Genomic DNA, 89,488 nt, shown 5'->3' with positions numbered 1-89,488 from the left:
ATCGAACCACGACCGCCATCGTAGAACGCACTGTCAAAGAATACATTTATTATTATAACAACATTCGTATTCAAACGAAACTAAACAGCCAATCACCGATAAGCTATCGGCAATTGGCTGTATAAAAAGGTGTTTTGATCCCTGTCTCAAAAACGGGGGTCAGTCCCATATCAGGTGCTTTTCGCTTTCAGCTTATTCAAATAATCAATCGCATCCTGCATCGTATCAACAGGCACGATCTTCATGTCCGAATCAATGTCTTTCGCTGTTTTTACTGCATTTTTGTAATCAGAATTGCTGGCGCCGTTTTGATTCGGAGCGAAGAAAATGTCTTTGCCGGCTTTGTCTGCGGCAACAACTTTTTGGTCAATGCCGCCGATCGGGCCGACTTTCCCGTCAACATCAATCGTTCCGGTGCCTGCAATGTCGTAGCCTTTTGTTTCATCTGTTTTTGTCAGCTGATTATAGATTTCAAGCGACATCATTAATCCCGCTGACGGGCCGCCGATATTTTCGATTTCGAAATCAATATCAGGCTTTACCTTGACGTTTCTGTCCGTATACAGCGAAACCCCGATTCCGGCACGGCCAGGCTCATCAGGAAATTGTTTTAACGCAAGGGTGACCGTCTTTTCTTTTTCTTCTCTTTCGATTTTTAACTTTACTTTATCCCCGGCTTTTTTGCTGCTGATATAATCGATCAGCTTTTCAGCAGACTGATAGTTTTTTCCGTCCGCACTGATGATTTTATCGCCGACTGCTATTTTCCCTTTCGCCGGCATGTTTTCGACAACTGAGCTTGCGTAGATGCCGTTAAAGGAATAGCTTACTTTTTTTCCTGCCTTTTGATATGCGGCGATGACGGCATTTTCCTGGGAGCTTTTCATCATTTGCAGCTGCCGTTTCATATATTCCTTATCTGATTCGCCTTCTTCCTTGATGCTTTCATCAGGAACAATTTCATAATAGGGGTGCATTTTAGCCCATGCGTATGTAAATGGATTAGCCGGTCCCACTTTGACAGTCATTAAGGACAGACTCCCTGTTTCCGAGTAGCCCCCCTCCACTTTTATCAGTGAGCCGAGCTCTGTCGCTTCTCCCGGTTTTGTAATATAGTATGGCAGTTTTATAAATGATACAACGGCAATCAGTATGAGGATGACAAGCATCCAGCTGAAATGTTTTTTACGTAGCAAGTTATTAGCCCTCCCAATTCTCTATTTCTTTTTTTATCTGGCTGATGGTTCGGTTTGTTGCCTGCTCGCCCGCTGTTATCATCTCTTCAATATTGGCAAACGAGCTGGAGCTGTATGTTTCAAGAGAAGGGCGAATCATGATATCAGCGGCGATCGTCTGATGTCGCACCAATTCATTTTGGAGTATATCCATACTTTGCATGATTACATCAAAAATATGCGCCGCCGTTTCGGTTTTCCGAACCCTGGAGACATCTGAAGCGATGATAATGTCAGCCCCCATATCTTTTACAACAGAAACCGGAATACGGTCGACCACCGCGCCGTCTACGAGAAGCCGCCCGTCCAGCTTCTGCGGAATAAAAATGCCTGGTATGCTGATGCTTGCCCGAACCGCATCTGACACTGATCCTTTGCGGAAAACAATCTTTTCTCCTGTCTGCAGATCACACGCGACAATTCCAAGAGGGATTTTGAGTTCCTCAATCGGTTTGCCGAATGTATAAGCATGCACGAGCTGCCTGACGCGGTCACCTCTCAAAAAACCGAGTTTCGGTACCGTATAATCAGCATAGAGCCGCCGTTTGAAAGCCTTGGCGACTTTTTTCATCGTTTCCACGTCATGCCCCGCGGCATAGAAGCTGCCGACCAAAGCGCCCATACTGCTCCCCGCAATCATATCCACATCAATTTGGTGCTTATGTAAACTGGAAAGCACGCCGAGATGAGCAAGTCCTCTGGCGCCTCCCGATCCTAACGCTAACCCGATTTTAGGTTTGGCCAACATGTTAACCTCCTGCCCGAATTCCCTGTATACGGAATTCTATGGTCTAAACTGAACCCCTATGCTCGTATATTAGTACAAAGGGTCAAGAGGACAGGTACTGCTTGGCCGTTTCGAGTCATACCATATTTTATCATGATATACATGTCATTGTGCATTTTTAGCGTCGGGGAGGTAAGAATGAACTTGTCGAAGATTCATACACTTTTGATTGCTGCGTTTTTTATTTTTTTAACAGCGACTGTCATCTCACATCCGCAGGCCTCATTCGAAGCCTCTAAAACCGGGCTGTCTATGTGGTGGGAGGTCGTATTTCCGTCTTTGCTGCCGTTTTTCATACTGTCTGAGCTATTAATTGGCTTTGGTATTGTAAGGTTTGTCGGTGTTCTCCTTGAGCCTTTTATGCGCCCTATTTTCCGCGTGCCGGGTGTCGGCGGCTTCGTTCTGGCCATGGGCATGGCATCAGGGAACCCCGCGGGCGCAAAACTGACGGCAAGGCTGCGGCAGGAAAAACAGATTTCAAGAGTAGAAGCAGAACGGCTTGCTTCCTTCACCAATTCATCCAACCCGCTCTTTATTTTTGGAGCTGTCGCCGTCGGCTTTTTTCAGAATGCGTCATTAGGTATTTTATTAGCATCTGCACACTATTTGGGCAATTTGGCTGTCGGTTTAACGATGCGCTCCTACGGGCGTAAAGAAGAGCGCCAGCTCATGAGAAACAAAACCATATCTTTGCCTTCTATCAAAGATGCTTTACATGCGCTTCACACCGCAAGGCTTGCGGAAAAACGGCCTTTAGGAAAAATTTTGGGCGACGCTGTAACCTCATCCGTTCAAACGCTTCTAATGGTAGGCGGCTTTATTATTTTGTTTTCTGTCTTTAATCGTTTGTTATCCGTCGTACAGCTGACCGATATTCTCTCTATTGTTACAAAAGGCGCACTGACCTTGTTTCAGCTTCCCGCTCAATTGGACATTCCTCTATTATCAGGAATGTTTGAAATCACATTAGGAAGCAAGCTTGTCAGCGAGACAGATGTCTCCCTTTTGCAAAAAGCTGTTGTTGTCAGCTTTATCCTCGGATTCAGCGGCTTTTCCGTTCAGGCTCAGGTGGCAGGCATTTTATCAGAGACGGACATCAGATTTAAACCATTCTTTATCGCGCGTGTGCTGCAAGGCATTTATGCCGCCGTTTTTGTCATTCTGTTATGGAAACCTCTTTACACCGCGTGGAATGACCATGATCAGTACGTTTTTAAATCTCTTGATACAGGTGAGCTGCCGACAGCTCTTATCAGCGGATGGAATCTGCTTGTGCAGATTGGCCCTGCTGTCACGTTATGTGCACTGTTTACGTACATTTTCATTTTTTCTTACAGACTGACAAACGGTACAAAAAAAGGATGAGCTTAAAAACACTCATCCTTGCCTGAATTTTTCCTGAAGCGCCTTCTCGACTTCCGGCGGTACAAATTCTGACACCGCACCTTTATACTTTGCCACTTCTTTTACTATGCTTGAGCTTAAGAAAGAATATTGGTTATTTGTCATCATAAAAAAGGTTTCAATTGATTCATCAAGCACACGGTTTACGGATGTTCCCTGCATCTCGTACTCAAAATCAGACACCGCTCTCAAGCCTCTTAAAATGGCTTTTGCATTTTTTCTTTTTGCATAATCAATTAACAGCCCTTGTGACGTTTCAACTGTTATGTTCGGAATGTCTTTTGTCACTTCTCTCAAAAGCTCACAGCGTTCTTCTACACTGAATAGCGGCTTTTTTGAAGAATTGTTCAGCACACACACATACACTTGATCAAATATATTGGCCCCGCGTTTAATGATATCCAGATGCCCGTAGGTCACCGGATCAAAACTGCCGGGACAGACAGCTATACTCGTCACATCACAACCCCCTCTTTTTATAGATCGCCACCCCTGTCAGGCCGTAGGTTTCTTTTCTTGTTATCACTAGATCACCTACTGCTTCGGGAAGCTCGACGTCTTTGTCATGCTCTGCGACGATAAAGCCGCCATCCTCCAGCATTTGTTGTTCGTCTATCACACTTAAGAGCACCTTCAGTTTTTGTTCCTTATACGGAGGATCAAGAAAAATCCCGTGAAAACCCGCTTCTCTTTTCGCAGCTGCGTGCAAAGCACGTTCCGCATCATTACGGTACACATCTGCATATGCTGTAAGCTCTAATGTTTTCAAGTTCGATTTCACCGTTTGAATCGCTTTAAAATCACGGTCAACAAATACACAATGGTCAAACCCTCGTGAAAGCGCTTCAATACCAAGACCTCCGCTTCCTGCGAATAAGTCAAGCCCCCTGCCCCCATCAAAATAAGGGCCAATCATATTGAAAATGGATTCCTTCACTTTATCGGTTGTCGGTCTCGTTGATGTTCCTGGCACTGCCTTTAGTGAACGGCCTTTTTTTGACCCAGAAATTACTCTCATGTTCCACACCACTTTTTCTAAAAGCTATTTTGTTTCCTTGTTCGGCCGGACGCCGTTATGTATAAGAAAAAAACCAATCCTATCTTATCATAAAGCATTCTTTCAAACAATGAGCGCTAATCTTCATATACAAGTGTATAAGCGGAATGATCATTGTCCATACTATAAGCAACAGCATCCAGAGGATGTTGTTGCCAACCGCGGAGAAGACTTACGTTTCCCCATAAGTTCTTCCTCCGGTTTCTCCTCTCCCTTTGCCTTCTCCTTAACTTGTTAAGGAATAGAAGGACCCCGCAGAAACCTGCGGGGATTTTTTTATACAGCTATATTCCGATTTTATAATCATATTCTTTTGCTTTATCAAGCTTTGACTCAAATTCCAATTTTAAAAACGGTTTATATGAAGGCTCAACTTTCTTAACAAAAGAATAAGATGAGATCTTGTCCATCGTTTTTTCAATTTGGCCCATATCACAATACAGCACGACATATTTTAAGCGTTTTGACACATAATGCACATTTCCGAACTTTCTCAGCATTTTGCTTTGCTTTAAAGAATGAAGATACACAATCATGCCCTGGCGTCTATTCTCCAATACATTCACCTGCCTGATTTCTCTTATATGTAAAAGACGAGACGGCCAGTCTCGTCATGACACTTTGCATCCGCAGCCGCCACCTGATCCGCAGCCGCCTCCGCATGAAGACAAACCGTCAAAATAAGGATTCCCAGTCGGAACTTTAATATGCTCTGATACAGCTGTCCCAATTTCAACGCTGATTTCATCAAGAATAGACTGCAGTTCCGTCTCTGCTTTTTTGAAGTCGGCCACCTTATCGTTCAGGTCGAGCTCCCGTTTGATCTCCCTCATTTTTCGGGATATTTCTCTATAGTCAGGATGATATTTGCCAAAACGCTGCACATCCTCATATTGCTCTTTTATTTTGATAAAAGAACGAATAATCCGCCCTGCCTCTTCATCTTCCTGGAGACGCTTGTAACAATTGCGGTAGTTCTCAGCCGTCTCCGACTGCAGAATCATCTCGGCAAGCTGCTGAGCTTCACTTTGAAGCCGCACGGATTCCATCGTCGCATACATAGCACGCACCTCCAGTTGTTAGTTTACCATGAAACCAGCCAATTGGAAAATGCTTAGCCGCCCTTAAAAATAGAGTTGTAAAAGCCTCCCCAGTTTACACAATGAAAAAGACCCATTTTCGGGTCTTTTAATCTTTTGTCCGCATCGCTTGGAACATTTGCATCATCATTTGCGCCATTTGAATCCCGTTCGTAAATTGATTCACCCGATGCGGAATGGTTTTTTCGTAAAAATTCATCATCTCAAGCTGAAATGAAGCCAGGTCATCCGGCTTTCTCGCAAGCTTCCGGTACCATATCGGCTGTTCTCTTAAGAATCGTTTTCGTTCTTTATCTGCTAAAATAAATTCCTGAACGTCTTTGCGCATATAAGCTCTCCTTTATTAATCCTTCCGAAAAGTAAAAGGATGCTGTCCGGGTCCTGGCTGAGATTGCTTCTGTCCGCTTCCGGAAAATGTGTTGAGAAGGCTTTGCAACGATGAGATCGACTGGCTCATTTTATTGATCTGTTCATTCATTTGATTGACATCCATCTTTTTCACAGCTGTAACCATTTTAGAAACAAAATCATTTTTTTCTGATGTTTCGGGTACCGCTTCTGCGGCTTCCTCCGGTTCTCTGTACGGGTCCCAAATTGGGTCTTTCTCTCCGAAAAGGACCCAATTTTCGTACACGTCCTGCCAGCTTCTTTGTTCTATGCGCACTTCTTTGATCAGCTTGGGATGTTTTTTAACGAATTGTTTAAAGTCATTAATTGAATGATTGGCATGTTGATTCGCCACAATCCTCACCCCCTCCGAAAAATATACCTACTACAATGTATCGGTTTGTGAGCCATTGTGTTCGCCTAATATTCACCGAAAGATCATTTTCTCGTAAAACAAGAAGCGCAGAACAACAGAAGCTTCCTCCCTCGATAAAGCCGGGGCCTTAATTGTTCCTGAAATCAAGATTCCTGCCTTTTGCAAATGTTTGGGATGCCGCATTCCAAAGCCCGTCAGAACAAGATCCCTAATCGGATCCGGCCGGTCTTAAAGTCTCCTCATCAAAAAAGAGCTGGACTGATCCAGCTTCAGCTCCTTAAAGTTCATTTTTTGGTAATGTTACTCACAGTATCCATTGAGAAAGCTTCGTCTGCTTCAATTGCCTTGTTCTAAAGCCTTTGCAGAAACAATAAAAAGCCGCAGAACCTGTTGTCCGCGGCTGATTTCAGCGTTTAATAAAGTTTTGAGTGTAATACTTCCGGTCTACACCGACGCCAAGGTGCGTGTAGTCTGAATGTAGAAGCGCTTTTCGATGGCCTTCACTATTCAGCCAGCCTTCTACAGCTGCCGGACCGTCCACATAATTGTACGCGATATTTTCTCCCGCTTGCTCAAAGTCGACATCCCCTTTTTCTAAGCGGTCCTTCAGCGTGCCGTATTTCTTCGATACATGGGAGAAATAGTTGTTTTCTTTCATATCCTCACTGTGGCCAAAAGCCACTTCGGCCGTCGGCTGATCCCACTCAAGTTTAGCTAACCCATGTTTGACACGAATAACATTGGTCAAATCGAGTATTTGCTTTTCACTCGTTGATTGGATCTCTTTCCACTTATCTTCCGTAACGGTTTGCGGTTCTACTAACTCACCGCGGTACACTACCTCATAAGGTCTTTGCTTGACAAAGGTTTGCGCATCAAACGCCCTGATGCTGGATAGCTTCCCTTCAAATTTGTCCATATACAGCTGGACGTACATCTTCCCTACTTTTACAGTCGGTCTGGTGTTGATATCCTCTTCAGAAAACTCAAATCGATAGGAATTCCCTTTATACTCTACATTTACAAACGGAGCCACCTGGGTTGTCTTAAATACTTCTCCCGTTGACTCACCGATTTTGAAGGGCTTTGCGTTAATATCATTTCCCGCCGCAAATAATGTGACCACTTTATTGTGCAGCATCCCGATTTGCACATACTGGTCTTTTCCCTGATTGTAAACCCACCATTCGTAATCATAAGCCGAAGGGTCAATACGTTCCGGTTCCCCAAGTTTTTTCTTTACATCGTCGGCGGATTTGCCCATAAAGGACAATAATCCTGAAGTCGGCATATGTATTCGTTTGCCGCTTGCCGCTTCCTCGTTAGAGACTTGAGGTTCGCTGTCATTTGATTTTTTTTCAGGAACAGCCCCATATTGAATAAACAGAACATAAGTTCCGCAAATAATCAAGAGGATAACCATGGCTCTTAATATATTTTTCAATCTATCACCCCCGTGATGTGAATTGCATGTCTTGCCTTATTTTTCATTACAATACAGCCTATTTAACATGTCAAAGATTTATGTGTTAATGCAAAAAGCCTTGCTCTCTGTTTTCGTCCTCTGAAATATCTGATAAAGCACTGCCGGCACGTTCATTTGTTTGTTCAGATAAGGAAAGATCGCCAAGCGTGACAATACCAGTCAGCTTGTTGTTTTTGGTTACAGGTATGCGCCTGAGCTGATGGGATGCCATTAAATGAAGAACCTCATCAACTGGCGCGTCCTCTTCCACACTGACAGGTTTTTCAGTCATAGCGTCAGTGATTTTTTGCGAGTTTGGCCTTTTTGAGGCGATGCCTCTTAACACCAGATCACGATCGGTTACGATGCCGACCAGTGTTTCTCCATCCTCATCAACTACCGGAATGGCTCCTACATCCGCGTCTTTCATCTTTACCGCAGCTTCATATACATTATCTAATACCGTGCAATATTGCAAGTCAGCTGTCATCAGATCTTTTATTTTTGTCATCCGTAAAACCTCCTTTTATCTAGTGATATTTTCGTCAAATTTTCATTTTTGCATACTTTCAAAAGAAGAAGATTCATTGAAAGTTTAACGCTTTCATACTATGATTGTCAGGAAAGGTAATTTTTATAAGGAGGGGTCAGTGTTGAAGTTTACTGATAGCGGACTTGAAGGGGTAAAGGCTGAGCTCAGCCTCTTGGACGATTTGATGGAAAGCAAGGGACTCATCAGAGCCGGTCAATGGGATTATGAAAGAGTGACCTATGACAGAAAGTTTTCGACGATTGAGGGAACGTTTTACCTGCGGGTTCAAGGCATTGCGACAGAGGGCGATGTCGGAAGCGGCCGCGCCGTTATTCAATTAATGCCCCCTCTATTAGGAAAACACTATTACCCGCACGGAGTGGAATACGGAGAAACAGAAGAATTCCCAGTGCAGGTTGTGACCAAAAGCAAGGCACTCATCCAGGACATCTCCGACATGCTGAAAACAGTTCAAATGTAATAAAAAAGGTACAGCCGATTGCCGCTGTACCTTTTATGATATCGTCTGCTGAATATAAGGCGGCTCCTCCTGTCCATCCTTTTCCCTTTCCTTCTTCACCCATTGGAAAAAGACAATAGCCAAAAAAGCGCCGTACACAATTTCCTGAATGATTTTCATCATAACTGCCCCAAGCTGCTGATCCTCTAACAAAGGAAGTGTGTTAAACATTTCCGGTCCTGTTAACGGAACCTGTCCCAGCATATCCGCAGGAACACAAAGCTTCATGGCTTCCGCCCAGGCAGACGGATCGGTATAAGTGGCATATAACGGCGTGCCGCTAAACATGATCAGTGCACAAGCAGGCGTGAGCAGCATACCGTCCGCCATAATATAGCCCAGCTTCATCAGGCCGCTGAGCTGCGGGAGCCGAGCCACCTTGTGTACGAGCGGCCACCACATAAAAAACGCTAACACGAAGATGAGCCAAGTCATTAACGCATGGTAAAGCGTATCCGTTTTGACAGTATCAAATATTAGCGGCACATGATATAGTGAAAAAATGCCGTTAAATAAAAGCAATGCAATTAAAGGTGTAGAGAAAAATGTAAAAAACGGTTTAATGGCAGGCCGAAAAATCATTTTTTCCCAGGCCCATGCGGGAATCCCTGCGATTAATAAAGGCGGAACCACTAAATACAAAACAGCCATCTGCACCATATGGGCGCTGAACATAATATGTCCGAGCAGATCAACCGGGCTTCCTTCGGCTGCATATAAAAACAGCATCGCCGACAGAAAACAGGCCATTTCTTTACCCGTGATACGGTTAGGCTTTGAAGTCAACCGTCTGTAAAAAAAGATGTAAAGCACCGTGATGCCTAAAAGGATACAAAAAAGATAAGGGCTCCACATGGCGCGAAACCCAAACACGTCTAACTGATTCATGTCTTCACCTCCGGCGGCTGCTCAAATTACCACCATATAATTGTAACAAACGCAAGCACCGTAATGAACGCGACAAACATGCCTGAATACAGAAACAATGCCGGCGCTTCATGCCCTTTCTGATTCATATGCATGAAGTAATACAGCTGAAATATCACTTGAACAGCCGCGAGCAGTATAATGAAAGGAATCGTAAACCAGCTGCCGATGCCGTCTGTTGCCACAGTCAGAAATGCAACGAGCGTAAGGCCGATCATCAGGCCAAAAGACATGACTTGATATTTCATCTCCTGAGCATGCTTCTTTTTCTTATATTCAAGGTCGCTGCTGATATGTCCTCTGCTTTTTTTATCGACCATGTTTATCCCACCATCCCCATTAAATATACAACGGTAAAGATAAAGACCCACACGACATCAATAAAATGCCAGTAAAGACTGGCCACGTAAAACTTAGGCGCTGTATATAAGCTTAAGCCCCTTTTTGCATTGCGGATCATCAGCGTACTGATCCACAAAAGGCCAAACGCCACGTGTGCACCATGTGTGCCGACAAGCGTATAAAACGATGAGCCAAGCGCCGAGCTTGTGATGGTAAAGCCAAACTCATGTGTGTAATGCTTAAATTCATAAATTTCCAAGCCTAAAAATCCCGCACCCAATAACAAGGTAATTCCCAGCCAGAGCTGCATTTTGCCAAATGAAAAGTTTTTCATATGGTACATCGCATACACACTCGTTAAACTGCTCGTTAATAAGAGCATTGTGGCGATAAAAACGAGTGTGACATCAAACATTTCTGTCGTAGGCGGGTCACCGGCGTTTGAATTCCGTAGTGCAAGAAAAGTGGCGAAGAGAGACGCGAACAGAACAGTCTCTCCCCCAATAAAAAGCCAAAATCCTAAAAATTTATTTTTCCCTTCCAGTGTTGCTTTTTCGGGAGAAGCTGGAAAGGTCTCTGCGGTGAATTTTTCTTCAATTTGCATTACGCCTTCACCCCTTTATCATCGTTCGGCAGTTCCTCTTTGTGAATATGATAACCGTGATCATCAATCAATGAACGGAGCAGCATTGTAAAAAATGTGATGCCAAGTCCGATAAAGATCACCGGCAGGCCCCAAGCGTGCTCGGTTCTATACAAGAGACCAAAGGCAGCGACAAAGAGACCGAAGGAAATGATCAGCGGCAGAATTGAACCGTTTGGCATATGGATATCATCAACCGGTTCAGCCGGCGTCATAGATTTGTGTCCCGCCTGCTTCTCGATCCACAGCGGGTCAAGCCCTCTGACAAATGGAAGCTGTTTAAAATTATATTCAGGCGGCGGTGACGAAACAGCCCATTCAAGCGTACGTCCGTCATGCCATGGATCATCTCCGACATATTCACCCTTCACCGAAGTCCATATGACATTGACAAGCAGGAGGATAACTGCTGCTGCCATAAAAAACGCCCCGATTGTACTGATCAAGTTGCCGGTTTCAAGGCCCTGGCCTGGCAAGAAGGTATACACACGGCGCGGCATTCCCATTAAACCGACAAAGTGCTGGATGAAAAAAGTAAGATGGAAACCGATAAAAAACAAAACAAATGAAATTTTCCCCATTTTTTCATGCAGAATTTTACCAAACATTTTCGGCCACCAGAAATGAACACCGGCTAATAGCCCGAATACGACTCCGCCTATAATGACATAGTGAAAGTGCGCCACAACAAAATACGTATCATGGAACTGGTAATCTGCAGCTGCCGCAGCCAGCATGACACCTGTCACACCGCCAAGCACAAAGGATGGGATAAATGAGACGGCATACAGCATGGCCGTCGTGTACTTCACATTTCCTCCCCAAATCGTCAGCAGCCAGTTAAATATCTTAATCCCGGTCGGAATCGCGATCGCCATTGTAGCAACTGCAAAGATTGCGTTCGCAATCGGTCCGAGACCTGTCGTAAACATGTGGTGCACCCAAACCATAAAGCCAAGAAAACCAATAAGCACGATCGCAAAAACCATTGAAGAATATCCAAACAATCGCTTTCTGGAAAACACAGGGATGACCTCTGAGAAAATACCGAAAGCAGGCAAAATTAGAATATAAACTTCCGGATGTCCGAATATCCAAAATAAATGTTCCCAAATAATCGTGTTACCGCCAAGCTCTGGATTAAAGAAATTTGTGCCGAACAGTCGATCCAGCATCATAAGAGCCAAGCCAACCGTTAGCGGCGGAAACGCAAACAAAATCAATGCCGACGCCACAAATGTCGTCCATGTAAACAAAGGCAGCCTCATGTACGTCATGCCGGGAGCCCTCATGTTAATAATCGTGGCCAAAAAGTTAATCCCGGCTATCAGCGTCCCCAGTCCGGATATTTGCAGTCCAAGGACGAAAAAGTCTATGCCGTGCCCTTTGGAATGAAGCGAAAGCGAGGCATATGACGTCCATCCCGCATCTGGCGCTCCTCCCAAAAACCAGCTTAAGTTTAAGAAAATGCCGCCGAAAAAGAAGAGCCAAAAACCAAGCGAGTTTAAAAATGGAAACGAAACATCCCGCGCCCCTATCTGCAATGGGACAACCGCATTCATCAAAGCAAATAAAAGCGGCATCGCAGCCAAAAAGATCATTGTCGTCCCGTGCATCGTCATCACTTCATTGTACGCTTGAGCACTGAGAAAAGCATTTTCCGGCTTTGCAAGCTGGATTCTGATAAACATCGCTTCAATTCCCCCGACAAGAAAGAAGAATCCCCCTGCGATTAAATAAAGTATCGCGATTTTTTTATGGTCCACCGTCGTCAAATAATCCCAAAGCATAGATCCGCGCGTCCGTTTTTCTGTAAGCGCATTCAACATATGTGACCTCCCCCAATATCTCCCTTTCTTCCCTACTTACTTTCTGCTTTCAAGCCTTTTAAGTATTCATAAAGCGCGTCCATTTCACTGTCTGAAAGCTTCGGATATGTTCCTGTCATTTTGTTCCCCGGCTTTATGCTCTCAGGGTCTTTCAGCCAGGCTTTCACATTTTCTTTATTCGCATCCTTCACCCCTGCCACTTTTGTCCTTTCACCGAAAGTAGCAAGGTTTGGCGCCGTTCTTGCTGCCTCTGCACGCTTATCATTTGGCTCCACCGCATGGCAGCTCAGGCAGTTCTTCTCTTTGAACAGCTCTTCCCCCTGCTTAGCCAAATCACTTTCTGCTGCCGTCTTATAGTTTTTCATATCTTTTGTCCATGACTGGAATTCTTTCGCAGAAAGCGCCTTTACTTTAAAATCCATGAGTGCGTGTGAAGGCCCGCAAAGCTCAGCGCACTTTCCAAAGAACGTATCTCCCGCCTCTTTGCTGCGTTTTGAATCGAAGGTTAAGAAGAACGTATTTTCGTTATCAGTATTGGTATCAATTTTTCCTCCTGCTGAAGGAATCCAGAAAGAATGTTTTACATCAGAGGCTTTTAAACTGAAATAAACCCGCTGGTCTGTCGGTACGATCAGCTCCTGGCTTGTGATAATGCCGTAATCAGGATACTCGAACTCCCACCAATACAAATTTGCTCTGACATTGACAACGAGAGCATCCTCGGCTTTGCGGTTTTTCTTATCCATAGGTGATGTATCTGCGAGTTCAAGCGTATATAATACGACAGGGATAACAAGAATGATGAGCAGCAAAATAGGGATCACTGTCCAGGTGATTTCTAAAAATTTATTCCCTTCCACCTGTTTTGGTATCGTGTTCTCCCCAACCCGCGACCTTCTGAATCTCACAATCACATAAAAGAAGATAACAGATACGACTGCTACGACAACAACCATAATCAATGTACTGAGCACTGTCAGGTCATACTGTTTATCAGCCACCTCGCCAGCAGGCTTGAGCGTGGATAAAAAAGGTTTTCCACATCCGCTTAACAGAAGCGGCACTAAGGCTAATAATGAGATAAGACGCCAATGCTTTACCATTTCACCCAACCCCTTTTCTGGTCAATACAACGGCGGAGAATAGATTGATTATTAACGCAATCCAGCCCGCCTCCCAATAAAGCACTTACATTTCCTCTTCTCTTAAATTATGAGTTTTTTTACTCAAAATGCCATCTATGTATAAAAGTAAAGCCGCCTGATTAAACAAAAGGTCAAGGCGGCATTTACTAGTTGTCATCGTTTATTTTGAAGCGATAAAACAAGCAATGTATCTATTTTTTAGAAAAGCGTAAAGACAACCATTGCAACGAAATAGATTGTCATGTAATTCAGTGAGTAAACGAACATCATCGTCGCCCACTTCATGATATTTTTTGAACGGAAGCCCATCAAGCCAAGAATCAGCCAGCCGATATTTAACAGCAAGCCGAGAATCACAATCGGAAGACCGAGGCTTCCTAAAAAGAATGGAAGCGGCATCAGGCACGCAACCCATACAATAATTTGTCTTTTCGTTACTTCAAATCCGTATACAACAGGAAGCATTGGGATATTCGCGGCTCTGTAGTCCTCAGTTTTCTTAATGGCAAGCGATAAGAAGTGAGGAATCTGCCAAATGAATAAAATCATAAATAATACCCATGCCACGACGCCGATATTTCCTTCTACTGCCGTCCATCCAATCAGAGGCGGCACCGCTCCGGAAACACTTCCTACTACTGTGTTAATCGTATAGCGGCGTTTCGTCCACATTGTGTACAGGACAACATAAGTAAATACTCCGATAAAACCAATAACAGCAGCCATCACAGTGGTCATCAGCAGCATGATCAATCCTAAAGCAACAAGCAAAATTCCAGACCATAATGCCTGATTCGGCTGAATTTTACCCGTAACCGTCGGTCTTACTTTTGTACGCTCCATGATATGGTCAATGTCCCGGTCATACCAGTTATTGATCGCACAGGACCCCGCAATAATCAAAGATGATCCAAATAAAGTAAGAAGAACGGTGTTTATATTGCCTAAAAAGCTTAAACCGGAAATATGAAAAGCAAGCCACATTCCAGTAAAAGTTGTGATGAGATTAGAATTTACGATCCCTATTTTAATGAGGGACAGAAAATCTTTCCATGCCGTTGTTTCTTCAATTTGTCCGTCTATAGCTGTATCATTTAAGATTCTGGAGTTAGCCATAACGTAAACCTCCCTTACAAACCTAACGCAGGTTTAAAATAACCTGCAACTCTATCATACAAGATAACAACTTGTAAAAAAACATCCTATTAAATATTAAACGAGAAACAGGAATTTATTTGTGAACTTTTTATGAATTTTACCAAAGATGAAGGCAAACGCCAATTCGATTATGCGTTTACCTTATTTCTATCAGACCCGGCATGAATAATCAAGTATACATTTCCAGAAGTCGTGATTCTATTATATTTTTGTGAACAAAGGGCTCTAAGAATTGCCACAAAACACATATTCGCTTACACTTGGTACGTATAAAAAATTGCAGCAGTTTGTTAAGAAGGTGGATATTGTATGAATAAAGCATTAAAAGCTCTCGGTGTTTTGACAACATTTGTGATGCTTATTGTTTTAATCGGGGGAGCCCTCGTTACAAAAACAGGTTCCGGCCAAGGATGCGGCAGACAGTGGCCGCTGTGCCACGGGCGTTTCTTCCCTGAACTGAATCCCGCTTCTATTATTGAATGGAGCCACAGATTCGCAAGCGGCATCTCAATTATTCTTGTATTAAGCCTTGCCTTTTGGTCATGGAGAAAAATCACACCTGTTTTCCGTGAAACAACGTTTCTCGCCATCATGTCCATTATCTTTTTGTTTCTTCAGGCACTGCTTGGCGCGTTGGCTGTCGTGTTCGGTTCAAACGCGCTTATTATGGCGCTTCATTTTGGGATTTCACTCATTTCTTTTGCGTCTGTTTTAATATTAACTTTGCTTATATTTGAAGCTGATAAATTAGCCAGAAAACTGGTCAAACCACTTCAAATCGGCAAGAAAATGCAATTTCACATGATAGGTATTTTGATATATTCCTATATCGTTGTGTATACTGGCGCATACGTAAGACATACAGAATCCAGTCTGGCGTGTCCTGATGTGCCGCTGTGCAGCCCGCTGAACAATGGACTTCCGACCCAATTCCACGAATGGGTGCAAATGGGGCACAGAACTGCAGCCTTGCTCCTGTTTGTATGGATTATCGTTGCCGCTGTTCATGCGATTACTTCCTATAAAGAACAAAAGCAAATCTTTTGGGGCTGGATTTCGTGTCTTATTTTTATCACGTTACAGGCACTATCCGGCATTATGATCGTGTATTCTGAACTGGCGCTGGGCTTTGCGCTTGCGCACTCATTTTTTATTGCCTGCCTGTTTGGGGTTTTATGCTACTTCTTATTATTGATTGCACGCTTTCGTTACGAATCAAGACGGGCATAAGGCATAAGACACAAGACCAAAGCTCTTATACGCTTTGGTCTTTTTTATCATTCCATTTCGGCAGCTTCATATATTTCAATTTTCGGTTTGCATACTGAACTTGATGATTTATATAAGGTTTGGATAATCTGGGGCGATGATGTATTCTAAACGCGCTGCTCAATCGATGTTTGGGACAGGGTTTTAATTAAAATAACTTTTCCTCAAGAAGTCAATTCATTCTCACCAGAAAAGAAGCCGTAATTATACGAAGCTTATTAAGCATCCCTCCCTGATCAGCTTTTCTCATTCCTGCCCCCCGCGAGCAGACAACCGATGCGTCCTTCACACACGTTTGAAACTGCCCCCGCTCGTTGCAGCAGCTGCACGTTCATATCTCGTTCCTCACTAAAAAAGAGTGTATATCAAATGATATACACTCTTTTTTGATTATGTTTTTTCAATTTCGAGAAGCAGATCTCCCGTTTGGATCGGCTCTCCATTTTTCACATGAATCTGTTTAATTGTTCCTGAGAATGGCGCCTGAACCGTTGTTTCCATTTTCATGGCTTCGTTGATCATCAAATGATCACCTTTATCAACTTTTGCACCCGCTTCTGTCAGTACCTTGATGACAGTTCCAGGCATAGAAGCCGCAATATGACTTGGATTTGTACGGTCTGCTTTTAATCTTTCCTGAACGGAAGACTTAATGCTTTCGTCCTTTATGACCACTTCACGCGGCTGGCCGTTCAGTTCGAAATAGATCACGCGAGTTGCATCCGGCTGAGGTTCACCGATTGAGATCAATTTGACGATCAGCGTTTTCCCGCGTTCAATTTCCACCTCTATTTCTTCGCCTAATGTCATGCCATAGAAGAAGGTCGGAGTATCTAATACCGAAATATTTCCATAGCTTTCAGCAGTTTTTACATAATCAGAGAAGACTTTAGGATAAAGTGCGTACGCCAAAGCATCCTGGTCTGAGATCTCCAAGTTATGCTGCTCTTTAAACTCCTGTTTGATCGCTTCAAAGGATACCGGCTCAAGCAGTTCTCCCGGTCTCACTGTGATCGGCTCCTGCCCTTTTAAAATGAGCTTTTGAAGTTTTTCCGGGAATCCGCCATGAGGCTGTCCAATATTTCCTTTGAAAAGCTCAATAACAGAATCAGGGAAATCTAATGATTCGCCTTTTTCGTAAATGTCCTTTTCAGTCAGGTTATTTTGCACCATGTACAGCGCCATATCCCCGACTACTTTAGAGGAAGGCGTAACCTTCACGATATCACCGAACATATCATTTACTCGTCTGTACATCTCTTTGACTTCGTTCCAGCGATCGCCCAGGCCTACTCCCTTCGCCTGCTGCTGCAGGTTACTGTATTGGCCTCCAGGCATTTCATGCTCATAAATTTCAGTATGCGGAGACTTCATCCCGCTTTCAAATTCACTATAATATTTACGAACTGATTCCCAATACTGGGATAGTAATTCCACGCCTTGCACGTTCATTTCCGGACGGCGGGAGTTGCCTTCCATCGCATGGTAAAATCCGCTCGCGCTAGGCTGCGATGTTAAGCCAGCCATTGAGCTGACCGCCACGTCCACGATATCAACGCCTGCTTCTACTGCTTTTGCATACATATAAATTCCGTTGCCGCTCGTATCATGCGTATGAAGATGAACCGGAATATTGATCGTTTCTTTCAGCGCAGACACCAGCTCATATGCGGCTTGCGGTTTTAACAGACCTGCCATATCTTTAATTCCGAGAATATGGGCCCCTGCAGCCTCAAGCTCCTTCGCCATAGATGTATAATAAGCGAGATCATATTTTGTACGGGTTTTATCAAGAATATCACCTGTATAACAAATTGCCGCTTCAGCCACTTTACCTGAATCCCGAACGGCATCGATGGCTAACGTCATCCCTTTTACCCAGTTTAAGCTGTCAAAAATACGGAAAACATCAATACCCGATTGAGCGGATTGTTTCACAAATTCCTTAATCACATTATCCGGATAATTCGTATAGCCGACAGCGTTTGAGGAGCGAAGCAGCATCTGGAACAGCGTATTCGGCACTTCCTTGCGGAGGTCCTCCAGACGCTTCCATGGATCTTCCTTCAGGAAGCGGTAGGCTACATCGAAGGTCGCGCCTCCCCACATTTCCATGCTGAACAGCTCCGGCCATAACGCAGCCGTCGGATTAGCGATTTTTTTCAAATCATGTGATCTGAATCTAGTCGCCAGTAAAGACTGATGGGCATCCCGGAATGTTGTATCAGTTAATAGAACAGATTTCTGTTCCTTAACCCAATTTGCAAGCCCTTCAGCGCCTTTTTCATCTAGAATCTGTTTTGTTCCTCTTGCAGGCTGCTGATCAACGTCGACTTTTACAGCTAACGGCTTGTCAAACGCCGGTTTTTCTTTTTTGCCGATTCCAGGGAAACCATTCACGGTCACATTCCCGATATAAGTAAGCATTTTTGTTCCGCGGTCTTTCTGTTTAGGGAAATTAAACAACTCAGGCGTTGTATCAATGAAAGACGTATCATATTGTCCTGTCAGAAACTTTTCATGCTTTGCGACATTTTCAAGGAACGGAATGTTTGTTTTAATTCCTCTGATCCTAAACTCCTGAAGGTTTCGAACCATTTTGGCCGCCGCCTGTTCAAACGTTAAAGCCCAAGTTGAAAGCTTAACGAGCAGTGAATCGTAATATGGCGTAATAACGGCGCCTTGGAAGCTGTTTCCTGTATCAAGACGAACACCAAAGCCTCCGCCTGAACGGTAAGCCATGATTTTCCCTGTGTCAGGCATAAAATCATTTTGCGGATCTTCAGTCGTTACCCGTGACTGAATCGCATAGCCGATTGTAAAAATGTCCTTCTGCTCCGGAATGTTGACTTTTTTGCTATGTAGGCTGTGGCCTTGGGCAACAAGTATCTGTGTCTGCACAATATCAACACCGGTAATCATTTCAGTAATTGTATGCTCAACTTGGACACGCGGATTTACTTCTATAAAATAAAACTCGTTGTTCGCGACAAGGAATTCAACCGTACCAGCATTTATATAGTTCACGTTTTTAGCAAGCGCAACCGCCGCTTCACAAATTTGATCTCTCAATTCAGTTGACAGCGAAACGCTCGGCGCTACTTCAATCACCTTTTGGTGGCGTCTTTGAACAGAACAATCCCGTTCAAAAAGATGAATCACGTTGCCCTGATTGTCTCCAATCACCTGAACCTCAATATGCTTAGGGTTTTCAATCAGTTTCTCTACATATACTTCATCATTGCCAAAGGCTGCTTTTGCCTCTGATTTCGCACGTTCATATGCTTCTTTGACTTCACTTTCACTTCTGACAATTCTCATGCCGCGTCCGCCGCCGCCAAGCGAAGCTTTAATAATAATCGGATAACCGTGAGTTTGTCCGAATTGTTCGACTGCTTCAAGCGTTTCTGCAGGGCCGTCGCTTCCTGGTATAACAGGAATTCCGGCTTTTTCCGCCTGCTCACGCGCTTTTACCTTATCACCAAACATATCTAAATGTTCAGAAGTCGGACCAATGAACACGATCCCTTCTTCTTCACAGCGCCTTGCGAAATGTATATTTTCAGATAAGAAACCATATCCCGGGTGGATCGCATCCACCTTGTTTCTTTTCGCAATATCAATAATACCTTCAATATCCAGGTAGGCATCAATTGGTTTTTTCCCTTCGCCAACCAGGTACGCTTCATCGGCTTTGTAACGATGATAGGAACCGGAATCTTCTTTTGAATAAACCGCAACTGTACGAACATTCAATTCTGTACAAGCGCGGAATATACGGATTGCAATTTCTCCCCTGTTTGCTACTAACACTTTTTGTATCGATTGCTGTGACAAACTTTTTTCCCCCTTACCCGAATGGAATATAATCTATCATATCGGAATATCCTTCACGTGTACACACTTGTTTTTTACAGATAAACAGTTTTTTCAAGCTGCTTCTTTTTCATTCCCTTTGGCGCCAAGGACTCTCTCTTTTTCTTATTCTCTGAATATTTCACAAACATGCTGATATTGATTAATATCCCCATGCTTCCCAATAACAGAAGTAAAGAAGAGCCTCCGTAGCTGATAAACGGCAGCGTAACACCCGTAATCGGGATTAGCCCACTGACACCGCCAAGGTTAATAAACGATTGTACGGCAATCATGCTTGAAATGCCGATTGCCAGAAGACTTCCAAACGGGTCCTCGCATTTTCTCGCAATATAGAAACCTTTTAATACGATAAAGCCCAGCAGGAAAACAACAAACAATACCCCAAAAATGCCAAGTTCTTCAGCAATCACGGCCATGATAAAGTCAGTATGGGATTCTGGAAGATACCCGTATTTTTGGATACTTTCACCGAGTCCGAGACCGAAAATACCGCCCGATCCAATCGCATAATAAGAATTGATCACTTGCAAACCAGATGAATCCGCATATTTAAACGGATCTTCCAGACTCTCAAAACGAGCTAAACGCCCTTTAGTTAAAATGTCATCCTTATTTAAATAAATAAGCGGGCTGACCAGGATTAAAACAATTCCGCCCAACAAAACTAGCCTTGCCAGCGTCTTTCCGCTGAAACCAGAGCACAAAATCATACACGTTGCGATTATGGCGATAATCATCGCTGTACCAAAATCAGGCTGCATGGCAATTAAACCGCAAATAATAACCGTCATCACCACAGGAGGCGCAACTCCCGTTAACAGGTGATCAATATAGCTTTGTTTTTTTGCATATACAGCTGCTAGATATAAAATGACCACCAGCTTGACAAATTCACCCGGCTGGATACTCATTCCGCCGATTTTAAACCAGCTTTGCGCATTTCCGGCAACATGCCCGAATACAAACAGTGAGATAAGCGCAAACACAGAAGCAAGCAGCATTACTTTTTGAAACTTTTGATGAGCCAGTGCTTTGTAAGGAAACACGGCCATAACAATAAAAAGGATTCCTCCTGCAATTAAAGCAAACAGCTGCCGCATGAAAAAATAATTACTGCTCACCCCATACCGAGAAACAGCCGTAATCATACTTGAGCTGTACACCATCACCAAACCGAATCCGCATAGTAAAACAATTGCGAATATCAGTGAGTAATCATAAGATTTTAGCATTTTTTTTAACATAACATCCTCTTCCCTGCTTCCAACTTCCATTACCTATGGTTTTTATGTATTTATATTTTTTATTTTACTACAATTTATCAAATGACACGAAGATTCTCTATACGATTCGGATGAAATGCACAAAAAGAGACCGTCATGATACGGTGAAAAAAGCAAGCGGTTATAAAAAAACCCAAACTGTTAATTAGTTTGAGTTTTATCATTTATTTACCTGTAAACGCGTCGTGCAAAGCAGACAATTCGCGTTCTAATGTGTATAAAAGGTCTTTTCCATCTTTTTCGTCAACCAATCCCAGGCGGACAGCAAAATCGATTTCCCTCGAAAGTCCGAACATTTGAGTATCTAATACCTCTTCATATAGAGGACATTGAGGCATCGTTAAGTTATCCATTTGTACTCGGATCAGCTTCAAAATCTTCTCAGCGTCAACTTTCAGTAGCTCAAAAGCTTTTTGCCGATGGTCAACTATCATCTCTGAAGCCAAAAGTATCCCTCCGTTCCCCAGGCGAGTACCTAATTCTTCTATTTATCATAAAGGGTATCAGCAGAAAATGCAAGAGGATTTAAACAGATGACATAAATTAAAAAATACTCAGCTTGTACGTTTCAGACATTATTTTCAAAAGCTTTACACCTGCAATGCTGTTCCCTTTTTCATCCAAAGCCGGGCCGAAAATGCCGATGCCAAAATCATAGGGTGAAATGCCCATAATCCCTCCTGACACTCCGCTTTTCGCAGGAATTCCGACCTTAATCGCAAATTCTCCGCTTGCATTATACATTCCGCAGGTGACCATAAACGTCTTGCAAATTCTCGCGACATCTTTCGAAATGACTTGTTCTCCTGTTTCTGGGTGCCTGCCGTTGAGCGCAAACACAGCCCCGATTTTTGCTAAATCAAGACTGTTCATCTCAATCGCACATTGCTTCGTATATAAATCCATTACTGCTTCAACATCATCCTCAAAAATCCCGTACTGCTTCATATAATAACACAGCGCCCGATTAATCATAGATGTGCTGTATTCAGACTCTGCTACGTCCCGGCAGTAGGTGATGCCTTGGTTGTTTGTCAGTTTTCTGATGAAAGAAAGGAGATAATCGAGTCTCTCTTTAGACGTTTGTCCTTTCAACAAGCTGGTTACAACCAATGCTCCGGCATTTATCATAGGATTTAGCGGTTTGCTCGGATTCACGGTTTCAAGCTTAATGATTGAATTAAACGGATCACCGGTCGGTTCCTGTCCGACATAACTGAAGACTCTGTCCTTGCCGTATTCCATTAACACAAGGGCAAGCGAGAGCACTTTCGATATACTTTGAAGAGTAAATGTTTTTTCTACGTCACCCGCTGACAGACAAGTATTATTGGAATAATAAATCGCTACCGAGAGATCGTGCTGATCAGCTTTTGCTAAAGCGGGAATGTAGCTGGCCACCTCTCCCTTGTCTGTCACCTTTTTCGCTTCTTTCACTAACGCTTCCAGCTCGTCATTATGCCGGCATACCATGCGACCACCCTCGCTCCCTGAGCATCTCAATACATATAATTTGTTACACAAAGTGACAATTCATGCGAAAACTTTTATAATTTTAAGAGAAGGGGGTTATACCATGAGCGTTATACAAGTAAAAGGCAATGTTACATATCCGATTACGATTGATCCGAGCGTATGGATTTTTGATGATCGCAAATTTTCATTTGACCGTAAAGGGGACGGCCAGGAAGTCAATTTTCATACGGCTGAGAATGAATCTGGCCTTGATACTGAACGTGTTATTAGAGAAGGACGGATTGCGCCGCCTACATTAAAGACGGAAAAACAATTTGAGAAACAAAAACTGATGAACGGCAGCTTCGCAATGAAATTGGGAAATGTGCTGAAAAATGCCGAGCCGCTCAGCTCTGCATCACAATGTGTATTTATTACAAGTTCCGGTAAAGCCGCCGTTCCTCTTGAAACCGCGCTGAACAGTATTGTCCATTTCAGCCAGGCAGGCAAGCCGATTCAGGAAGGCGGCCCGGTTCATATTTATTTTGAAGATCCAGTTGATCACAAACAGCCAATCACCAATATAAAAGAGATCGACATCATTTAAATCGTCACAGCAAGTCAGCGGCAAGCTGGGCAAGCCCGGATCTCTCACCTTTTAAAAGCTTCACACTGCCGGAGATGGGTTGTCCTTTAAACCGCTCAACGACATATGCCAGACCATTATTCAGACTGTCTAAATATGGGTGATCAATCTGTTCAGGATCGCCCATTAAGACAATTTTACTGCCTTCTCCCACTCTTGTAAGAAGTGTTTTCACTTCATGCCTGGTCAAATTTTGCGCTTCATCAATGATTATAAATTGATCAGGAATGCTTCTCCCTCTGATATACGTCAGCGCCTCTACCTGGATCGAACCGATCCCCGCCAAAATCGCCTCGAGCTCTCCCGGTTTCTTGGCATTAAACAGAAACTCTAAGTTATCAAAAATCGGCTGCATCCAAGGCTTTAGCTTCTCCTCTTTTTCACCCGGCAAGTATCCGATATCCTTTCCGACAGGAACAATCGGCCTTGCCACGACCAGCTTTTTATATATCCCTAAATCTTCTGTCTGTAAAAGCCCCGCTGCCAAAGCAAGCAACGTTTTCCCGGTTCCGGCTTTTCCGATCAGCGTCACCAGCGGAATATCTTCTCGCAGCAAAAGCTCTAACGCCATTGTCTGCTGAACATTTCTTGGCCTGATTCCCCATACGTGTTCATCATCAAACACAAGTCTTTTTAGGACCGTGCCCGTTTTATCCGCAATACCGACGGCAGAGGACGACCCTCCTAATTCATCCTTCATTAAGGCAAACTGGTTTGGGTAAAATGCATGCTGCTTCATATCCTGAACTGAAATTTGTTTTTTTCCGTAAAAAGAGCTAAATAGCTGCTGGTTTATATATAAATCCTTATATCCGCTGTACATTTCATCATTGTCCACAACCCTGTCATTTAAGAAATCTTCAGCAAGAAGGCCGATGGCATCCGCTTTGACTCTGACTAATACATCCTTGCTGACAAGGATCACAGACCTACCGTCTTCCTTCGTCTCTTCTTCAAGGCTTAAGTTTTTAGCAACGGCTAATATACGATTATCATTCGTTTTTTCGATAAAGATTTCTTGAAGCTGGTGAAAGGAGCGGTGGTTCAATTCAATTCGCAGCGTTCCCCCCGTATCAAGCGGAACCTTCTCATGCAGCCTCCCCTTCAGTCTTAGCGCGTCTATCAGCTTAGATACGTGCCTCGCATTCCTCCCAACTTCGTCCATATATCGTTTCTTGGAATCAACCTCTTCTAAAACGACAGCAGGGATGACAACTTCATTTTCTTCAAAAGAAAAAATAGCGTTAGGATCCTGTAATAACACATTCGTATCTAACACATAAATTTTACTCAAGTCTCAGCCTCCTGATATAAGGGTGGTCAAAGTTCTTCCTGCTTCTCTTACGATGAAAAAGGTGAATGCCTGCTAAAATATATGTTTTTGTGAATAAAGATAGAAGGTTAATTCAACAATAAAATTAATGAATGCATTTCAAGGAGGGAAACCGCAAGTGCGAATTCTTTTCATTATCATACAGCTCACACTCATTTTGTCCGCATGCGCTGTTCAACAAGGAAGACAGGAGCAAAATATTGAAAAAGAATCAACAAGACAGCAGGAAACAAAACCGATTCACGTAAAGGACACATCTCAGGAAACAAAAGACAATGGAACTAGAACTGATATTGCCAAGCATCTTGTCGGCGTTGCTGAAAAAGTGCCGGATGTTAAGGATGCGACAGCTGTTGTGCTTGGAGGATATGCTGTAGTAGGAATTGACGTCGACGATAACCTGGATAGAAGCAAAGCCGAAACCATCAAATACTCTGTGGCACAGGCTTTAAAAAATGATCGGCACGGCGCCAATGCAGTTGTGGTTGCTGATCCTGATACCGTCAGCCGTCTCAATGAAATGGGAAGAGAGATCAGTGAAGGCCGTCCTGTTACGGGGATTTTAGATGAACTGGCCGCGATTGTCGGCCGGGTGCTTCCGGAAGTGCCTAACGATGTGATTGACGATGAAGATGAACCGCAAACCAAGCAGCAAAACGATCAATTAAACAGAAAGCAAGAGAAGGAAATGGAAACGGAACAAAACGATCAATCTGATCATCATATGAAAAAGAACAATAATGATTAAGCTAAAGCCCTTAAGGCTTTAGCTTTTTCTTATTTTGGACAGCATCTGATCCATGATATAATGCATATTAGAGTGAAAGAGGTGATATGATGAGGGTCCAATGTTCCATTTGCGATAAAATTGAAACGATTGATGATGAAACCCTGATCGCGAAACGGCTGAGAAACCGTCCGATCCATACATATATGTGCCAGGAATGCCATGACCGAATTGCCAAAAAAACAGAAGAACGGCTGAAAACCGGAAAGTTCACATTTCACCCGGGACAGCAGAAGAAAGAAAAAGTTAAAAAATAAAGCGTCAGCTATTCATACAGAATACAAAAAAAGACTCAGCAAGATGCTGAGTCTTTTTTCATGATTTTGCGGACTGTTCCTTTTTCGACTGATACAGCCGAATTTTGTAAATGATTAAAATCAATGCAGCGACGACCAATCCCTCTGCCACAGGCAAAAATACACCGAGAAAAGTCAAAACAGTGCAGCCTAAAGCCAGAAATAAGTACACCACTGCTGATTTTAATACCGGAAGCCGTTTTGCAAATCCAAGCTTAAACACAATAACAGCTAAAACAAAAATGGTGCCATACAGCAGCCACATGCCTGCTGCTGGCTGCCGGTCCACTTGATATAGAGCGGCGAAGAACGACAGGCGTTCGCTTACGTCATTCAAAAAGATTCCCTCCCCTGCAGCGTACGGGTTCTATCTTTTCAAATTCTGCAAGGGATTAAGACAATCCTGCTGTTTTTTTCTTTTTAGCCGCTTTTTCACGTTCGTTTTTATTAAGGATTTTCTTTCTTAAACGGATGGATTCAGGCGTTACTTCGCAGTATTCATCTTCGTTTAAGTACTCTAAAGATTCTTCAAGAGACATGATGCGCGCTTTTTTAATTGTTGTTGTTTGATCTTTCGTTGCAGAGCGGACGTTTGTCTGCTGTTTCATTTTGCTGACATTGACAACAAGGTCGTTGTCACGGTTATGCTCTCCAACAATCATTCCTTCATAAACTTCAGTACCAGGTTCAACAAAGATCACACCGCGGTCTTCAATCCCTTGAATTCCGTAAGATGTCGCTTTTCCGTTTTCCATTGACACAAGCACACCTTGACGGCGTCCGCCGACTTGGCCCGCCTGCATCGGCTGGTAACTGTCAAACGTATGGTTCAGGATACCGAAGCCGCGTGTTAATGACAGGAACTCTGTTGAGTAACCGATCAATCCGCGGGAAGGCACTGTAAAGATTAAACGGACTTGACCGTTACCGTTGTTAATCATATCGATCATTTCACCTTTACGCGCTCCCATTGATTCCATTACAGAGCCTGTATGCTCTTCCGGAACATCAATTTGCACGCGCTCTACAGGCTCACAGCGTACACCGTCAATTTCTTTGATGATAACTTCAGGTTTTGACACTTGAAGCTCATAGCCTTCACGGCGCATGTTTTCAATTAAAATAGACAGGTGAAGCTCACCGCGGCCGGAAACCACCCAAGCATCTGGAGAAGCTGTAGGCTCGACACGCAAGCTGACATCAGTCTGCAGCTGTGACTGAAGGCGCTCTTCAATTTTACGGGCTGTCACATATTTCCCTTCACGGCCGGCAAACGGGCTGTTATTCACGACAAATGTCATTTGAAGTGTCGGTTCATCAATGCGAAGCACCGGAAGCGGTTCTTGGTGCTCTACAGGACAGACTGTTTCACCGACGTTGATATCTTCCATACCGGAAACCGCAACGAGGTCTCCCGCTTTTGCTTCTTCAATTTCCACCCGTTTTAAGCCTTGGAAACCAAAGATTTTTGTCACACGGAATGATTTAGCTGTACCGTCAAGCTTCATAAGAGAAACCTGCTGACCGACTTTCATCGTACCGCGGAAAACACGTCCGATTCCGATACGGCCTACATAGTCGTTATAATCAAGAAGTGCAACTTGGAATTGAAGCGGCTCATCTGCATTCTCAACAGGTGCCGGAACATGCTTAATAATCGTTTCATATAAAGCTTCCATGTTTTCATCTTGCTGCTTAGGGTCAAGGCTCGCTGTTCCATTAATCGCGGAAGCATATACCACCGGGAATTCGAGCTGTTCTTCATTTGCGTCAAGCTCGATGAACAGGTCAAGAACCTCATCGATAACTTCTTCAGGACGTGCGAAATCACGGTCGATTTTGTTCACAACAACAACCGGGTTCAAATTTTGCTCAAGAGCTTTCTTCAGAACGAAACGAGTTTGAGGCATGCAGCCTTCATATGCGTCAACGACAAGCAGTACGCCGTCAACCATTTTCATAATCCGTTCTACCTCTCCCCCAAAGTCTGCGTGTCCAGGGGTATCCAAAATATTAATGCGTGTATCTTTATAGTTAATCGCAGTATTTTTCGCCAAAATTGTAATGCCGCGTTCGCGTTCAAGATCGTTTGAGTCCATTGCGCGTTCAGCAACTTGTTCGTTGGCACGGAATGTACCAGCCTGGTGTAAAAGCTGATCGACTAGAGTCGTTTTCCCATGGTCAACGTGGGCAATAATCGCGATGTTGCGAAGATCATTTCGAAGTTTCACTTTTTCATCTCCTAAAAAAATTAGATAACTTTCATATTATACCACACATCCTCTTTAAAAGCGTCACGTTTTTCTGTAAACTTATTATAAGACGTAAAAGGGGATGGAAATATGAAAAAAATGAATTGGCTTTTATTATTATTTGCATTTGCAGCGGTTTTCAGCATAATGCTGATCGGCGTCTTTATCGCCGAAAAAAGCGCGTGGGGCATTATCGCCAGCATTGTGCTCGTTTGCGCCGTTATGGGAAGCGGATTTACGTTAAAAAAGAAAATGCGCGAGAAAGGATTACTCGATTAAAAGCTTATCCTTGCTAAAGACATTGTAATCAAAAACACCGCAAATGAATGCGGTGTTTTTTCGTTGCGTAAGGCTTATCTCCCCTGTTTCCTAGGCGGGAAGAAGCAAAACAACATCCATTCATGGACAATCGTTCTAAATATGACACTTTTAACCAAACGAAAGTGGTTCGACATTGATATACACAAACTACCATAAAGCCTATTTTCCTCACACCAGCCTCTCCCTATAATGGGATTTGTACCACAATTCACAAAAGGGAGAGACGAAACATGAAGAAACCATTTGTAAAAAAAGCCATACTTACAACTGCCGCACTGACCTCAGCCACCCTGCTTACTTTCGGTCCTGATGCCGCAAGCGCAAAAACAGTTAGTCACAGCACACCTGCTTTGCAGGAGACAATCACAAATGAAGACCTGAATACATTTTTCGATTTATTAAATCAATGTATATATGAAGAAGACGGAGTTTATTATTTCGACAGTGAAAAAGCTGTCGAGTTAGGAATGACACAAGAAGAGGCTCAAATCATTGCGAAATTGTGGGAATCGACATCTGAATTTTTCGATATTGTTTCACAATGTGTGTATGTTGAAGACGGCAGCTACAAATTTGATACAGAAAAAGCTGTTGAGCTCGGCTTCACAGAAAAAGAAGCACTCGCGCTTGACCAATTTTTCGCCGCTGTTTCCCTTAAAATTCATATTCTGCAGGCATCCATTGTTTCAGAAGATGGAGCGTACAGCTTTGATAAAGATGCAGCTTTAGAAGCTGGTGCGACACCGGAGCAGGCTGATTTTTATGAAAAGCTCTTCGGTGCACTGTCTCAAGAACAGCTTGCAGCCATCTACCAAATGCTTCATCCGCAAGCTTAATGTAATAAAAGCGCTTGTCCGTAAATCCGGCAAGCGCTTTTCCTTTATATCAGCAGTTTGATGATCAGCATCACAGCAAACACAGCGCCAAACCAGAAGGCTGCTTTAATAATCAGCAAACCATAGTATCTTTGTTTAAAACGGATTTCTTCTTCAGGCAGAACAGCATCTTGAGGGGGCTGTTCATCTTTAAACTCAAAAGGCTCAGACATCTGTTCAAACATTTCTCTGCAGCTGCGGCAGGTGTTCATATGCTTTTCAATGAAGTTTTCCGTTTCTTTTTCACCTTCAATATACAGAGGGAGAAGGTCTCTTACTAGAAAGCAGGTCATATCCGCTCCTCCTCTCTTCTTTTCGTCATGTTTTTCTTGAGCTCTAATCTAGCCCGGTGAAGAGTGGTTTTCACTTTCGAAAGGCTCCAGCCTAAGATTTCGCCGATTTCCTCATAAGAAAGCTCTTGAAATTCTCTTAAAATCAAAACGGATTGGTGCTGATCCTTTAGCTGCAGGAGCTCTTGCAGTATATCTGTTCAAAATGCAATACATAATGACTGAATAAATCAAACACGAACAACAATCCTTTACTTCTTATTGAGGCCTCATCCGGTTAGACAAGCCGCTTGTTAAAAAGTTTCAATAAAAACCAAAAATTTCTCATCTCCCCCTTCGATATAAAGACGACATAACTCTTGCAATTCATCCATCACATGACACTTGACTCATCTTGATATTATTCAACAAAAATAAACACAGGACAATTCTATCAATTTTGTCTAGTTATGTTAGTTTTTGTTGAGAATACCAGATTGCTCGTTTAATATAACGATATAAAGATTTTTCAGTATTTTCAAAAAGGGGGATTTATTGTGGGTTTAGGTAAGAAATTGTCCGTCGTTGTCGCTGCTTCGTTTATGAGTTTATCAATCGGCCTTCCGGGTGTTCAGGCTGCTGAGAATGACCAGCTTAAGGAGAATCAAACAAACTTTCTCCCTAAAAGCGCGATTGCACAAACAGAGCTCTCTGCTCCAAATGACAAAGCTGTCAAACAGTTTTTGAAAAAGAACAGCAAAGTGTTTAAAGGCGATCCCGCCAAAAGACTGAAACTTGTGGAAAGCACAACTGACGCTCTTGGGTACAAGCACTTTCGATATGTGCCTGTCATTAACGGAGTGCCTATTAAAGATTCGCAAGTGATCGTTCACGTCGATAAATCTGACAATGTCTATGCGATCAATGGAGAATTGCACAATCAGTCTGCTTCAAAAACAGAAAACAGCCAAAAGGTATCCTCTGACAAAGCACTGGCACTCGCTTTTAAAGCCATTGGCAAATCACCTGACGCCGTTTCTAACGGAAGCGCAAAAAACAGCGATAAAGCAGAGTTAAAAGCGGTAGAAACAGAGGACGGCGGCTATCGCCTGGCTTACGATGTCACGATTCGCTATGTCGAACCTGAACCTGCTAACTGGGAAGTCTTAGTGGATGCCGAATCAGGCACCATTTTAAAACAGCAAAATAAAGTTGAACATGCAGCCGCAACAGGATCAGGGACAACACTAAAAGGCGCAACAGTTCCTCTGAATATTTCTTATGAAAGCGGCAAATATGTTTTAAGAGATCTGTCAAAACCAACCGGCACTCAAATTATCACGTATGATTTACAAAACAGACAAAGCCGCCTTCCGGGAACACTTGTCTCAAGCACAACAAATAAATTCACAACTTCATCACAGCGCGCAGCTGTAGATGCCCACTATAACCTGGGTAAAGTGTACGATTATTTTTACTCGACATTTAAACGAAACAGCTATGACAACAAAGGCAGTAAAATCGTTTCTTCTGTTCACTACGGCAGCCGTTATAATAACGCCGCTTGGACAGGGGATCAAATGATTTACGGTGATGGAGACGGCTCCTTCTTCTCCCCGCTTTCCGGCTCATTGGATGTGACTGCGCATGAAATGACACACGGTGTCACTCAAGAAACAGCCAACCTTGTCTATGAAAATCAGCCTGGGGCATTAAACGAGTCGTTCTCTGATGTGTTCGGTTATTTCACTGATACAGAAGACTGGGATATCGGTGAAGACATTACGGTCAGCCAGCCGGCTCTCCGCAGCTTATCCAATCCGACAAAATATGACCAGCCTGACAATTACGCCAACTATCAAAACCTTCCGAATACAGATGAAGGCGATTACGGCGGTGTACACATAAACAGCGGAATTCCAAACAAAGCCGCTTACAATACTATTACAAGCCTAGGCATATCTAAATCACAGCAGATTTATTACCGTGCGTTAACAACGTACCTTACGCCTTATTCCACTTTCAAAGATGCGAAGGCCGCCCTCATTCAGTCTGCCCGTGACCTTTATGGCTCAACTGATGCCGCAAAAGTTGAAGCAGCCTGGAAAGCCGTCGGTTTGTAATGTCTAAATGAAAAGCCTGAGATATCTCAGGCTTTTTCTTGATTTTCAAGTTTGTTTAAAAATCAGCAGCTGTTTCATGATAGCCGTCATATGACCACCTTGCCTCTGAACAAATCGCAGACAGTGTAAATACAAACTCGGTCATTATCCGCCAAATCAGCCGATTGTTAAAAAAATCGGGCTTCATTGATGTCAAAAGAGATTGTTGAAGAAGGTGAGCTTTTCCACACTCATGAAAACTCTCATCCCGACTGCTGGACCGGAACAAATATACTTCAGGTTCTAGAGCTAGGCACAAGCCGCTTATGTTCATCGCGAGGCGACTCCGCTTCTCATAATGTACGGTGATCAGAATGACGTTGTTCTGTATAAGCAAAGCGCTGATTTATACAGAGCACTTACAAAAGCAGGTCATGGTGAATTATGTATAAAGTAAAAGGTGCCGGACATATCGGTTTACCCAAGACCAAACACTTCGTATTGTAAAAACATTCTTTCATTCTCATTTAAACAGCCAAAAATTGAATAGAAGAATCTTACTCTTCCAGCCTCAAATACATTGACAAAAATTTTTATTTATGCTATAATTTACTATTAATATTTTTGTGTGTATAATAAGGTTCTCCTGGCCAGGGGAATCTTATTTTTGTTTATCAGGAGGACATGATATGAGGGAAAATGAGTCCAGTTTAACAGCTTTGATATCAGCATTTAGCCGAGCCTATCACAGTCAATATGATACACCTGAAATTTTTGACGATTATCTCGCCAAAGACCTTATTTCTGAAAAAGAGTTTTCTGATATTAGTCAAAATATGATACAAGGCATACAGTTTTTCAATAAAGATATTGCCCAAAAGCTTCAAGATGACCCAGAGGAGATACTAAAGTGGATTACACAAGTCCAGCTTTCCCCTACGCCCTTAGCTCGAGCAGCATATTGTGAGAAAGTATTGCGCAACGAAGTGGTGCTGGGAGCAAAACAGTATGTCATTCTTGGCGCCGGATTAGATACATTCTGCTTCCGGCATCCAGAGCTGGAAGACAGCTTAGACATATTTGAAATTGATTACCCGGCTACACAGCAATTGAAAAAGAAAAGACTGGATGATGCAAGGCTTACTATTCCAGCGAATCTTCATTTGGTTCCTATGGACTTTACCAAAACGTTTTCATATCAGCCTCTCTTAGATGAAGGCTTTGATAACGAAAAAACGTTCTTCAGCCTTTTAGGAGTTTCTTATTATTTGACGAAAGAAGAGAATAAAAGCCTGCTTAACCAATTATTTGCCCATGTCCCCTCCGGAAGCTCTATCGTTTTTGATTACGCAGACGAAACGCTCTTTGAAACAAAAGGAAAGTCTAATAGAGTTGAACATATGGTGAAAATGGCTTCAGCAAGCGGTGAGCCGATGAAATCGTGTTTTACTTATCTTGAAATCGAAAAAGCATTAGATTCAGCTGGTTTACTCATCTATGAACATGTAACACCAGCCGAAATCAATGACCTTTTCTTCAAGAAACGAACGGATTATTTGTCAGCGTTTGAAACCATTCATTATATACATGCCGTAAAAAAATAACCCCCCTGGTTTTTCACCAGGCTCGCCTCTCAATCGATCGTTAAAGATTGGGAGGTTTTTTGCGCATGAAAATAAGCTGCCGTCATGTATACGGCAGCTTAAACTAAAGGCTTTACCATGATTATGTACAGCTTGTCAGCCTCATCTTTCTCCGTCTTGAGCTGTTCAAAGCCGCATTGGCTCAAAAACAGGATCCATTCATTCCGGTCAATCGGAACCGCTGTAAATAGTGCTCTATGTTTGTCTTGAAGCGATTGGCCGATCTGTTCAATGATCTTCCTGGCATGTCCCTTTCTTTCTTCAGCAGGATCAACCAGCACTGTTCCCAGCCATGGCTTTCCGTTGGAAGGAGCCCATTCAAGATGATAACTGACGGCAACAGGCAGACCGTTTTTTTCCCAAACAAGCCATGATCCGTTATACATCGAGTAGGAGATCATATAGCTTTCTGCATCTTTCTCCCCAAACTCCTCCTCTTTCCATACAGGATGAACCTCCGCGAGCATCTCCAACAAGCAGAGGTCGTCCTGCTCAAATGGCCTACTTTCCAGCATGAAGATACTCTTCAAATATTGTTTTATGTATAGATGGGTTTCCGGCCAGCACACAGTGATTTTCTAAAAAGGTGAACGGTTCTCCTTCAGTCGTTGTATAAATGCCCCCTACTTCGTTTAACAGCACACAGCCGGCTGCGTAATCCCAAGGAGCAAGCCGCATCGTAATGTAAGCGTCAATTCTTCCCGCAGCGACGTTTGCCAGTTCTAGAGCGGCAGATCCATAGGAACGTGTTCCTCTCACCCTTTTCACAAGCGGTGCCAGCACACCCGGATCAATTCTTCTGTTTTCCGTCACCCATGTCGCATTAATGGCTAGAATCGCTTCTTCAATAACGGTTTCCTTTAAAGGAGACAGCTTCGTATCATTCATATAAGCACCTTTACCGCTAAACGCGTGATACAGTTCATCATGCACCACATCGTAAATTAAACCGATTTTGCCAATTCCATTTTCAAAAATACCGATTGAGATTGCAAAATTTCTTTGCTGGTGCACAAAATTCATCGTGCCGTCAATCGGATCGATAATCCAGACGACACCTTCCAATGAGTGAAGTTTGTCTCCTTGTCCTTCTTCTCCGAGTATGCGATGCCCCGGAAAGGTTTCTTGGATGCGGTCAATAAAAAACTTTTCCGTTTCCTTGTCAATATTGGTGACTAAATCATTCGGATTTGATTTTGTTTCAATTGTCAGGCTTTCGTGCATCGACCGTTTAATTCTTGCGCCTGCTTCTTTTATCCATTTCTTTGCAGTCTCATCAATTTCCGTCCAATTTGTCATTCATGCGTACCTCTTTTCTATGTAGACCTTTATTTTATAGGATACTGATAACGGCGGTGAAAAAGCAAGGAAAATGAAAAATATGCCTTCTCACGTAAAAACGAACCATTCACGCGGTTCGTTTTCACTATAGCTTTTTACCCGTTGAGGCGAATCCATTCTTTTCTGAGACGTTCAAGTTTATTTTTGCTTAGCTCAATTTGTTCGTCATTTTCCTTTTGCATTGCCTCATAAAGGGTTGCCAATTCATAATCAACCTCTAGTCTCCAGACAGCTACACGGTTGTTTTTCTCTTCCCTAAATCCCTCTTTCACAACTTGCCTCATTGTCTTTCGCCCCTTCCAGAGATCATTTGTTTTAAAAAAGCATCCCATTTTGCCATTCAACAATGATACTTCTTATATCCTATGATTCTTCTATTTACCTGTAACATGATTCTGAAAATTGTGTGTTTACCTATTCGTTTATTACCACATTCCCCCTCTCTTCAAACGCGTGCTCATCTTTTTGCTGCGCGTTCTAACTGTGATAAAATATGTATACTTAGCATGAAGGAGGAAAATCATGACACAAATGCGTTTTACTGAAGAAGACTTTAACACATTTACAATAGACGGCTTAGACGCGCGCATGGAGGTGTTAAAAGAGCGGGTTCGTCCGAAGCTGACTGCTTTAGGCGAGCACTTTGCCCCGACATTATCCGCTTTAACCGGAGATGAAATGTTTCCCCATGTGGCCAAGCATGCAAGGAGATCAGTCAACCCTCCTGCAGACAGCTGGGTGGCATTCGCAAACAGCAAAAGAGGCTATAAAAAACTGCCGCATTTTCAAATCGGCTTGTGGGAGAGCCATGTTTTTGTTTGGTTCGCGATCATTTATGAGTCCCCTATAAAAGAAGAATACGGCAAATTGCTTGAAGCGAATCAAGACAGCGTTACAAATCACATTCCAGACAGCTTTGTTTGGTCTGCGGATCACACAAAACCAGGGGTCCATAAGCAGTCAGAAATGGGCAAGGAACAGCTCAAGACAATGTTCGAACGGTTGCAGACAATAAAGAAAGCCGAGCTGTTATGCGGCATTCAGCTTCAAAAAGAAGAGGTGCTGAATATGAATAACCAAGAATTCCTTCAGCGAATCGATGATGCCTTCCAGCACCTTGCATTTCTGTACCGCTTAACCCAAAAAGTATCACAAGCATAAAAAAAGAGCCGGGACCTCATCCGGCTCTTTTCCTTTTACATCTTAATCTTTGCCTGGTCAGATTCCTTCGCCTGCTTGACCGTACGATAAGGAGAGTATGTACTTTGTTCCTCAAACTCGCCGCACAGCTTTTTTTCTTCAGCTTTTCCCGGCACAATTTCTTTGAATCGCCGATACGTCTTTAGCAGCTCTTCACGGTCGGCTCCCTTTTCATAAGCCAGCTCAACCTGCTGGAAAAATGCAATCACATCCACTGCTTCTTCGGTTGTCCAATCTTCATTCATCGGATATTGGTATTCCATTTTCTTCACTCCTTATAGATTCGCTTTCCTTTTACAAAAAGCATCTTCATTTGATCATAAATTGTTCTTTACATTCTTTCAAGTTCATAATATAATTCATTTGTTTTACGTCTAAAAAACGGTTGAGAAACTGATTTTAATACACACTAATATGCATAGGTATTACTACAAAGGTGGGAAAACAATTGTCGCAACATGAAACACCCTTATACACAGGCCTGAAAAAGCACGCAAGCAGACAGCCTGTTCAATTCCACATTCCCGGCCATAAAAAAGGGGCAGGAATGGATCCAGAGTTCAGACAATTTATCGGTGAAAACGCGTTAAGTATAGATTTGATTAATATTGAACCATTAGATGACCTGCATGCGCCTAAAGGCATTATTAAAGAAGCGCAGGATTTGGCGGCCGAAGCTTTCGGCGCGGATCACACCTTTTTTTCTGTTCAGGGAACAAGCGGTGCAATCATGACAATGGTGATGGCTGTCTGCGGACCTGGAGATAAAATCATCATTCCAAGAAATGTGCACAAATCCATTATGTCAGCTATTGTATTTTCCGGAGCTGTCCCAATCTTTATTCATCCTGAAATTGACAATGAACTGGGCATCTCTCACGGCATTACACTTGAATCCGCTAAACGTGCGCTGAATGAACATCCTGATGCCAAAGGGCTTCTTGTGATCAACCCGACATATTTCGGAGTAGCTGCTGATTTAAAAAGCATCGTAGAACTAGCCCATTCCTTTGATGTGCCGGTTCTGGTCGATGAAGCACACGGCGTTCATATTCATTTTCACGACCAATTTCCGCTTTCAGCGATGCAGGCAGGTGCAGACATGGCTGCCACAAGTGTGCATAAGCTAGGCGGATCACTGACACAAAGCTCTATTCTAAACATGAAAGAAGGCCTTGTTTCTAAAGACAGAGTGCAATCGATACTCAGCATGCTGACAACCACGTCTACTTCTTATTTGCTTCTAGCCTCTTTGGACGTCGCCAGAAAACGGCTTGCGACAGAAGGCTATCAGCTTGCTGAAGAAACGTTGAAGCTTGCTAATCAGACGAGAGAACGTCTGAACCAAATTGACGGCATTTACTGTGTCGGTTCTGAAATTCTCGGTTCTAAAGCGGCTTACAATTATGATCCGACAAAATTAATTATTTCAGTTAAAAACCTCGGGCTCACAGGACATGATGTCGAGAAGTGGCTGCGGGAATCCTTTAATATCGAAGTAGAGCTTTCAGATCTGTACAACATTTTGTGTATCTTCACACCTGGTGACAGCCAGAACGATGCAGATCGCCTTGTGGAAGCTTTAAAAGAGATAGCGCGTCAAATGTCAGCAAATGATGTTACGCATAAACAGACAAAGGTACTGCTTCCAGAAATCCCATTACTGGCGATGACACCGCGTGACGCTTTCTATGCAAATACAGAAGTTGTTCCATTAAAAGAAGCAGCAGGACGGATTATCGCTGAATTTGTGATGGTGTATCCTCCTGGAATTCCTATCTTTATCCCCGGCGAGATTATTACAGAAGAAAATATCAGCTACATCTTCAAAAACATTGATGCCGGGCTTCCGGTTCAAGGACCGGAGGATTCTACTTTGAGCATGATTCGAGTCATAAAAGAGCAAAAAGCTATTCAATAAATACAAAAAGCATGCGGCTTAGCCGCATGCTTTTTCTTACTCTTCATCAAGAGGACACTGACATTGTCCGCAGCATGTTCCGTATAACGTTGTAACCTTCTCATCCTCGAAGTAATGAATGGCTTCGTTACAATCTTGGCAAACAATCGTACCCATCTCTCATTCCCCATTTCTTTTAATTTTGAAAACGCTTAATTTCTTTTGTTGGTATTATATTAATATGTCACATTTAAAATGTCAACAACAAACTGTATAACACATTTATTTCAAAAACTTTTAATGTTACATGTTTTTTATTTTCGGTTACCTGAATTATCATCTTCTTAACATACGCTTTCATTCGATACTTATGCTGAAAAGACATTGTGATTTCATGTTTTCGCGAACTTTTTTTGAATAGTGTAACGAAATTGCAAATGATTCGCGATGAATAATGTGTGGCGTTCAGAGTATTGGGTTTAAAGAGATGTTATCTCTCTTTAAAAACGTTTTCAATTATATAACAATTAGGTAACAAGAAGCAGATGACGCGGTTACTCGTGATAAACTAAAACTAGTTTACTATGGTTTATACAGAGGAGAAGATAGATGCGATATCGCGCGGTATTTCCCATACTGATGATAGTATTTGCTTTATCGGGCTGCACCCTTTCCACAATCAATCCAATAAAAAAAAGCCGAATTGACAGCATTCACCATACTCAAATCCTATTTTTTTCTGATGAAAATCAAATTGATCAAGAGGCGTCATATTATGATGCTCTGCTTGATTTAGAAAAGGATTATCCGGATCAAATAGATAAAATGAAGGTATACGATAACAGAAAAGGCTGGGAAGATGAAATCGAAACCGTCCCTACTCTCATGGTAGTTGATCAGCGGCATGTCGTTGTGAAAATAGAGGGATGTGTGAAAAAGAAAGAAGACATCATTAAACCATTACAGCATGTACTGTCTAAATAAATAAAACAGCCCTCGCTTACAGCGGGGCTGTTTTTTATGTCATCTGTATTATTTTACGATGTGAATCGGGCTTCCGATTGCCACTTCAGCAGCTTCCATTGTGATTTCACCCAATGTTGGATGCGCATGAATTGTCATAGCGATATCTTCAGCAGTCATGCCGCCTTCGATAGCTAAACTTAATTCAGAAATCATGTCAGAAGCGCTTGCGCCGGCGATTTGCGCACCGATTACAAGGCCATCCTCTTTACGAGTGATCAGCTTCATGAAGCCGTCAGTTTCGTTAAGAGAAAGCGCGCGGCCGTTTGCTGCAAATGGGAATTTAGCAGCAACAATGTCAAGGCCTTCTTCTTTCGCTTGTGCTTCAGTGTAACCGACTGATGCAAGCTCAGGCTCAGAGAAGACAACCGCAGGAATACCAAGGTAATCGATTTCTGCAGGCTCTCCAGCGATCGCTTCTGCAGCAATCTTACCTTCGTAAGATGCTTTGTGAGCAAGCGGCGGTCCTTCAATGATATCACCGATTGCATAGATGTTAGGTACGTTCGTGCGGCACTGTTTGTCAGTTTTGATAACACCGCGGTCAGTCATTTCAATACCGACTTGCTCAAGACCAAGTTCATCAGTATTTGGACGGCGTCCGACAGTAATCAGTACGTAATCAGCATCAACGGTTTTTTCTTCACCTTTTACTTCGAAAGTGACTGTTACGCCGTCAGCTTTTTCTTCAACGCCTTTAGCCATCGCGTTTGTATGGATTTCAACGTTGCCTTTTTTCTTCAGTCTGCGAGTTACAAGGGAACTCATTTGTTTTTCGAAGCCTGGAAGAATTTCATCTCCGCCTTCAAGAATAACAAGCTCAGTGCCGAAGTTTGCATACGCAGTTCCAAGCTCAGTTCCGATGTATCCGCCGCCGATAACAACAAGCTTTTTAGGAATTTCTTTAAGAGCCAAAGCGCCTGTTGAATTTAGGACACGCTCAGTATATTTGAAGTTTGGCAATTCGATAGGACGAGAACCAGTCGCAATGATTGCGTTTTTGAACGTGTATGTTTGAGCAGAATTCTCATCCATTACACGAACTGAATTGCTGTCTACAAAGTAAGCTTCGCCTTTTACTACATCTACTTTGTTGCCTTTAAGAAGACCTGCTACACCGCCAGTAAGCTTGTTAACAACAGAAGTTTTCCACTCTTGAACTTTTGTAAAATCAACTGTTACGTTCTCAGCAGTGATTCCCATGTCATCAGAATGCTTAGCATTCTCATAACGGTGGCCAGCATTGATCAGCGCTTTTGAAGGGATACATCCAACGTTCAGACAAACGCCTCCAAGAGTTGCTTTTTCAACGACTGTTACTTTTTGTCCAAGCTGTGCAGCGCGGATGGCAGCTACATAGCCGCCAGGTCCCGCACCAATTACAAGAGTATCTGTTTCAATAGGGAAATCTCCTACTACCATAACATTACGCCTCCATTAAAATTAATTGTGGATCGTTCAGTAAACGCTTGATGTGATTTAGTGCATTTTGCGCAGTCGCTCCGTCGATCATACGGTGGTCGAAGCTGAGAGAAAGAGCTAAGACTGGAGCTGCTACGATTTCGCCATCACGAACAATCGCTTTTTCTGCAATGCGTCCGATACCAAGAATCGCAACTTCTGGATGGTTGATAACCGGAGTGAACCATTGTCCGCCGGCTGAACCGATGTTTGTAATTGTGCAAGATGCGCCTTTCATTTCAGCCGGAGCAAGCTTGCCTTCACGAGCTTTTGTTGCAAGGCTGTTGATCTCATCAGAAATTTCAAAGATCGCTTTACGGTCTGCATTTTTTACAACTGGCACAAGCAAGCCTTTTTCAGTGTCAGCAGCAATACCGATGTTGAAGTAATGTTTTTGGATTACTTCATCTGTTTTATCGTCAATTGACGTGTTTAAAACAGGGAATTTTTTCAGTGCAGATGTAAGAGCTTTTACAACGTAAGGCAAGTATGTCAGCTTGATGCCTTGATCAGCAGCAACCTGTTTGAACTGTTTACGATGTGCAACAAGGTTTGTTACGTCCACTTCGTCCATTAGTGTTACGTGAGGAGCAGTATGTTTAGAGTTAACCATCGCTTTTGCAATTGCTTTACGGATACCGCTCATTTTTTCGCGAGTTTCTGGGAATTCACCCTCTGGAGCCGGTGCAGCAGCCGGTTTAGCAGCTGTTTCTTGAGGTGCAGCCGTTTCTTGCGGCGCAGCTTCTTGCGCTCCTCCGTTTACAAAGCTGTCGATATCTTCTTTCACAACACGTCCGTTGTTGCCTGAACCTGTTACTTTACGGATATCTACGCCTTTTTCACGAGCGTATTTACGTACAGAAGGCATAGCGATCACGCGTTTGTTCGGGTCAACTTCAGCTTGATCCTGCTGTCCTGCGCCAGTTTCTTTAGCAGGCTCTTCAGCACGCTCTTCTTTCGCAACATCTTGTCCAGCTTCACCAGTAGACTGAACTTGTGCTTCAGTTTTTGCGTCGCCAGACTCATCGCTGCCTTTAAATTGAAGGTCTTCGTAACCAGGTGCATCAAACGTAATGATCGTTTGTCCAACAGTTGCAACCGTTCCCTCTTCAACTTTTAATTCTAATACTTTTCCTTTAACAGGTGAAGGAATTTCTACTACTGCTTTATCATTTTGGACTTCCGCCAGTACATCATCTTCGTCAACCTCATCGTTAGGCTTGACAAACCATTTTACGATTTCGCCTTCGTGGATACCTTCCCCGATATCTGGAAGTTTAAATTCAAATGCCACAGTTCTCGACCTCCTAGTTTGATTAAGCAATTTTAAAGTTTACAACGTAAGCATTGAAAACAGATATATAATAGAGGGAAAACGTTCATCTTCCCTCTCGATTATGCAGTTTGATTAAAATTCAAGTACTTTTCTTGCTGTTTCAAGAACATCTTTATGGTTTGGAAGCCATACGCTCTCCGCTTGAGAGAAAGGAAATACTGTATCAGGCGCAGCCACGCGAAGTACAGGTGCTTCCAAGCTCAAGATCGCACGGTCATTAATTTCTGCTACTACGTTTGCAGCAATACCGGCTTGTTTTTGTGCCTCTTGAACAACAATCGCGCGTCCTGTTTTTTCTACAGATGCGATGATTGTATCAATGTCAAGCGGGCTTACAGTGCGAAGGTCGACAACTTCAGCAGAAATGCCGTCTTTTTCAAGCTCCTCGGCAGCTTTTAATGATTCATGAACCATTGCGCCGTAAGTGATGATTGAAAGGTCAGTACCTTCACGTTTTACGTCAGCTTTGCCAAGCTCAATTGTGTATTCTTCTTCAGGAACTTCCTGACGGAAAGAACGGTAAAGCTTCATGTGCTCTAAGAAAACAACAGGATCGTTGTCTCTGATCGCAGAAATCAAAAGTCCTTTGGCATCGTAAGGAGTTGATGGAATAACAACTTTGATACCAGGCTGTTGTGCAACAAGACCTTCTAAGCTGTCAGCGTGAAGCTCAGGAGTATGAACACCGCCGCCGAACGGAGAACGAATGGTTACAGGTGAAGTCCAGCGTCCGCCAGAACGGTAACGCATACGAGCCATTTGGCCAGAAACTGAATCCATTACTTCGTAAACAAATCCGAAGAATTGGATTTCCATTACCGGACGGAAGCCGTTTAAGCCTAAACCAAGGGCAAGACCGCCGATACCAGATTCAGCAAGTGGCGTGTCAAACACACGGTCTTCACCGAATTCTTTTTGCAATCCTTCTGTCGCACGGAATACGCCGCCGTTAACACCAACGTCTTCTCCGAAAACTAAGACATTTTCGTCATTTTTCAGTTCTGTGCGTAACGCATCCGTGATTGCTTGAATCATTGTCATTTGCGCCATGGCTTACTTCGACTCCTTCTGTGTATAAATTTCAAATTGCTCCTCAAGGTTATGAGGCATTTTTTCGAACATGATTTTCATTAAATCAGTTACTTTTTGCTTAGGCTCAGCATCCGCTTTTTTGATCGCCTGCTTAATTTCTTCTTTTGCATCCTCGATTACTTTTGTTTCTTCTTCTTCAGACCATAGGCCTTTGTTTTCAAGGAACGCACGGAAGCGTACAAGCGGATCTTTTTGCTCCCACTCGTTTTCGATTTCTTTTGTGCGATATTTAGTCGGATCGTCACCAGCCATCGTGTGCGGGCCATAACGGAAGGTCAGTGTTTCAATCAGTGTCGGGCCTTCACCGTTAATCGCCCGTTCGCGTGCTTCAGCAGTTGCAGCGTATACAGCAAGCGGATCCATTCCGTCTACTTGTACACCCACAATACCGGCAGCTACTGCTTTTTGTGCAATTGTGCCTGCTGCAGATTGTTTTTCAACTGGAGTTGAAATCGCGTAACGGTTGTTTTGTACAACGAAGATCGCAGGTGCTTTATAAGCGCCGGCAAAGTTAATTCCTTCGTAGAAGTCCCCTTGTGAAGCTCCGCCGTCACCAGTGTAAGTGATTGCGACAGCTTTCTTACCGCGTTTTTTAAGACCTAGCGCAACACCGGCCGTTTGAATGTATTGAGCACCGATAATGATTTGTGGAGAAAGGGCATTCACATCATCAGGCATTTGGTTTCCTCGGAAATGTCCGCGAGAGAACAGGAACGCTTGATATAATGGAAGGCCGTGCCAGATTAACTGAGGCACATCACGGTATCCCGGAAGAACGAAGTCTTCTTTTTCAAGCGCGAAATGTGTAGCAATCTGAGAAGCTTCTTGGCCCGCAGTAGGAGCGTAGAATCCGAGACGTCCTTGACGGTTTAATGAGATAGAGCGCTGATCAAGCACACGCGTAAATACCATGCGGCGCATAAGCTCTTTCAGTTGATCATCAGTTAAATCAGGCATCGCCGCTTCATTCACGACTTCTCCCTTTTCATTTAAAATTTGGAACGTTTCGAACTGCTTTTTAATGGCATCAAATTGCTTCTTACTATCAACGATTACTTTTTTCGTTTTTGCAGCCATACTAAAGTCACCTCTTCCTTTCTTTTAAACAGTCATTAGACGTGCATTCCTTTTATACATACAAACTTAGGGTACCCTAAAGTATCAGCAGTAAGTCGTATATATTTTAGCCGATCCCCAGTTTGCCGAAACCATTTATGTAGGATAGTTACACTCTGCTTTGAACTGTATTATTTCGAAGTTGTAAAAAACTAATACAACACCGCTTAACATGGATTAGTTTACACCATATAAAGAAGAACCGTCAATCGTTTTCATCGCTGATTTTCAATAAATGTATTCGCTTTACATTTTCTATAAAAAAACAGATGCAGCCTGTACCTCAAACTGTACTAGTATAACCTATCGCACTGTACTACAATAGAAATTTAAATTTTGAATAGAATTTAAAAAAAGAGCTGATCATAGTCAGCTCTTTTTTATATGATAGCCTGCGGCGTCATATAAATCTTCGCGGGCTTTATTATATTTCTCCGTTTGCACATCAAATTCTCCGCTTTGTTTAAGGACTTTTTTATAAGATGCATTCGCTTTTTCAATCTGCTGATCAAGCTTATCCAGCGTCAAGTCTTTGTCTTTCAGCAGCTTATACAGTTTTTTATCAAGTTTAATGGCTTTTTCATATTCTTCAAACATAGAGCTGTATGCAGCATATCTTTTTTTCATATGATCTGCCGCAGTCTCGGCTTTTGCCTTGATGTGTTTATCCTTAATATTTTCTGCGGATTTTTTGGCTTCCTCAAATTCTGATTCGGATTTTTCGATGCTCTCATTTTCAAGCTTTAGATGTTCTTCGCGTTTATTTACATTCTCTAGCGCTTCGTCTGATAATGAAACGATTTTTTTATAATCATCCATATTGAGCTTGATGACATCATTGTAGAGAGCATGTTCTTTCTTCTCTAATTCTTCGAGCGTTTTCTGTTCTTCTTGAAACGGTTTTTCTAGATCAGCGACTTTTTCTAATGAGTCATGAAGTGAATCCAGCGGGTCCTGTCCCACACATCCGGTTAATAGTAAAGCCACAGCGCAAAAGGCTCCGATTTTCACACCGTAGCGCCGTTTTATTCTGTCTTTCACGTTAAATCCCCCAATCTTGACAATTTCTACTATAGAATCCATAGAGATATTTGACAATAGCCAGGTGGTTATCGCATGGCTTTCTGAGTAAAAAATAAGATCTAATCGTGAAAAATCAGGACAGATGACCATACAACTTTTTTGTTTTTACATAGGTTATTGTAGACGCTATGCCTACTACAAGGCTCTGGCGTAATTAAAAGAGGAGGTTATGTTCATGTACGGTTATGGATATGGTTACGGCGGAGGCTGCTGCAGTTATGGTTACGGATATGGCGGAGCAGGATATGGCCGCACATTTGCGTTAATCGTTGTTTTATTCATTCTGTTAATCATTGTTGGAGCTGCTTATTTAGGCGGAGGCTGTTGCTAATTACACAGTAAAACACTGACCAGCCTTTACGGCTGGTCATTCGTTTCGTTGCACCTTTACGAAGAAATCCGATATAATTTACATATTAAGCTTTAGGAGTGAAGTTTCTTGATTACTATGGAAAACATCGTGCGCGACGGCCACCCTGCCTTAAGAGAGACAGCAGAGCCTGTCGGGCTGCCTGCCACAGAAGAAGAAAAACAGCAGCTGGCAGATATGATTGAATTCGTAAAAAACAGCCAAAATCCGGAATTAGCTGAAAAATACAATCTGCGCCCCGGCGTAGGACTTGCGGCACCTCAAATTAATATTAATAAACGGATGATCGCAGTCCATGCAGAAGATGCTTCCGGGAAGTTATACAGCTATGCATTGTTTAACCCGAAGATCGTCAGCCATTCCGTTGAAAGAAGCTATTTAACAAGCGGTGAAGGCTGCCTGTCAGTTGATGAGGCAATTCCCGGCTATGTTCCGCGCTACGCTCGTATCAGAGTGAAAGGAACAACACTGGAGGGAGAACAAATAGACATTCGTTTAAAAGGATTTCCGGCGATTGTATTTCAGCATGAAATCGACCATTTAAATGGCGTTATGTTTTATGATCATATCGATAAAGAAAATCCATTTAAAGAACCTGAAAACGCGATGGCGATTGACCGCTAAAAGAAAATATGCGGCTGACACTATAAGTGCCAGCCGCCTTTTTATTTTAGCAGGCCTAATTCTTTGACAGCATAAGCAATTCCATCCTCATCTACAGGCTTTGTTACAAAATCCGCAACTTCTTTTAATTCAGGAACGGCATTTCCCATGGCAACGCCTGTTCCGACAAACTGAATCATTTGCAGATCATTTAATCCGTCACCGAAGGCATATGTATCGCTGATATCAAACGGAAGGCGCTCGATTACTTTTTTAATCCCCTCTGCCTTTGATCCGCCGCGCGGCAGCACATCAGTCGAAAGCTCATGCCAGCGCACAAGATCGAATTCTGGAAAAGCCCCATAAACTTTTTCTTCTTCATCCTGGCAAAACAACAGAAGCTGAAAAATTTCTTTTCCTTCATAGAAAAGGTCATCGGTTTCAGGATAGTCGGTTTTCAGGCTGCCGATTCCCTCCAAGACATGAGGATGGTCAGCAACAGTCGCTTTCATTGTATCTTCAGCCATAAATACAACCGGGTGGCTCCCTTCTCCCGCCTGCTTTAACAATCTTCTGATTGCCTCTTCAGGCAGCGGATTCTTATAAATCACTTCATTTTCAAAGACGACATACTGACCGTTATAGGAAATAAATGAGTGAATGCCTAACTCCTCTAAAATCGGCTTCACCAGAAACGGGGACCGCCCGCTGGCGATAAACACATGGTGCCCCTGCCTCTGAAGCTCCGCTACCGTTTTTCTTGTGCTTTCCGGTATCTTTTTGTCGTGATCATATATCGTGCCGTCAATATCGAAAAAAATTAATTTTGAGTCCATCGTTATTCCCCTTTATCGTCTAAATCTGCAATTCCCACACTCATCATACAAAAAGATTTCAGTTCAGCAAACCATTTCCCTCAAAAACAAAATAAAATTCCATTAATATCCACGAAAAGTCCGTGCTAAACTCCGCATACTATTTGTATAAAACAGCCTTGGACAAGTATCAATCGAAGGAGGGACCGCGTTATGCTTCGGAAATTAAAAAAGAAACTCAGAAGACAATGGAACGGAATGCTCCGAAGGAAAGCCATTGCCTGATAAGGGATCTGTCCCTTTTTGAAAGGTCCTTATTTTGCTCAAGACTTTCCTTATATTCCGTTTTCGAATATAATAGAATAAGCGAGTCTAACATACGGCATTTAAGGAGAGATTTGGATGATTTATAAGGTATTTTATCAAAAAAAAGCTGAGGAAGTACCTGTTCGGGAAAAAACAGATTCACTTTATATTGAAGGCGTATCAGAGCGTGACGTCAGAACGAAACTGAAAGACAAGAAATTTAATATTGAATTTATCACACCTGTTGACGGTGCTTTTTTAGAATATGAGCAACAGAGTGAAAATTTTAAAGTATTGGAGTTATGAGCGGTATGAAATTTGTAAAAAACGATCAGACTGCTGTTTTCGCCCTCGGAGGACTGGGTGAAATCGGTAAAAATACGTATGCGGTGCAGTTTCAGGATGAAATTGTGCTGATTGACGCGGGGATCAAGTTTCCCGAGGACGAACTGCTCGGTATTGATTACGTCATTCCCGATTACACGTATTTAGTCAAAAACGAAGATAAAATTAAAGGGCTTTTTATCACTCACGGGCACGAAGACCATATCGGCGGCATCCCGTACCTGCTTAGACAAGTCAATATTCCCGTTTACGGCGGTAAACTCGCGATCGGCTTACTTCGGAATAAACTTGAAGAGCACGGATTATTAAGACAGACTAAGCTTAACATCATCGGTGAGGATGATATCGTAAAATTTCGCAAAACGGCTGTGTCATTCTTTAGAACAACACACAGTATTCCGGATTCCTACGGTATTGTTGTAAAAACGCCGCCCGGAAACATCGTACATACTGGAGATTTCAAATTCGACTTTACTCCAGTCGGCGAGCCGGCAAACTTAACGAAAATGGCAGAAATCGGCAAAGAAGGCGTTCTGTGCCTCCTTTCAGACAGCACAAACAGTGAAAACCCGGAGTTCACTATGTCTGAACGCCGTGTCGGAGAAAGCATTCATGACATTTTCCGCAAGGTGGACGGCCGAGTTATCTTCGCTACATTTGCGTCGAATATTCACCGCTTGCAGCAGGTAATTGAGGCTGCTGTATTAAATGGAAGAAAAGTTGCCGTATTTGGACGCAGTATGGAATCGGCTATCGAAATCGGACAAACTCTCGGCTATATTAACTGTCCTAAAAATACGTTTATTGAACATAACGAAATCAATCGCATTCCTGCCAATAAAGTAACGATCCTATGTACAGGAAGCCAAGGGGAACCGATGGCGGCTTTATCCAGAATTGCAAACGGCACACACCGGCAGATTTCAATCAATCCTGGAGATACAGTCGTATTTTCTTCATCCCCTATCCCGGGCAACACAATCAGCGTGAGCCGCACAATTAACCAGCTGTATCGCGCGGGGGCCGAGGTTATTCACGGACCTCTTAATGATATCCATACATCCGGTCACGGCGGACAGGAAGAACAAAAGCTGATGCTTCGTTTAATCAAGCCTAAATTCTTCATGCCGATTCACGGTGAGTACAGAATGCAAAAGATGCATGTCAAGCTTGCGACAGATTGCGGCATCCCTGAAGAAAACTGCTTTATCATGGATAACGGTGAAGTATTGGCGCTTAAAGGCGATGAAGCTTCAGTTGCCGGTAAAATCCCATCCGGTTCAGTATACATCGACGGTAGCGGTATCGGTGATATTGGAAATATCGTGCTTCGCGACCGCAGAATTCTTTCTGAAGAAGGTCTTGTGATCGTCGTTGTCAGCATAGATATGGATGACTTTAAGATTTCAGCGGGCCCTGACTTGATTTCCAGAGGGTTTGTTTACATGAGAGAATCAGGTGATTTGATCAATGACGCCCAGGAGCTCATTTCAAACCACTTGCAAAAAGTCATGGAACGAAAAACCACTCAATGGTCAGAAATCAAAAATGAGATCACGGACACGCTTGCTCCGTTCTTATATGAAAAAACGAAACGCCGCCCAATGATCCTTCCGATCATTATGGAGGTTTAAAAAAAGATGCACTCACTTAGGAGTGCATCTTTTTTATTGCAGTGCTATATGCTGAAATGACTTTACATCAAACAACCCTGTTGTCGTCATTTTGATGTCAGGAATGACAGGCAAAGCCAAAAATGAAAGCGTCAAAAATGGGTTAAACCGGTCTTTGAAACCGATGAATGAGAGCTTTTCATGAAGCGTCATTAAGCTTTGATTCACTAATTCTGCAGATTGGTCGGATAATAACCCCGCAATCGGCAGAGGAACCGAGTGAAGTTCTTCCCCATCTTTTATAACTGTTAATCCGCCGCCAATTTCCTGCAGCTTATTAACTGCGGCTGCGATATCGGTGTCATTTGTCCCCACGGCAATGATATTATGCGAATCGTGTGAAATCGTTGTTGCAATCGCCCCGCTTTTCAAACCAAATCCTTTCACAATACCAAGTCCCGTTTCTTTTAATCCCTTATGCCGTTCCACGACTGCAATCTTTAACAAGTCAAGATCGATATCAGGCTGAAAAATGGGTGCTTCCGGAGCCGGAACACTCACCAGGCGTGTTTCAAGCTGATTTGGTATGATTTGAATGACATTCATCTGCTGCTGGGGATCAATTGGCATATGAAAATCCTGTTCGGAAAGAGGAGCAGCAAGGTTAACGGAATGAAGCAGCGCCGGGTCTGGTGTTAGCGTATGAGCATGCGCCTGACAGACTGCTTTATTATCTTCAGCAACAGTTTGTCCTTTTACCAACGTCTTTGTGACAGTGACATTTTCCACATCTGAAATAAAGAGCAAATCGGCGTCAAATCCCGGAGCAATCGCTCCCTTTGTATCTAGTCCGTAGCATTCCGCTGCATTCAGGCTTCCCAATTGGTATGCCAAAAACGGATCAAGACCTGCTTGAATAGCCATTTTCACCTGATGATTCACACTTCCCTCTGACAATAAATCATCTACGTGTTTATCATCAGTACAGAAAAAGAAACGGCGCGCATTCTTTTCATTAACAGCCGGCAGCACTTTCATTGTATTTTTGGCGACTGACCCTTCTCGCATCATGACGTACATTCCTCTTCTGATACGATCCAGCGCTTCTTCCTTCGTCGTTACCTCATGATCGGTCAAGACAAAAGCGGTTCTGTAAATATTGATGAGATCAGTTGACAAGCCTGCTAAATGTCCGTCAATCCGTTTCCTCGCGCTCCGGGCATCAAACAGCTTATTAACCATGTCTTCTTCACCCTGCTCAACCGATACATAATCCATCACTTCAGCCAGACCCAATACCTCTTTCTCTTCGTAAAATGGCTTCAAATCGGCCGCCCGAAGTACCGCACCGGATCGCTCAAAGCTGGTGGCAGGCACACTGGAGGGAAGCATAAAATGGATATTCAGCGGTGTTTGACGAGCCTGTTCAATCATAAATTTGATCCCTTCCTGACCGGACACGTTCGCTATTTCATGCGGATCGGTAATGATGGTCGTCACGCCATTCGGCAATACGGCTTTTGCAAACTCGATCGGTGTCACCATTGATGACTCAATATGTACATGACCATCGATAAATCCCGGCACAATGACTTGCCCCTCTGCATCAATGGTTTCTTCACCTTCATACTGGCCGAGGCCTACAATAACTCCGTCTGTTATCGCAATATCTTCATAAATCCACTCATGATTATATACGTCCATGATTTTCCCGTTCTTAATGACGATGTCAGCTTTTTGTCTGCGGGCTGAAGCATTCAGCCTTTTGACCAGCGCTTCTTTATTCAAATGGCCCCCTCCTCTTTTTTATTTATATGGTACAATATGCTATCGGAACGCTTATCCGTAGTCAATAAAATTTTAGTAAATTGGCGCTCAGTTCATTAAAGTTGTTATATTCTGATAATATTAAAAAACCGCCCCTAGGGACGGCTTATATTTCTTCTATTTCGTATGAAGAACTCTTTTCTCAAAACGTGAAATATCCGTAACCGATCCAATGACGATGAGAATATCTTCTTGATGTATCACTTCAGTCGCAAGCGGTGACACGATGACTTCCTTGCCCCTTTTAATCGCTACAATATTAATCCCGTATTTCGCCCGTATATCTAAATCGAGAAGAGTATTTCCGGCAAGACGGCTGTTGGCCACGATCTCGACAAGACTATGCTCTTCTGACAGCTCCAAATAATCAAGTACATTGTTGGAAACGATATTATGCGCAATTCTTTTTGCCATATCACGTTCCGGGTGGACAATGTGATCCGCGCCGATTTTGGACAGCACTTTTTCATGGTAATCGTTCTGAGCCTTAACTGTAATCGTATTCACACCCAGTTCTTTGAGAATCAGAGTTGTTAATATACTCGCCTGAATATTTTCACCGATCGCAACAATGACGTGGTCAAAATTCCTCAAACCTAAATTTTTCAGAACAGATTCATCGGTCGAGTCTCCGATGACGGCATGTGATGCAATCTTGGCATACTCGTTGACTTTATCTTCATCAATATCCATCGCCATGACCTCGACGCCCTCTTCGCTCAATGCTTTGCATATACTTCCACCAAAACGGCCGAGTCCAATTACGGCAAATTCTTTTTTCATAGTGGTGCTCCTTTACCTAACATCATATTGATCAAATTTTAACATATTCTTTTGAGGCAGTGTTAATTTCATCAACCTTGTGGCAGCGAATTCATATGCTGCTTAAGCCGTTCAGTAAAGCCAGGGGTCAAATAAAGCTCCGCCCCCCGTTCAATCTCGATTTGATAATGCTGAGGAGGTGCTGTTTCTGCTTCTTTTCGGAGGACGAGAAAGGTTAAACAATCGGTATAGAGCTTTCCCCCTGCTTCAACGTCTACAAATGCCGGCCGATAGGTAAGAGATTCAACCCCTTCCCTTTTATACAAATAGGCGATAGCTGAAAAAGGAAGACGATATAACACCCCTTCTGTCGTGCCTCCGTCTTCAGTGATATCCGCTCTTGAGCCGTCTGGTCTTTTTAACGTAAAGCGGGTTGTATACCCTTTTAATACAGCTCCTCCCACTGGATCTTGAAAATAATGATCAACCCCTGCTTTTTGAAAACGGGCATTGTCCATACAAGATCCGTAGGCAAAATAGTACACGGGATCTTTAGATTTGCTGATCATCTGATGTTCTTTCCAGTCACCGCTGCCTATTTTCACAAGGTCAGCATTATCATCTTTTTTCATATAATATACAAGTGCTTCCTTGATTCCAGCATCAGTTTCGACATGTACAGATTTCTTGTAGTAGCTTTGATAAAAAAGATCAAGCTTATGTATACACGATTCATCTGCTTCATATATCTCACCGCAAATATAGCCATCAGCCCCAAACACGGCCGCGGGTTCCTCGGCTGCCGTATTAAAAAGACTTCCCTTTGTCCGCGCCTGCTCACTGATACAAGCCGACTGTGATAACAAATGATGATTTTTTTCATGCTTCCTTAAGGTCCCATATACAAACAGAAGCGAGTTCATCTTGTTTTTCCCCTCTCAGCTGTCAGATTTCAAAGGCAAAACAACTTGAAAGATGCTGCCTTTTCCAGCTTCACTTTCAATCTTCAATTCCCCGTTATGTTCCTTTAATATTCTCAAACAAATGGCGAGCCCCAGCCCTGTGCCTTTCTCCTTTGTTGAATAAAAAGGTTTTCCGATTTGCTCAAGCTTTTCCTGTGACATGCCGTTCCCTTCATCTTTTACGCTTATTACGGCGTGTGAAGCTGTTTTAGCAGTGGAAATCGTTACGACACCGCCTTTTGGCATTGCTTCAATTCCATTTTTAATAATATTGATAAAAACCTGCTTCAGCTGGTTTTCGTCCCCTTTAATCATACAGGCTTCCGTCTCACCAAAATTCTTTTCAATAGCAATATTGGACAATATGGCATTCGTATCAAGCAATGTCGTGACTTGTTTCAAAATTTCATTGATTGGGTGCGTTTTAAATGTAATTTCCTGCGGCTTCGCCAGCAGCAGCAGCTCGCCGAGCACCAGATCAATTCTTTTAATCTCTGAAAAGATGATATCAAAATAATCTTTTCTATCCGGATATGATGTTTTCATAATTTGAAGGAATCCGCTGACGGACGTTAAAGGATTTCTGACTTCATGTGCAATGCCGGCAGCCAGTTCACTCGTGATTGACAGTTTCTGCGACTCCCTCGCAAGCCGTTCATTAATTTCCAGAAGCTCATCTTCAGCCTCTTTCCGCTCAGTGATGTCTGACATTGTACCCAGGCTTCCGGTAAATTGCTCATCTCGGTCATAGTAAAGTTTATAGTGGACCTCGCCCCAAAAAATCGTCCCGTTCTTTGTCACATATTTTGCCGTAAACATCCCCGAGGACGCTTTGTTTTTGATTTGAGTATTAATGTGATCAGCTACATGCTTTTCTTTTATGAAGTAATCATTATACATTGTTCCCATACATTCACTGATCGAAAAACCTGTGATAGCTGCCCACGCTTGATTTAAGTATGTAATTTCGCCTTTTGCATTGGTTTGAAAAACGATCTCCTGTAAATTATCCATGATGCGGTTCTTCTCATCAGAAAGCTGTTTATACTTCCATTCATTATCTTTCATTTTCTTGACCAGCTGTTTTTTCTCATCGACATAATACGCCAGCATCCAGACACTGAAAATCGTTACTGCTGTATACACAATGTCAACAGGCCAATTAATCGGGTTTTTGCCTATAAAATAAAATAAATAATCCCAAAACATAATAAAAATCATCGCCAAAATAATGGAAATGATACGTGCTTGATATTTTCTCATATGACCACCTGCCGCTTGTGTTTCTCTGTTTATTGTACCATTCTTCGACAAATAATTGAGTAAAATATGTAAAGTATCCCAAATCATTCATTACCTTTTGTTCATGATGTCATATCTTAGGCGGCGGTAATCAGAAATCGGCACGCAAAAAAAGGCGGAGATTACACCATTCCGCCTTTTTCAACATATATTATTCTTTTAAAGCGGCTTGAATTTCTTCGAGAAGCAGCTGTGCGCCTTCAGGGCTTAACGTAATTTTACCGTTGCCGTATTCTTTATTTTCTGAAGTGATTTCCCCAGTCATTAAACAAATGCCATGAGGTTTGTACTTTTTCAAAATAATTTTATCGCCCTCGACAAAAAACTCAATGCTGTCTTTAATAGCAATATCCAGTGCCCGTCTTAACTCTATCGGCATAACAATACGGCCTAATTCATCTACTTTTCTTACAACACCTATTGATTTCATAAAAACCCTTCTTCCTTAAATGTTTCTTTTTTCATGTAATATTCAAGGTTGTACCTCAATATATCGTAGACGTACGAAACTTAGAAAAAGTTTCCCGCTTTCTTGAAGAATCGCAAGATATTTTTTCCATAAAACCGAAAAATGTATTACTTCTGTTACACCCTTCCGCAGTTTTTTACAAAAACATTTCTTTCCCGACGCACACCCCCAAAAATCGCTTCTTTTCTTAGAAACTTTAAATGTAGAATCATATAAAATCAGGATAAAGATTGGGTGAAAACATGTTTCAATCAACTGAAATTGGAATTGACTTAGGAACAGCTAATATACTTGTTTACAGCAAAAATAAAGGAATCATCTTAAATGAACCTTCTGTTGTCGCAGTAGATACAACGACTAAAGCAGTGCTTGCGATCGGGACTGACGCGAAAAATATGATCGGTAAAACACCGGGAAAAATTGTCGCTGTCAGACCGATGAAAGACGGCGTTATCGCTGACTACGACATGACAACTGATTTGTTAAAGCACATCATGAAAAAAGCCGGAAAGAGCATCGGCATGTCGTTCAGAAAGCCGAATGTCGTTGTGTGCACACCATCAGGCTCAACCGCAGTAGAACGCCGCGCCATCAGTGACGCGGTGAAAAATTGCGGAGCGAAAAACGTCCATTTAATTGAAGAACCGGTGGCAGCTGCAATCGGAGCGGATTTGCCGGTTGACGAGCCGGTTGCTAACGTGGTGGTAGATATCGGCGGCGGGACGACGGAAGTCGCGATTATTTCCTTTGGAGGCGTTGTCTCCTGCCATTCAATCAGAATTGGCGGAGACCAGCTTGATGAGGATATCGTTGCTTTTGTGCGGAAAAAGTACAATTTGCTGATCGGTGAACGCACAGCTGAGCAGGTTAAAATGGAAATTGGCCATGCATTGATTGAGCATGTGCCGGATGCAATGGAAATTCGCGGACGTGACCTTGTAACTGGGCTACCGAAAACCATTATGCTTCAATCAAATGAAATTCAAAACGCGATGCGTGAATCTCTCCTTCATATTCTTGAAGCGATTAGAGCCACACTTGAGGACTGTCCTCCTGAATTAAGCGGAGACATTGTCGATCGCGGCGTAATTTTAACAGGCGGCGGGGCGCTTCTTAACGGGATCAAAGAATGGCTGTCAGAAGAAATCGTAGTACCTGTACACGTGGCGCCAAACCCTCTTGAATCCGTGGCAATCGGCACCGGCCGTTCTTTAGAGGTGATTGATAAGCTCCAAAAAGCGGTTAAATAATCCTTTTCTCGCAAAATCTCATAAAGTAATTGAAATTCCTGCTTCTTTTTTCCTCTCTCGCTTCATATTGTGGGAAATGGAGAAACGATAAGGAGGAAACAGATGCTTAGAGATTTAGGAAGACGGGTAGCGATTGCAGCCATTTTGAGCGGAATCATTCTTGGGGGCATGAGCATTTCACTGGCAAACATGCCTCATGCGCCTGAAGGCACTGTAAAAATAAATCATCCATAAGTGTTGAAAAGCCCAAGACCATTTTGTTTTGGGTTTTTCTCTTTGCACTCCTTTCTTTTCTTTATAGGAGATTATTTGATATGATGAGAAAAAAGCACGAGGAGGAAAGATTGATGGATACATTTTCAGAGAAACTAAATACATATGCCCAGCTGGCGGTTGAGGTCGGCGTTAATGTCCAAAAAGGCCAGTATGTGGTGGTAAATGCTTCGACGGAGGTGCGCGATTTCGTCCGTCTGATTGTAAAACATGCATATGAAAAAGGCGCAAAAAATGTAACAGTGAATTGGCAGGATGACGAAGTGGCCAAATTAAAATATGAACTGGCGCCGTTTGAAGCCTTTGAAGAGTATCCTGAATGGGAAGCGAAAGGCAGAGAAGAGCTTGCCAAGAAAGGAGCTGCTTTCATTTCAGTCGTATCCTCAAACCCAGATTTACTGCAAGGGGTAGATTCCAAACGGATTGCCGCCTTCCAAAAAGCTGCAGGCAAAGCGTTACATACATACAGACAATACATTCAATCTGATAAAGTGAGCTGGACTGTCGTCGGTGCTGCATCAGCAGGTTGGGCTCAGAAAGTATTCCCTGGCAAATCAGAAGAGGAAGCGACACAGCTCCTGTGGGAAGAAATTTTTAAAGCCACACGCGTAAACGAAGAAAATCCGGTTCAAGCGTGGATCAATCATGATCAAAACCTTCATGAAAAAGTTGATCATTTGAACCAAAAACATTATGCCGCTTTACATTACCAAGCTGAAGGAACTGATTTAACAATCAAGCTGCCGAAAAAACACGTTTGGGCAGGTGCCGGAAGCGTAAATGAAAGCGGCCATGAATTTATGGCCAATATGCCGACAGAAGAAGTATTCACACTGCCGCAAAAAGACGGGGTAGACGGGTTTGTATCGAGCACAAAACCGCTCAGCTACGGTGGGAACATTATCGAAAACTTCACGCTCACATTCAAAAACGGCCGTATTGTTGACATTAAAGCCGAAAAAGGAGAAGACATTTTAAAAGAATTGGTCGAAACAGATGAAGGCTCTCACTATCTTGGTGAGGTAGCTCTTGTTCCGTACGATTCGGCTATTTCACAGTCAAATATTCTTTTTTACAACACTTTATTTGATGAAAATGCGTCAAATCACCTGGCGATCGGCAGTGCCTATGCTTTTAACATTGAGGGCGGGAAACAGATGTCTCGCGAAGAGCTTGTCAAAGAAGGCTTAAATGAAAGCATTACCCACGTAGACTTTATGGTTGGTTCTAAGGATATGAACATTGATGGAATTACTGAAGACGGAAAAAGAGAGCCTATCTTTAGAAATGGAAATTGGGCTTTTTAAATAAAGAAGGAGGCTTTCGCCTCCTTCTTATTTTTTTGCTTCATACATTTGCAGATTGGCATAAACTGTTTCTAATATTGGTGTTGAAAGAGACAAACGCTTTGCTTTATCAAGCAAAAAGCCGTGCAGATGATCTCCTTCAGTCGTTTGGCCATTTTCCATATCACGGAGCATGGAGGATTTCATATGATAAGACATGCTTGTCATTGTGCGGAAGCTGTCTTCTTCAAGCTCTGGATCAGCGGGAACTCCTTCCTTGCGCAAGATCATGCCGATTTCCCCAATGAGTGTTCGCGCAGTATGCTGCCCGCTCTCTGTTTCAAGGATTGGTCCAAGCGGCCTTTGAAATAAGGTTGTCATTCCTGCTTGTGCTGCAATAAACAGATATTTTTTCCAGATGTCCTTCTCAATATGCCCGCTAATGATGACCTCTGCCTTCACTCCTGCAAATGCTTCCTCAAGCTCTTTTATCCGTTCCGTGCGCTCACCGTTCCATTCACCGAACACAAAGCGATGCGACGCACTTGTATGGTTGATTTCTCCCAGATTGTTTAAAGCACTTTCTATGAAACACAGCCCGCCCAGCACCCGATCTTTCGAAAATGCCGTAAATAGCTGCTCATAGTGACGATAACCGTTTAAGAAAGGAATAATGATTGATTCGCTGTGGACAAAAGGTTTGACATCGCTAATCACCTGACCGAGTGAATATGCTTTAGAAGCGATGATGATCACATCAAACTGTTCTTTTTCTCCTGCAGTGATTACTGCGGGCTGAAAGGACACGTCACCCTTTTCACTATGAATAACTAGTCCTGTTTGTTTTAACTGTTCAGCTCTTTTTTGACGGACAAGAAACGTCACCGCATTCCCTTTCTCTGCAAGCCGTCCGCCAATATAACCGCCTACTCCACCTGCTCCGACAATTAAAAATTTCAAGTTAATGTCCCCTTTCTTTTCTATGTACAAAAAAAAGCAGAGAATTCTCTGCTTTTTTTATTACGCGTATAGTTCAGCCAGTTTTTTCTGCACATCAGCATTTTCAAGGAACTCGTCATAGCTCATTTGCTTGTCAACAATGCCATTAGGCGTAATTTCTATGATTCTGTTGGCAATCGTCTGTACAAACTGATGGTCATGTGATGTAAACAGCATAGCGCCTTTAAAGCTGATTAAGCCATTATTGAGCGCTGTAATAGATTCTAGGTCTAAGTGGTTGGTCGGTTCATCCAAAATTAAAATATTGGCGCCAGAAAGCATTGCTTTCGAAAGCATGCAGCGAACCTTTTCTCCCCCGGATAAAACATTTGCTTTTTTGTGTACTTCTTCACCGGAAAACAGCATGCGTCCTAAGAAGCCGCGTAAAAAGCTCTCACTTTGATCATGAGGAGAATATTGGCGAAGCCAGTCTACAAGATTTAAATCACTGCCTTCAAAATATTCGCTGTTGTCTTTAGGGAAGTACGCTTGAGATGTCGTCACGCCCCATTTAAACGTTCCGCTGTCAGCTTCCATTTCCCCGGAAATGATTTTGAACAAAGTAGTAACAGCCAATTCATTACGCCCTGTAAAAGCAATTTTATCTTCTCTATTCATAATAAAGCTGACATTGTCGAGAACTTTTACACCGTCAATTGTTTTCGTTAATCCTTCTACCCGGAGAACGTCATTACCGATTTCTCGTTCCGGTGTGAAATTAACGTAAGGATAACGGCGTGAAGACGGTTTAATATCATCAAGAGAAATTTTATCAAGAAGTTTCTTTCTTGAAGTCGCCTGTTTTGATTTAGACGCATTTGCGCTGAATCTGGCCACAAACTCTTGAAGCTGTTTAATTTGCTCTTCTTTTTTCTTATTCGCTTCTTGAGAAAGCTTCAAAGCAAGCTGGCTTGATTCATACCAGAAATCATAGTTTCCGACGTAGATTTGGATTTTGTTAAAATCAAGGTCAGCAATATGTGTACACACTTTATTTAAAAAGTGACGGTCATGGGATACAACAATCACAGTGTTTTCAAAGTTAATCAGAAACTCTTCCAGCCACTGAATTGCCTGAAGATCCAAGTGGTTCGTCGGCTCATCAAGAAGCAGGACATCGGGCTTGCCGAATAATGCCTGAGCCAAGAGAACCTTCACTTTTTCGGAACCGCCAAGGTCTTCCATCTTCTTCGTGTGAAGATCTTCTGAGATGCCGAGACCTTTTAGAAGGATCGCAGCTTCACTTTCTGCTTCCCATCCGTTCAGCTCTGCAAATTCACCTTCGAGCTCTGCCGCACGAATTCCGTCTTCATCCGAGAAATCAGGCTTCATGTAAATTGCGTCTTTCTCCTGCATGACCTCGTATAAACGCTTATGTCCCATAATCACAACTTTTAGCACTTCATACTCTTCGTACTCAAAGTGGTTCTGTTTCAGGATGGCAAGACGCTCGCCAGGACTCATATGAACATCGCCTGTCTGAGGCTCAATTTCTCCTGATAACACTTTCAGAAACGTTGATTTACCAGCACCATTGGCACCAATTAACCCGTAACAGTTGCCTGGGGTAAATTTAATATTTACATCTTCAAATAACTTGCGATCCGCAAAGCGCAAGCTCACATTATTTACAGCAATCATTTAATATCCTCCATCATGTCTATCATCATTAAAAGTATACCATGAATGGAAGACAAGAGAAATGCTTCCCTGATAAAAGCAGGCAGAAACACTTCTACACTAAAAGGGAGAAGCTGTGGTACAATTGAAGGCAAAGAGGATGCATCCAGATGGAAAAACATACATTCTTACTCGGAGGAACACATTGAGGCTTTTAACACTGACTGAATATTGCTTATTGATCTTTTTTACAGGCTTTTACCTTGCCGTAACTGGCTTTACCGCCAAAGATATCGGCTTATATATCGGGATCGCCCTGATTTATATCTTCTCACATATCTTCTCTAAACGGTTATTAGAAAAACGCGGCAAAGAGAACAAGCAAGTGCATCTTTTCTTCAGTGTGCTGGCCATTATCGGTTCAGTATTTGTCACTGTATTATGCATTGCATTGGTCGCTACTTTTTCCAATTAAAAAACGCCTGCTGTCCAAAGGCCAGCAAGGCGTTTTTATTTGGTTTGGCGCATCTCATTAAACGGGAAAAATACAAACTTCGACGTACCCACAATCCGATCTTCCGCAATCAGTCCGAGGCCATTTCTGCTGTCCATGGAGTTTAGCCGGTTATCCCCCATGACGAAATATTTGCCTTTCGGTACTTTCACCGGGCCAAAGTCGCCTGTAAGACTGACACCAAGCTTTTCTGCCTCTTTTTTGTTTTTAGACAAATAAGGCTCGGCAACTTTTTTTCCGTTTATATAAAGCGTGTCATCCTTCATTTCCACGGTTTCTCCAGGCTTACCGATCAATCGTTTGACGTAATGGATTTTTGAAGTCTCACCATTGATAATGACGATATCTCCCCGCTCCAGGTCACCGATATAGTGTACCGTTTTATTGACAAACAGTCTTTCGCCGTCATGTAAAGTGGGGTACATAGATGAACCTTCGACTAAATACGGTTCAAATAGGAAGTGGCGGATAATGAGTGCCAGCAGGACAGCAATGACAATTGCTTTTCCCCATTCCCAATACGTATTGGTTTTTTTCTTCCCCGCTTTTTCAGTTTTTGTTTGATTTTCTTCGGTCAAAGTGTTTCCTCCTAGACGATTGCTATGTCAGTTGTTTCCCTTCTTTTACTTTATCATAATTTATTATAAAATACATAACTTAACCGCGCTGCCGCGAGAAGATAGAGAAAAAGCGTCCTTTAGTAACAGGACGCTTTTTTCCTTATTTTTCAGTTACAGGTTTTTTCACGATACCTAGGATCATCGCCATAACCACAGCACCAATTACAATACTTAATAAGTAAAGGAGCGGATGGTTTGTAATAAAGGCTACGAATATGCCTCCGTGAGGTGCAGGAAGGGTTACACGGAAGAATTCAGTTAATCCGCCGGCAACCGCTGCACCGACCACAGCAGCTGGAATTACGCGAAGCGGATCAGCCGCAGCAAACGGGATTGCGCCTTCTGTTACGAAAGCCGCACCCATGAAGTAGCATGTAATACCTGCTTCACGGTCACGCTGAGAGAACTTGTTTCTGAAAATTGTTGTTGCAAGTGCGATACCTAATGGAGGAACCATACCGCCGGCCATGATCGCTGCATGAGGCGCATAGTTGCCTGCATCAATCATCGCGATACCGAACGTGAAGGCTGCTTTATTAAGCGGACCGCCCATGTCGATCGCCATCATACCGCCTAAAATAATACCCATTAACACTAAGTTTCCAGTACCAAGGCTTTGAAGCCAGTCTGTTAAGAAATTCATGAATGCTGCTACAGGTGTATTGATTACAAATTGCATTAATACACCAGTGATAAAAATACCAAACAGCGGATAAATCAACACAGGCTTCAATCCATCAAGTGACTGAGGGATAAACACAAATACTTTTTTCAATAAAATCACGACATAACCAGCAAGGAATCCGGCAATCAAACCGCCTAAGAATCCAGCATTCGCTTGAGTGGCCATAAACCCGCCGACCATACCAGGAGCAAATCCCGGACGATCTGCAATACTCATCGCGATAAAGCCGGCCAGAACTGCAACAATCAGTTTTAATGCGTTGTCGCCGCCGATAAAGTTCAATGCTGCAGCAAACGTATTGTAGCTAGGATCATTCGGATCTGAAGAATGGATACCCCAGAAGAATGAAATTGCAACGAGTATACCGCCGCCCACTACGAATGGAAGCATGTTGCTGACACCGCTCATAAGGTGCTTATAAAACGCGTTTCCAATGCCGCCAGATTTGGCTTTTGGTTCATTTTCATCACTTTGTGCAGAAGAACCGCCGCCGCTGCCTTGATAAATCGGTGCGTCTTGGTTCACCGCTTTTTCGATAAGCTCTTGCGGACGTCTGATACCTGCCGTTACTGGAACCTGAAGCACGCGTTTGCCTTTAAAGCGCTCCATTTCAACCTGCTTGTCCGCTGCGACAATGATTGCAGGTGCATCTTCAATTTCTTGAGCAGTTAACTTGTGCTTAATACCGCTTGAACCATTTGTTTCAACCTTAATCTCAACACCAAGCTCTTTCGCTTTTTCTTTAAGGGCATCCGCTGCCATGAAAGTATGGGCGATACCTGTCGGACAAGCTGTAACCGCTAGGATTTTACCTTTTCCGGCTGGTGCTGGTGCCGTTTCTTCTTCTTCTTCCTCTTCGTCATCATCTTTATCATGCTGATTGATAATGTCAATAATCGCGTCTTCTGATTCAGCTTCAAGCAGCTGTTTGCGAATTTCTTCACGCATTAACAGCGTAGACAGTCTTGACAGTGCTTCAAGGTGAGTGTTGTTTGCACCTTCAGTCGCTGCAATCATGAAGACCAAGTGTGCCGGCTGGCCGTCTAGTGATTCATAATCGACACCGTCTTTTGAACGCCCAAACGCAATCGCCGGGTTGATAACGCTTGCCGTTTTCGCATGCGGAATAGCAATTCCTTCACCGATACCCGTTGAACTTTGGCTTTCACGATTTAAAATGGCTTCTTTGTAGGCTTGTCTGTCATTTAATTTTCCAGCCTTATCAAGAACTGTGACCATTTCGTCAATAACGTTTTCTTTTTCTTTGCTTTCAATATTAAGCTTTATCGTATGCTTCGTTAAAAGCTCAGTTATTTTCACTTTTGTTTCCTCCTCTATAGACGTGTGACCTTAACTTCAGGAAGAAGCTGCTGGACAAATTCTTCTGTACCAAGTTCCTCAGAAAACGCGGTAGCGCTGCCTGATGTAACTCCTAAGCGGAAAGCCTCTTCAAGCGGCAGCTGCTTGGAAACACCGGCAAGAAAACCTGCAACGACAGAATCTCCTGCTCCGACTGAGTTTACTAATTTCCCCTTTGGTACGTTTGCAAAGTAAACGGCATCCTTCGTAAACAGAAGCGCTCCGTCACCGGCCATGGATACGATTACATGCTCAGCGCCTTGTTCTACAAGCTTTTTCCCATAAGGAACAGCTTCTTCAACAGATGAAATCGTCGTTCCGAACATTTCACCAAGCTCGTGATGGTTCGGCTTCATCAAAAACGGTTTCATTTCTGTTGCTTTCATAAGCGCTTCGCCAGAGATATCTAACACAACACGCGCGTTCTGCTGTTTGCAAGCCTCTGCGATTTTTTCATAGGTATCTTGAGGCAGTGAAGAAGGAATGCTCCCAGCAAGAACGACAATATCCCCCTCTTGCAAAGATGTAAACTGTTCTAAAAAGGCATTGAAATCTTCGTCTGAAATCGTTGGTCCCTGACCGTTAATTTCCGTTTCATCACCTGTTTTCAATTTTACATTGATGCGGGTATCTTCTTTTACTTCAGAAAAAGCCGTTTCCAGGTTTTCTTCGCGCAAAAATGTTTTGATATATTCTCCGGTAAATCCGCCGATAAATCCGAGCGCTTTTGACTGAACATGATGTCTTTTCAGCAGTCTCGATACGTTGATGCCTTTTCCCCCTGGATACTTTGTATCGTATGCGGAACGGTTCAGGCCTCCTACAGTAAAATCTTCAACGTGAACAATATAATCGACAGATGGATTAAGTGTTACAGTATAAATCATGGTTTCACTACCTTTACGACAGTTTTTTCTTGGTAATTATCGAATGTAAGCTCTTCAGCGTCAGTCGTAATGATTGTTGCGTCGCCTATGCCGGCAAATGCCGAAAATGAAATTTCTCCAAATTTCGAAGGGTCCGCTAAGACGTAAGCGTGTTTTGCCTGTTTGACAGCCTTCGTTTTCAATAAGGCTTCATCAGGGTCAGGCGTTGTAAAGCCGGCCTCTGTATGCACACCGTTTGCCCCCAGAAAACTCTTATCGAATCTGTACTGATCCATGGCAATCAGTGAAGCGCCTCCGATAACCGCGCCCGTTCTGTGCTTTACATATCCTCCAAGCAGATAAAAAGATATTTCTTTCCTTATCAATGCGTCGATGTGCATAACCCCGTTCGTGACCACAACGATATCTTTGCTTTTATCCATAAAATCAATCATGTGCAAAGTCGTCGTGCCCGCATCGAGATAAATGCAATCCCCTTCCTCCAAAAGTGAAGCGGCTTTTTCAGCAATTTTCAATTTGTCTTGAAGGTTTTTGGATGATTTTTCAAGCATATCAGGTTCAAGTCTGATATCGGAAAGCTTGGCAGCTCCCCCGTGAACACGCTTTAAAAAACCGCGTTCTTCAAGCGTTGATAAATCTCTTCTGATTGTAGATTCAGAAGCATTTGTAAGATTTATGAGCTCTTGAATCTTTACCACATCATGCTTTTCTATTTGATCAATAATCAACTGATATCTTTCAGGAGTTAGCATGCTTCACCTCCTAATGAAAACGTATTCATTTTGAATACAATTTCATTGTAAACGCTTTTTTTACAATAGGCAACTAAAATCATTCAAATTCATTCAATAACTATCAAAATCTTTCACGTTTCTCCATATTAACGTATGTATATAGGGTTTGTAAACTGTAAATTCGACAAAAATAAGGACAATTGTATGACTTTTTCTTCTTATCTTAATGTAAAAAGTCTTTTATATTCATAGTAAAAAGCACCAAAACATAAAAAACCTCATGCATATGCATGAGGTTACTCGTAACGCAGCGCTTCAATCGGATCGAGCTTGGCAGCTTTATTTGCAGGAAGCATTCCAAAGACAACGCCAATAAGCATACTGAACAGCACGCCTCCGCATACGACCTGCCAGGATACTAATGACGGCCAGCCGGCAATGGCAGAAACCAGCGCTGCTCCTCCGTATCCGATCCCGATCCCAATCAGTCCGCCGATGAGCGTTAATACGACTGATTCGATTAAAAACTGGGTCAGAATTTGTCCTCTCGTCGCTCCGAGAGACTTCCGAATCCCAATTTCCCGCGTTCGTTCTGTCACTGACACGAGCATAATATTCATGACACCGATTCCGCCAACTAAAAGCGAAATGCCTGCAATTGAGCCGATAATCGTGGTCATAATTGTTGTGATCTTTCCAATTCCTGCTGCAATCTCTTCCATGTTCATTACTTGATATGAATCCTCAGTGCCATGATGGTCATTCACCAGCTGTGCCGCTTCTTTTCCGATAGATTTTATATCATCAGCCGATTCGACCTGCAATGACACATTACTGAAGTCACTTGTACCGAAAGACGATTTCATCATATTAAACGGCACATACATTTCACTTAGTCCGAAAGACAGCAAACCTGTTTCTTTCTTCAGCACACCGATAATTTCCACAGGCTGGCCGTTTACCCAGACAACTTCACCGAGAGGAGAGGATTTATCAAACAGCTCTTCGGCCATTTTTTGTGATATAATGCCCGCCCTTTTTCCCGCAAGAAAGTCATTATCAGTAAAGGTTCTCCCGCTTTCTATTTCTAAGGAATTCACATTCATATATCCGTCGTTGATTCCGTTAATGGTTACATCGGTTTCTTCCTCATGATAACGCGCCTTCATGCTTTCAGAAGTCGATGCAACCACTTGTTTTATCCCTTCTATATCTTTTAATCCGCTAATATCGTTTTCTGTAAAAGTTGACTCCGTTACGGCGTTCGGATTGCTTGCAAGCTCTTCGTCACTCGGCATGTAGTATAGTTCCACCGTATTCCCCGGACCGCTGATGGACTGCTTAAGCATTTGCTCGCCGCCCTGTCCTACAGCAACGACAACAATAACAGAGCCAACACCAATTATGATTCCGAGCATCGTTAAAATGGAACGCATTTTATGTGCAAGAACAGAGCTCAAAGCCATTCTGACGTTTTCTAACAGACTCATTCCCCCACGCTCCTTTGTCCGGAGCCGGGAGGAACAATTTCTCCGTCTCGCACCATGATGACCCGGTTCGTGCAATCTGCAACTTCCGGCTCATGGGTGACAAGTACAATCGTTGTTCCCTCGTCGTTTAACGCTGTAAATTGGTCCATAATCGCTGCACTTGTTTTCGTATCCAACGCGCCAGTCGGTTCATCCGCCAAAATTAATTTTGGTTCATTGACGATTGCCCTCGCAATGGCCACACGCTGCTTCTGACCGCCGGATAACTCATTCGGCATATGGAGCATTCGATCGGCTAATCCGACCTTTTCTAAAGCTCTTTCGGCTCTCTCTTGGCGTTCTTTTTTTCCAATGCCGGAATAAATCATCGGCAGCTCGACATTTTTTTTAGCGTTCAGCCGCGGAAGAAGCTGGAATTGCTGAAAGACAAAACCGATGGATTTGTTGCGGACTGCGGCCAGTTCTTTGTCTTTATAAGATGAGATGTCTTCACCGTCCAGCTTATATATACCGGAAGTCGGACGGTCTAGACAGCCGATAATATTCATAATCGTTGATTTTCCCGATCCTGACGGCCCCATGATCGAAACGTATTCCCCTTGATTGATGTTCAAATCAATCGAATGAAGAACATCAAACGTTTCTCTGCCGATCTGGTAGCTTTTTCGCACATTTGAAAGCTGAATCATTTATGCTTTCACTTCCGTTCCGTCAGCCAAATCATCAGCAGGATTTAAAATGACTTGATCATCCTTAGAAATTCCTTCTTTTATTTCCGTTACATCATCTGTTACTTCACCGATTTTGACGTCGACTCGCTTTGCTTTACCGTCCTTTACTGTATACACATAATATTGATCATCTTCTTTTTTAACTGCCTTAGAAGGAAGCGTATTGGTTTTCCGCTTATCCGTTTCGATATTCATAATGAATTTAAAACCTGGCTTTCCTTCAGGAAGATCACCTTTTATTTTGACTTGAAGCGGATATTGTACCGCCTGATCTGTGCCAGCTGCTGCCGCGGCGTTATCCTGCTGATCCGGCACTAGTCCGACAGCTGAAACTGTACCTTTCCATGTTTTATCCTGAATGACATCTGAAGTGAGTGTGACCTTTTGGCCTTTTTTGACTTTAAGTGTATCGTATTCAGACAATTTCCCTGAAACGACAAGGTCTTTAGGATTGCCGATATGTATGACGGGCTCTTGAATATCTGACTTTTTTGATGCCGCTTCCTGGTTGACAGAAATCACAGTGCCTTCGATCTCGCTTTTCACTTGAAGATCTGACACTTGATTGGCAAGCGACTGCCGCTGAAGCTCTGTTTGCTTTAATTCTATCTGAGCCGTTTTTTCCTGCATTTCAAGCTCTGTGCGCTCAGAGTCAACTTGTTTTTCTGCTTCTTTCTTTCCAAGCTGTTTTGTCAGTTCTTTTTCTTTACTGTCCAACGCTTGTAGCTTTTCTTGAATCTGATCGATTTGCAGCCGGTTCGATTCAGCGGTCAATTGATTCTGTTCTTTTTCCAGACTAAGCTGCTCATTCGTATAAGTGACTAACGGCGTACCCTTTTTAACTTTGTCGCCTTCCTTCACTTTAATGTCGTTCAAAGTTCCTTTATCGGCTTCATAAAACACATATTGTTCATTTGAAAATTTAAGTGTGCCTGGAACCATAACCGTTGACGATATCTTTTTTTCTTCTAGACTGCCCGTCTCCACCTTCTGGCCGGCGCTGCCGCTTGTCGGAGCGGCAGACCGGTAAATATTAATTCCTATAAAAAGAGCGACTAATGCTGCAATTCCAATTCCGACCCAGACTTTTTTCATCTATTTATGCACCTGCCACAGAGTTTATCGCCCCTGAAACAAACGAAAATGCGACCAAAAGGACGAAAAGAATAATAACAGATATCCACCCTGCTTTTTTGGAGATGCCTCCCGTTTTGTGAAGACCGATCGCTAATAATACATAGCTCCAAATGCTGAAGATTTCAAATGTATTTAATACATTGGCTAAAGGCATGTCTGAAGGAATAATTCCCGCAAGTGACGTCATGCTGTAAAGTGAACTTGTGTCAGTTGTAAAAGCAACAATTCCGTTGATTAATAATCCTAAGCTGCTGATTAAGGAGACAAACAGACCGAGAGAAAGCATTTTCTTATACGTCGTTACGCCTCCTGATATTTTCACACAGAGCCAATAAATGAGAGGTGCAATAAATAAAGCTGCAATTCCGCCGAGAATCGAACCTGCCATTGCTCCAAACTTGGTAATAGTGGCGACAGTTGAAATCTGCTCAGGCGATAAACCTTCAGTATCCGTCGCTTTAAGAAGCTCGCTATAATCTGTTCCGAGACCCTGCAATACAGCACCAACTATGATGATTGCCGCAACAATTAAGAGCGGGCCCCATACAACCGGCCTTTCTCTTATTCTCTCAAATTGAGTTCCAGGACTTGTGATCACTCCAAAAAGGGATGGCTTTTCAGTTGACACTCCGCCGTTTTTTTCTACATTTGCTTCCATATATAAAACCTCCTTGAACATATCTAGCTGATAATACGAAAGGATCTAAAAAAAGTTTCATATTTTTTTAAAAAATATCCAAATCATTCAACAGGCCTTCAGATTTTCAAGCTGAAGGCTTTTATTCGGCAGCTATGCTGTATTGCGCTTTCACCAGTCCTGCATAAATACCTCCTTTCGCAAGCAGCTGTTCGTGGCTGCCCTCTTCCATTTTCCTGCCGTGATCAAGAACGATGATATGGTCGGCGTCGCGGATCGTGGACAGTCTATGGGCAATCATGACGGCTGTACGGCCTTTCAGCAAAGTTTTTAAAGCCTGCTGGATTTTGACTTCTGTCTCTGTATCAATGCTTGCCGTGGCTTCGTCAAGAATGATAATAGCAGGATCTGCGAGCAGCGCTCTTGCGAAGGAAATGAGCTGGCACTGACCGGCGGATAATACGCTGCCCCTTTCTTCCACTTCTGTTTCGTATCCTTCTGCTAAACCAGAAATAAACTCATCCGCTCCGACTGCTTGAGCAGCTTTTATCACTTCTTCGTCTGACGCATCCGGCCTTCCGAAACGAATATTTTCCATAATCGTTCCGGAGAAAATAAACGTATCTTGAAGCACAATGCTGATTTGAGAGCGTAAACTGGCAATGGACAGGTCTTTTACCGGAGTGCCGTCTATTTTAATGGTTCCTCCTGTTGCATCATAAAATCGGCTGATTAAATTGGCAATCGTTGTTTTTCCGCTCCCTGTGTGTCCGACAAGTGCAAGTGTCGAGCCTGCAGGAATAGAAAAGGAAACGGCATGAAGTGCCTTTCGTTTTTCATCATAAGAAAATTCAACCTCTTCAAAGCTGATATGGCCTTTAATATTTTTCTTGTGAATGGCATCCCGCTTTTCCTTGACGTTCGGCTGTTCGTCTAAAAACTCGAAAATCCGCTCTGACGAGGCCATCCCCATTAACAATTGGTTATAAACCTGGCCTAATCTTGAAATAGGCTCCCAAAACATGCCTAAATAGAAGGCGAAAGATACGAAGACACCTATTGTAATGGTTTGGTTCATGATGAGTGTGGCGCCATACCAAATTAATACAGCCGTTCCTATCGCATTTGTCATTTCTACCAGCGGACGGAACACAGCATTTTTTCTTGTTGCTTCCCGCCATGATTGATAGTTCTCCTGATTGACTCCGTCAAAATACGCCATGTTTTCTTGTTCCTGCGTGAAAGCCTGCGTTACGCGGATACCTTGTATGCTTTCGTTTAAATGAGAGTTCAGCTTTGATTGCTTCAGACGCACCGTTTGCCATGAACGGCGGATTTTTTTTCTGAGACTTGTTGAAATAAAAAACATAATCGGCAGAGTCACCATGATGGCTATGGTCAGTTCAGGACTCAGCGTGAATAAAATGATGACAACTCCCGCCAAAAGCAATAAATCTGTTAATAAGTTAATCACGCCGCTTGTGAAAAGCTCCTGAAGGGAGTTAATGTCATTCATAATTCTGACGAGAATAGACCCTGCCGATCTCTGATCAAAAAATCGGTGGGACAAGCGCTGCACATGCGTAAATAAATGCTGGCGCAAATCGTAAATGACATGCTGGCCAAGCTGGTTCATCCATCTGATCCTTAGCATATTGGCTGCATAATTAACAGCGTATAAAACGCTGATCAAAATAATCAGCTGCATCAGCAATTCCGAATTCTTTGCTGTAATGGCTTGATCGAGAACATAAACACCGATCAGAATGGGAATGACAAGCTTCACAGCTGTCCCAATCAAAACGGTGAGAAAAGAAAGCGGCAGAATTGTTTTTCGGTATGGTTTGACATAGCTTAACAGCCGCCACATTTGAGCCCAGTTAAACGGTTTTTCAATGATTTCATCTGAAGAATAATAGAAACGCTCCAAAATCCCCTGTTTTTTTGCTTGTTTCATATGTTCCTCCCTATCCGACCTGATGCGGCTCATTTATCATATTGACATCCCGGTATTGCAAATCGTATATCTTTTTGTAATAGCCGTTCTTGGCAAGAAGCTCGTGATGATTGCCTCTTTCACGAATGCTACCTTTATCAAAGACAAGAATTTCATCTGCGTGTTTCAGTGAAGAAATGCGGTGAGCGATGATAAAGGTTGTGCGGTTTTTCATGACTTCTTTTAACGCAAGCTGTATGCTGTGCTCAGTTTGCATATCTACTGCACTTGTGGCGTCATCTAATATTAAAATGCTCGGGTTTAAACAGATGGCTCTGGCAATAGCAATACGCTGCTTCTGGCCGCCTGAAAGCCCCAGCCCCCTTTCTCCAAGCATGGTGTCATATCCGTCAGGCAGTTCCATAATAAAATCGTGGGCCTGAGCTCTTTTTGCCGCATTTATAATGTCGCCCATCGAAGCATCCGGCTTCCCGTATGAAATATTTGATCGAATAGTAGATGAAAATAGGAATGATTCTTGAAGTACAACTCCAATATTTGAGCGAAGGGTTTTTAATGAATAATCTGTGATAGGTTTATGATCAATCGTGATGATTCCGCCTGCAGGACTGTAAAATCTAGTGAGGAGCTGTGTGACTGAGCTTTTTCCAGATCCCGTAGGGCCCAAAAGTCCGATCATCTTTCCGCTTTTTGCTTCAAAGCTTACATTGGAAAGCGCGTTCGTTTGTTCATTTCTGTATGTGAGAGTTACATCTTTGAATGAGACATCTCCGGTTAGCTTTGGCTGATGTAAAGCATGAACGTGGTCTTTAATGTCTTCCTCTTCATCAAGAATGTCTAACAGACGCTCTCCTGAGGCTTTTGCCTGAGAAAACATATTAATCACAAAACCTAAGTTCATGATTGGCCACATCATATAATTGACCAGACTGAAGAAAGCGACAAGCTCACCCGGATTCAGCTGATTTTGCATGACCAAATAGCCGCCGTATGAAAGAAGAGCCACAATACAAATATTGCCGATAAACTCCATCAGCGGAAAATACGCAGACCAGATGGATGACGTTTGTAAATATTTTGTTCTGTAGGCCGCATTTGCCTTATTAAAGGCGCTGATTTGAAAATCTTCTCTTGATAGTGACTTAACTGTGTTGATGCCGCTGATATTTTCCTGCACCTTTGTATTGAGTTTCGCAAACGATTTTCTGATGCCTCGGAAGGCGGGGTGTACTCTTTTGTCAAACTGATATACTGCGACCGCCAGAAAAGGCAAAGCAGCGATTGTTACCAGCGTAAGCGGAACCGAATAGTAAAACATGACCGATAAACTGATCGCAACCAGCAAGCCGAATCGAATAAACTCAGCAAGCCCGTAGGATAAAAAAAACCTGAGCCCTTCAACATCGGCTGTCAGCCTGGACATCAAATCACCTGTTTTTGCGTTGTCATAGTAAGAAAAAGAAAGCCTCTGCAGTTTTGCATACAGGCCATTTCTCAGCCGATAAACAGATTTGATGCCAAACATATCACCTAAATACTGATGAAAAAAAGTAGCGGTTCCTTTTACAGCCATAACCGCAATAAATCCCAGACTGATCCATGCTGCAAGCTGATACTGCCTCCCGAGTACGATCTCATCGATTGTAATTTGCAGAATGATCGGATAAACGACCGTAATGACTGTCATCAAAAGCATCGCCAGAAGCGACCACATAAACACCTTTCTGTACGGCCAATAAAATGCTTTTAATCTTTTAAATGTCTCCATACCCAGCACCCTTCCAGTTTTTTCACCCTTACTATATCGATTCCCGAAATAAATTTCTATCATTTTTCGAAAATTCAATCTAATGGTGGAGATGGTCTCTTACTTTATATGGCGGGACTTATGTAAAATAAATGCCTACAGAAAATCATTGTATGCAGGATGATGAGCAGGATATGCAAAAAACGGAGAGATATGGCTTTTAACGCAAAAACCGGACGGCTTTATCGCCGTCCGGTTTTCATCCCCCGCTGACAGGTGGAATAACAGCCACCTTGTCACCGGAAGATACTGAGGTATTTTCTTTGACGTAGTTTTCATTTACAGCAATCATAGCCGTATCAATTGATTCAAGTCCGTATTGTTCCTTTAATACCGCTTTTATATCATCGGTTGTTGCTTGTTCCATATCAATTTCAAGCGTTGACGTGCCGGCCTTTTCAGCAAGTCCCGCAAACAAAAGAATGTTAATCACGCTGCTCCCCCTCACTTACATCTGGTTTTCCATTCGGATAAGCTGTTGTCTCAAGCTGGTCACCGATCCATTGCTCTCCGTCTTCCCAAATTTCTTTTTTCCAAATAGGCACAATCTGTTTAATGCGTTCGATTGCATACTCATTGGCTTCATAAGCGGCTTTTCGATGGGGAGAAGACACAGCGATGACAACTGCCGCTTCGCCGATATCCAGTACACCGATCCGATGTGTGATAGCAGCCGAAGCACCTTTCCATTTCTCTTCTATTTCAGCCCCGATTTGGGCCAGCATCTGCACAGCCATCGGTTCATAAGCCTCATATTCCAGCCGGATTGTTTTTTTTCCGTTTGTCCACTCCCGAACTGTCCCGATAAACGTGGTAATAGCTCCGGCTTCCCGTTTCTCTACTTTCTTTATGATATCTTCAGTAACGATGGGTGTTTTCGTAATCTCAAACCGTCCCATTACACAGATTCCCCCTTCAGCTGTGAAAGCACATACTCAACTGCTGCAGGATCATCCGCGTGAAAAACGGGTAATCCTTGGTGTGCAGCCATTTGTTTTTTTTCTCTGTATATAATTCCGATTATATTTACTGCCTGCAGTTCAGCCAGATCATCCTTATCTCGTACTATTACTACTTTAGGATAAGGAGCTTTTTTAAAGCCTTCTATGAGCAGGCAATCCATATCGAGAAAGCGATATAACTCGATCAGCTGCGGGAGATCCCATTTACGGCGGGCCGTAAGCTGTAAAACACCCGCTCCTTCTACTGCTGTTACATCAGCTCCCGCAGCTTGGTAACGGTCAGTGTCTTTTCCTTCAGTGAATGCTTCCGGTTCGCCGCCATGACCGTGATGCTTCAGGCAGCCTGCATGCAGTCCCTGTTGTGCGGCTTTTTTAAGAATATGCTCTATCAACGTTGTTTTTCCGCTGTTTTGGAATCCTACAATTTGGACGATCGGGAAAGGACGGACCAAGGCCACTCACTTCCATTCTCTTCTCTGATCAGCAGCACGTGGACCGTTCTGCCTGATTCGTAACCTCTCGTACCGCCCGGCAGGATGATAAACGCATTCGCTTCTGCAAGTGAAGTGACAGAGCTTGACTTATCTAATCCAACGGGAGCCGCTAACAGCTTTCCTTCCTGATGGTGTACATAAGCACGTACAAATCGGGTAAAAGGATTCGGCTTCGGAAAGTCCTTAGTTAAAACAGCTTCTGCGCAAATTGGATGCGGTTTATCATGAAGCAGCCATGACCGGATCATCGGTTTTACAAACAGTTCAAAACCGACATAGCAAGCCGACGGGTTACCTGACAGCCCAAACAGCAGCATATCGTTTGCATGAGCCACGGTCGTTACACTTCCCGGGCGCATAGCAACTTTATTAAAGAGCACATCAGCTCCGAGCCTTTCATAGATTGCAGGCAAAAAGTCAAAGTCACCCACTGACACGCCGCCTGTTGTGATTAGAAAATCAACCTTTTCCATTGCTTCCTCGACCGCAGCAAAGCTTTGATCAAGATCATCGGAGATTTTCCCTAAGTAAAGAGGTGAAGCGCCCGCTTCGATAACTTGTGCATATACCATACTGGCGTTGCTGTTACGGATTTTTCCCGGCTCCAGCGGGTCACTGACATTCAGCAATTCAGTGCCGGTAGCGATAATCCCGACAACAGGCTTTCTCACGACAGGCACAGAAGCGTATCCAAAGGTTGCCAGAAGAGCTGTTACCCCCGGGGTAATTCGCGTGCCCTTTCTGACTAAAACACTCCCTTTTTGAGCATCTTCACCTGTTTTTGAAATATTATCCCCTGGCTGGAAGCGGCGTTTTAAAGACATAAACGGCTGACCATTCTCTTCAAAGGTTTGAGTCAGCTCAATCATGACCACGGCATCCGCGCCTTTTGGAATTTGCGCACCTGTCATGATCCGCACTGCCTGAAACGCAGCAAGTTCTTTCTCAGATACAGCCCCTGCTCCGATATGGTCAATGACCTCAAAGCGGACAGGGTGCTCGCGTGAAGCTTCAGCCGTATCACATGCTCTGACAGCAAAACCGTCATATGGCGAACGGTCAAATGCAGGCACATGGTGATCTGCCGTTACATCTTCAGCTAAAAATCGGTGAAGGCTGTTTTCAAGCGCCACCCATTCTGTTTCCCCTCGTTTTTGAAATCGGCTGACACGCCGAACAGCTTCATCTACCGGTATCGGTGTTCTTTTCTCCAGCATTCTAAACCCTCCTGTTGTTACAATCCGATTACTCTTGCCAACACAGAATTGGCTTCTTTCACATCACTTGTTCCGTGTATCAGAGCCCGTCCGTCATTAAAAATGACGATTCTGAAACTTTCATAATAGATATGAAGCAAAAATGCATTGGCCTCTACCTTGCCGATTGTTTTCAGCCGACTGGCGAGCTCCTGCTTCGGTATTCTTTTTAATGACTCTGATCTGACTTGAACCGTATCACGGCCGCACAGCACAGCCGCTTTTGGCGTGTTCCAGTCTTGAAGATAAGGATAAACTGCGTGTGCGCCGCATGACGGACAATCTTCGACTCGTACATTGCTAACGTTGATTTTCATATGTGAATTGTTCCAGACATCAAACGTGACAAAGCCGCGCTGTATCGCTTCTGTGTTTCCCGTTAACAGTTTCAGCGCCTCCGCCTGCTGATAGGCTGAAACCATATGGACAGCAGGCGGAATAATCCCCGCTGTATCGCACGTCGCTCCGCCGACAGGAATTTGCTCAAACAAACAAGACAAACAAGGTGTCTCCCCCGGAATAATTGTCATGAACATCCCTTGGCTGCTTACACAAGCGCCATAAATCCACGGTGTCTTTGTTTTCTGAGCTAGGTCGTTGATAAGCATGCGTGTTTCAAAATTATCTGTTGCATCGATGACAACATCCGCTTTTTCGATCAGCGGTTCAAGCGTTTCAGCCGTCCCCTCTGTAACGTATGCCTCAATATGTATGCCGCTGTTAATAGCGGATAAATGTTCTTTGGCAGCCATAGCTTTTGGCATGCGGAGTTCCGCATCGCTTTCTGTATAGAGCTGCTGCCTTTGCAGATTGCTCCATTCTACATAATCACGGTCAATGATGGTGACGGTTCCAACTCCCGCTCTCGACAGCCCTTCAGCTCCGGCTGTTCCGAGCGCTCCTGCTCCTACGATCAGCACGCGGCTGTCTGCCAGTCTTTGCTGGCCCTCTTCTCCAATTTGCTTAAATCTGATTTGCCGTGAATAACGCTCTTCCATCAAACCTGATCTCCTTATCTTTTATGTCAATCATACCATGATTTCCGCCCGTCAGTCCCACCAGGAGAATGTCTTGAGTTCTTCCAAACGCCTATAGTCATATCGTGTATTAATATTCATAAACTCTTCCGGCACTGCCGCGATTTCCTCCGCCTGTACGTAACGAACTGAAATACGGTCTAAGAAATCTGATAGTTTTAATTTTTTCTCAGATAGCTGTTCATATAGAATAGGTATGATCCTTTTATGATACAGTGCTATCAATGGCTGCACTCGTCCGCCTGATATCGGGATGACTGCATCCGTATCGGCAGTTACCATGCGCCTGAGCTCCGCCATCGTCCTTTTTCGTATCAGCGGTGTGTCACAGGATAGAATCGTATAAAGGTCACCGTCTGTCTTTTCAAAAGCAGTATAGATACCAGCCAATGGGCCCATTCCTTGGAACGGCTCCGCGTCTTGATACACTTCGGTTTCGCCATTCTCTTGAAATCTATCGATAAACTCGGGACGGCTGATGATGACCGCTTGCTCACCCAGCGACTTTTTAGCCCATTCGTAAAACATGCGGCCTCTCCATTTTACAAACGCCTTGGGCTCCCCAAACCGGCGTGAAGCTCCTCCTGCTAAAAGTACACTTATATGTTTCATGCTCTCACCTCTAGTTACCAAAAGCATAGCAAAAGCAAGGCCCCAACGCCAATGCTTGTCTGTTTATTAAAGAGGAATAGCTGTTCAGTATTTGCATATTGTAATGTTAACATCATGAGGGAGATGGTTCGATTGAAAAGAACAGGTCCTTTTTTCCATGACGTGTCACAGGAGAACCTTTATTTAAAATCAGAGCTGTCCAGATGCCGTAAACTAATTTCCGAGCTTGAGGCAAGCTACTTCCATCAGAAAAATAACAAACTGCTCAAAGAAAATACCAATATGAAAGAAAAACTTCAGCAGCTGTCCGCTGAGCTAAAGCAAATGTCAATGAAAGAACAACACGCCTCCTATACGAGCCATACACTGCATCAAATGAGAGCCGAACTGCTCGATAAAATCGTCACCTTGCAGGAGCTTCTTTCCGCAGAAACCTACAAACGCAAAACCGAAATCGAAGAAAAACATAAGCTTCATATCGAAAAAATCAAAATTGAGGAAGAAAATAAAAATTTGCATAAACAAATTATTCATCTTAATACCTCTATCCAGCGGGAACAGAACGAATTGTTTCAAGCGAAGCAGCAAGCTGAAACGATAAAAGCCGAAAACGGACGCTTGAAAGAGCAAATGATAGAAAAAGAATACCAGCTAAAACATATCAAAATAGAAATAGATCATATGAAAGACCGAATCATAGAAACGAAAGAAAGGCTGCTTGAAATAGAAAAAACAAAAGAAAAACTATTTCAAGAAACTATTATTTCGTACAAACGGCAGCTTGATGAAAGTGATGCCTGGATTGCTTCTCATTTTGCCGATATTGATGGCGGTGCGAAACAGAAAGAAAAAACGGCAGAAGAAGCTCAAAACGTTTACGCACCGTCAAGTCATGTAGAGACCATCCTTGAAGATGTCACAAAACAAGTAAATGAGCTTCAAAAACAGCTGACCAGAGCCCAATCAGCTGACCAGCTTATCAACCATAAAATTGAAGAGCTGAAGAGCCGTGCCGCCGAAGAAAAACCTTATCAAAAATGGGTGTATAAGCTTAATCTTGAAAAAGAAAACAAACCTTCACCGAAAAAAACCCAATAATAAAAAAACTGCTTGAGCTCCCAAGCAGTTTTTCTGTGTGCTTATTCTGTTGCTGATTCAGCTGATTCGATGTCACCCTCTAAAATGTACTGGCCGCGATACGGTTTTTTCACTTCCGGATACATTTTAATTAAACTTTGCATAAACGTTGTCATATTAGGGATTTCAAGACCGCTTTCCTTTTCAATCTCTTTTTGAAGTTCAGAGCTTTTAATTGCCGCGTTGTGGCGTTTTAATGTTTTAATAGCTGCTTCACGCAGTTTAGCTGCTTTAGATCCCGGTCTTGCCGTTCCTCTTCTTCTTCTAGTCGCTCCATCTGGTATACCGGCAGGAAGAGAGGAAATAGATTGAAGCTGAGGCTGGGCGGACTGCTGCTGTGATGGCGGCTGATAGCTTCTGATTTCCTGAGCTGCAAGCTCGGCGAGAACTGGCAGAGAGTCAGTTTTTCTTTCAGAACGGAACTCCTTTTTCGTTTCGGAAGGGCTTCCATTTCTGTCCAGCTCTCTTAATTTTGCGTATATTTTATCGCGTTCAATTTGATATTCACGAATGACTTTCACTTCAGCTTCATTTAATTGTTCTAATCGCAAGCGCAAAGCTTCTCTTTCATTAAACATTCCTCAATGTACCCCCTATCAGAATTAACATCTTTAATTAAGATATTAGATTACAAAAGTAATTTTATCAACTATTATTTTAGCATTTTACTATTATATTTACTCTATGAAAAATTCCTTATTTTCTGAAAATGTTTTATTTTTTAACAGAACTCTTTATTCACAAGGGTTCAAGAGCTTATGTCAGTCATTTGGAATAAAGTTGAAAATATATCTTTTAATTACTTCTTTAATGAAATTTAGTGTAATATCTACAATTTTCGCGTTCAGAGATATGAAAAATATCTAAATATGCAGAAAAACATAAGAAATTAGCTCTTGTTTTAGAAGATAAATCATTAAAAAACGTTTTTCTTATTCCCAAATATGGAAAAATAAGCTTCTTACTCTTTTCCTTTTTTGCGCAAATAAAAAAACCTGATTACATCAGGTTTTTAATTTGCGCACAATTATTCAGCTGCTTGTTCTGTTTCAGCCAGAACGCGGTTCACACGTTTTTCAAGCATTTTCATGCCGCTGCCGCCGGCTTGAAAATGACGAAGCTGTCCGGTTTTATCAAACACATAGTACGCAGGCACATACTCGTTTTCAAATGCGTCGGTTAAGGCGTGGTCACTGTCAACAAAAATAGGCTGAGTAATGTCATGTTCAGCAGCTACTTCTTTGATTTTGTCGAGATCCAGGTCATCTTCGGAACGAGGCATATGAACAGCTACAACGTTCAGCTTGTCTTGATATTTGTCCCGGAATTCATTCACCTGCGGCATTGCTTCTTTGCACAGGTGGCAGCTGATGGACCAGAAATGAATAAGTGTCGGTTTTTCTCCAATCAGTTGTTCTTTTGTTACTTCACCATTGAACCAAGCTTTTTCTCCTGTCAATTCAGGCATTGGCTGACGTAATTTCATCGCTTTTCCCTCCTAGTGAGCAGTAAGAGTCAAAAAGGCCTAACGAATTGTTAGACCTTTTTCTTTCGTTCTCAAAAAGAATTAAAGTGTTTTTTGACCTGGTTTCCAGTTAGCCGGGCACAGTCCGCCTGTTTGAAGTGCTTGAAGCACTCGAAGCGTTTCATCAACGTCACGGCCGATGTTGTTATGGAAAACCGTTTGATATTGTAGCTCGCCTTCAGGATTGATAATAAACAATCCGCGAAGTGCAACGCCTTCTTCTTCAATTAAAACGCCATATTCACGGGATACTTCATGGTTAGTATCAGCAGCAAGCGGATATTTCAGCTGACCAAGACCATTTTCTTTACGGTCTGTGTTGATCCACGCCAAGTGAGTATGGATTGTATCAGTTGAAACGCCGATCACTTCAGCATCAAGATCTTCGAATTCGTCATAACGGTCAGACATCGCTGTAATTTCTGTCGGACAGACAAAAGTAAAGTCCATTGGATAGAAGAAAAGAACTGTCCATTTGTCATTTTTCATATTTTCTTCAAGACTTACTTTGCCAAATTCCTTATTTGCAAGGACTGCTTCCATTTCAAAACGAGGAGCTTGTTTACCTACCATACGTTCTGCCATATGTATCCCTCCAATTGATAGTTTGGCTTTAAAAGCCAGATGGACAAGAAAATAAAGGAAAATATTCCTTATTTCGTCAATAACCTCACAATGACCATTATATCGAACCGCATTTTTCCAGTCAATTTTTAACAAAGAATACATGTCTTTGCCTTCGACATTTTACGGTAAAAAGTTTAACATGTTCATGTATAGGGAAACAAACTTTAACATGCTGCAACACATTCAGAAAGGAAGCTCCAACATGGATTTCATTACACAGTATGATTGGGCAGGTCTTGTCACCAGTGCGGGTGTTTTACTCATTAAGCTCGTCATTATGATTTGCCTCTATTTTATCGTTCGATCTGTAGGCATGAGAATTATTAAACATCTATTTGCAAAATTTGAAGCCCAAAACAGCCTGTCTATCGGACGCGCTCACACGCTCCGAAGCCTGACACTTAACGTATTTGCTTACATATTGATTTTTATTTTTTTCGTTATGGTTCTGGATTTGTTTCATTACGACCCGAGCGCTCTTTTAGCAGGTGCGGGAATCGTAGGTCTGGCGGTCGGTTTTGGCGCCCAAGGCCTTGTCAGCGACATCGTGACAGGTTTTTTTATTCTGCTTGAAAAACAATTGGATGTCGGAGATTATATAACCGTTGCGACCTTTGACGGAATTGTGGAGCAGGTCGGTTTAAGAACGACCCAAATCCGCAGCTTTGACGGCACACTGCATTACATTCCGAACCGGAACATCACAAATGTAAGCAACCATTCCCGCGGAACGATGCAGGCGCTGGTTGATATTAAAGTCCCGGCTGAAAGAAACCTCGATGAAACCATTCACATCTTACAACATGTATGTGACGAAACGGCAGCTGCTCTTCCGCAAATAAAAGAGGGTCCTAATGTCATTGGCATTCAAGAGCTGGGAACCTCTGAATTTGTGATCAGAGTCATTGCCAAAACAGAAAATATGGAACAGTGGCGGGTCGAACGAGTGCTGAGAAAAGAAATAAAAACCGCACTCGACCGCGCTTTTCCTAAAGAAACAGAATAACAAAAGAACCGAAGCTTTTGCTTCGGTTTTTACTTTACTGAATTCTGCTTTCAACTTCGCTGCAAATTTCTTCAGCAGTCATCCCGGAAGCTGTAATGACTGGTGCTTGTGTTACTGTATCGGCAATACCTTGCACATTGTTGTCTAGCCCTGTTACGACACAGCAGTCACAGCCTTTTGCATCTGCAGGACTTTTCATCATGACAACGTCATATCCTTTTTCTCTTAATGCAGCTTCTACATCTGATAACGACTGTTCAATTCCTATTTTTTTTGTCATAAAGAACACCTCCGTTAAATAGGGTGCTCATCATATGGCATTTTATTCTTTCCATTGTACTTAATTGGCATAAACAGAAAAATAACCTGTCATCACGTTAACCGCTGTTTCGATCGCATTTTCATCAGGATTCAGCTTTGCGTGATGGAGTCCGTGCGCGGAATCAGCGCCGAGCCAGAACATGAAACCCGGGTATTTTTTCAGCATGTAGCCAAAATCCTCTCCGGTCATCGCTTCTTTTGCTTCGATTACTTGTGCCAATTTTTGCTCAGCAACAAAAGACATAAACTCCTCTGTGAGCCCGCTTGTATTGTAAACTTGGTGATACACAGACGGATACGTCACTTTTCCTTTACAGCGGAAGCCGATTTCGATTCCATTCACTAAATCTTCGATCCGTTCCTTTACCTGCTTCATGGATTCTTCAGAAAGCGTGCGGATTGTGCCTTCCAGGTGAGCTGTTTGCGCAATAATATTTTGCGCGGAGCCGCCCGTAATCGTACCGATAGTAATCACAGCGCTGTCCAGCGGGTCTGTGTTTCTGGAGATGATTGTTTGCAATTGAGTAACGAGAGTGCTTGCCGCTACAACCATATCCTCAGCTAAGTGCGGATAAGCGGCATGCCCCCCTTTGCCTTCCAGGTCAATGACAAGCTCTGATGTATTCGCAAAAAGCAAACCGCTTTTTGTCGCGATGGTGCCGACCGGAAGCTCTGGAGCAATATGAAGCGCAGTAATGAGATCAGGCTGCCACTTTTTTAAGACGTCGCTCTCAAGCATCGGTTCCGCTCCGCCTGGCCCTTCCTCTGCCGGCTGAAATAAAAAGAGCAGATCATGCTTAACAGGGTGATGAACAAAGTGGTCGATGATGCCCAGCGCTATCGTCATATGCAAATCATGTCCGCAGGCGTGCATTTTGCCGTGATGCTCTGATGCGAACGGCAGGCCTGTCTGCTCTTCGATTGAAAGCGCGTCAATGTCCGCTCGGTATCCGAGCATTTTGTCCGGCGCTGTTCCGTTCACTTTTACAAAAAGCCCGGTTCTCCATTTCTCAATTTCAATTCTGTCTTTCGGATATTGCTCCAAGACGTTTAATAAATATTGCTGTGTTTTGAATTCCTGAAATCCAAGCTCAGGAATACGGTGCAGATCTCTGCGGATTGCAATGAGCTCCTCTTTCTTCATTTTCATTTCCTCCTGCCTATACGAATAAGGCGTGGATATATCATCCACGCCTTTTTGATCAAATCATTCCTTACAGCTGGCGTAATTCCTGCTTGATTTCAGTTTTGCCTTTTGTTTTCTCATCGATATCTTTGATTTTCTTAGCAGGTGTTCCCGCAACAACTGTGTATGGCTCAACATCGTTCACTACGATCGCTCCCGCAGCGACAACAGCTCCTTTACCGACTGTTACACCTTCGAGTACGACAGCATTTGCACCGATCACAACGTCGTCTTCAATGACAACCGGTTTAGCGGATGGCGGCTCAATAACGCCCGCAAGCACAGAACCCGCACCGATGTGACAGTTTTTACCGACAGTAGCTCGTCCGCCAAGAACAACGTTCATATCGATCATTGTACCTTCTCCGATAACTGATCCGATATTGATAGAAGCTCCCATCATGATGACTGCGTTATCGCCGATTTCAACTTGGTCGCGGATGATCGCACCCGGCTCGATGCGCGCTTTGACATCTTTAAGATCAAGCATAGGAATCGCAGAGTTGCGGCGGTCATTTTCCACCACGTAATCTTCGATTTTGCTTTGGTTTTCTTCAATTGCTGTTTTGATTTCGCTCCATTCACCGAAAACAACACCAGTGTTTCCGTTTAGAAAAGCTTTCGCAGATTCACCGAAATTGATTCCTTCCAGCTCACCTTTTACATAAACCTTTACAGGTGTAGATTTTGTGCTATTTTGAATAAATGAAATAATTTCATTTGCGTCCATCATTTTCATATGTATAGTCCTCCTCCTGATTTTCTACCTCATTACTGTATCAAAGGAAAGATACAAAGACAAGAAAAAAAGGAAACACCCGCTCGGCAGTTCCCTTTGCATCTATCAGACAGCACAGCCGCTTTTTCTGGCAAATTGTCTGCCGAATTCCTTTAATACTTCTTCTTCTTCCCCTTCAGGATTCATTTCAACCTTTACGGAAGGAAGCACAATTTCGCCGCCTCGTTCTTTTATTTTCTCTTCAAGCGTATCTACAGCACCGCAGAAATATTCATATGCTGTATCACCGGAACCGAAAACGGCGCATGTTTTTCCGGTAAAGTCAAGGGCTTCCATTTCTTCGGCAAGGTCAAGAAATTCGTCAGGCAGATCACCGTCTCCCCATGTATAGGTTCCTAAGATGATATGTTCATAATCATTAAACAGCTCGGCATCATCAATGTCCATCGCTTCAAATCGATCTACTTCCGCTTCCGCCTCCTGAAGACCCTTTTCAATCAAATCAGCCATGGCTTCTGTGTTGCCTGACATCGTTGCGTAAACCAGCAAAATCTTCCCCAATTCCGTATTCCTCCTCTAATGAATCATTGCTGAAACCTCGTACGGCTGGACAAATTTACATTCATACAAGCCTGCACAAAAGAAATTTTCTTTTTGATTGGCGACTCTCCATCCATGACCTTTAATGGTATCGAACCATTTTAGCTCTTGGGCCTCAAGATCAGCCTGATAAATCCTCGAATAGCCATTTTCGTCTTGAGCCGTTGTGACATAAATAATGCCATCATCCTCTGAAATATCAAGAAACGATTCTTCCTTTTTGATCATGCTGGAATGTATCGTGACTTCTTCAGCCGTTAAAATATGTTGTGCAGTGACGGCTCCGCGCTTTCCTTTTGCAGAGCCCATTGCAGCAACCAGCCATTTTTCATCGAACACAAGCATGGATGCCGTCATACGGCTGTCTTCTTTTTTTACCATCCGGACAGCGCCTTGTTTGAAATCGTAAGCCCAAATCCCTCCGAAACATTCGTGTATCTGTGTACCAATATAAAGATTCCCGCCATGCAGACACAGTGAACGGATAACAGGCGGATGTTCAAATTCCGCAAAGGGTTTGGCAACCCGCCACGAAATACCGAAGTCTTCTGATACATAAATGCAATGCTTGCCATGGGCGCAAACAAATCCATCATTCCTGCCGGTAATCGACCACACTGTCGCATTTGTCGGGAAGCTCGACATCGTCCAGCTTTTCCCTTCGTCAGATGAACGAATGATCGTTCCCTTTTCACCGACACCGAATAAGTAAGGACCGATGTAACTGATGCAGTGTATTTTCGCTTTTAAACGAAAAAGCTTTTTCCAGCCTTGTTCCAAAGAATAATGAAAAATGCCTTCTCTTTTCACTGCCACAAAATAGCCAGAAAACGCCGATGCTGCAACAGCTGTCGCCCCTTTATGAAACATGGCTTTTTCCCTTGTTCACAAAGTCTGCCCATGCAAGAAAACCTCTTGCAAATTCTCTGCAGCTTTCCACGTCATCATCCGTTTCAGGGGCAAGCTCAATTTTAAGTGTTTCTTGATAGACAGCAGCTCCCGCCTCTTGCAGCATGTCACTGAACAAATTGACAGCTTCGCAAAACTTTGGATAAGAGTAATCCCCCGAGCCGAAGCAAGCTGTTTTCAAACCGTTCAGCTGGAGCTGCTGAACCTCTTCGAAAAAGTCCTCTGCTTCGTAAGGCAAATCGCCATCTCCCCATGTGTAGGTGCCAATGAGCACATAATCATAAGAAGTCAGAGCCGATGCCTCCGCGTCATCCATATCGATGCAATCAATGTCTAGACCATATTCCTGCAGTGTATCTTTTATAATTCCGGCAATGTCTTCGGTATTTCCTGACATGCTGGCATATGTAATCAAGGCTTTTGCCATGTTATCACCTCATAATTGATAATGATTTTCAATATCATATGTATCACTTTAAATGATAATGATTTTCATTGTCAACATATAAATAAAAAAAGACAGCCTTTTGCTGTCTTTTCTCTTAAAATGGGTGCTCTTGATCAAGCATCTCCTTTACAACTGAAACAAAAGCTTGAACTTGCTTCAGTTCAAAAGCAGGTTCATAGCCTAATAACCAAGTATCCCGCCCGATAGGATTGCCTTTCACGTCTAACAGAGGCATTTTATTGACTTTATCTTCGTTCTGAAGGGTAACAGACGGCAAAATCGCATATCCGATCCCGTGCAGTGCCATCTGTTTGCACGTTTCAATCTGATCAACCAATATAGTCTGTTTTGGCGACGTTTTAAATTTTTGATGCCACCAATGCTGAATCTCCTGAAAATAAGTGCTGTCGCTTTTAAATTGGATAAACGGCCGTTCTGTATGAGCAATATCTTCTATACAAGAGATTTCAGTGTCGACTAAATACAGATGGTCTGTCATTAAATAGTCTTTGCGGCCTTTCCACTCGGGGTTTCCTCTAATAATGCCAATATGAACCTGATCCTCATAAAGGCTTTTCAGCATTTCGCTGCTCCAGCCGGTAATGAGCGAGACCTTTGCATTCGGATACTTTTCCACATACGTTTTTAGAACTTTTGGAAGCCAATGCTGGCCGATGATGGAGGCGACGGCAAGCTTCAGTGTGCCGTGAATTTCTCCTTCGAGTTCATCGATATTTTCTCTAATTCTGTCCTGCTCTAACGTAACGTCATTCGCAAACTGAATGATTTTCTCTCCGGCCGGCGTTACTGTCAATCCTTTTTGGGATCTTAAAAATATCTTTGTCCCCCACGCCTTTTCAATGGTTTGTAAACGCTGAGATAAAGCCGGCTGGGATACAAAAAGCCGTTCCGCCGCCTTTCTCATATTTAACTCCTCAGCTAAAACTACGAGCATATGAAGCTCTTGAAGCTGCATGTCGTCCTCCTTTTTATCATCAATAAGTTTTTCTTATCTTCTATTCTAATAAAATCTTAGTTTATGATTCAAGTCCTTTTCACCCTAATTTATGTATGCGCTTTCTTTATTGCTCTGCAAATAGAATAAAAAATAGGCTGAGCAGCCTACTTGTTCAATGAGCGAATATGCTTATGCAATTCCTTCAAAACCACTCTTCTTGTGAAAATCCCCTCAAAGACCTGATCATCATTTTCAACGCAAACAAACCCGTTATCAATGACCATGCTGAATCCTTTGATAATCGGATCATTTATATGAAGACGCGGAATATCAGTCAGCATAACTTCCTCAACGGTAATTTGGTCAAGCTTTTCAAATTCAATTCTTTCAAGACCAAAAATGCTGTTCATGATCATATTGGTTCCTATTAAGCCGTGTAAACGATATGACGCATCCAGCACCGGGATGGCCGTGTACCCTGTTTTTGTCAGCACTAATAAAGCGTGCTCCAGGTTGTTCCCAACTTGAACGTGCGCTACTTTGTCCGCCTCAATCATAAATTGTCCGACTGTTGCCTCAAGAAGCTGATCTGATTGCAAGCTTATCATGTTTTCGACCCCTTTTCATTTTCATCAACACATACATTCCCTATACTACAATAATATAAACTTTATCAGTATTTGTCGAAAAGTTTCCTTCAATAAAAAAGATACTCTTTGGAGGAGTATCAATTATAAGATGTGCCATTAATTTTCAAATCGAAATCGGTCGTATAGCGTTACAAGTTTTTTGTAGGTGGTTCCGTCAACGTTTTTGGTTCCTGTCTCTATATCGTTGATCTCACTGCTTAAAAGCTCGATAGCATACTCATGGTTGATCAGGATATTCAGCAGAAGTTTTTGTTCTTCTTCTGTAAATCGTTCACCGATAAGACTCATTCGTAATCAGGCCCCCTGTTTTATACTGAATACCTCTGAAAGCAAGAAAACTTACTTTCAGCTCTACCGCTAGAATAAGTAATCAGAAAACAATCGTCAACCGCATAATTCGACATTTCCCTCGGCTTGCGAGCCGGAATTATTTTGTGAAACGATTTGCATAGCTGAAGGCTGTGTATGAATCCGGTTTGATTTTAGCCTCAATCCCCATTGAAGTAATGCGCCCTGTCATTTCTTGAATCAGTTCTTTTGTAAGCCCTTTTTTCCCAATATCCAAGTGAACCTCAAATGTAAGATCCGCCCCTTCGCCTGTAAAGGGCAGGAGCAGATCGGTAATATCCATCAAGTGTCCATCCAGAATATAGGCGGCTGTTTCTTGACTGTACGCCGTTTCTAACGAAATCTTTTCACGAAGGCTATGTATGGGTCTGTCGACTGCGTGGTTTTTCAAGCAGCCCCAAGCTCCCTTGCCTGTACGATGCAAATGTAATGCAGTAATAAACTTTGTGTAATCACGATAAACCTGTGAATCGGTTCCGATCGATAACACATATGAAGAACGGGGATCCCTTCGAATAAAGGCTTTAAGCCGCTCCATCACATCTTGAAAGGTCATCTGTGCTTCTGAAAGATTATAAAACAGAAAAGAATCGGCCATGACGACACCCCTTTTCAAGGATTTACAACCATGAAACAAGTATGTTCCTTACCGTTTATTTCGATTACATGCTGCAAAGCGAAAGCTTGTTTCCCCTATATCAAGAGTCTTACTGCAGAAGTTCAAAGATTTCGATTGAAACCATGTCGATATTATCAAACGGATATGTGTTCGGCTTTTCACCTTTTTGGAAAACCGTCAGTTCAAACGTTTGATTTTTTTCGAAATATTTAACACTGCATATTTTCTCACCATTTACTTCGAAGTAGCGCTGCATTGGCTCGTTAGCCGCTTCCGCCGTTTCTTGCAGACTTTGCAGCCGTGTGATGATACCCATTAATTGTGACATTCTAAAAAAAGACTCCTTTCAAAAAACAACTTCAAATCAACAAGTATTTATTATAATACAAGTTCTATTGAGCATCATACCATAAAGTCGGACAGGATGGCATTTTCCCTGCTGAATTTAAGAAAAGAAAAAAAGTGAAAAAACTATTTTTACGTAGTTTGAGGCTTTTTTTGGAATGTCATACACACAATTATGATTTTTTTGATATTCCGGCAGAATCCAACAGCCTTTTTGCAATTTCGTCAAAATCCTCTTTTGAAATCCCGGGAGCAAATTCCTCCGGCACTTCTCTGAAATCAGGAACGGGCGCTCCCTTAGGGCTTCCCTCAATGACATGAAGCTCACTGCCGTCTATCGGATGCTCACCTTTCCAGATTTTATTGATATCCTTGTAATCCGTATCACTGAATGTATACAGCTTCGTATGAATTCCCTGCTCTTCGAATTTTCTGGCTGTATCAAAATGTTTATTATCAAGATTCGGGATCGGAAGCATTTTGCCGATATTTACGCCGGTCGCAATCTCAAGCGCTTTGGCATACGCCACGATATGAACGCCGCCGCGCACGAGCAAATAACCGATCATTTCTCTGGCCACCGGGTGATCAGTCATTTCATACACTCTCATTTTGTGAGTTCGGGCGCCGCATTCCAGGAAAAAGTTATGGAGCAAATCCAGCACCAGATTTCCGCTGTTAAACACATTTTCACCGGTCCAGGCTTTCCCCATCGAATCAAACGGATAAGACGTTTGAGCCGTTTCAATAAAATGCTGGGAATTTCGTTTATTTTTTGCATCTCTCATCGGTGTAACGTCGGGATCACCTTTAAATGTCGAACCTGTCAGCATTAAGGATATCGTATTAGACACAAGCTCAACATGGCCGAATTCTTCAGCGGTAATGCTTGATACGAGATCGTAAAACGGTTTTAATTTTTTCTTGCTGCGAAAGTTAAAGGATTGGAACATATAATTATTGAGAGTGGACATTTCACCAAATTTGCCGCCTAACAGCTCTTGAACCGCCGCTGCCGCATTTGGGTCAGGATGTTCTGGGGTTGGAAGGTCAATAAGCAGTCTGTTGCTCCTTTTGAACATGTTTTTACCTCCTAGTGCCGTTGTTTACCACTAATAAGGTTTATTGTTTCTATGGATTGTCTTATGCGTTGACAAATAAAAAACTTGGCGGGGGTAGCGCCAAGCTTTTCGGATCTTGATCTGATAGAGGGGTTGGGGAACAGAGAGTAGCTTCTCTCTATAATTAAATGATAATGATTCTCAGTATCAATGTCAATCGTTTTTTGATATTTTTTTCAATTCATAAAAAAAACGGCTCTTCAGCCGTTTAAATCAACCCATCCTGCTCATATAAATAAGAATACGGCAGGTCTATAAATAAATATATTTGATCATCCATCGGATATGAAAACGTTCTGATCATTTCGCCTGTTTCCAAATCGCTGTACAAATCACTGAAAAACCCTTTTCTGAGGTTT

General features: G+C 42.9%; 98 protein-coding genes and 2 pseudogenes (1 of these 100 cut by a window edge). 25 read left to right on the top strand and 75 right to left on the bottom strand.

Annotated features, from left to right (window positions below; translation table 11 throughout):
• Positions 1-125, top strand: a 125-nt coding sequence (locus UJ203_RS10815) for an IS3 family transposase (protein ID WP_216395029.1), incomplete at its 5' end; no start/stop codon positions are given.
• A gap of 45 nt (positions 126-170) precedes the next feature.
• Here UJ203_RS10815 and ddcP read toward each other — a convergent pair.
• Both ddcP and UJ203_RS10805 read right to left on the bottom strand, forming a co-directional pair.
• Entirely contained in the window at positions 171-1,196 is a 1,026-nt protein-coding gene (gene ddcP, locus UJ203_RS10810; protein ID WP_322010606.1) for a protease DdcP, read from the bottom strand.
• A gap of 4 nt (positions 1,197-1,200) precedes the next feature.
• Positions 1,201-1,980: a patatin family protein gene (locus UJ203_RS10805; RefSeq protein WP_322010604.1), complete on the bottom strand. Its 780-nt coding sequence runs from the start codon at positions 1,978-1,980 to the stop codon at positions 1,201-1,203.
• Positions 1,981-2,160: 180 nt separating this feature from the next.
• On the opposite strand from UJ203_RS10805, the gene ylbJ reads away from it, so the two are divergent.
• Positions 2,161-3,387, top strand: coding sequence for a sporulation integral membrane protein YlbJ (gene ylbJ / locus UJ203_RS10800; RefSeq protein ID WP_024121296.1), 1,227 nt, complete (start codon positions 2,161-2,163; stop codon positions 3,385-3,387).
• A 12-nt stretch (positions 3,388-3,399) separates the two neighbouring features.
• Here the strand turns inward: ylbJ and coaD are convergent, their stop codons facing one another.
• From coaD to UJ203_RS10760, 8 genes are all read right to left on the bottom strand, one after another.
• Entirely contained in the window at positions 3,400-3,885 is a 486-nt protein-coding gene (gene coaD / locus UJ203_RS10795; RefSeq protein ID WP_024121295.1) for a pantetheine-phosphate adenylyltransferase, read from the bottom strand.
• Between the two features lies 1 nt (position 3,886).
• Positions 3,887-4,444: a 16S rRNA (guanine(966)-N(2))-methyltransferase RsmD gene (gene rsmD, locus UJ203_RS10790; RefSeq protein WP_322010601.1), complete on the bottom strand. Its 558-nt coding sequence runs from the start codon at positions 4,442-4,444 to the stop codon at positions 3,887-3,889.
• 323 nt (positions 4,445-4,767) lie between these two features.
• Positions 4,768-5,040, bottom strand: a complete 273-nt coding sequence (locus UJ203_RS10785) for a YlbG family protein (RefSeq protein ID WP_024121293.1) — start codon at positions 5,038-5,040, stop codon at positions 4,768-4,770.
• A gap of 54 nt (positions 5,041-5,094) precedes the next feature.
• Positions 5,095-5,544, bottom strand: a complete 450-nt coding sequence (gene ricF, locus UJ203_RS10780; RefSeq protein ID WP_010334140.1) for a regulatory iron-sulfur-containing complex subunit RicF — start codon at positions 5,542-5,544, stop codon at positions 5,095-5,097.
• A 127-nt stretch (positions 5,545-5,671) separates the two neighbouring features.
• Positions 5,672-5,911 carry a YlbE-like family protein gene (locus UJ203_RS10775; RefSeq protein WP_322010596.1) on the bottom strand — a complete coding sequence of 80 codons (240 nt, stop codon included), beginning with the start codon at positions 5,909-5,911 and terminating at the stop codon, positions 5,672-5,674.
• Between the two features lie 15 nt (positions 5,912-5,926).
• Positions 5,927-6,325 carry a YlbD family protein gene (locus tag UJ203_RS10770; protein ID WP_322010594.1) on the bottom strand — a complete coding sequence of 133 codons (399 nt, stop codon included), beginning with the start codon at positions 6,323-6,325 and terminating at the stop codon, positions 5,927-5,929.
• 427 nt (positions 6,326-6,752) lie between these two features.
• A complete protein-coding gene (locus UJ203_RS10765; RefSeq protein ID WP_024121290.1) occupies positions 6,753-7,790 on the bottom strand; it encodes a CAP domain-containing protein in 1,038 nt (345 codons plus the stop codon).
• Between the two features lie 85 nt (positions 7,791-7,875).
• The gene (locus UJ203_RS10760) at positions 7,876-8,322 is read right to left on the bottom strand and encodes a CBS domain-containing protein (RefSeq protein WP_010334136.1); all 447 of its coding nucleotides are present in this window, start codon (positions 8,320-8,322) and stop codon (positions 7,876-7,878) included.
• A 139-nt stretch (positions 8,323-8,461) separates the two neighbouring features.
• Between UJ203_RS10760 and UJ203_RS10755 the strand changes: the two genes are divergently transcribed.
• Positions 8,462-8,824, top strand: a complete 363-nt coding sequence (locus tag UJ203_RS10755; RefSeq protein ID WP_081638298.1) for a YugN family protein — start codon at positions 8,462-8,464, stop codon at positions 8,822-8,824.
• A gap of 33 nt (positions 8,825-8,857) precedes the next feature.
• Here UJ203_RS10755 and ctaG read toward each other — a convergent pair whose 3' ends face one another.
• The 6 genes from ctaG to cyoE form a co-directional block, all read right to left on the bottom strand.
• Positions 8,858-9,751, bottom strand: a complete 894-nt coding sequence (gene ctaG, locus UJ203_RS10750; protein ID WP_227599206.1) for a cytochrome c oxidase assembly factor CtaG — start codon at positions 9,749-9,751, stop codon at positions 8,858-8,860.
• Positions 9,752-9,777: 26 nt separating this feature from the next.
• Positions 9,778-10,110: a cytochrome c oxidase subunit IVB gene (ctaF, locus tag UJ203_RS10745; RefSeq protein WP_105954177.1), complete on the bottom strand. Its 333-nt coding sequence runs from the start codon at positions 10,108-10,110 to the stop codon at positions 9,778-9,780.
• A gap of 2 nt (positions 10,111-10,112) precedes the next feature.
• Positions 10,113-10,736 (bottom strand): cytochrome c oxidase subunit III, encoded by a 624-nt coding sequence (gene ctaE / locus UJ203_RS10740; protein WP_322010583.1) that lies wholly within the window; start codon positions 10,734-10,736, stop codon positions 10,113-10,115.
• The gene (ctaD, locus tag UJ203_RS10735; RefSeq protein WP_322010581.1) at positions 10,736-12,604 is read right to left on the bottom strand and encodes a cytochrome c oxidase subunit I; all 1,869 of its coding nucleotides are present in this window, start codon (positions 12,602-12,604) and stop codon (positions 10,736-10,738) included. The genes ctaE and ctaD overlap by 1 nt, the downstream gene beginning before the upstream one ends.
• A gap of 32 nt (positions 12,605-12,636) precedes the next feature.
• Positions 12,637-13,707 carry a cytochrome c oxidase subunit II gene (coxB, locus tag UJ203_RS10730; protein ID WP_044156004.1) on the bottom strand — a complete coding sequence of 357 codons (1,071 nt, stop codon included), beginning with the start codon at positions 13,705-13,707 and terminating at the stop codon, positions 12,637-12,639.
• 240 nt (positions 13,708-13,947) lie between these two features.
• A complete protein-coding gene (gene cyoE / locus UJ203_RS10725; RefSeq protein WP_010334129.1) occupies positions 13,948-14,865 on the bottom strand; it encodes a heme o synthase in 918 nt (305 codons plus the stop codon).
• A 351-nt stretch (positions 14,866-15,216) separates the two neighbouring features.
• Between cyoE and ctaA the strand changes: the two genes are divergently transcribed.
• A complete protein-coding gene (gene ctaA, locus UJ203_RS10720; protein WP_322010576.1) occupies positions 15,217-16,137 on the top strand; it encodes a heme A synthase CtaA in 921 nt (306 codons plus the stop codon).
• Between the two features lie 429 nt (positions 16,138-16,566).
• Here ctaA and pyc read toward each other — a convergent pair whose 3' ends face one another.
• The 4 genes from pyc to glsA all read right to left on the bottom strand — a co-directional run bounded on the left by pyc (position 16,567) and on the right by glsA (position 22,811).
• Positions 16,567-20,013, bottom strand: a complete 3,447-nt coding sequence (pyc, locus tag UJ203_RS10715) for a pyruvate carboxylase (RefSeq protein ID WP_322010574.1) — start codon at positions 20,011-20,013, stop codon at positions 16,567-16,569.
• 74 nt (positions 20,014-20,087) lie between these two features.
• On the bottom strand, positions 20,088-21,299 hold the full coding sequence (locus UJ203_RS10710; protein WP_106020361.1) for an FtsW/RodA/SpoVE family cell cycle protein: 1,212 nt from the start codon (positions 21,297-21,299) through the stop codon (positions 20,088-20,090).
• Positions 21,300-21,502: 203 nt separating this feature from the next.
• On the bottom strand, positions 21,503-21,784 hold the full coding sequence (locus UJ203_RS10705; protein WP_003221339.1) for a YlaN family protein: 282 nt from the start codon (positions 21,782-21,784) through the stop codon (positions 21,503-21,505).
• A 97-nt stretch (positions 21,785-21,881) separates the two neighbouring features.
• Complete coding sequence (gene glsA, locus UJ203_RS10700; RefSeq protein WP_322010569.1) at positions 21,882-22,811, bottom strand: glutaminase A; 930 nt, start codon at positions 22,809-22,811, stop codon at positions 21,882-21,884.
• 103 nt (positions 22,812-22,914) lie between these two features.
• Between glsA and UJ203_RS10695 the strand changes: the two genes are divergently transcribed.
• Entirely contained in the window at positions 22,915-23,400 is a 486-nt protein-coding gene (locus tag UJ203_RS10695) for a hypothetical protein (RefSeq protein ID WP_059292838.1), read from the top strand.
• A 4-nt stretch (positions 23,401-23,404) separates the two neighbouring features.
• On the opposite strand, the gene UJ203_RS10690 is transcribed toward UJ203_RS10695, so the two are convergent.
• On the bottom strand, positions 23,405-24,733 hold the full coding sequence (locus tag UJ203_RS10690) for a PhoH family protein (RefSeq protein WP_268545387.1): 1,329 nt from the start codon (positions 24,731-24,733) through the stop codon (positions 23,405-23,407).
• 157 nt (positions 24,734-24,890) lie between these two features.
• Here UJ203_RS10690 and UJ203_RS10685 point away from each other — a divergent pair, with 157 nt between their 5' ends.
• Both UJ203_RS10685 and UJ203_RS10680 read left to right on the top strand, forming a co-directional pair.
• The gene (locus UJ203_RS10685; RefSeq protein ID WP_322010564.1) at positions 24,891-25,520 is read left to right on the top strand and encodes a YhcN/YlaJ family sporulation lipoprotein; all 630 of its coding nucleotides are present in this window, start codon (positions 24,891-24,893) and stop codon (positions 25,518-25,520) included.
• An 86-nt stretch (positions 25,521-25,606) separates the two neighbouring features.
• Complete coding sequence (locus UJ203_RS10680) at positions 25,607-25,816, top strand: YlaI family protein (RefSeq protein WP_081638297.1); 210 nt, start codon at positions 25,607-25,609, stop codon at positions 25,814-25,816.
• Between the two features lie 58 nt (positions 25,817-25,874).
• Here the strand turns inward: UJ203_RS10680 and UJ203_RS10675 are convergent, their stop codons facing one another.
• A complete protein-coding gene (locus tag UJ203_RS10675) occupies positions 25,875-26,192 on the bottom strand; it encodes a YlaH-like family protein (RefSeq protein ID WP_024121276.1) in 318 nt (105 codons plus the stop codon).
• A 55-nt stretch (positions 26,193-26,247) separates the two neighbouring features.
• Entirely contained in the window at positions 26,248-28,086 is a 1,839-nt protein-coding gene (gene typA / locus UJ203_RS10670) for a translational GTPase TypA (protein ID WP_010334118.1), read from the bottom strand.
• A 111-nt stretch (positions 28,087-28,197) separates the two neighbouring features.
• Between typA and UJ203_RS10665 the strand changes: the two genes are divergently transcribed.
• Complete coding sequence (locus tag UJ203_RS10665) at positions 28,198-28,386, top strand: YlaF family protein (RefSeq protein WP_322010560.1); 189 nt, start codon at positions 28,198-28,200, stop codon at positions 28,384-28,386.
• Positions 28,387-28,658: 272 nt separating this feature from the next.
• Positions 28,659-29,264, top strand: coding sequence for a hypothetical protein (locus UJ203_RS10660; protein ID WP_193660477.1), 606 nt, complete (start codon positions 28,659-28,661; stop codon positions 29,262-29,264).
• Between the two features lie 44 nt (positions 29,265-29,308).
• Here the strand turns inward: UJ203_RS10660 and UJ203_RS10655 are convergent, their stop codons facing one another.
• Positions 29,309-29,596 (bottom strand): anti-sigma factor, encoded by a 288-nt coding sequence (locus UJ203_RS10655; protein ID WP_322010557.1) that lies wholly within the window; start codon positions 29,594-29,596, stop codon positions 29,309-29,311.
• Positions 29,593-29,781, bottom strand: a pseudogene (locus tag UJ203_RS10650) (sigma factor-like helix-turn-helix DNA-binding protein); the annotation flags it as partial. The gene UJ203_RS10655 and the pseudogene UJ203_RS10650, both read right to left, overlap by 4 nt.
• Positions 29,782-30,129: 348 nt before the next feature.
• On the opposite strand from UJ203_RS10650, the gene UJ203_RS10645 reads away from it, so the two are divergent.
• From UJ203_RS10645 to UJ203_RS10640, 3 genes and pseudogenes are all read left to right on the top strand, one after another.
• Positions 30,130-31,695 (top strand): M4 family metallopeptidase, encoded by a 1,566-nt coding sequence (locus UJ203_RS10645; protein WP_105992124.1) that lies wholly within the window; start codon positions 30,130-30,132, stop codon positions 31,693-31,695.
• Between the two features lie 92 nt (positions 31,696-31,787).
• A pseudogene (locus UJ203_RS20900) lies at positions 31,788-31,986 on the top strand (transcriptional regulator); the annotation flags it as partial.
• A 377-nt stretch (positions 31,987-32,363) separates the two neighbouring features.
• The gene (locus UJ203_RS10640; RefSeq protein WP_322010554.1) at positions 32,364-33,278 is read left to right on the top strand and encodes a class I SAM-dependent methyltransferase; all 915 of its coding nucleotides are present in this window, start codon (positions 32,364-32,366) and stop codon (positions 33,276-33,278) included.
• 98 nt (positions 33,279-33,376) lie between these two features.
• Here UJ203_RS10640 and UJ203_RS10635 read toward each other — a convergent pair whose 3' ends face one another.
• The 3 genes from UJ203_RS10635 to UJ203_RS10625 form a co-directional block, all read right to left on the bottom strand.
• Complete coding sequence (locus tag UJ203_RS10635; RefSeq protein WP_322010552.1) at positions 33,377-33,793, bottom strand: GNAT family N-acetyltransferase; 417 nt, start codon at positions 33,791-33,793, stop codon at positions 33,377-33,379.
• Between the two features lie 25 nt (positions 33,794-33,818).
• Positions 33,819-34,616, bottom strand: a complete 798-nt coding sequence (suhB, locus tag UJ203_RS10630) for an inositol-1-monophosphatase (protein ID WP_322010550.1) — start codon at positions 34,614-34,616, stop codon at positions 33,819-33,821.
• A gap of 137 nt (positions 34,617-34,753) precedes the next feature.
• A complete protein-coding gene (locus UJ203_RS10625) occupies positions 34,754-34,942 on the bottom strand; it encodes a hypothetical protein (protein ID WP_010334110.1) in 189 nt (62 codons plus the stop codon).
• Between the two features lie 238 nt (positions 34,943-35,180).
• Between UJ203_RS10625 and UJ203_RS10620 the strand changes: the two genes are divergently transcribed.
• Complete coding sequence (locus UJ203_RS10620; RefSeq protein ID WP_322010546.1) at positions 35,181-35,819, top strand: DUF1054 domain-containing protein; 639 nt, start codon at positions 35,181-35,183, stop codon at positions 35,817-35,819.
• A gap of 35 nt (positions 35,820-35,854) precedes the next feature.
• On the opposite strand, the gene UJ203_RS10615 is transcribed toward UJ203_RS10620, so the two are convergent.
• Entirely contained in the window at positions 35,855-36,121 is a 267-nt protein-coding gene (locus tag UJ203_RS10615; RefSeq protein ID WP_024121266.1) for a UPF0223 family protein, read from the bottom strand.
• A gap of 185 nt (positions 36,122-36,306) precedes the next feature.
• Here UJ203_RS10615 and speA point away from each other — a divergent pair, with 185 nt between their 5' ends.
• Entirely contained in the window at positions 36,307-37,779 is a 1,473-nt protein-coding gene (gene speA, locus UJ203_RS10610) for an arginine decarboxylase (protein WP_322010542.1), read from the top strand.
• 36 nt (positions 37,780-37,815) lie between these two features.
• On the opposite strand, the gene UJ203_RS10605 is transcribed toward speA, so the two are convergent.
• A complete protein-coding gene (locus tag UJ203_RS10605; protein WP_010334106.1) occupies positions 37,816-37,935 on the bottom strand; it encodes a GapA-binding peptide SR1P in 120 nt (39 codons plus the stop codon).
• A 432-nt stretch (positions 37,936-38,367) separates the two neighbouring features.
• On the opposite strand from UJ203_RS10605, the gene slp reads away from it, so the two are divergent.
• Positions 38,368-38,742 carry a peptidoglycan-associated lipoprotein Slp gene (gene slp, locus UJ203_RS10600; RefSeq protein ID WP_024121264.1) on the top strand — a complete coding sequence of 125 codons (375 nt, stop codon included), beginning with the start codon at positions 38,368-38,370 and terminating at the stop codon, positions 38,740-38,742.
• Positions 38,743-38,790: 48 nt separating this feature from the next.
• On the opposite strand, the gene lpdA is transcribed toward slp, so the two are convergent.
• From lpdA to UJ203_RS10575, 5 genes are all read right to left on the bottom strand, one after another.
• Positions 38,791-40,203 carry a dihydrolipoyl dehydrogenase gene (lpdA, locus tag UJ203_RS10595; protein WP_044156025.1) on the bottom strand — a complete coding sequence of 471 codons (1,413 nt, stop codon included), beginning with the start codon at positions 40,201-40,203 and terminating at the stop codon, positions 38,791-38,793.
• A gap of 4 nt (positions 40,204-40,207) precedes the next feature.
• A complete protein-coding gene (gene pdhC / locus UJ203_RS10590) occupies positions 40,208-41,536 on the bottom strand; it encodes a pyruvate dehydrogenase complex dihydrolipoyllysine-residue acetyltransferase (RefSeq protein WP_024121262.1) in 1,329 nt (442 codons plus the stop codon).
• Between the two features lie 114 nt (positions 41,537-41,650).
• Positions 41,651-42,628, bottom strand: coding sequence for a pyruvate dehydrogenase complex E1 component subunit beta (gene pdhB, locus UJ203_RS10585; protein WP_014113660.1), 978 nt, complete (start codon positions 42,626-42,628; stop codon positions 41,651-41,653).
• Positions 42,629-42,631: 3 nt separating this feature from the next.
• Positions 42,632-43,747: a pyruvate dehydrogenase (acetyl-transferring) E1 component subunit alpha gene (gene pdhA / locus UJ203_RS10580; RefSeq protein ID WP_024121261.1), complete on the bottom strand. Its 1,116-nt coding sequence runs from the start codon at positions 43,745-43,747 to the stop codon at positions 42,632-42,634.
• 408 nt (positions 43,748-44,155) lie between these two features.
• Complete coding sequence (locus tag UJ203_RS10575; RefSeq protein WP_322010535.1) at positions 44,156-44,827, bottom strand: YkyA family protein; 672 nt, start codon at positions 44,825-44,827, stop codon at positions 44,156-44,158.
• 217 nt (positions 44,828-45,044) lie between these two features.
• Between UJ203_RS10575 and UJ203_RS10570 the strand changes: the two genes are divergently transcribed.
• Complete coding sequence (locus tag UJ203_RS10570) at positions 45,045-45,200, top strand: YjcZ family sporulation protein (protein WP_024121259.1); 156 nt, start codon at positions 45,045-45,047, stop codon at positions 45,198-45,200.
• A 108-nt stretch (positions 45,201-45,308) separates the two neighbouring features.
• The gene (gene def, locus UJ203_RS10565; protein WP_044156028.1) at positions 45,309-45,863 is read left to right on the top strand and encodes a peptide deformylase; all 555 of its coding nucleotides are present in this window, start codon (positions 45,309-45,311) and stop codon (positions 45,861-45,863) included.
• A gap of 41 nt (positions 45,864-45,904) precedes the next feature.
• Here def and UJ203_RS10560 read toward each other — a convergent pair whose 3' ends face one another.
• Entirely contained in the window at positions 45,905-46,678 is a 774-nt protein-coding gene (locus tag UJ203_RS10560; protein WP_059292845.1) for a Cof-type HAD-IIB family hydrolase, read from the bottom strand.
• A gap of 381 nt (positions 46,679-47,059) precedes the next feature.
• Here UJ203_RS10560 and rnpZA point away from each other — a divergent pair, with 381 nt between their 5' ends.
• Together rnpZA and rnjA are read left to right on the top strand one after the other, a co-directional pair.
• A complete protein-coding gene (gene rnpZA, locus UJ203_RS10555) occupies positions 47,060-47,269 on the top strand; it encodes an RNA polymerase subunit omega 1 (RefSeq protein WP_010334097.1) in 210 nt (69 codons plus the stop codon).
• A gap of 5 nt (positions 47,270-47,274) precedes the next feature.
• A complete protein-coding gene (rnjA, locus tag UJ203_RS10550; protein WP_010334096.1) occupies positions 47,275-48,942 on the top strand; it encodes a ribonuclease J1 in 1,668 nt (555 codons plus the stop codon).
• 33 nt (positions 48,943-48,975) lie between these two features.
• Here rnjA and ade read toward each other — a convergent pair whose 3' ends face one another.
• The 5 genes from ade to abhA form a co-directional block, all read right to left on the bottom strand.
• Positions 48,976-50,709 (bottom strand): adenine deaminase, encoded by a 1,734-nt coding sequence (gene ade / locus UJ203_RS10545; RefSeq protein WP_322010531.1) that lies wholly within the window; start codon positions 50,707-50,709, stop codon positions 48,976-48,978.
• A 156-nt stretch (positions 50,710-50,865) separates the two neighbouring features.
• A complete protein-coding gene (gene ktrC, locus UJ203_RS10540; RefSeq protein WP_010334094.1) occupies positions 50,866-51,531 on the bottom strand; it encodes a Ktr system potassium transporter KtrC in 666 nt (221 codons plus the stop codon).
• Between the two features lie 71 nt (positions 51,532-51,602).
• The gene (locus tag UJ203_RS10535; RefSeq protein WP_322010529.1) at positions 51,603-52,433 is read right to left on the bottom strand and encodes a gamma-glutamylcyclotransferase; all 831 of its coding nucleotides are present in this window, start codon (positions 52,431-52,433) and stop codon (positions 51,603-51,605) included.
• Positions 52,434-52,448: 15 nt separating this feature from the next.
• Complete coding sequence (kinC, locus tag UJ203_RS10530; RefSeq protein ID WP_024121254.1) at positions 52,449-53,735, bottom strand: two-component sensor histidine kinase KinC; 1,287 nt, start codon at positions 53,733-53,735, stop codon at positions 52,449-52,451.
• Between the two features lie 190 nt (positions 53,736-53,925).
• A complete protein-coding gene (gene abhA, locus UJ203_RS10525) occupies positions 53,926-54,204 on the bottom strand; it encodes a transcriptional regulator AbhA (protein ID WP_024121253.1) in 279 nt (92 codons plus the stop codon).
• Between the two features lie 281 nt (positions 54,205-54,485).
• On the opposite strand from abhA, the gene mreBH reads away from it, so the two are divergent.
• From mreBH to UJ203_RS10510, 3 genes are all read left to right on the top strand, one after another.
• Positions 54,486-55,493 carry a cell shape-determining protein MreBH gene (gene mreBH / locus UJ203_RS10520; protein ID WP_024121252.1) on the top strand — a complete coding sequence of 336 codons (1,008 nt, stop codon included), beginning with the start codon at positions 54,486-54,488 and terminating at the stop codon, positions 55,491-55,493.
• Between the two features lie 102 nt (positions 55,494-55,595).
• On the top strand, positions 55,596-55,727 hold the full coding sequence (locus UJ203_RS10515) for a protein YkpC (RefSeq protein WP_105954157.1): 132 nt from the start codon (positions 55,596-55,598) through the stop codon (positions 55,725-55,727).
• A gap of 113 nt (positions 55,728-55,840) precedes the next feature.
• Positions 55,841-57,073 (top strand): aminopeptidase, encoded by a 1,233-nt coding sequence (locus tag UJ203_RS10510; RefSeq protein ID WP_044156760.1) that lies wholly within the window; start codon positions 55,841-55,843, stop codon positions 57,071-57,073.
• A gap of 27 nt (positions 57,074-57,100) precedes the next feature.
• Here the strand turns inward: UJ203_RS10510 and UJ203_RS10505 are convergent, their stop codons facing one another.
• A complete protein-coding gene (locus tag UJ203_RS10505; protein ID WP_322010520.1) occupies positions 57,101-58,012 on the bottom strand; it encodes a ketopantoate reductase family protein in 912 nt (303 codons plus the stop codon).
• 60 nt (positions 58,013-58,072) lie between these two features.
• Entirely contained in the window at positions 58,073-59,692 is a 1,620-nt protein-coding gene (locus UJ203_RS10500) for an ABC-F family ATP-binding cassette domain-containing protein (RefSeq protein ID WP_024121248.1), read from the bottom strand.
• A gap of 184 nt (positions 59,693-59,876) precedes the next feature.
• On the opposite strand from UJ203_RS10500, the gene UJ203_RS10495 reads away from it, so the two are divergent.
• Positions 59,877-60,146 (top strand): hypothetical protein, encoded by a 270-nt coding sequence (locus UJ203_RS10495; RefSeq protein WP_322010517.1) that lies wholly within the window; start codon positions 59,877-59,879, stop codon positions 60,144-60,146.
• 35 nt (positions 60,147-60,181) lie between these two features.
• Here the strand turns inward: UJ203_RS10495 and sipT are convergent, their stop codons facing one another.
• The 16 genes from sipT to UJ203_RS10415 form a co-directional block, all read right to left on the bottom strand.
• Positions 60,182-60,763 carry a signal peptidase I sipT gene (gene sipT / locus UJ203_RS10490; RefSeq protein ID WP_044156035.1) on the bottom strand — a complete coding sequence of 194 codons (582 nt, stop codon included), beginning with the start codon at positions 60,761-60,763 and terminating at the stop codon, positions 60,182-60,184.
• A 142-nt stretch (positions 60,764-60,905) separates the two neighbouring features.
• Positions 60,906-62,810: a fructose-specific PTS transporter subunit EIIC gene (locus UJ203_RS10485; RefSeq protein WP_322010515.1), complete on the bottom strand. Its 1,905-nt coding sequence runs from the start codon at positions 62,808-62,810 to the stop codon at positions 60,906-60,908.
• A gap of 14 nt (positions 62,811-62,824) precedes the next feature.
• A complete protein-coding gene (gene pfkB, locus UJ203_RS10480; protein WP_101860676.1) occupies positions 62,825-63,736 on the bottom strand; it encodes a 1-phosphofructokinase in 912 nt (303 codons plus the stop codon).
• Positions 63,733-64,488 carry a DeoR/GlpR family DNA-binding transcription regulator gene (locus UJ203_RS10475; protein ID WP_044156039.1) on the bottom strand — a complete coding sequence of 252 codons (756 nt, stop codon included), beginning with the start codon at positions 64,486-64,488 and terminating at the stop codon, positions 63,733-63,735. The genes pfkB and UJ203_RS10475 overlap by 4 nt, the downstream gene beginning before the upstream one ends.
• 278 nt (positions 64,489-64,766) lie before the next feature.
• Positions 64,767-65,960: a sporulation-delaying-protein transporter subunit SkiZ gene (gene skiZ / locus UJ203_RS10470; protein ID WP_059352849.1), complete on the bottom strand. Its 1,194-nt coding sequence runs from the start codon at positions 65,958-65,960 to the stop codon at positions 64,767-64,769.
• Positions 65,957-66,649: an ABC transporter ATP-binding protein YknY gene (yknY, locus tag UJ203_RS10465; RefSeq protein ID WP_101860675.1), complete on the bottom strand. Its 693-nt coding sequence runs from the start codon at positions 66,647-66,649 to the stop codon at positions 65,957-65,959. The genes skiZ and yknY overlap by 4 nt, the downstream gene beginning before the upstream one ends.
• On the bottom strand, positions 66,650-67,786 hold the full coding sequence (locus tag UJ203_RS10460) for an efflux RND transporter periplasmic adaptor subunit (RefSeq protein ID WP_248336852.1): 1,137 nt from the start codon (positions 67,784-67,786) through the stop codon (positions 66,650-66,652).
• Between the two features lie 4 nt (positions 67,787-67,790).
• The gene (gene yknW, locus UJ203_RS10455) at positions 67,791-68,486 is read right to left on the bottom strand and encodes a toxin SDP protection protein YknW (protein ID WP_024121240.1); all 696 of its coding nucleotides are present in this window, start codon (positions 68,484-68,486) and stop codon (positions 67,791-67,793) included.
• A gap of 121 nt (positions 68,487-68,607) precedes the next feature.
• The gene (locus UJ203_RS10450) at positions 68,608-70,422 is read right to left on the bottom strand and encodes an ABC transporter ATP-binding protein (protein ID WP_322010501.1); all 1,815 of its coding nucleotides are present in this window, start codon (positions 70,420-70,422) and stop codon (positions 68,608-68,610) included.
• Between the two features lie 10 nt (positions 70,423-70,432).
• Entirely contained in the window at positions 70,433-72,190 is a 1,758-nt protein-coding gene (locus tag UJ203_RS10445; RefSeq protein ID WP_202852479.1) for an ABC transporter ATP-binding protein, read from the bottom strand.
• 238 nt (positions 72,191-72,428) lie between these two features.
• Positions 72,429-72,662, bottom strand: a complete 234-nt coding sequence (gene moaD / locus UJ203_RS10440; protein ID WP_105990735.1) for a molybdopterin converting factor subunit 1 — start codon at positions 72,660-72,662, stop codon at positions 72,429-72,431.
• Positions 72,655-73,128, bottom strand: coding sequence for a molybdenum cofactor biosynthesis protein MoaE (locus UJ203_RS10435; protein WP_105990734.1), 474 nt, complete (start codon positions 73,126-73,128; stop codon positions 72,655-72,657). Before UJ203_RS10435 ends, moaD begins: the two co-directional genes overlap by 8 nt.
• Positions 73,128-73,649: a molybdopterin-guanine dinucleotide biosynthesis protein B gene (gene mobB, locus UJ203_RS10430; RefSeq protein WP_322010497.1), complete on the bottom strand. Its 522-nt coding sequence runs from the start codon at positions 73,647-73,649 to the stop codon at positions 73,128-73,130. Before mobB ends, UJ203_RS10435 begins: the two co-directional genes overlap by 1 nt.
• On the bottom strand, positions 73,610-74,902 hold the full coding sequence (glp, locus tag UJ203_RS10425) for a gephyrin-like molybdotransferase Glp (RefSeq protein WP_202852477.1): 1,293 nt from the start codon (positions 74,900-74,902) through the stop codon (positions 73,610-73,612). The genes mobB and glp overlap by 40 nt, the downstream gene beginning before the upstream one ends.
• 17 nt (positions 74,903-74,919) lie before the next feature.
• Complete coding sequence (locus UJ203_RS10420) at positions 74,920-75,939, bottom strand: MoeB/ThiF family adenylyltransferase (protein WP_322010495.1); 1,020 nt, start codon at positions 75,937-75,939, stop codon at positions 74,920-74,922.
• 51 nt (positions 75,940-75,990) lie between these two features.
• A complete protein-coding gene (locus tag UJ203_RS10415; protein ID WP_322010492.1) occupies positions 75,991-76,590 on the bottom strand; it encodes a molybdenum cofactor guanylyltransferase in 600 nt (199 codons plus the stop codon).
• A gap of 132 nt (positions 76,591-76,722) precedes the next feature.
• On the opposite strand from UJ203_RS10415, the gene UJ203_RS10410 reads away from it, so the two are divergent.
• On the top strand, positions 76,723-77,688 hold the full coding sequence (locus tag UJ203_RS10410) for a sporulation protein (protein ID WP_322010490.1): 966 nt from the start codon (positions 76,723-76,725) through the stop codon (positions 77,686-77,688).
• Between the two features lie 41 nt (positions 77,689-77,729).
• Here the strand turns inward: UJ203_RS10410 and rok are convergent, their stop codons facing one another.
• From rok to ahpA, 3 genes are all read right to left on the bottom strand, one after another.
• The gene (gene rok, locus UJ203_RS10405) at positions 77,730-78,305 is read right to left on the bottom strand and encodes a transcriptional regulator Rok (RefSeq protein WP_105954142.1); all 576 of its coding nucleotides are present in this window, start codon (positions 78,303-78,305) and stop codon (positions 77,730-77,732) included.
• A 449-nt stretch (positions 78,306-78,754) separates the two neighbouring features.
• The gene (gene ykuV / locus UJ203_RS10400) at positions 78,755-79,213 is read right to left on the bottom strand and encodes a thiol-disulfide oxidoreductase YkuV (protein ID WP_059292859.1); all 459 of its coding nucleotides are present in this window, start codon (positions 79,211-79,213) and stop codon (positions 78,755-78,757) included.
• An 81-nt stretch (positions 79,214-79,294) separates the two neighbouring features.
• Positions 79,295-79,837, bottom strand: a complete 543-nt coding sequence (gene ahpA / locus UJ203_RS10395) for a biofilm-specific peroxidase AhpA (protein ID WP_010334066.1) — start codon at positions 79,835-79,837, stop codon at positions 79,295-79,297.
• Positions 79,838-80,081: 244 nt separating this feature from the next.
• Between ahpA and UJ203_RS10390 the strand changes: the two genes are divergently transcribed.
• Positions 80,082-80,885, top strand: coding sequence for a mechanosensitive ion channel family protein (locus UJ203_RS10390; RefSeq protein WP_105990728.1), 804 nt, complete (start codon positions 80,082-80,084; stop codon positions 80,883-80,885).
• Positions 80,886-80,919: 34 nt separating this feature from the next.
• On the opposite strand, the gene UJ203_RS10385 is transcribed toward UJ203_RS10390, so the two are convergent.
• From UJ203_RS10385 to UJ203_RS10325, 13 genes are all read right to left on the bottom strand, one after another.
• Positions 80,920-81,165, bottom strand: a complete 246-nt coding sequence (locus UJ203_RS10385) for a YkuS family protein (RefSeq protein WP_010334064.1) — start codon at positions 81,163-81,165, stop codon at positions 80,920-80,922.
• A gap of 60 nt (positions 81,166-81,225) precedes the next feature.
• On the bottom strand, positions 81,226-82,350 hold the full coding sequence (locus tag UJ203_RS10380) for an N-acetyldiaminopimelate deacetylase (protein ID WP_322010481.1): 1,125 nt from the start codon (positions 82,348-82,350) through the stop codon (positions 81,226-81,228).
• A 70-nt stretch (positions 82,351-82,420) separates the two neighbouring features.
• A complete protein-coding gene (gene dapD, locus UJ203_RS10375; RefSeq protein WP_024121226.1) occupies positions 82,421-83,131 on the bottom strand; it encodes a 2,3,4,5-tetrahydropyridine-2,6-dicarboxylate N-acetyltransferase in 711 nt (236 codons plus the stop codon).
• 105 nt (positions 83,132-83,236) lie between these two features.
• Positions 83,237-83,692: a flavodoxin gene (locus tag UJ203_RS10370; protein ID WP_024121225.1), complete on the bottom strand. Its 456-nt coding sequence runs from the start codon at positions 83,690-83,692 to the stop codon at positions 83,237-83,239.
• 15 nt (positions 83,693-83,707) lie between these two features.
• A complete protein-coding gene (locus UJ203_RS10365; protein ID WP_322010478.1) occupies positions 83,708-84,601 on the bottom strand; it encodes an exo-alpha-sialidase in 894 nt (297 codons plus the stop codon).
• Positions 84,591-85,067, bottom strand: coding sequence for a flavodoxin (locus tag UJ203_RS10360; protein WP_105955554.1), 477 nt, complete (start codon positions 85,065-85,067; stop codon positions 84,591-84,593). The genes UJ203_RS10365 and UJ203_RS10360 overlap by 11 nt, the downstream gene beginning before the upstream one ends.
• 115 nt (positions 85,068-85,182) lie before the next feature.
• Complete coding sequence (gene ccpC / locus UJ203_RS10355; protein ID WP_044156069.1) at positions 85,183-86,064, bottom strand: transcriptional regulator CcpC; 882 nt, start codon at positions 86,062-86,064, stop codon at positions 85,183-85,185.
• 146 nt (positions 86,065-86,210) lie between these two features.
• Complete coding sequence (gene cbpB, locus UJ203_RS10350) at positions 86,211-86,654, bottom strand: cyclic-di-AMP-binding protein CbpB (protein ID WP_044156071.1); 444 nt, start codon at positions 86,652-86,654, stop codon at positions 86,211-86,213.
• 138 nt (positions 86,655-86,792) lie between these two features.
• Positions 86,793-86,984, bottom strand: coding sequence for an AbrB antirepressor AbbA (abbA, locus tag UJ203_RS10345; protein ID WP_003218673.1), 192 nt, complete (start codon positions 86,982-86,984; stop codon positions 86,793-86,795).
• A gap of 139 nt (positions 86,985-87,123) precedes the next feature.
• Positions 87,124-87,642 carry a ribonuclease H-like YkuK family protein gene (locus UJ203_RS10340; protein ID WP_024121220.1) on the bottom strand — a complete coding sequence of 173 codons (519 nt, stop codon included), beginning with the start codon at positions 87,640-87,642 and terminating at the stop codon, positions 87,124-87,126.
• Between the two features lie 109 nt (positions 87,643-87,751).
• Entirely contained in the window at positions 87,752-87,991 is a 240-nt protein-coding gene (locus tag UJ203_RS10335) for a YkuJ family protein (RefSeq protein WP_003218671.1), read from the bottom strand.
• 190 nt (positions 87,992-88,181) lie between these two features.
• Positions 88,182-89,090 (bottom strand): manganese catalase family protein, encoded by a 909-nt coding sequence (locus tag UJ203_RS10330; RefSeq protein WP_103671621.1) that lies wholly within the window; start codon positions 89,088-89,090, stop codon positions 88,182-88,184.
• Between the two features lie 247 nt (positions 89,091-89,337).
• Positions 89,338-89,488 carry the 3' portion of an EAL-associated domain-containing protein gene (locus tag UJ203_RS10325; protein WP_024121218.1) on the bottom strand. It continues 1,073 nt past the right edge of the window, so 151 of the gene's 1,224 nt are visible here — the last part of the coding sequence; the start codon falls outside the window, past its right edge; its stop codon occupies positions 89,338-89,340.

Source organism: Bacillus sp. V26 (genome assembly GCF_034296245.1).
Lineage (GTDB): Bacteria > Bacillota > Bacilli > Bacillales > Bacillaceae > Bacillus > Bacillus halotolerans.
This window is presented reverse-complemented; position numbering and strand designations above follow the sequence as displayed.

What these genes read in the sequence shown, in the direction of transcription:
- UJ203_RS10665 (WP_322010560.1), top strand. Translation starts at nt 28,198, where the DNA reads ATGAAAAAAATGAATTGGCTTTTATTATTATTTGCATTTGCAGCGGTT.
- pdhA (WP_024121261.1), bottom strand. Translation starts at nt 43,747, where the DNA reads ATGGCTGCAAAAACGAAAAAAGTAATCGTTGATAGTAAGAAGCAATTT.
- ahpA (WP_010334066.1), bottom strand. Translation starts at nt 79,837, where the DNA reads ATGGCAGAACGTATGGTAGGTAAACAAGCTCCTCGTTTTGAAATGGAA.
- yknW (WP_024121240.1), bottom strand. Translation starts at nt 68,486, where the DNA reads ATGGAAGCAAATGTAGAAAAAAACGGCGGAGTGTCAACTGAAAAGCCA.
- ccpC (WP_044156069.1), bottom strand. Translation starts at nt 86,064, where the DNA reads ATGCAGCTTCAAGAGCTTCATATGCTCGTAGTTTTAGCTGAGGAGTTA.
- ylbJ (WP_024121296.1), top strand. Translation starts at nt 2,161, where the DNA reads ATGAACTTGTCGAAGATTCATACACTTTTGATTGCTGCGTTTTTTATT.
- ykuV (WP_059292859.1), bottom strand. Translation starts at nt 79,213, where the DNA reads ATGAAATTACGTCAGCCAATGCCTGAATTGACAGGAGAAAAAGCTTGG.
- UJ203_RS10760 (WP_010334136.1), bottom strand. Translation starts at nt 8,322, where the DNA reads ATGACAAAAATAAAAGATCTGATGACAGCTGACTTGCAATATTGCACG.
- yknY (WP_101860675.1), bottom strand. Translation starts at nt 66,649, where the DNA reads ATGATTCAGCTTTCAAATGTGCGAAAAAGCTACCAGATCGGCAGAGAA.
- UJ203_RS10680 (WP_081638297.1), top strand. Translation starts at nt 25,607, where the DNA reads ATGATGAGGGTCCAATGTTCCATTTGCGATAAAATTGAAACGATTGAT.
- rok (WP_105954142.1), bottom strand. Translation starts at nt 78,305, where the DNA reads ATGTTTAATGAAAGAGAAGCTTTGCGCTTGCGATTAGAACAATTAAAT.
- UJ203_RS10365 (WP_322010478.1), bottom strand. Translation starts at nt 84,601, where the DNA reads ATGTTTCATAAAGGGGCGACAGCTGTTGCAGCATCGGCGTTTTCTGGC.
- UJ203_RS10620 (WP_322010546.1), top strand. Translation starts at nt 35,181, where the DNA reads ATGACACAAATGCGTTTTACTGAAGAAGACTTTAACACATTTACAATA.
- UJ203_RS10330 (WP_103671621.1), bottom strand. Translation starts at nt 89,090, where the DNA reads ATGTTCAAAAGGAGCAACAGACTGCTTATTGACCTTCCAACCCCAGAA.
- UJ203_RS10460 (WP_248336852.1), bottom strand. Translation starts at nt 67,786, where the DNA reads ATGAAAAAAGTCTGGGTCGGAATTGGAATTGCAGCATTAGTCGCTCTT.
- UJ203_RS10360 (WP_105955554.1), bottom strand. Translation starts at nt 85,067, where the DNA reads ATGGCAAAAGCCTTGATTACATATGCCAGCATGTCAGGAAATACCGAA.
- UJ203_RS10625 (WP_010334110.1), bottom strand. Translation starts at nt 34,942, where the DNA reads ATGAGGCAAGTTGTGAAAGAGGGATTTAGGGAAGAGAAAAACAACCGT.
- UJ203_RS10710 (WP_106020361.1), bottom strand. Translation starts at nt 21,299, where the DNA reads ATGTTAAAAAAAATGCTAAAATCTTATGATTACTCACTGATATTCGCA.
- ctaE (WP_322010583.1), bottom strand. Translation starts at nt 10,736, where the DNA reads ATGCAAATTGAAGAAAAATTCACCGCAGAGACCTTTCCAGCTTCTCCC.
- UJ203_RS10420 (WP_322010495.1), bottom strand. Translation starts at nt 75,939, where the DNA reads ATGGAAGAGCGTTATTCACGGCAAATCAGATTTAAGCAAATTGGAGAA.
- UJ203_RS10445 (WP_202852479.1), bottom strand. Translation starts at nt 72,190, where the DNA reads ATGGAGACATTTAAAAGATTAAAAGCATTTTATTGGCCGTACAGAAAG.
- UJ203_RS10515 (WP_105954157.1), top strand. Translation starts at nt 55,596, where the DNA reads ATGCTTAGAGATTTAGGAAGACGGGTAGCGATTGCAGCCATTTTGAGC.
- pdhB (WP_014113660.1), bottom strand. Translation starts at nt 42,628, where the DNA reads ATGGCGCAAATGACAATGATTCAAGCAATCACGGATGCGTTACGCACA.
- lpdA (WP_044156025.1), bottom strand. Translation starts at nt 40,203, where the DNA reads ATGGTAGTAGGAGATTTCCCTATTGAAACAGATACTCTTGTAATTGGT.
- slp (WP_024121264.1), top strand. Translation starts at nt 38,368, where the DNA reads ATGCGATATCGCGCGGTATTTCCCATACTGATGATAGTATTTGCTTTA.
- skiZ (WP_059352849.1), bottom strand. Translation starts at nt 65,960, where the DNA reads ATGAGTCTGTTAGAAAACGTCAGAATGGCTTTGAGCTCTGTTCTTGCA.
- UJ203_RS10640 (WP_322010554.1), top strand. Translation starts at nt 32,364, where the DNA reads ATGAGGGAAAATGAGTCCAGTTTAACAGCTTTGATATCAGCATTTAGC.
- UJ203_RS10335 (WP_003218671.1), bottom strand. Translation starts at nt 87,991, where the DNA reads ATGTCACAATTAATGGGTATCATCACACGGCTGCAAAGTCTGCAAGAA.
- UJ203_RS10660 (WP_193660477.1), top strand. Translation starts at nt 28,659, where the DNA reads ATGAAGAAACCATTTGTAAAAAAAGCCATACTTACAACTGCCGCACTG.
- glsA (WP_322010569.1), bottom strand. Translation starts at nt 22,811, where the DNA reads ATGGTATGCCGGCATAATGACGAGCTGGAAGCGTTAGTGAAAGAAGCG.
- UJ203_RS10775 (WP_322010596.1), bottom strand. Translation starts at nt 5,911, where the DNA reads ATGCGCAAAGACGTTCAGGAATTTATTTTAGCAGATAAAGAACGAAAA.
- UJ203_RS10450 (WP_322010501.1), bottom strand. Translation starts at nt 70,422, where the DNA reads ATGAAACAAGCAAAAAAACAGGGGATTTTGGAGCGTTTCTATTATTCT.
- ctaA (WP_322010576.1), top strand. Translation starts at nt 15,217, where the DNA reads ATGAATAAAGCATTAAAAGCTCTCGGTGTTTTGACAACATTTGTGATG.
- UJ203_RS10695 (WP_059292838.1), top strand. Translation starts at nt 22,915, where the DNA reads ATGAGCGTTATACAAGTAAAAGGCAATGTTACATATCCGATTACGATT.
- ktrC (WP_010334094.1), bottom strand. Translation starts at nt 51,531, where the DNA reads ATGAAAAAAGAATTTGCCGTAATTGGACTCGGCCGTTTTGGTGGAAGT.
- cyoE (WP_010334129.1), bottom strand. Translation starts at nt 14,865, where the DNA reads ATGGCTAACTCCAGAATCTTAAATGATACAGCTATAGACGGACAAATT.
- UJ203_RS10340 (WP_024121220.1), bottom strand. Translation starts at nt 87,642, where the DNA reads ATGGCCGATTCTTTTCTGTTTTATAATCTTTCAGAAGCACAGATGACC.
- abhA (WP_024121253.1), bottom strand. Translation starts at nt 54,204, where the DNA reads ATGAAATCAATAGGTGTTGTAAGAAAAGTAGATGAATTAGGCCGTATT.
- pfkB (WP_101860676.1), bottom strand. Translation starts at nt 63,736, where the DNA reads ATGATTTATACTGTAACACTTAATCCATCTGTCGATTATATTGTTCAC.
- coxB (WP_044156004.1), bottom strand. Translation starts at nt 13,707, where the DNA reads ATGGTAAAGCATTGGCGTCTTATCTCATTATTAGCCTTAGTGCCGCTT.
- glp (WP_202852477.1), bottom strand. Translation starts at nt 74,902, where the DNA reads ATGCTGGAGAAAAGAACACCGATACCGGTAGATGAAGCTGTTCGGCGT.
- rnpZA (WP_010334097.1), top strand. Translation starts at nt 47,060, where the DNA reads ATGATTTATAAGGTATTTTATCAAAAAAAAGCTGAGGAAGTACCTGTT.
- cbpB (WP_044156071.1), bottom strand. Translation starts at nt 86,654, where the DNA reads ATGATAAGCTTGCAATCAGATCAGCTTCTTGAGGCAACAGTCGGACAA.
- UJ203_RS10605 (WP_010334106.1), bottom strand. Translation starts at nt 37,935, where the DNA reads ATGGGTACGATTGTTTGCCAAGATTGTAACGAAGCCATTCATTACTTC.
- rnjA (WP_010334096.1), top strand. Translation starts at nt 47,275, where the DNA reads ATGAAATTTGTAAAAAACGATCAGACTGCTGTTTTCGCCCTCGGAGGA.
- UJ203_RS10615 (WP_024121266.1), bottom strand. Translation starts at nt 36,121, where the DNA reads ATGGAATACCAATATCCGATGAATGAAGATTGGACAACCGAAGAAGCA.
- mreBH (WP_024121252.1), top strand. Translation starts at nt 54,486, where the DNA reads ATGTTTCAATCAACTGAAATTGGAATTGACTTAGGAACAGCTAATATA.
- UJ203_RS10390 (WP_105990728.1), top strand. Translation starts at nt 80,082, where the DNA reads ATGGATTTCATTACACAGTATGATTGGGCAGGTCTTGTCACCAGTGCG.
- suhB (WP_322010550.1), bottom strand. Translation starts at nt 34,616, where the DNA reads ATGACAAATTGGACGGAAATTGATGAGACTGCAAAGAAATGGATAAAA.
- abbA (WP_003218673.1), bottom strand. Translation starts at nt 86,984, where the DNA reads ATGAGTCTTATCGGTGAACGATTTACAGAAGAAGAACAAAAACTTCTG.
- UJ203_RS10435 (WP_105990734.1), bottom strand. Translation starts at nt 73,128, where the DNA reads ATGGGACGGTTTGAGATTACGAAAACACCCATCGTTACTGAAGATATC.
- UJ203_RS10475 (WP_044156039.1), bottom strand. Translation starts at nt 64,488, where the DNA reads ATGCTAACTCCTGAAAGATATCAGTTGATTATTGATCAAATAGAAAAG.
- UJ203_RS10510 (WP_044156760.1), top strand. Translation starts at nt 55,841, where the DNA reads ATGGATACATTTTCAGAGAAACTAAATACATATGCCCAGCTGGCGGTT.
- UJ203_RS10560 (WP_059292845.1), bottom strand. Translation starts at nt 46,678, where the DNA reads ATGGACTCAAAATTAATTTTTTTCGATATTGACGGCACGATATATGAT.
- UJ203_RS10380 (WP_322010481.1), bottom strand. Translation starts at nt 82,350, where the DNA reads ATGAAGAAAGAGGAGCTCATTGCAATCCGCAGAGATCTGCACCGTATT.
- UJ203_RS10385 (WP_010334064.1), bottom strand. Translation starts at nt 81,165, where the DNA reads ATGACAAAAAAAATAGGAATTGAACAGTCGTTATCAGATGTAGAAGCT.
- ricF (WP_010334140.1), bottom strand. Translation starts at nt 5,544, where the DNA reads ATGTATGCGACGATGGAATCCGTGCGGCTTCAAAGTGAAGCTCAGCAG.
- ctaF (WP_105954177.1), bottom strand. Translation starts at nt 10,110, where the DNA reads ATGGTCGATAAAAAAAGCAGAGGACATATCAGCAGCGACCTTGAATAT.
- kinC (WP_024121254.1), bottom strand. Translation starts at nt 53,735, where the DNA reads ATGAGAAAATATCAAGCACGTATCATTTCCATTATTTTGGCGATGATT.
- ctaG (WP_227599206.1), bottom strand. Translation starts at nt 9,751, where the DNA reads ATGAATCAGTTAGACGTGTTTGGGTTTCGCGCCATGTGGAGCCCTTAT.
- ctaD (WP_322010581.1), bottom strand. Translation starts at nt 12,604, where the DNA reads ATGTTGAATGCGCTTACAGAAAAACGGACGCGCGGATCTATGCTTTGG.
- UJ203_RS10535 (WP_322010529.1), bottom strand. Translation starts at nt 52,433, where the DNA reads ATGAACTCGCTTCTGTTTGTATATGGGACCTTAAGGAAGCATGAAAAA.
- UJ203_RS10500 (WP_024121248.1), bottom strand. Translation starts at nt 59,692, where the DNA reads ATGATTGCTGTAAATAATGTGAGCTTGCGCTTTGCGGATCGCAAGTTA.
- UJ203_RS10655 (WP_322010557.1), bottom strand. Translation starts at nt 29,596, where the DNA reads ATGACCTGCTTTCTAGTAAGAGACCTTCTCCCTCTGTATATTGAAGGT.
- dapD (WP_024121226.1), bottom strand. Translation starts at nt 83,131, where the DNA reads ATGAAAATGATGGACGCAAATGAAATTATTTCATTTATTCAAAATAGC.
- UJ203_RS10570 (WP_024121259.1), top strand. Translation starts at nt 45,045, where the DNA reads ATGTACGGTTATGGATATGGTTACGGCGGAGGCTGCTGCAGTTATGGT.
- UJ203_RS10415 (WP_322010492.1), bottom strand. Translation starts at nt 76,590, where the DNA reads ATGAAACATATAAGTGTACTTTTAGCAGGAGGAGCTTCACGCCGGTTT.
- rsmD (WP_322010601.1), bottom strand. Translation starts at nt 4,444, where the DNA reads ATGAGAGTAATTTCTGGGTCAAAAAAAGGCCGTTCACTAAAGGCAGTG.